Genomic DNA, 115,343 nt, shown 5'->3' on the forward strand with positions numbered 1-115,343 from the left:
CGAGGCCGTCCGCGACCTGCACCGCCGCCTCTCCCCCCTGATGTTCCGCGACCAGCGCCGGCTCCAGCGGCGGCTGGACGGGGTCCGGAAGCTGCGGGACCCGCAGCGGCGCGACTCGGCGCTCGCCGAGATCGCCACCGAGGTGGCGCGGGCGGAGGCGCGGCTGGCCGCCCGGCGGGCCGCCGTGCCGGCGGTCACCTATCCGGCGCAGCTGCCGGTGAGCGAGCGCAGGGACGACATCGCCGCCGCGATCCGGGACCACCAGGTGGTGATCGTGGCCGGCGAGACCGGCTCCGGCAAGACCACCCAGCTGCCCAAGATCTGCCTGGAGCTGGGGCGTGGGATCAACGGACTGATCGGGCACACCCAGCCCCGCCGGCTCGCCGCGCGTACGGTGGCGGACCGGATCGCCGAGGAGCTCGGCACCGAGCTGGGCGACGTGGTCGGCTACAAGGTGCGCTTCACCGACCAGGTCAGCGAGCAGAGCCTGGTCAAGCTGATGACCGACGGCATCCTGCTGGCCGAGCTGCAGACCGACCGGATGCTGCGCCAGTACGACACGCTGATCATCGACGAGGCGCACGAACGCAGCCTCAACATCGACTTCATCCTGGGCTACCTGAGGCAGCTCCTCCCCCGCCGTCCCGACCTCAAGGTGGTCATCACCTCGGCGACCATCGAGACCGACCGGTTCGCCCGGCACTTCGCCGACGCCGAGGGCAACCCCGCGCCGGTCGTCGAGGTGTCCGGGCGGACCTACCCGGTCGAGGTGCGCTACCGGCCGCTGGTCGAGGTGACCGAGGCCGAGGAGGAGGACGAGGCCGACGAGGAGAACGTCCGCGACCAGATCCAGGCCATCGGCGACGCGGTCGAGGAGCTGGCCGCCGAGGGACCCGGCGACATCCTCGTCTTCCTCAGCGGCGAGCGGGAGATCCGGGACACCGCCGAGGCGCTCGGCAAGCTGGTGGGGAAGAAACGGTCCCTGCTGGGCACCGAGATCCTCCCGCTGTACGCCCGGCTCTCCACCGCCGAGCAGCACCGCGTCTTCGCCCCGCACACCGGGCGCCGGGTGGTGCTCGCCACCAACGTCGCGGAGACCTCGCTGACCGTCCCCGGCATCAAGTACGTGGTGGACCCGGGCACCGCCCGGGTCTCCCGCTACTCCAGCCGGCTCAAGGTGCAGCGGCTGCCGATCGAGCCGATCTCCCAGGCGTCGGCCAACCAGCGCAAGGGCCGCTGCGGGCGCACCTCGGACGGCATCTGCATCCGCCTCTACGACGAGCAGGACTTCGAGTCCCGACCCGAGTTCACCGACCCGGAGATCCTGCGGACCAACCTCGCCTCGGTCATCCTCCAGATGACCTCGATCGGGCTCGGCGACGTCGGGGCGTTCCCGTTCATCGACCCGCCGGACCGGCGCAACATCACCGACGGCGTCAACCTGCTGCACGAGCTGGGCGCGCTGAACCCGGCCGAGACCGACCCGGCGAAGCGGCTCACCCCGCTGGGCCGGCGGCTGGCCCAGCTCCCCGTGGACCCGCGGCTGGCTCGGATGGTCCTGGAGGGCGAGCGGAACGGCTGCGCCACCGAGGTGATCGTGATCGCGGCGGCGCTCTCCATCCAGGACCCGCGCGAGCGGCCGGCGGAGAAGCAGGCCCAGGCCGACCAGGCGCACGCCCGGTTCGCCGACCAGGAGTCGGACTTCGTCGCGTTCCTCAACCTCTGGCGGTACCTGCGCGAGCAGCAGCGCGCCCTGTCGTCCAGCGCGTTCCGCCGGATGTGCAAGGCCGAGTACCTCAACTACCTACGGGTCCGCGAGTGGCAGGACATCGTCAGCCAGCTGCGCCAGGTGCTACGTACCCCGGAACCGGGTGACGGGCGGCGGGGCCGGCGCGGCGGCCCGGCGGCCGAGCCCGACGGAGGCGGTGGCCGGCGCGGGGCCGGAGCGGACCTGCCGGAAGAGATCGACACCCCGAAGGTGCACCAGTCCCTGCTGCCCGGCCTGCTGTCCCACATCGGGCTCAAGGACGCCCAGAAGCACGAGTACCTGGGCGCGCGCGGGGCGAAGTTCGCGATCTTCCCCGGCTCGGCGTTGTTCAAGAAGCCGCCGCGCTGGGTGATGGCCGCCGAACTGGTGGAGACCACGCGGCTGTGGGGCCGGGTCGCCGGCCGGGTCGAGCCCGAGTGGGTGGAGCCGCTCGCCCAGCACCTGGTCAAGCGCAGCTACAGCGAGCCGCACTGGGAGAAGCGGCAGGCCGCGGTGATGGCCTACGAGAAGGTCACCCTGTACGGCGTCCCGATCGTTACCTCCCGCAAGGTCAATTTCGGCCGGATCGACCCGGCGCTGTCCCGGGAGCTGTTCATCCGGCACGCCCTGGTGGAGGGCGACTGGCAGACCCACCACCAGTTCTGGACGGACAACCAGCGGCTGCTCACCGACGTGGAGGAGCTGGAGAGCCGGGCCCGGCGCCGGGACATCCTGGTCGACGACGAGACGATCTTCCAGTTCTACGACGAGCGGATCCCGGCCGACGTGGTCTCCGGCCGGCACTTCGACTCCTGGTGGAAGAAGACCCGCCGGGAGCAGCCCGACCTGCTCACCTTCACCCGCGACCTGCTGATCAACTCCGGTCGCGGCGGGGTCGACGAGGCGGACTACCCGGACGAGTGGCGGGCCGCCGGGGTGATCCTCCCGCTGACCTACACCTTCGACCCGGGCACCCCGACCGACGGGGTCACCGTGGACATCCCGCTGCCGCTGCTCAACCAGGTGCCGGCACAGACCTTCGACTGGCAGGTGCCCGGGCTGCGCGAGGAACTGGTCGTCGCGCTGATCCGGTCGCTGCCGAAGGCGGTCCGGCGCAACTTCGTCCCGGTGCCCGACTACGCCCGGGCGGCCCTGGCGGCGATCACCCCCGGCGAGGAGCCGCTGCTCGACGCGCTCACCCGGCAGCTGCGCCGGATGACCGGGGTGACCGTCCCGCCGGACGCCTGGGACCTGGCCAAGCTGCCGCCGCACCTGCGGGTCACCTTCCGGGTGCTCGGCGAGGACGAGAAGCCGGTCGCCGAGGGCAAGGACCTGCCGGCCCTGCAACGCCAGCTCCGCCAGGAGGTACGCCAGGTCGTCGCCGCCGCCGCGCCGGACGTGGCCCGCAGCGGGCTCACCGAGTGGAGCCTCGACACCCTGCCGCGCACCATCGAGCAGGTCCGCGCCGGGTACGCGGTGACCGCGTACCCGGCCCTGACCGACGAGGGCGCCACGGTCGGGGTGAAGGTGTTCGACTCCCCGGCCGAGCAGGAGGCCGCGCACTGGGCCGGCACCCGACGACTGCTCCGGCTGACCCTGCCGTCGCCGGCGAAGTTCCTGCAGGGCCGGCTGAGCAACGAGGCCAAGCTGGCGCTCAGCCGCAACCCGCACGGCGGGGTGCAGGCCCTCATCGAGGACGCCACCGGTGCGGCGATCGACAAGCTGATGGCGGACGCGGGCGGCCCGGCCTGGGACGCCGACGGGTTCGCCGCGCTACGGGACAAGGTCCGCGCCGACCTGGTCGACACCGTGGTCGACGTGATGGGCCGGGTACGTCAGGTGCTCGCCGCCGCGTACGCGGTGGAGCAGCGGCTCGGCGCGACGAGGAACCTGGCCGTGGTGGCCGCCCTGGCCGACATCCGCAACCAGCTCGGCGGTCTGGTGCACAAGGGCTTCATCACCGAGGCCGGGTACGCCCGCCTGCCCGACCTGCTGCGCTACCTCACCGCGATCGAGCGGCGGCTGGACCGGTTGCCGGGCAACCCGCAGCGGGACAAGCAGCAGCAGGACCGCATCGCCGTGGTGCAGCGGGAGTACCAGGACCTGCTGGCCGCGCTGCCGCCGGCCAAGCGGCAGTCGGCGGCGGCCCGGCAGATCCGCTGGATGATCGAGGAGCTGCGGGTCAACGTGTTCGCCCAGGCGCTCGGCACCCCGTACCCGGTGTCCGAGCAGCGCATCTACCGGGCGATGGACGAGGCCGAGGGGCGTTAGGGCAAGGGCTCCACACCGGGCGGGAGCTGGTTGTCGGCGGTCGCGTCGTGGACGTACTCCAGCAGGATGCGGCGCAGCTCGCGGCCGGCGTGGGTGGGCACCACATCACGGCGGCGGGCCACCGCGATGGTCCGCCGTACGCCGGGCCGGGCGAGCCGGGTGACCCGGATGCCGGGCCGGCGGGCCACCGCGATGCCGGGCACCAGCGCGACGCCGAGCCCCGCCTCGACGAAGCTGAGCACCGCGTCCAGCTCGCCGCCGTCCACCGCGAGCCGGGGCTCGAAGCCGGCCTCCCGGCACGCCTGGAGGGTGGCGTCGCGCAGGTCGTAGCCCTCGCGGAACATCACCAGCGGTTCGTCGCGCAGGTCGGTGATGCGCAGCTCGCCGGTGACCGGGTCGGCCGGTAGCGGGTCCACCGAGGCGACCACCATGCTCTCCCGCAGTATCGGGTCGGCGCGCAGCCCCGGATCGGTGCCGGCCGACGGCATGATGATCAGCGCCAGGTCGAGGTCGCCGCGGAGCAGGTCGCGGACCAGGTCCTGGGAGCCGCCCTCCTCCACCCGCAGATCGACGGTGGGATGGGCGTCGCGGAACCGGCGCAGCACCGGCGGCGCGAGCGAGGTGGCGAGGCTGGGCGTGGCGCCGAGCCGGACCCGGCCGCGGCGCAGCCCCACCAGCTCCTGCACCTCGCGGGTGGCGGTGTCGACGTCGGCGAGGATCCGCTTGGCCAGCGGCAGCAGCACCTCGCCGGCCGCGGTGAGGGCGATGTTGCCTCTTACCCGCTCGAACAACGGGGCCCCGAGGTCGGTCTCCAGCGCGTGAATTTGCTTACTCAGCGAGGGCTGGGTAATGCCCACGAGGTCGGCAGCTTGGGTGAAATGTCGTACTTCTGCGACCGCGACGAAGTACCGGAGCTGATGGAGCTGCATCTAGATAGCTTATGGCTATCAAGACTGCGCGGTCGATGCATTGGACGACTGATCAAAGTGCTCCTAGCGTCGGTCGCGTGGTAATCACGAAAACTCGGTCGCCCATCCGCTCCAACGTCGGCCTCAAGGTCGTCATGGCGGTGACGGGCATTCTCCTCGTGCTGTTCCTGATCCTGCACATGCTCGGCAACCTGAAGGTCTTCACCGGCGAGACCTCGTTCGACCACTACGCGCACTGGCTGCGCGAGATCGGGACGCCGCTGCTGCCGTCGACCTGGTACCTGTGGATCCAGCGCACCGTGCTGGCCGTGGCCGTGCTCGCGCACATCGGCGCCGCCACCGTCCTGTCGATGCGCGCCCACGCCGCCCGCCCGGTGGCGTACGCGCACCGCCGCAAGATCCACGTGAACTACGCGGCCCGCACGATGCGCTGGGGTGGAGTGATCATCCTGCTCTTCGTGATCTACCACATCCTGGACCTGACCACCGGTCACCTGAACCCGCAGGGCGACCCGAGCAACCCGTACGGCAACGTGGTCGCCGACTTCGCCCCGTCGCGCTGGTACGTCACCATCTTCTACGTCCTGGCCCTCGTCACGCTCGGCTTCCACCTGCGCCACGGCGCGTTCAGCGCGTTCCGCAGCCTCGGCCAGCAGACCCCGAAGGGCGAGCGCCGGGCCCGGGCCGCCGCGCTGGTCTTCGCCGTCGTGCTGGTCGCCGGCTACCTGGTGGTCCCGTTCGCCGTACTCACCGGATTGGTGGCCTGACATGGATCTCTACACCGAAGGCGACCCGATCGCCGACACCAAGGCCCCGGACGGCCCCGTCGAGACCCGCTGGGAGCGCCGCCGCTTCGAGGCGAAGCTGGTCAACCCGGCCAACCGCCGGAAGCTGACCGTGATCGTGGTGGGCACCGGCCTGGCCGGCGGCTCGGCCGCGGCGACCCTCGCCGAGCAGGGCTACCACGTCAAGTCGTACTGCTACCAGGACAGCCCGCGCCGGGCCCACTCGATCGCCGCCCAGGGCGGCATCAACGCGGCCAAGAACTACCGCAACGACGGCGACTCGGTGCACCGGCTCTTCTACGACACCGTCAAGGGCGGCGACTTCCGCTCCCGCGAGTCGAACGTGCACCGGCTGGCCGAGGTCTCGGTCAACATCATCGACCAGTGCGTCGCCCAGGGCGTGCCGTTCGCCCGCGAGTACGGCGGCCTGCTGGACACCCGCTCGTTCGGCGGCGCGCAGGTACAGCGCACCTTCTACGCCCGGGGCCAGACGGGCCAGCAGCTGCTGCTCGGCGCGTACCAGGCGTTGGAGCGGCAGATCGGCCTGGGCAACGTGGAGATGAACGCCCGGCACGAGATGCTGGAGCTGGTCGTCGTCGACGGCCGGGCGCGCGGCATCGTGGTGCGCGACCTGGTCACCGGTGAGATCACCACCGAGATGGCCGACGCGGTGGTGCTCGCCTCCGGCGGTTACGGCAACGTCTTCTACCTCTCCACCAACGCCAAGGGCTGCAACGTCACCGCCTCCTGGCGGGCGCACCGCAAGGGCGCGTACTTCGCCAACCCCTGCTACACGCAGATCCACCCGACCTGCATCCCGGTCTCCGGCGACCACCAGTCGAAGCTGACCCTGATGAGCGAGTCGCTGCGCAACGACGGCCGGGTGTGGGTGCCGAAGGCCAAGGGCGACAACCGCCCCGCCAAGGACATCCCCGAGGACGAGCGCGACTACTACCTGGAGCGGATCTACCCCTCGTTCGGCAACCTGGTCCCCCGCGACATCGCCTCCCGCGCCGCGAAGAACGTCTGCGACGAGGGGCGCGGCGTCGGCCCGAGCGGGCTCGGCGTCTATCTGGACTTCGCCGACGCGATCAACCGGCTCGGCCGCAAGGCCATCGAGGCGAAGTACGGCAACCTCTTCGAGATGTACGAGCGGATCACCGGCGAGGACCCGTACGAGGTCCCGATGCGGATCTACCCCGCCGTGCACTACACGATGGGTGGCCTCTGGGTGGACTACGACCTCCAGTCGAGCATCCCGGGCCTGTTCGTGATCGGTGAGGCGAACTTCTCCGACCACGGCGCGAACCGGCTCGGCGCCTCGGCGCTGATGCAGGGCCTGGCGGACGGCTACTTCGTGCTGCCGAACACCCTGCCCAACTACCTGGCGAACGCCGGTTCGTTCGAGCAGGTCGACGCCAGCCACCCCGAGGTGGTGGCGGCCCGCGCGGCCGTCGAGGAGCGGATCCAGAAGCTGCTCTCCATCAACGGCGACCGGACCGTGGACTCGTTCCACCGGGAGCTGGGCCAGATCATGTGGGAACACTGCGGCATGGAGCGCAGCGACGCCGGGCTGCGCAAGGCGATCGACGAGATCCGCGCCCTGCGCGAGCAGTTCTGGCAGCGGGTCCGCGTCCCGGGCGACGGCGAGGGGCTCAACCAGTCGCTGGAGAAGGCCGGCCGGGTGGCCGACTTCTTCGAGCTGGCCGAGCTCATGTGCATCGACGCCCTGCACCGCGAGGAGTCCTGCGGCGGCCACTTCCGGGCCGAGCACCAGACCCCGGACGGTGAGGCGCAGCGCGACGACGACCGGTTCGCCTACGTGGCGGCCTGGGAGTACACCGGCGACCAGCCCGTGCTGCACAAGGAAGACCTGCAGTTCGAATACGTCCACCCCACGCAGCGGAGCTACAAGTGAATCTGACCCTGCGCATCTGGCGCCAGCAGGGCCCTGAGGACAAGGGTCGGATGGTGACCTACCAGGTCGACGACGTGTCTCCGGACATGTCCTTCCTGGAGATGCTCGACGTGCTCAACGAGCGGCTGATCCTCTCCGGCGAGGAGCCGGTCGCGTTCGACCACGACTGCCGCGAGGGCATCTGTGGCATGTGCAGCCTCATGATCAACGGCGAGGCGCACGGGCCGCAGCGCGGCACCACCGCCTGCCAGTTGCACATGCGGCAGTTCTCCGACGGCGACACGATCGACATCGAGCCGTGGCGTGCCCGGGCCTTCCCGGTCGTCAAGGACCTGGTGGTCAACCGGAACGCCTTCGACCAGATCATCGCCGCCGGCGGGTACATCACCGCGCCGACCGGCAGCGCCCCGGAGGCCCACGCCAGCCCGGTGGCCAAGGCCGACGCCGACGCCGCCTTCGAGTCGGCCGCCTGCATCGGCTGCGGCGCCTGCGTGGCGGCCTGCCCGAACGGCTCCGGCATGCTGTTCACCGCCGCCAAGATCACCCAGCTGTCGCTGCTGCCGCAGGGCCAGCCCGAGCGGTACACCCGGGTGATCGGCATGGTGGACGCGCACGACGAGGCCGGCTTCGGCGGCTGCACCAACATCGGCGAGTGCGCGGCGGCCTGCCCGAAGGGCATCCCGCTGAACACCATCGGCCGGCTCAACCGGGACTACCTCAAGGCGACCGCGAAGCGCGCCGGCACGCCGGGCTCCTGAGCGCCCGCGGCGGGTCCGCCCGCTCCGACCCCACCGACCGCCGCACCCACCTCAGGGGGCGGCGGTCGGCCTTTCCGGGGTACGTCGTGTCACGGCCAGGACATCTCCGGTGACCTCCTTTCGAGCTGAGTCGGCTGTGCTGTCGCGGCCGGAGCGGTTGCCGTCTCGGAGCGGTGTGGGCCCGGGGTGGCGGGGCCAGAGCCGGCGGGGGCATCGGACGTGGGCGGCGACCCTGCCAGACTCGCTCGCCGCCGAGGTGGCCATCGTCGCCGAACCGTTCACCGGCCAGACTTGAATCGTTTGCGATATCAGCTCCAAAGGGAGCGGAGACCTGGTGCCTCAGTCGCAGCGCGCGGCCGGAGCCGCCCGGAGCCGAGCGACGGCGGCGGCCGGTTCAAGTCACCCCTCGCGGGTAGCAGTCCCATGGACGGCACCGAAGAGGGGACAAACAGGCATGAAGGCACTGCGTACCCACCGGCTGCCGCTGGCGCAGGCGCCGCAGGCGTACGAGATGTTGCCAGCAGAAGCGGGACGGCTGCGTCAAGGTCGTGCTCACGCCGTGAGCCGGACGGCGGTGATCAACGGAAGCGAACCGGCGTGCGGGTGGCTACCGTGTACTCGGCGGCGGCCCGGGCGGCCGCAGGGGCCTGCGGGACACGGGAGGGGACGGCGATGGGCACAACCGAGGAGCAGGCGGTCGAGCGGGCGCTGGGCCGGCGGCTGTGGCGGATGGCCGGCGTGGCCGCCCTGGCCGGGGTGGCCTGGGTGGGCCGGGACGTGCCGCTGCAGCTCGGAGGCCGACTCACCGGTGCCCGGGCGGCCCGTGCCGCCCGCTCCCCCCAGTTCCGCGACGGCACCTTCCACAACCCGGCGGGCACCCGGACGATGGTCGCCGACCCGGGCCGCAACCTGCTCAGGGAGCTGCTGTTCGGCAAGCAGAAGCGGCGGCCGGACGGCCCCGTCCCGCTGCTGCGGCCGGCCGACCCGGCCCCGGCGGACACCGCCCGCGAGCTGAGCATCGTCTGGTACGGCCACGCGTCGGCCCTGGTCGAGATCGAGGGACACCGGGTGCTGCTCGACCCGGTGTGGAGCGACCGCTGCTCCCCGTCGGCCCGGATCGGGCCGCGCCGCATCCACCAGCCGCCGGTACGCCTCGACGAACTGCCCCCCGTCGACGCCATCCTCATCTCCCACGACCACTACGACCACCTGGACCTGGCCACCGTGCGCGGGCTGCTCGCCCACCAGTCCGCGCCGTTCCTGGTTCCGCTCGGCGTCGGTGCCCACCTGGACCGGTGGGGCGTACCGGCGCGGCGGATCGTCGAGCTGGACTGGTCGGAGAGCCACCGGGTCGGCGGGTTGACCGTCACCGCCACCGCCGCCCAGCACTTCTCCGGGCGCGGGCTGCGCCGCGACGGCACGCTGTGGAGCTCCTGGGTGGTGGCCGGGGCGCACCGGAAGGTCTTCTACACCGGCGACTCCGGCTACTTCGACGGCTACGCCGGCATCGGCGCCGAGCACGGTCCGTTCGACGTCACGCTGATGCAGATCGGCGCGTACGACCGGGCCTGGCCGAGCATCCACATGTTCCCGGAGGAGGCCGTCGCCGCCCACCTCGACCTGCGCGGCGACCTGCTCCTCCCGGTGCACTGGGCCACCTTCAACCTCGCCCTGCACGACTGGTCCGAGCCGGTGGACCGGCTGTGGGCCGAGGCGAAGGCCCGCGACGTCCGGCTGGCGGTGCCACGCCCCGGCGAGCGCGTCGTGGTGGACGACCCGCCGCCGGTGGACGGCTGGTGGCAGGCGGTCGCCTGATCAGAGCACGAAGGCGTCGGTCCAGAGCGCGCCGGAGCGGCCGGAGAGCGCGTCCAGCATCGCCACCGCCTGCCCGTCGGTGAGCTGGGCGACGAAGTCGACGATCGCCCGGCCGCGAGCCCGGCCGATCCGGTCCGGCGTGCGCGGGTGCAGCTCCGCCTCCGCCAGTTCGACGAGGTCGTGCAGCCGGCGGGGCAACCGGGACTCCTCCTCCGGGTCGAGCAGCCACTCCCAGAGCGCCTCCACCAGGCTGCCCAGCAGCCGCGCCTGGCCCCGCTGGTGCAGGGCCAGGTCGGGGCGGGCCAGCACGAACCGGTGGTGGACGAACTTGAGCACCTGCACCTCGTGCCACTGCGCCTTGGCCAGCAGCACGTGGCCGGAGCGCACGTCCGGCTCCGGGGTCAGCGTGATGGCCTCGACGAACCGGGTGGACCAGCGGGCGGAGAAGCGGGCCACGTACTGCTCCGCCTCGATCGACCCGTCGAACGGCAGCGCCAGCAGCCCCTCCACCAGTTCCTCGCGGACGTGTTCCACGGCGGCGGCGAACGCCTCGTCGTCGGCGATCCAGGCGTCCTTGCGGTGCAGCTGGCGGCGCAGCCGTTCGATGGCCGCCCCGGGGCGCCGGCCGGCGGCGGTCAGCGCGGCGCCGGTGATCGCCCGGAAGTGGCCGCTCTCCCGCTGCCAGGCCATCAGCTCGGCGGCCACCGCGCCCTGCTGGAGCACCCCGACCCGGTAGAAGTCCTCCACGTCGTGGATTGCGTACGCGATGTCGTCGGCGGTGTCCATGATCGACGCCTCGGGGGTCTGCTGCCAGTCCGGGATCCGGCCGGCGAACGGCTCCCGGGCCTGCCGCAGGTCGTCCACCTCGGTCCGGTAGGCGCCGAACTTCGCCGACCCGCTCTCCGGGTCGTCGGGCGGGGCGGCCGCGCCGCGGGGCGCCGGGTCCAGGTGCCGCGGGTGCGGGTCCGGGTGGTCCAGGCGGGTCCACGGATACTTCAGCATCGCCGCCCGGACCGCCGCCGTCAGGTCCAGGCCGGTGGTCGCCGCGCCCCGGATCTCCGTACTGGTGACGATCCGGTACGACTGGGCGTTGCCCTCGAAGCCGTCGGGCAGCCCGAGCCGCTGGCGGGCCAGCCGGTCCAGCACCCGCTCCCCCAGGTGCCCGAACGGCGGATGGCCGAGGTCGTGGGCGAGCGCGGCGGCCTCCACCACGTCCGGGTCGCAGCCACCCAGCTTCTCCAGCAGCTCGCGGTGCGCCTCCTCGGCGGTCAGCCGCTCGGCGATCGCCCGGGCCACCTGGGCGACCTTCAGGCTGTGGGTGAGCCGGTTGTGCACCAGCAGGCCGGACCCGCCCGGGCTGACCACCTGGGTCACCCCGCCCAGGCGGGTGAAGAACGGCGACGCGACGATCCGGTCCCGGTCGGCCCGGAACGGGCTGGCGGCCAGGTCGCCGAGCGCCCGGGCGCTGCCGCCGAAGAGCCGCCGGGCCCGCGGATCCGCAGGTTGTTCCATGATCGCCCACGGTAGCGCAGCGACCCGGCCAGCAGCGACGGGTCGGCGTCCGGGCCGGGCGCCCCGGTGTCCTACAGGCGCTCCACCGCCGGCCCCGCGCACCGGTTACGGGTGTCGAAGACATAGCGCCCGTGCCTGGTCACCATGTCGTAGTCGAAGACGTCGTGATCCGTCACCACGACCACCGCGTCGGCCGCGGCGACCTCCTGTTCGGTCAACCGCACCACCAGCACCCCGCCGGGGATGTGGTGCGGCTCGGCGTACGGCTCGACGGCCCGGACCTCCGCGCCGAGGTCGCGCAGCCGCCGGGCCACCTCCACGGCCGGCGAGTCGCGCATGTCGCCGGTGTTCTTCTTGTACGCCAGCCCGAGCAGCAGCAGCCGGGCACCGCTGACCGCGCGGCCGGTCCGGTTGAGTCCGGCCATGATCCGTTGCGTCACGTGCTCGGGCATCTCGTGGTTGACGTCGTTCGCCAGTTCGATGAAGCGGAACTGCCGGCCCAGCCGCCGCTTCACCTGCCAGGAGAGGTAGCAGGGGTCGATCGGCAGGCAGTGCCCCCCGACGCCGGGCCCGGGCCGGAACGGCATGAACCCGAACGGCTTCGTCTCGGCGGCCTCGATCGCCTGCCACACATCGATGTCCAGATGGTGGGAGAGCATGGTGAGCTCGTTGATCAGGGCGATGTTGACCTGGCGGAAGGTGTTCTCGATCAGCTTGGTCAGCTCGGCCACCCGGGTCGAGGCCACGGGCACCGTGCGCGCCACGATGCGCCGGTAGAACTCGTCGACCCGGGCCAGCGACGCCGCGTCCACCCCGGAAACCACCTTCGGGGTGTTCTCCAGCCGCCAGGTGGGGTTACCCGGATCGATGCGCTCCGGGCTGTAGCCGAGGTGGAAGTCACCCGGGCTGCGCAGTCCGCTGGCTGACTCCAGGAGCGGACGCAGCAACTCCTCGGTGGTGCCCGGGTACGTGGTCGACTCCAGCACCACCGTGCAGCCCGGTCGGACGTACGGGCCGATGCCGATGCCGGCCTGCTCCACGTAACTCAGGTCCGGGGTGCCGTCCCGCAGCGGGGTCGGCACCGTGATCACGCAGACGTCGAAGCCCTCGGCATCGGGGTACTCCGCGCTCGGCCGGTACCGGCCGCTGCTGAGCGCCCGGCCGAGCCGGTCAGCCGGGATGTCCTCCACGAATGACTCACCCGACGCGAGCCGCTTGACGCGGTCGGTGTCAACGTCCAGACCGACGACGTCCATGCCCGCTTCGACGGCCCGCATGGCCAGCGGCAGACCGACGTAACCCTGGCCGATCACGACCAGCTTCTCAGCACTCACCCGGGCTCCAGTTGGACGGAGGAATCACCTGGTTAGGAGGCTAGAGGGACTTCTGATGCCGTAAGTCCGTTTTCGTGATATCGGCGGGCGATCCACGCCGGTGGGTGCGCCGGGGCGCGGAGCGTCCGGGGCGGACGGCAGAATGCACGACGGAACCCACCCGAGAAGGCGGATCAGATCGTGACCCAGTCTGTTCATCAGCGGATCGCCGACGAGCTCAGCGTCGCCGAACGTCAGGTGCGGGCGGCCGTGGAGCTGCTCGACGGCGGCGCCACCGTGCCGTTCATCGCCCGATACCGCAAGGAGGCCACCGGCTCACTCGACGACGCGCAGCTGCGCACCCTCGAGGAGCGGCTGCGCTACCTGCGCGAGCTGGACGAGCGACGCGCCGCGGTGCTGGAGTCGATCCGCTCCCAGGGCAAGCTCGACGAGGCCCTGGAAGCGCAGATCATGGCGGCCGACTCGAAGTCCCGGCTCGAGGACATCTACCTGCCGTACAAGCCCAAGCGGCGGACCCGGGCGCAGATCGCCCGCGAGGCCGGGCTGGAGCCCCTGGCCGACGCGCTGCTCGGCGACCCGACGCTGGACCCTCGGGAGGCGGCCGCCGGCTACGTCGACGCGGACCGGGGGGTGGCCGACCCGGCCGCCGCGCTGGAGGGCGCCCGGGCCATCCTCATCGAGCGCTTCGCCGAGGACGCCGACCTGATCGGCACGCTCCGGGAGCAGATGTGGTCGCGGGGCCGGCTGGTCTCCCGGGTACGCGACGGCCAGGAGAGCGCCGGCGCCAAGTTCGCCGACTACTTCGACTTCGCCGAGCCGTACCCGAAGCTCCCCTCGCACCGGATCCTCGCCATGTTGCGCGGCGAGAAGGAGGGCGTGCTCGACCTGACCATGGACCCGGAGCCGGAGGGTGACTCCGACGCCGTGGCCAGCGGCCCGACCCGGTACGAGGCGGCGATCGCCGGCCGGTTCGGGGTCAGCGACCAGGGGCGCCCGGCGGACAAGTGGCTGACCGACACGGTGCGCTGGGCCTGGCGGACCCGAATCCTCATCCACCTCGGCGCGGACCTGCGGATGCGGCTCTGGCAGGCGGCCGAGGAGGAGGCCGTGCGGGTATTCGCGACCAACCTGCGCGACCTGCTGCTGGCCGCGCCCGCCGGCACCCGGGTGACCATGGGCCTGGACCCGGGCCTGCGGACCGGCGTGAAGGTGGCGGTGGTGGACGCCACCGGCAAGGTGGTCGCCACCCACACCATCTACCCGCACGAGCCGCGCCGGCAGTGGGACGCCTCCATCGACGTCCTCGCCAAGCTGGCCGCGGCGCACCGGGTGGAGCTGATCGCGATCGGCAACGGCACCGCCAGCCGGGAGACCGACAAGCTGGCCGGCGACCTGATCAAGCGGCACCCGGAGCTGAAGCTGACCAAGGTGGTGGTGTCCGAGGCCGGCGCGTCGGTCTACTCCGCCTCCGCGTACGCCTCGCAGGAGCTGCCCGAGCTGGACGTGTCGCTGCGCGGCGCGGTCTCCATCGCCCGCCGCCTCCAGGACCCGCTCGCCGAGCTCGTGAAGATCGACCCGCGCTCGATCGGCGTCGGGCAGTACCAGCACGACCTGTCCGAGGTGAAGCTGTCCCGCTCGCTGGACGCGGTGGTCGAGGACTGCGTCAACGCGGTCGGCGTCGACGTCAACACCGCCTCCGCTCCCCTGCTCACCCGGGTCTCCGGCATCGGCGCCGGGCTGGCGGAGAACATCGTGCTGCATCGGGACGCCAACGGGCCCTTCCGCACGCGGGCCGACCTGAGGAAGGTGCCCCGGCTCGGGCCGAAGGCGTTCGAGCAGTGCGCGGGCTTCCTGCGCATCCCCGGCGGCGACGACCCGCTGGACTCCTCGAGCGTGCACCCCGAGGCGTACCCGGTGGTGCGGCGGATCCTCGCCCACACCGGGCAGGACGTCCGCTCGCTGATCGGGCAGAGCAGGATCCTGCGCGGACTGAAGGCGACCGAGTTCGTCGACGAGACGTTCGGCCTGCCCACCGTCACCGACATCCTCGCTGAGTTGGAGAAGCCCGGCCGCGACCCGCGCCCCGAGTTCCGGACGGCGACGTTCGTCGAGGGGGTCGAGACGATCGGTGACCTGAAGCCCGGGATGGTGCTGGAGGGTGTGGTCACCAACGTGGCCGCGTTCGGCGCGTTCGTCGACGTCGGCGTGCACCAGGACGGTCTGGTGCACGTGTCGGCCATGTCGCACACCTTCGTGAAGGACCCGCGGGACGTGGTGAAGTCCGGCGACGTGGTCCGGGTCCGGGTGCTCGACGTCGATGTACCCCGCAAGCGCATCTCGCTGAGCCTGCGGCTGGACGACGAGGCGCCCGCCGGCGGTGGTCGCCCGGCTGACGGCCGGCGGGAGCGCGGTGGCCAGGGCGGCGGCGCGCGGGGCGGCCAGGGCGACGGCCAGCGTGGCGGTCAGCGCGGCGGTCAGGGCGACGGCCAGCGCGGCGGTCAGGGCGGTGCGCCGCGCGGGGACCGGGGCGGCGCGCGCGGTGGGCCGCAGCAGCGGCCGGGGCGCGGCGGCGGAGCGCCGGCCCCGGCCAACGGCGCCATGGCGGACGCGCTGCGCCGCGCCGGCCTGGCCTGACTCTCGGCCCACGCTGTCGAGCTGATGTCGTCAACGGATCGCCGGACGGCGTCAGCTCGACAGCGCGACCGGAAACGGACCGCCCGGAGCTGACGCGGGCGGACCGGGCGCGCTGGTTGAGGCGGCGCGGGCACCGGACGGCCGCCGGCCAGCCGTGATGCGAGGGCGTCCCGGCGGCGGGCCGGTGAGGCCCGCGTACCGTGGCACGGGTGGCGGACGACGGCCTGGAGTGGCGGGAGCGGCAGCGCCGCGCGGTGCGGGCGCACGCCGAGGCCGACGCCCGGCAGCGCGCCGCCGAGCAGGCCGAGGCGGCGGAGCTGGTGGCCCGGTTCGCGGCCGAGGCGACCCGGCGCGGCCTGCGCCCGGACCGGCTGACCGTGGCGTCCTACGACGGCCGCGCCCGCTACCGCACCCGCCTCACGGGGTGGTACGTGGACCGGGCGCGCAGCCGAGCGGTCGACGCCGAGGGCCGGTTCTACCTGCTGACCGTGCCGCCCAGCCTCCGCTCGCGGCTGTTCGGGGCCGACCCCGAGCCGACCCCGCCGCCACTGGTGGTCGGGCGCGGTGGCCGGGACGGGGAGTCGATGCCGCTGCGGGATCTGCTCACCCGGCGGCTGGCAGCTGGCGACGACTGGGGCTGAGCCGGCTCAGCCCCCGGCGGCCCGGTATCCGGCCGCCCGGTGGCGGATTCGCCACCACCACAGCTGCTGTACGACCAGGGTGGCAAGGCCGGCCAGCACGATCGCGAGCAGGTTGATCATCAGCTGGAGCGACGAACCTGCCGCCTCCTGCCATACGCCGTACGCCGCCGCCACTGCCACGTTCGCGGCGGCCGGCACGGTGGTCACCGAGATCAGCACCCCGACCAGCGCGCCGGACTTCTTCGAGGTCAGGGAGAGCATGCCGGCGACACCGGCGAGCAGACCGACCACCCAGGAGAGTGCGTCCGGCCGCCAGATGAAGTCGGTCAGCGGCCGGGGCGCCAGCAGCGTGGCCCGGCTGACCAGACCTGCCGCGGTCAACGCCCAGGTGCTCAGCACAGTCACCAGCATTGCGGCCAGGAATCCGACGACCAGGGCTTGCACCGACCGGCCGACCACCCGCCAGTTGCGCCGCAGCAGTGCGACGCTGAGTGCGGCGAGCGGGCCGAATTCGGGGCCGACCACCATCGCCCCAACGATCAGGATCGGCTGGTCGAGCAGCACGCCGATACCGGCGATCATCGTGGCCACCATGATGAGAGCCAGGAACGTGCCGCTGAGCACCGTCTGCTCGCCGGTCTTCGCGGCGATCTCGTCCCAGACCAGTGCATCCTCCCCGTGCCCCGGCGCCTCCCGGGCGGCCCGTTCCGCCGCCGCCGAGAGCGTCACCTCGACGTCGTCGGCGGAGATGCCGCCGCGCGCCTCGACGCCGAGTTCCTGGAGCCGCCGCAGGACGTCGTCGGCGCTCTCCCGGACCACGTCGCACAGCACCAGGTCGCCCTGCGGTTGCCGCGCGGCACCGGACAGCACCGCGAGGTGGGTGACGCCGGGTTCCGCGGCCAACATGTCGACCACTGCGGACGACCGGTCGGACGGTGCGATCACCCGGAGGTGCAACACGGCGGGTACTCCCTGCGGTCGGGCGGCTCACACGCCGCCGGTCGCCGCACTGTACCGATCAGCCGGCCGTCTCGCCCACGCGCGGCACGGACGGCGTGGCCGAGATGCCGTAGCAGTTCATCCGCCGCCCTTCGCGGGTGGTCCAGCTGCCCCGCAGCGTCCAGCCCGCCCGCTCGTAGAAGGCGTTCACCCGGTCGTTGCCGTCCGCGTCGGTGGTCAGGTACGCCGAGGTCACCCCCCGCCGGCGGACTCCCTGCCACCAGGTGTCGATGAGCCGTCGCCCGTGCCCGCCGTGCTCGGCGGCGGGGTCGACGCAGATCGAGCTGAGCAATGCCCCCCGGGTCTCGACCGGCGCATCGCCACGGTAGGCGACCCCACGCAGCACACGCAGTGCCACCGCCGGGCGACGGAGCACCGCCGGCATGCTCGCCAGCGCGAGCCACGGGCCGCGCTGCCGCAGCAGCCGGCGGAAGAACAGCTCCGGGGCGACGGTGCCGACGACCATGCCGACCAGATGGCCGTCGGGGTCCCGGGCGACCGCGGTGACCGCGTCGGGGTCTCGGACGAAGCCGGCGTAGAACTCACGCAGGAAGGGCTCGCCGAGAGTGGACAGGAAGAACCGCTCGAACGCGCGGACGTGCAGCGCCGCGGCCCGGCGGACGTCACCGGGGCGCAGGACGTCGAGGTCGCCGACCGGGCTCATCGGCGCCCGCCCGCCCAGGCGGCGGCGCGCAGCGCCTCCTCCACCCGTCGTACCCCGGAGGCCAGGGAGTACTCCCGGTCGTAGAACTCCCGGCCGTCCCGGCCGAGCAGGTCCAGCTTCTCGCGTCCCAGCGCGCACACCGCACGGACGGCGTCGGCGATCGAGTGGGGGTCTCCGGGCCGGGCGGTGATCCCCGCACCGCTCGCCGACGCCACCGCTGCGGCGTCACCATCCGCCGCGACGAGCAGCGCGCGGCCGGCGGCGAGGATCGCCTGGGCCTTGCTCGGCATCGTGTACGCCGACATGCCGGTGGGCCGCAGGCTGACCACGTGCGCATCGCCGGTACGCAGCAGCGCCGGCATCCGCTCGGCCGGTAGCCGGCCGAGGAACCGCACGTTCGACAGCCCGTGCTGCGCGACCTGCCGGCGCAGGCGTTCCTCGCACCCCCCGGAGCCGGCGAAGAGGCAGACCAGCCGTGGGTCGTCGACCATCGCCACGGCGTCGACGAGGGCGTCGAGCCCCTGCGCCTCTCCCATCGTCCCGGCGTACACCAGGACGATCTGGTCGTCGCGCAGGCCCAGCTCTGCACGGAGGTCGCCCGGAGCGGCCGCGGGGTTCTCGTCGGCCCACATCGGAATGTGCACCAGCTTGTGCTCGGGCACCCCCCGGCGGACCAGCAGCTCACCGACACTGGGCGAGATGTACGCCACCTGGGCGGCGGACCGGTACATCGCCGCGCACCAGCCGGCCATGCCCCGGGCCAGCAGCGCGCCCCGCCGCCCCGCGCCGAGGAAGCCACTGGCCTGCGCGCTGTCCGGCCACAGGTCGAGCACGTGCAGCACCACCGGGATCCGGTGCGCGTAGCGGGCGAACCACATCGGCAGCGAGACGGTGATCGGGGAGTTGCTCACCCAGAGCGCGTCCAGGCCCCGCAGGGCGTCGGTGCCGGAGGCGAGGGCCGAGGCGGCGAAGGTGCCGTAGGTGGCCAGCCGGCGCAGCGGGGAGTCGTCGTGGCTCGGGTAGAGGGCGACGCGGCGGATCCGCACCCCCTCGGCGTCCACCTCGTCCTGCCGCCGGCTCATCCGGTAGCCGGGGGCCAGCCGGCCGGTCGGGTAGTTCGGGAAGCCGGTGAGCACCTGGACCGTGTGGCCGCGTCGGGCGAGGCCGCGCGCGAGCGTTCCGGGCAGCGCCGCCGGCCCCGGCTCGGGGTCGTACCACTGGGTCAGCAGACCGACCCGCATTCGTCACCTCACGAACCATATTCGCAAATGGGCAAATAGTCACCAGAAAGGGCGAAGGGAGTTTAACCTCCGACAAGGCAAAACGGACCAAGGCAGCAAAGAGGAGTTTTGGTGGGAGACAGCGGCCTTCCGTTCGCGTTGCCTGACATCGGCGAGGAGGAGATCGCTGCCGTCACGGCCGCCCTCCGCTCCGGGTGGCTCTCCAGCGGGCCGTTGGTGCCGCGCTTCGAGCAGCGGTTCGCCGAGGCGTGCGGACCGGGGGTCAGCGCCATCGCGGTGAACTCGGCGACCGCCGGCCTGCACCTGGCCCTGGAGGCGCTCGGCGTCGGGCCGGGCATGGAGGTGCTGGTGCCGACCTGGACCTTCACCGCCACCGCCGAGGTCGTCGTGCACCTGGGCGCCGAACCCGTGCTGGTCGACGTCGACCCGGTGACCCTGCACATCGACTTCGCCGACGCGGCCCGGAAGGTCACGCCGAGGACCGTCGCGGTGCTGCCCGTGCACTTCGCCGGCCAGCTCGTCGCCCCGGCGCAGCTGCGGGCGTTCGCCGAGCGCCACCAGCTGGCCGTGGTCGAGGACGCCGCACACTCGTTCCCGGCGAGCAGCCAGGGAGTCGCCGCCGGAGCCGGACCGAGCGCGGCGACGGTGTTCAGCTTCTACGCGACGAAGACGATCACCACGGGCGAGGGCGGGATGGTGGTCACCCGCGACCCCGACCTGGCCCGGCGGATCCGCACCACCCGGCTGCACGGGTTCGACCGGGACGGCTTCGACCGCTACCGCAGCGACCGGCCGGCGTGGCGGTACGACGTGGTCGAGGCCGGCTGGAAATGCAACCTCACCGATCCGGCGGCCGCGCTCGGCCTGGTCCAGCTCGACCGCGCGGAGGCCATGCGAGCGCGCCGCGAGGAGATCGCCGGCTGGTACCGCGAGGCCTTCGCCGGACTCCCCCTCGACCTGCCCACGCCCGCTCCCGCCGGCGACGTGCACGCCTGGCACCTCTTCGTGGTCCGGCTACGCCCCGAGGCGGCACCCGGCCGGGACGGGTTCATCCAGGAAATGTCCCGCCTCGGCGTGGGCTGCAGCGTGCACTTCATTCCGCTGCACCAGCACAGCTACTGGCGGCACCGGTACCACCTCACCGATGCCATGTTCCCCGTCGCCAGCGCGGAGTTCGCGCGCGTGGTCAGCCTGCCCATCTTCTCGGCTATGACCGACGAGCAGGTCGACCGCGTCATCACGACCGTCCACAAGGTGCTTCAGTGATCAAAAGACTCTTCGACGTCGTCGTCGCGGCGGCGGCCCTGATCCTCTGCGCCCCCGTCCTGGCCGTGATCGCCCTGGCGATCCGGCTGGACGACGGCGGGCCGGTGTTCTTCCGGCAGGAACGCGCCGGCCGGGCCGGGCGCAGCTTCCACATCCGCAAGTTCCGAACCATGCGGGCCGGACCCGGCGCCGCCGTCACCGCGGACACCGACGCCCGGATCACCCGGGTCGGCCGGCTGCTGCGGGCAAGCAAGCTGGACGAGCTCCCCCAGCTCTTCGACGTGCTGGTCGGCCACATGAGCCTGGTCGGTCCGCGCCCGGAGGTCCGCAGGTACGTCGACTGCTGGCCGCCGCTGGCCCGCTGGCGCATCCTCTCGGTGCGTCCGGGCATCACCGACCCGGCGTCGATCACGTACCGCAACGAGTCGGCGGAGCTGGCCCGCGCGCCGCAGCCGGAGGAGTACTACGTGTCGGTGGTGCTGCCTCGCAAGGTGGAGATGTACGTGCGCTACGTCGAGACCCGCAGCTTCCTCGGCGACCTGCTGATCCTCGCCCGAACCGTGCAGGCGGTCATCGGCCGCTGACCTCACCGGAAGAGGGCCGGGGACCTCGTGGTCCCCGGCCCTTTTTCTCGTGGCTCGGACGGGTCAGCGACGGATGCCGGCCCACTCGTGGTGCCGGCGGACGGTGGAGAGGATGAAGTCGACCACCCGGCGGGAGGTGTCGGTCACCTGGTAGTCGACCGGGCAGGGCACGCCGTCGGCGGCGACCTGCTCGACCACCACGCCGACCGCCTCCACGACCCCGGCCGGGTCCAGGCCGGTCATCACGATGCCGCCCGCGTCCAGCGCCTCCGGCCGCTCGATCGACTCGCGCAACGTCACCGCGGGGAACCCGAGGATCGCGGACTCCTCGCTGATCGTGCCGCTGTCGGAGAGCGTGCATCGGGCCCGGCGCTGCAACTGGACGTAGTCGATGAGCCCGAACGGCTCGTGGAAGGTGATCCCGTCGAGGGTCAGCGCATCGGCCGCCAGCACCTCCAGCCGCTTGCGGGTACGCGGATGGGTGGACACCAGCACCGGCAGGCCCCAGGCGTCCCGGACGGCCCGCAGGCAGTCGAGCAGCCGGCCGAGCCGGTCCGGCCGGTCCACGTTCTCCTCCCGGTGCGCACTGACCAGGAAGTACCCGCCCTCGTCCAGCCCGAGCTGGTCAAGCACCGTCGAGCGCTCGATGTCCGGCAGGTAGTGCGTCAGCACCTCCCGCATCGGCGACCCGGTGTGCAGGATGCGCCGCGGGTGCAACCCCTCGGCGAGCAGGTTGCGCCGGGCGTGCTCGGTGTAGACCAGATTGAAGTCGGCGACGTGGTCGACCAGCCGGCGGTTGGTCTCCTCCGGCACGTTGAGGTCGAAGCAGCGGTTGCCCGCCTCCATGTGGTAGACCGGCACCCGCATCCGACGGGCCATCAGGGCGGCGATGCAGCTGTTGGTGTCGCCCAGCACCAGCAGGGCGTCGGGACGCACCTCGGCGATGGCGTCCTCCATGCCGATCAGCACCCCGCCGAGCACCCGCCCCAGCGACGAGGTGTCCACCCGCAGGAACCGGTCCGGCTCACGCAGCCGCAGCTCGGTGAAGAACACGTCGGACAGCGAGCGGTCCCAGTTCTGTCCGGTGTGCACGAGGACGTGGTCCACCGTACGGTCCAACCGGTCCAACACCCGGGACAACCGGATGATCTCCGGGCGCGTACCGACCACCGTCATCACTCGGGTCATGCCTGCTCCTCCCTACGCCGCCGCCACGGCCGGCTCCGCGATGGTCAACTCCACCGGCTCCGGCCAGGTGTCGGGTCGGGCGGGGTCGAAGACCTCGTTGGTCCAGAAGAGGGTGAGCAGTTCGGCCGAGCCGGTGTTCACGATGTTGTGCACCCACATCGTCGGCATGTCCACCACCACCGGCTCAGCGCCGTCGACCGGGAACCGGACGACGGCGTCGTCGCCGACGCGGCGCAACCGGATCTCGGCGCTGCCCCGCAGCACGCAGAACCGCTCCACCTTGGCGAGGTGGAAGTGCTCACCCCGGACCACTCCGGGGCGACTCGTGGAGCAGAACGTCTGGCCGCCGCCACCGTGCACCTTGACCGTCTCGACCAGTTCGCCGCGCGCGTCGGCGCGGCGGGTGAGCGGCAGCGGGTAGTGCGCCGGAAAGCAGTGCGACCGGTAGGTGTTGAACAAACGGACGGCGTGCCGGTCGGTAAGCGGCGGTATCTCGCCGCCCCGGTACAGCGCCGCGAATCCGGCGAGCCGGTCGGCCAGTTCCCGCACCCCGGTACGCAGCCCCGGCATGCCGGCGTCCCACGAGTCGCCCGCCGGAGCGCCCATCAGCCGGGCCGCCGCGTCGGTGACATGCACCAGGGTCAGCTCCCGGTCCTCGTGCACCTCCGGCGACCGCTGCTCGGCGAGCATCCGGCAGAAGGTGGCCACCACCGAGTTGTAGTAGGGCAGGCCGTGCTCGCCGTACAGGTTGGGCAGCTGCACATCCACCAGGTCGGGACGGGCGGCCGCCAGGGTGACGGCGGCGACCGCCTTGGAGTCGCCGTACGGGGTGCCGTTGCCCGCCTGCACCGAGTTGGCGAAGACCACCGTCCCGGGCGGGGTGGCGCAGCGGCGCAGGCCGCGGACGAGGGCGGCGGCCAGCTCGACGTTCCCGGCGGCGACCTCTCGCGGGTCGCCCCGGTTCACCCCGGCCAGGTGCAGCACCCGGTCGACGCCGTCCAACTTCGCCGCCAGCGTCGCCTCGTCGAGCAGCTCGGCGCGATCGATCAGGACCGGGTCTGGCCAGCCCAGGGCGCGGGCGAGCACCCGGACGTGCCAGCCGAGGAAGCCCTGCCCGCCGGTGAGCGCGAGCCTCAGCACGCCAGCACCGGATCCCGCAGGGCCAGCTCCGCGCGGATCTCCGGCAGGGTGCGCAGCAGGTCCATGATCTGGGGTACGTCCAGGCGCGGCGCGTTGGCCGAGTTGAAGTCCTCGGTCGCCTTCTCGCCGAGGGCGCCCTCTGAGACGTACAGGGCGTAGTTGAGGTCCCGCGCGTCCAGCGGCACTCGGAAGAAGTCGCCGAAGTCGTGCGCCTGGGACAGTTCCTCGCGGCTGGCCAGCGTCTCGTCCCACTTCTCGCTGTGCCGGACTCCGATCACCTCGAGCTTGAACGGCACGTCGAAGAGCTGGCAGACCGCCTCGGCGAGATCCCCGATGGTGCACGCCGCGGCCTTTCGGATGAAGACGTCACCAGGGCGGCCGTTGTGGAATGCGTGCTCGACCAGCTCGACCGAGTCGGTCAACGACATGAGGAAGCGGGTCATGGTCGGATCCGTCACGGTGAGCGAACGACCGGCCTTGATCTGCTCGACGAAGAGCGGGATGACCGAGCCACGCGAGTACATGACGTTGCCGTACCGCACGCACGACACGACGGTCCCGCTGTCCGGGTTGTTCCGGGCGTACGCCTGGGCCACCTTCTCCATCAGGGCCTTGCTCATGCCCATCGCGTTCACCGGGTAGACGGCCTTGTCGGTGCTGAGCACGACCACCGAGCTGACCCCGCTCTCCGCGGCGCCCTCGATCACGTTGGCACTGCCCAGGATGTTCGTACGAACGGCTTCCAGCGGAAAGAACTCGCAGGACGGCACCTGCTTCAGGGCGGCGGCATGGAAGACGAAGTCGACGCCGCGGGTCGCTCGCAGCACGCTGTCCCGGTCCCGCACGTCGCCGACGTAGTAGCGCAGCCGCTCGTCGCCGAACACGCGCCGCATGGCGTCCTGCTTCGCCTCGTCGCGGCTGAGGATGCGCACCTCGGCCACATCCCGGTCCAGCAGCCGACGCGCCATGGTCTGTCCGAAGGAACCGGTCCCGCCGGTGATCAGCACCCGGCTACCCGCAGTCATCAAGCTCATTGTTTCTCCCGTTCGTCCCCGACGGGCGGTCGCACCCGCCAGTACGGCGGATCACCACGCGCTGTTTCGAGCCGGACGCTCGCGCCCGATGGGCACGAGGACGGCCTCGGCCGATACGGCCACCCGGGTCAACGACGGGCCCCAGCAGCGGATACGCGTTTCCCGCAAATGCCACAAAGGACCGTAATCATCTCAACGTCTCGGCCGTTTTCATAGCGGATACTTGCGGAATCACACTCTTCAACGCCATTTGACTGGTAGAACGGTTTCGTGCTGCCCGCTGGCGGACTCCGGCTCAGACGTCCGCCGAGAGCCCACCCCTGCGCGGGCCTCCTGACCCGTCACCGAAGGAGTTTCATGCCGCGCGGTAACTCGTCAGGCTCGAATCGACGCCGACTGGGGACACGACTGCCTCGCCGGCGGTGCATCCCAACCGTCCGACCTGGGAGGGCACGCCCATGACGGCGGCGCCGCCGCGGGTCGGCCGTGTCCTGGCCGCGATCCCGCACGCCGCACCGACCGACTACCCGGCCCTGCCGGCCGCCGCGGCCGGTCTACCGTCTCCCCGGCGCCCATCAGCGACATCCGGAACCGGAGCACCAGGCGGAGGCCTGGCCAGCGTGCTCGTGCTCTGCGTGGTGGCCTTCATGACGGCCAGGCCACCCTCGTGGTCGTTCAACTACGCGGCGATCCTCGCGGTCGTCGCCGTCGCGCTCACCGTCCGGCTGCCGCGCCTGCACACGGCGGACGTCCTCGCGCTCCTCACCGGCGGTTGGGCGTACGCGAGTCTGATCTGGACGGACTGGGCCGACCTCACGGCGCCCTCGGCCTACCGTTACGCCTCGGTGTGCCTGCTCTTCGTGGCCGCTCGGCATGTGCTGCGCACCCGGCGGGACCTGTTGCTGGTCGGCTGGACGTTCCTGGCCGGCTGCGCCGTCGTCGCGATCGAGGTCATCACCGGGGCGCGGTCGCAGGGCCCGGTGGACCTGTTCGGCCAGCGGTACGGAATCGACGGCATCAACCTGAACTTCACCGCGTACACCCTGACGGCGGGTATGGTGCTGGCCCTGGTTGTTGCCGCGGTCACCACCGGCCGGCTGCTGCTGCGGCTCAGCCCGCTGGCGATCGCCATGTTCCTCGGGTACGCCGTCCTGCTCACCGGGTGCCGAGGGGCAGCCGTCGGCATGGTGCTCGGGGCGGCGGTGCTTCTCATGGCCCGGCTCGTGCCTCGGCTGACCGTGGGCACGCTGGTCGTGGTCGTCATCGCGCTCGTTGTGCTGGTGCCGCTCGAACTCCTTCCGGAACGCCAGATCATGTGGCTCGACAACCTGTACGACCGACCCACCGGCGACCTCTCCGGCCGCCTCGCCATCTGGCCGTACGCCCTGAAGACGTGGTCGGAGGATTTGCTGACCGGTTCTGGCGCCGGAGTTTTCATCGGCACCAACCCGTTCGAGATCGGACCGCACAACCTGCTGCTGACCGTCGGCAACGATCTCGGCCTGGTAGGTGTGCTGCTCTACTTCGGCGCGATCGCCGCGGCGCTGCTCGCCACCGCCCGCACCGGTCGGGTCAGTTTGCTGTTGAGCGGTACCTTCGCCGCCGCCATGGTCCCGATCTGGCTCAGTGGGCAGTGGGAGACATCGCTGGCGTTCTGGCTCGTCCTCGCGCTGATCAGCGTGCTGCCGCAGGCGGGCGTCCCGGCCGGCGGCTGGGCGTCGAACGGCCGGCATCACCGGTCCACTCGCGTGATTCCCCAGTCGCTGCCCCGCGGCACACCGGCGAAGATCTCCAGGCCCACTACGGGTTGAGTCGGCGGGCTCGGCAGCACGTCCCTTGCCCGGCCAGGTTCGCAGGCCGGGCCCCGGTCGGTTCCACCAGCCAGTCCCCCGGTTGGCCGCCGTCGGCTGGGGAGCGCGGAACCTGATAAGCCGATGAACGCATCCCAGCCGGCGGCCCCGGTGCCGGCTCAGCCTCTGGACACCTCTGCTGCCTGCAACCGCCGGCGGTGCGCCGGCGGGAGGCCGGTCGGGCGGCCAGCCGCCTCCCGGAGCACCTCGGCGAAGCGGGCCGCCACCTGGTCCGCGCGGTGGTGGCGCACCGCGTACGCCAGGCCCTGCCGACCGAGGCGGTCGCGCAGGGCGCGGTCGGTGCAGAGCCGGGACAGCTCGGTCGCGAGCGCGGTGGGATCGTCCACGCCGACCACCACGCCGGCCCGCGCCGCGCCGATGTGGGCCATGGAGGCCAGCTCGGCCGGACCGAAGCCGAGCACCGGCCGGCCGGCCGCCAGGTACTGCGGGATCTTGGTGGACAGTGAGTAGCGGGTGTAGCGGCGGTGCTCGGCCGCGAAGGACTCGACGTGTACCAGCACGTCTGACCGGCGCAACACCGCACCCACCTCGGCGCTGTCCAACGATCGGCCCAGCCGGACCGCCGACAGCCCGGCGAACGCGTCGCCGTAGTGGGCCAGGTCCGCCGTCGGCGCGTGCACCGTGAGCCGGACCGGCACGTCCCGCGCCGCGAGGAGTCCCACGGCTTCGCATACCCGACGCAGCGACCGCCAGCGGTCCAGATGCAGGCCGCCCACGTAGACGAGCTCAACCACCGGCCGGTCCTGCTCAAGGTCCGGCGAAGCGTCCGGGGCCGCGAACTCCGCCGCGTTCACGCAGTTGCCGAAGGCGGCAAACGGCAGCCGGTACCGGCGCTCGAACTCGCGGGCCATCGGCTCGCTGATCCCCATCCCGTACGAGCTGTGCCGCAGCGTCTCCCCGACGCCGGCGCGCACGGCGAGGCGGGGCAGGCCGAGCACCTGTCCCTGCGCGTAAAGGGTGCTCGGCCAGTCGTCCATGAAATGCGGCACCAAGGGCACCTGGCACTCCTCGGCGGCGACAACGGCGAGACGCATCATCCGGATGCTGCCCAGGGGCGTGTAGATGACCTCCGGGCGTTGTGCACGCAGCCATGCGCGCATGTCGTGCGGTACCCGGATCGGGCTGAGGTCGAAGAACGCCCGCAGCTGGACGCGGAGCCGGGCGCGCAGCGGACCGGGGAGCGGCGCGACGGCCGGTTGCTCGACCTCTGGCCCCGCTGTGCCGCTGGTAGGGTGCCCGCGGATCCGGTGCCACAACCGGAGGACGCGGTGCTCCACCGGTGCGTTTTCAAGCACGAACCGCCTGAACGTGCCACCGATCCCCGGCCCCGGCTCCCGGTCATCGAGGTAGAGCTGGGACAGCCGGTCCGCCGGCCAGCCGGCGAACAGGTTCGACAATGTGATCCCGGTGCCGGTGGTGCGGTCCAGGACCGCCCCGCTCACGATCAGCACCCGAGGGAACTCCTCACGGGGCGACAAGCTGCTCACCCGATCCTTCCTCGATCACCTTGGGGCGGTGCCGCCGCAGCGTCCGGTGATAGCCGTAGAGCGCTGTTGGAACGACGGTCAGCGCGTAGCAGGCGGCGCCGACCCAGGGCACGGCGTTGACGCCGAGCCACTCGGCGCCGTACCACTTGCCGACAGTCGACAGCGCCAGGAAGACAGTCCAACCGATCAGTTGCGGCCCGATGACACCGGCGGCGTTCTGCACCATGAACCGCGGCGAGAGCCCGGCCTGGAGCACCCACCACACGCCGAGACCAGCCAGCAGCCACGGGTCACCATCCATCGGCACCGGAAGCCACACGGCGAAGAGCCGATCGCCGAGCAGCACGAAGGCAACGGCTGGCAGGCCCGCAGCGAGCACCGAGACGACTGTCATTCGGCGGGTGATCCGCTGCACCCAGTCGAGCTGCCGCTGCGCCAGGGCATCCCCATTGGCGGGCCAGAGCGGTACGTTCACGAGCGCGGCGACGAGCCCGACCTGGGCCAGCAGCTTCGCCGGCACGGCGAAGGCGGCCACGCTGGACAGGCCGAGGGTGTGCGCGATGATGAGCGTGTCGGCGTTGGTGGCGGCCGACATGACCATGGTCACCAGGAAGAACAGGCCACTGAGTCGGGTCAACTCTCGAGCGGTCGCTGCCTCCACCGCCCCCAGCCGCGGGCGCAGCTGCGGGCTCTGTCGTCCGAAGAACCAGACCGTGTTCGCCAGGTTGACCAGCAACGGGGCGGCGGCCGACGCGGCGATGACCAGGGTCGGCGACTGGTCGGCCCAGACCAGCCCCAGCACCGTCGCCACGCCGGCCAGGTTGCCCCCGGTCTGCCACACGTTGCTCCAGCTGACCTGCTGGTAGGCGTACTGCACGCGGACGATCAGCGAGAGCGGGACGTTGAGCGCGAACGCGGTGAGGCTGATCAATGAGATGAGCCGGGTCTGCTCGGGGGTGATCTGGCCGGTCACGTTGAAGACCTCAACCCACGGGATGGCGTCGGCGAGCAGCCAGAGCAGCCCGGTCAGGAAGACCGCGAGCAGGGAGAGGGTCAGGTATGCGCTGGATATGTAGCGCCGCGCCCGGATGGTGTCGCCGTGCGCGTAGCAGGGGGCCAGCTTGGTCATCAGACCGCTGCCCAGCCCGAGGTCTGCGAAGGCCGCCATGGCGGACAGCGAGGCGACGGCCATCCAGAGGCCGTACAGGTCCTTGCCGAGGAACGGCAGAGTCACCGGGACCGTCAGGATCGGCGTGAGGAAACCGGCGGCCCGGCTGACCAGCGCGGTGGCCACGCCCGAGAGCAGTCGCCGGGTGCGGTCGGGTGCGCGGCCGGCGCTGGCTGGGGGCCCGTCCCGGTCGGCGAGCGTCGTGGACACGGCCTGCTCCTACTGGCCGGCGAGCCGCAGCGGTGCCTGCGAGCCGTTCAGGTTCTGCGACAGCCGGGTGGAGGGATCCGCGACCGCCATGACCCGAGTGACTGCCGGGGTCATGTCCACCCGCACCGGACCGACGCCGATGAAGGTGGGGCCACCCGTCACCGCTAGCTCCACGTCGTCCCCCGTCCGGTCGTACGCCAAGCCCGGCGATCGGCGCGGCTTACCACGGGACAACGAGCAGAGCCCCCGATGAGTCACGCAAATCGGGCAGCGCAACCGAGGTCGTGGCGTCAAGGGGTGCGAGCGGCGGCAGCCACCACTTCGGGCGAGCGTTCGGAGTGGCTGGACCCAGCAAGCGCGGCAAGGAAGCTGCGCATCCGCCTGCCCTGTGCGGACGGTCCACGGGTGCCACGAACGAAGGCCGCCCCGCCGCGTCCGATCCGGGCACCCTCCTCGGGGGGCAGCCGAAGGACCCGATCAATGGCCTCCCGCAGGCCCGCCGCGCTGTCCGAATCGGCGAACTGCAGCCACGGCTCGTAGTCGGCGGGAATGCCGGTAAGCCGAGTGGTCACCACCGGAACGCCGGTGGCCAGGTACTCGATGAGCTTCGACGGAAAAGACCACCGGACGAAGTCCTGCCCGACCGGACGGGGGTTCACCAGTACGGAAGCGCTGGCCAGCCGGGGCAGCAGTGCCTCTCGAGGCAGTAGTTCGGGCAGCGCGATGCGGGGATCCTCGGCAGCCTGGCCGGCAATCCACCGCTCCAGTTCACCCCGTCCGTACACCCGCAGCCGCAGGTCGCAGTCCGGCAACCCCCGGAACGCCGCAACCAGCCTGTCCACCCCGTACGAACGGCTGAGACCTCCGGCATAGACGATCTCCCGAGCACCCCGCGCCGCTGTCGTCGGCTCTTCGACCGTGGTCGAGGGGTTGGGCACCGCATGGAAGATGCCTTCCATGACCAGCCGGGGCAGGCCCGGAGCGAAATCGTCGGCGAGGGCAGGCGTCAACGCGATTACCCCGGAGCAGCGCGACAGTGCCATCTGGACCAACGCCCGATCAAGCCGGCGCAGCAGCCGGACCAGCCGTCCGTCGGTGGGCAGGACGACGCTGGGCGGATCGGTCAACACGGGGACCACCCGTACGCCCAGTCGACGCGCGCGCAGCGCGCCGAACCACAAGAACGGCGAATGCACGCCGTGCACCAGCAACACGTCCGCCCTCGATTCCCGCAGCGTCCGCGCGCCCATCCGCCACACCGTGGCGAAGCGGGTGAGGTGCTTCAGCCCGAGCACATTGACGAAGCCGAGCAGCTGCCCCGCCACGCCGTCCTGCCGAAAGGAGCCGGACCGGAAGCGGAGTTGCCGGTTGCCGGGCCAGTTGGAGACGGGCGCGGCGGAGAGGAGGTGGACCGGGCAATCTGCGGCGCGCAGGCTACGGACGAGACCCCAGGCGAACGTATGGGTCTGGACCGGCATGACCCAGTCCCGTTTCATGATCTCCACGAGGAGGTCGTCCGGCACGGTGAAGCCGAGCAGCACGACCGACGGGTTGCCCGCTGTGCTCACCGCTGCAACACCCGCTGGTAGGCGCCATCGAGGGCCGCAAGCATGACATCAAGGCTGTAGCGCTCGGCAACGACTTTTCGTGCGATCTCCCCCAGGTGGCGCCGCTCAGCCGGCTCGTCGAGCAGGGGCACCAACGCCGCCGCCAGGGCTTCCGGATCACCTGCCGGCACCAGCCGGCCGCCCCCGGAACGCAGCACCTCCACGTTGCCGCCCACCGCCGAGGCGACTACCGGCAGCCCGTGCGCCATCGCCTCCAGCAACGCGTTCGACAGGTTCTCGTGCAGGCTCGGGAAGACGAAGATGTCGGCGGCCGAGAGCAGGTCCGGTACATCCAGCCGGTTTCCCAGCGGCCGGCACTCGGTCGCATCCACTCTGGCCAAGGCCGCCGCGATGCCGGCCCGGTCGGGCCCGGCACCGGCGACGAGCAGCACGCGTCGACCGGTCGTCGGAGGCAGCCGGCGCAGGGCGTCAGCCAGCACGCCGTACCCCTTGTCCCAGGTCAACCGCGCTACCGCGATCATCACGACGTCATCGGGCCGCAAGTTCAGCGCGGCGCGGACCCGGTCCCGACTGGCCGCGGGTTCCGGCGGCAGGGGAACACCGTTCGGGATGACACCGATGAACCGGGTGCCCGCGGCGGCCAGGAAGTCACGCCCGGCGGCGTACTCACAGACGGTGGCGACGTGCGTGGCGGCTCGCAGGGTGAACGGTTCCGCGCCGTGGACGAGCAGCCGGCGCCGCCAGGACCGGCCCGCGTGCCGCAGGTCCCGTACGGTCCCGTGCACCGTGACCAGGATCCGCCGGCAACCGGCGAGCCGCGCCGCGAGGACCCCGTGGAAACCCTCGTTCTGCAGGCCCCGTACGTGCACCAGGTCCGGCCGCACCCGACGCAGCATGCTCACCCACTGCCGCAACAGTGGCACGTCCAGTGCGCCGTTGCCGTGCGGCTGGTGCATGCGGAGGAACTCGTAGCGCTCGGCGAGCGGCGAGGCGAGCACCCGCTCGACCGCGGTCAACGGGCCGTTCGCCCCGGGCGAGCCGGCGAAGTGCTGGACGACGACGGGGCGGTTCACCGGCCGCCTCCCGGCACCGGCCGCCGCCGGGAACAGTCGGCTCTCCCCCTCGGCTCCACGTCTCCCCCTCGATGACACGCTCCGGCGCTGCGACCACCACAAACAGAACAGCGTGCGATGACTCCAACAAAAGCCGCTTACCTACATGAACGACCGAAATGCCGAGGTGGCATGGACCAGACAGCAGTGCCCTCCACCGCGCCGTCAATGTCGAACCCGGCTGCTCCAGCTCACGCGCTCATCGGCGGGCGGCGGCACCGCCAGCTACGTCAGGCCGGCCGCCGGTTGAGGTATTGCACGATCGCGTCACAAAACACGGCCTCGATGTCGCAGCGGTCGGCGACCTGCCGCCACGAGCCGTCGGACCTGGTGTAGTAGTGCGTCGACCTCTCGGCGGTGACGGTGCCGAAGTGCAGGCATTGGAACTCGATCAGGTGGAAGCGACGGCCATCGAATCCGACGTCGAGCGACGCCGTGGGTGTGCCGAGCGTTTCAGAGACCTGCTCGGCGTAATCGAGCAGGGCCGCCCGGTCCACCCCGGCAGTGCTGTGGTAGTCGAAGATGCCGCTTCCGCTCGCGCGGAAATCACCCGGCCGGTTCTGCCGCCACAGCGTGTAGTAACGGTCACCGAACCGCAGCACCTTGAAGTCGCCGGTCAGGCCGGAGATGAGGTCCTGGACGATGAACTTCTGCCGGTGCAACGAGTTCGCGTAGTGTCGTCCACGACGGAGGATCCGCTTGCCGTGCTCGCGCAGCGTCTCGTGCGGGTTGCGGGTGCGACTGATCTGCCGTGCGGCCCTCAGGAGGTCGGCGCGGTTGTGAACGAGCGCCACGTTGAGGGAGCCGGCCCCCGCCGACGCCTTGATGACCTTCGGCCACCGTCCGTCCAGCGCGGTTGCGGTCGCCAACTCCTCAAAGGTGCCGAAACTGCGGGTGTGCAGTTCGGCGGCTTCCTTCGGGAACAGTTGGGTACGCAGCGCCTCCATCATCACCTTGTTGTGGTGGGCGCGTAGGAACCGGTAACCGGGGAGCGTTCTGGCGCCGGATGTTTCGAGCGCCAGAACAAGGTCCTCGATCCAGCTCTTGTATTCGAGACCGGTGTCTTCAGATGAGGTGTAGAGGACCGGCACGCCTTGCAGGTCCGCGCTGGGATCGACGTCTCGGAAGCTGGTGACCTCCGGGGTGAATCCCGCTCGGCGGAAGTTGTCGGCGAGGCGGGTCACGTCCATGGACGGCAGGGTGTGAATCGTCCTAAAGGTGGAGTAGAAGGTGTCCCGATAGTCGGTCAGGATCAGGATTCTTGTCATGTCGTTCCCTGTAAGGCTGGGCGCGGGACCGGGGTGGTAGGGACCCATCGCCGTGAATCTGTAGCGGGCACTCCTTCGGGTGATAACCCCACAAAGGCGTGTGATCTCTGACAAGGTGGGATGCATGTTCGCCGACAAGGCACCCCCGAGGCTGCTCCTGATCGCCGCATGCCACTTCCCCGGCGGTGACGCCCTGTCCAACCGGATGCTGCACCTGGCCCTCTCGGCCACCCCGCCTGGCAGTACCGCCGTCGTGGTCAACGACTGGCCGTCCGACGGGACTTGCCCGCCGACGAACCCTCCGCTGCCGGCGGACATCCGAGTGGTGACCCTGACCGTGACCACGGGAGGCCGCCTGGTCCGCTGGTGGCAGCGGCAGTGGCGGCCGGTGCGGGTGCTGGTGGCGCTGCGCCGCGCTGGTGTGCGGCCGGCCGAGCTAAGCGCCGTCTACCTGCCGCTCGGGCTGTGGACACTGACCACCTGGGCCGTGCTCCGGCTCGCGGTACGCCGACCGGTCATCGTCGACGTGCTGGAGCGGTACGACCCGCAGCAGTTCGCCCGGGGCCGGTTCGCTCCGCCGTTCATCCGGAATCGATGGAGCGCGTTCCTCGCCGCCCGGCTAGCCGACCGCACCATCGTGATCTCCACCGCGCTCCGGGACGAATTCGCCCATCGACGCCCTACCCTGCTCGTGCCACCGCAGGTCGACCGGGACACGTTCGCGTACCCCGCGCCGCCCTCGCTTGCCGGCGGGTTGAACCTGTTGTACGCCGGCACTGCCGGCGCCAAGGACATGCTGGCCGTGGTGGTGGAGGGGATTCGACGCCTCTCCGATGCGCAGCGGCACCGCGTCCGGCTGACCATCGCCGGAATGTCCCGCGAGCAGGCGAATTGCATGTCCGACCTAAACGGCTCCGACCTCGATGACATCGACGGCCAGGTCACCTTCCTGGGTCGGGTGCCTCGTGAACGGGTCCTGGCCGAGCTGACGAACGCGCACTTCTCGGTCCTGGTCCGGCCCGACGCGGGATACGCCCGGGCCGGTTTCCCGTCGAAGGTGCCGGAAAGCCTCGCTGCGGGGTGCCCGGTGCTGCTGAACCACACCAGCGACCTAGCTCGATACGTCACCGACGGTCGGGAGGGGCTGGTGCTCGCCGGACCGACGGCGGATGACGTGCGCGTCGGACTGTTACGGGCACTCGACTTGAACGACGACCAGTGGCGCCGGATGAGCCGCGCTGCGCGGGAGCGTGCCGAGGAGTTCGACTACCGCTCCTGGGCCTCGACCGTCAGCGCCTTTGTTACCAGCGGTGTGGTCGACGCGTCGAACGCTTTCGGTAGGTCCGCAAGCGCGGCCAATTCCTCGTCACCCAGGCAACGGTCCGCCGGGTAGAGCGTGCGCTCGTGCTCGCGGATGGTTTCCACCGGCCACCGCAACCGGATGACCCGCGCCGGGTTTCCGGCCACGATCGCATAGGGCGGCACCGACCGGTCACACGGCACCTGCCCCGACGACCGCACCGCAGTACTCCCGGATCACGGTGGCCTCCTGAGCCGGCAGGGTCATCCCACCGGCTGCTTCGACACCTGTGTCGCGTACCACTCCACTGTCGCGCGCACGCCCTCGGTCCACGTCACGGGCGCCACGTCGGGGAAGAGCGCGCGCAGCGCGGAGCTGTCAGCCTGCGAGTCCCGGACGTCGCCGGGCCGGGGCGCCTCGTGCACGGTGTCGAGCCGCCGGCCGAGGATCTGTTCCAGCTCGGCGATCAGTTCCAGCAGCGAAATTCGGGCTCCGAAGGCGAGGTTGACGACATCGGGGCTGGAAACCTGACGCAGCACCGCGTCGACGATGACGGAGGTGACGCTTCCGACGTAGGTGAAGTCGCGGGTCTGCTGGCCGTCCCCGTGTACGCGCAGCGGCTCCCCGGCCAGCGCGGCGGAGACGAACCGCGGCACGACCGCGGCGTACGCGTGGTTGGCAGCCTGGCGGGGGCCGAAGACGTTGAAGAAGCGGAAGGGCAGCACCGCCATGCCGTAGCAGGCGGCGAAGGCGAGGGCGTACGCCTCGGTGGCGAGCTTGGAGACCGCGTACGGGCTCACCGGCATCGGCCGGAGTTCCTCCACGCGGGGCAGCACCGGGTTCACCCCGTAGACGGAGGACGAGGAAGCGACGATCACCTGCGGCACGTCGTGGCGGCGTGCCGCCTCCAGCACGCTCAGGGTGCCGGTGGCGTTGGCGTGGTGACTGCCGATCGGGTTGTCGATCGAGCGGGGTACCGAGCCGAGGGCGCCGAGGTGGACGACGCTGTCGGCGTCGGCGATCGCCTCGTCAAGCACGTCGGGGTCGAGGATGGTCCCGATGATCAGGCGGACGGGGACGTCGGCGAGATTGTCCAGCGAGCCGGTGGACAGGTCGTCCACCGCCACGATCTCGGTCACCTGTCGGGCGTCGGCGAGGGCACGCACGAGGTTCGAGCCGATGAAGCCGGCGGCCCCGGTAACGACGATCTTCAAAGGACCTCCTCGTTGCGGCCATCCGGCGGCGGTTCGTGCAGGGCACCGGTCTCCGCCCCGGTCGTTCAACGAGAAGTTCCGTTACAGGTTATGCAAAAACGCCCACTGCTCCCTATTCGTCCGGAGTCCCCCGGCGGACCGGGATCTCCCGGCGTGGCTGGGCGCATCCTCCGCCTCAGCCGACGATCGGCTCGGCCCGGCGCTGGGGTCGGGCGGCCACCTGGGCCCGCAGCGGGACGTGCGTCTGGTGCCACGCGACCGTGGCAGCGAGCCCCTCGGCGAGCGGTACGGCTGCCGCCTGCGGAAACAACTGGCGCATGAGATGGTTGTCCGCCTCGGAGTGCAGGATGTCTCCCGTTCGGGCCGGCGCGTACCGCCGGGCCACCGGTCGACCGAGGATCAGTTCGAGCTCGGCCAGCACCGAGTGCAGGTCGGTCCGGGCGCCGAAGGCCAGGTTCACGGGTTGGGGCTGGTGCACGTGCCGCCGGACGGCGTCGAGGATGACCTCGCAGACCGTGTCCACGTAGGTGAAGTCCCGGCTCTGGTGGCCGTCACCGTGGATGACCACCGGCTCGTCATGCAGGGCGGCGTGCACGAACTGTGGGATGACCGCCGCGTACGCGTGGTCGTGGCGCTGGCCCGGGCCGTAGACGTTGAAGAGGCGGAAGGCGAGGGTGGGCAGGCCGTAGCAGGCCTGGTACGCGGACGCGTACGCCTCGGTGGCGAGCTTGGCCGCGGCGTACGGGCTGAGCGGGCTGGTCCAGGTCAACTCGCTCTTCGGTAGCTCGGGATTGGCGCCGTAGACCGATGACGACGAGGCCAGCACGACGTGCCGGACCCCTTCCCGGCGGGCGGCTTCCAGGACGGAGAGCGTGCCGGTGGCGTTGATGCCGTGCGCGGCGATCGGCTCCCGGATCGAACCGGGCACGCTGGACATCGCGGCCAGGTGAACGACCACGTCGCGGCCCGCCATGGCACGGGACAGCCGGGCCTCGTCCAGGATGGATCCTTCGCGCAGCTCCACGTCGAGCCCGGCCAGGTTCGACCTGCTGCCCGTGGAGAGGTCGTCGAGCACCCGGATGTCGGTGACGGCCGGGTCCGCCGAGGCGATCCGGACCAGGTTCGCGCCGATGAACCCGGCGCCCCCGGTGATCAGCAGTCGCATCCCGAACCTTCCCCTTCCGCGCATCCCCCTGACGTCCGCGGCTGCGGGGCGGGCGCCCGTGAGGACAGCGGACCGTACGGTGCACCAGCCACCTTGAGGTCGGCGTGGATGTCGCAGCATGCCACCGGTGTACCGCCCTCCTGCCGACGAACCCTGATGTCAGCTTAGAGGGGAATCTTTCGGTTTTATCCGATTCTTCCCGGCCGCGTCGGCGCGACCCCGGACCACGGCCGTGGGGAGCCGGGGCACCTTGGCGCCGGGCGGCCACATGATCGCCCATGACTCGGCACCCCGCCCGCGTCGTCGTGCCCGGTTTACCCGCCTTGTCCCCGGTCCTGTGGTGAGCTGTACCGGTGGCGGGGTATGTGTTCGGGCTGGTGCTGCATCCCACCCGGGACGTCTCCGAGGTGGTCGGGATCATCGACCGGTGGGCGGTCCGGCACGGCAAGACGCTGGCCGTCCGCGCCGAGGACCGGCACCGGGTCCCGTCGTCGGTGCAGCCGGTCCCGGGGCCGGAGCTGGCCGCCCGCTCGGACGCCTTGATCAGCATCGGCGGGGACGGCACCATGCTGGGTGCGCTGCGCGCGGCGGTGCACGACCCGAAGCCGGTGCTCGGGGTGCACCTGGGCCGGGTCGGCTTCCTGGTCGAGGTGGAGCCGCCGGACCTGCCGCGGGCGCTGGACCGCCTGGTGGCGCACGACTTCACCATCGAGTCGCACGCCTGCCTGGCCTGCGACGTCTGCGGGGACGACGTGGTGGCGTTCAACGACGTCGCCCTGGTCCGCCAGCCGGGCCTGGGCTTCGTCACCGCCAGCCTCGCCGTCGACGGCCAGGAGTACGGCTACTACCGCTGCGACGCCCTGGTGGTGAGTACGCCGACCGGCTCGACCGCGTACAGCTACGCCGCCGGCGGACCGCTGGTGTCGCCCGCCACCCAGGCGGTGGTGGTGACACCCTCCGCGCCCATGTCGGGCATCTCCCGATCGGTGGTGTTCTCCCCCGAGGAGAGGATCCGGCTCGACCTCCGGCCCAGTTCGGCGCCGGTGGCTGTCGAGGTCGACGGTCTCGTGATCCGCGACGCCGCCACGGAGGGCGCGGTGGAGGCCCGGTACGTCCGCGACGCCGGCCTGGTCGTCCGGCTCGATCCCCGCCGCTACCAGGAGCGCAGCCAGCTCAAGCTCAGCCTGCTCGACCTGCCGCTGCTGCCCGACCAGCTCCGGGAACTGCTGCCCGAGGAGCTGCGCGAGCAGCTCACCCGGCGCGAGCTGACCCCACCCCGCTGACCAGGGACGGGCCGCGGGACGGGAGCCTGCCGCTGACCGGGAGCCCGCCGCCGGGCGGGAGCACCTGCCGGGCGGGAGCAGCCCGCCCGGCCAGCCGCGACGAGCGTCAGCCCTTCGACAGCACCGCGTCGACCAGGGCCTTGGCCTCCTCCTGGATCCGGGCCAGGTGCTCCGGGCCCTGGAACGACTCGGCGTAGATCTTGTAGACGTCCTCGGTGCCGGACGGCCGAGCGGCGAACCAGCCCGACTCGGTGGTCACCTTCAGCCCCCCGATAGGTGCGCCGTTGCCGGGGGCGGTGGTGAGGATGGCCGTGATCGGCTCACCGGCCAACTCGGTCGCGGTCACCTGCTCCGGAGAGAGCTTGCCGAGGACGGCCTTCTCCTCCCGGCTGGCCGGGGCGTCGATGCGGGCGTACGCGGGCGCGCCGAAGCGCTCGGCCAGCTCGGCCCAGTGCTGGCTGGGGCTGCGCCCGGTGGTGGCGATGATCTCCGCGGCGAGCAGGCACAGCAGGATGCCGTCCTTGTCGGTGGTCCAGGTGCTGCCGTCCCGGCGCAGGAAGGACGCGCCGGCGCTCTCCTCGCCGCCGAACCCGACCGCCCCGTCCAGCAGGCCGGGCACGAACCACTTGAAGCCGACCGGCACCTCCAGCAGCGGGCGACCCAGGTCGGCGGCGACCCGGTCGATCATGGAGGAGGAGACCAGGGTCTTGCCGACCGCCGCCGCGGGCCCCCACTGGTCCCTGGTCCGGAACAGGTGGCCGATCGCCACCGCCAGGTAGTGGTTGGGGTTCATCAGGCCACCGTCCGGGGTGACGATGCCGTGCCGGTCGGCGTCGGCGTCGTTGCCGGTGGAGACCTGGAACCGGTCGCGGGCGGCGATCAGCGAGGCCATCGCGTTCGGCGAGGAGCAGTCCATCCGGATCTTGCCGTCGCCGTCGAGGGTCATGAACCGCCAGGTCGGGTCGACGGTCGGGTTGATGACCGTCAGGTCGAGCCGGTGCCGCTCGGCGATCTCGCCCCAGTACGCCACGCTCGCCCCGCCCATCGGGTCGGCGCCGATGCGGACCCCGGCCTCGCGGATCGCGGCGATGTCCAGCACGGCCGGCAGGTCGTCGACGTACCGGGCCAGGAAGTCGTACTCCCCGGTGGTGTCGGCGGCCCGGGCCCGCGCGTACGGGAGGCGCTTCACCTCCTTGAGCCCGGCGGTGAGGATGGCGTTCGCGCGGTCCTGGATCCACTTGGTGACGTCGGTGTCGGCGGGCCCGCCGTGGGTGGGGTTGTACTTGAAGCCGCCGTCGTCGGGTGGGTTGTGCGACGGGGTGATCACGATGCCGTCGGCGAGGCCGGCGCTGCGCCCGCGGTTGTGGGTGAGGATGGCGTGCGACAGCGCCGGGGTGGGCGTGTAGCCGTCGCGGCTGTCCAGCAGCACGGTGACCTCGTTGGCGGCGAGCACCTCCAGCGCGTTGACCGCCGCCGGGGCGGAGAGCGCGTGGGTGTCCCGGGCGAGGAACAGCGGGCCGTCCAGGCCCCGCTCCCGCCGGTAGTCGCAGAGCGCCTGGGTGACGGCGAGGATGTGGTCCTCATTGAAGGCGTTCTTCAGGCTGGACCCGCGATGGCCGGAGGTGCCGAAGGAGACCTGCTGCGCCGGGTCCGCCGGATCGGGGTGCGCGGCGTAGTAGGCGGTGACCAGCCGGGGCACGTCGACCAGGTCGGCGGGCTCGGCGGGCTGGCCGGCGCGGGGGTGGGCCACTGCGGGGTCCTCCTTGCGAATTCGGGCGGTCAGGGCTCGACGGTCTGGCCCTTGCCGATGACCACGGTGCCGTTGTCGGAGACGGTGTAGCGCTGGCGGTCCTTCTCCAGGTCGACGCCGATCTCGGCGCCCTCCGGGACGTAGACGTTCTTGTCCAGGATGGCCCTTCGGACCACCGCGTGTCGGCCGATCTCGACACCCTCCATGAGCACGGCGCCGTCCACGTGCGCCCAGGAGTGGACCTTCACCTTCGGCGAGACGATCGAGTTCTCCACCAGCGAGCCCGAGATCACCGACCCGGGCGAGATCAACGAGCCGACCGCCCGGCCGACCCGCTCCCCCCAGGCGTGGACGAACTTGGCCGGCGGGTAGGGCGGCTGGTTGCTGTAGATCGGCCAGTCGAAGTTGTAGAGGTTGAACACCGGGTGGACGTTGATCAGGTCCATGTGGGCGTCGTAGAACGAGTCGAGCGTTCCCACGTCCCGCCAGTAGCCCCGGTCCCGGTCCGTGCTGCCGGGCACCTCGTTGTCCTTGAAGTCGTAGACGTTGGCCTCGCCTCGATCGACCAGCATCGGGATGATGCTGCCGCCCATGTCGTGCTTGCTGCTCTTGTCCTCGGCGTCGTGCTCGACGGCGTCGATCAGGGCCTTCGTGGTGAAGACGTAGTTGCCCATCGAGGCGTAGATCTGGTCCGGCGCGTCGGGCAGCCCCACCGCGTCGGTGGGCTTCTCGCGGAACGCCCGGATCCGCCGGCCTTCCTCGCCGACCTCGATCACGCCGAACTGGTTCGCCGTCGACAGCGGCTGCCGGATGCCCGCCACGGTGACCGCGGCGCCCGAGGCGATGTGGTCCTCCACCATCTGCCGCGGGTCCATCCGGTAGATGTGGTCCGCGCCGAAGACGATCACGTAGTCCGGCTGCTCGTCGTAGATCAGGTTGAAGCTCTGGTAGATCGCGTCGGCCGAGCCGGCGAACCACCACGGGCCGCGGCGCTGCTGCGCCGGCACCGGGGTGACGTAGTTGCCGAGCATCGTCGACATGCGCCACGTCGTGGTGATGTGCCGGTCCAGTGAGTGGGACTTGTACTGGGTCAGCACGACGATCCGGAGGTAGCCGGCGTTCGCCAGGTTGGAGAGGACGAAGTCGACCATGCGGTACATCCCGCCGAAGGGGACGGCGGGCTTCGCCCGGTCGGTGGTGAGGGGCATCAGGCGCTTGCCCTCCCCGCCGGCCAGGACGATCGCGAGCACCTTGGCAGCCATGCTCAGACGCTATCGATCCTGCCCCGACTTCACCACTCGTACGGGCACAGTTCCGCGCCGGGTGCGCGGCGGGCTTCTGCACTAGGGTGCCGGTCATGACGGATTCCGCTCGGCTGCGCGTTGATCTGCTCACCCGGGAGTACCCGCCGGAGGTGTACGGCGGGGCCGGGGTGCACGTCGAGTACCTGGCGCGCGAGCTGCGCCGCCTCGCCGACGTGCGGGTGCACTGCTTCGGTGCGCCGCGCGACGAGCCGGGCGTCACCGCGTACCCCGAGCCGGCGGAACTGGCCGGCGCGAACCCGGCGCTGCGGACCATGGGTGTCGACCTGGAGATGGCGGCCGGCTGCGCCGGCACCGACGTGGTGCACAGCCACACCTGGTACGCCAACCTGGCCGGCCATACCGCGAAGCTGCTGTACGGGGTGCCGCACGTGGTCACCGCGCACAGCCTGGAGCCGCTGCGCCCGTGGAAGGCCGAACAGCTCGGCGGCGGGTACGCCCTCTCCTCGTGGTGCGAGCGCACGGCGGTGGAGGCCGCCGACGCGGTGATCGCGGTCAGCGAGGGGATGCGGCGGGATGTGCTGACGGCCTACCCGGCGGTGAACCCGGACCGGGTGCGGGTGGTCTACAACGGCATCGACACCGGGCAGTACACCCCGGACCACGGCACCGACGTGGTGGACCGGCTCGGCATCGACCCGTCCCGCCCCAGCGTGGTCTACGTCGGGCGGATCACCCGGCAGAAGGGCCTGCCCTACCTGCTGCGGGCGGCCCGGGAGCTGCCCGCCGACACCCAGCTCGTGCTGCTCGCCGGCGCCCCCGACACCCCGGACATCGCGGCCGAGGTGGAGGAACTGGTCGCCGAGCTGCAGGCCACCCGCGCCGGGGTGGTCTGGGTGGCCGCGATGCTGCCCAAGCACGAGGTGATCCAGGTGCTCACCCACGCCACGATCTTCGCCTGCCCGTCCGTGTACGAGCCGATGGGCATCGTCAACCTGGAGGCGATGGCCTGCGAGACGGCCGTGGTGGCGACCGCCACCGGCGGCATCCCCGAGGTGGTCGTCGACGGCGAGACCGGGCTGCTGGTGCCGATCGACCAGGCCTCCGACGGCAGCGGCCGGCCGCTGGATCCGGAACGGTTCGTGGCCGACCTGGCGGCCCGGCTCAACGAGCTGCTGGCCGAACCGGCGCGCACCGCCGAATTCGGCCGGGCCGGGCGGCGCCGGGCGGTGGAGCACTTCTCCTGGGACACGATCGCGCGGCGGACGCTGGAGGTGTACCGGTCGGTGGGCGCCGCCGGCTGACACGCCGGTCAGGTGCCGGGCGAGATCAACGCCAGCTTCGGGAAGTACGTACGGTACCGGCCACCGTCCCGGGTCAACAGGCGGTACCCGCATACCGCCGCATGGGCTCCGATGTAGAAGTCGGCGATCGGTGAACGCTCGGTTCCGCCCTGCGCGCGGTACCGCGCGTACGCCTTGCCGGCCAGGAAGCCCGCCGGATACGGCAGTTCCTCGCGCAGGAAGTCCGCGGCCGGCAGCGCTTCGTCAAGTTCATCGATGGTGGCGAAGCGCACCGACACCTCGGCGTACACGATCGGATCAATGACCAGAGCACCGGCGTCCCGGGCGGCAGCCAGGGCGTCGCCCGACCACTGCGCCCAGCGCGGGTCCTCGGTGAAGATGTCCAGCAGGACGTTGGTGTCGACCAGAGTGGTGGCCGAGTCACCCGCTCGGGCGGCGACGGCCCGGACCCGCTCACTCGCCACGGAGCAGTTCCATCAACTCGTCCGTGGACATCCCCTCGGCTGCTCGGGCCCCACCGCGCCCGCGCATGTGGCGGACCAGGCGTTGCCCCCGGGTTTCGGCGCCGCTCACCCGCACGATCCGCAACGCGCCGCCCTCCTCGACGACGTCGACCTCGTCGCCCTCGTGCAGGCCGTACCGGGCGCGCAGGGCGGCGGGGATGGTCACCTGCCCTTTGCTGTTCAGCTTCATCGCGGCCCCTCCTGACACGTATTACCAATGATACGTGTCAGGGGCTACCCATGGGCCCGACGGGTAAAGCACGTCTCGACCCGAGCGCGAAGCGATCTCGCGCAGTAGGTTGAACCGGTGACTGGACGGTTCCCGATCGAAGACGTCTCCCCCGTCGTCTCCTGCGGTCGCTACCCGGCCAAGGCCGTGGTGGACGAACTCGTACCGGTGTCGGCCCGCGCCTATCGCGAGGGACACGACGCGCTCGGCTGCAACGTGGTCTGGCTCGGCCCGGACGGCGCGGCCCGCCCGTTCACCCGGCTGCGGCCCGGCGAGCCCGGCCAGGACCGCTGGCACGCCACCATCCGCCCGGACGCGGTCGGCACCTGGCGATTCGCCGTCGAGGCGTTCCACGATCCGTACCTGACCTGGCAGAACGCGGTCACCAAGAAGCTCGCCGCCGGCCAGGGCCCGGCGGAGCTGGCCAACGACCTGGCCGAGGGCGCCCGGGTGCTGGAGGCGGCGCTGGAGCTGGTGCCGGCGGCCGACCGGGCGCGGGTCCGGGCGGCGGCGGCCGCGCTGCGCGCCGGCGACCTGGAGCTGCGCCGGCGGGTCGGCCCGGCGCTCGACCTGGCCACGCTGCTCTGGGACCATCCGGTCCGGGAGCTGGTCACCACCGGCGAGGAATACCAGCTCTGGGTGGACCGGCCCCGGGCGCTCTACTCCGCCTGGTACGAGTTCTTCCCCCGCTCCGAGGGCGCGATCCCGGCCACCGCCGACGCGCCGGCCCAGTCAGGCACCTTCGGCACCGCCGTCGACCGGCTCCCCGGGGTCGCGGCGATGGGCTTCGACGTGCTCTACCTGCCGCCGATCCATCCGATCGGCCGGGTCAACCGCAAGGGCCGCAACAACTCCCTCACCGCCGGGCCGGACGACGTCGGCTCGCCGTGGGCGATCGGCGCCGCCGAGGGCGGCCACGACGCCATCCACCCCGACCTGGGTACGCCGGAGGACTTCCGCGCCTTCCTCGCCGCCGCCGCCGAGCAGGGCCTGGAGGTGGCGATGGACCTGGCGTTGCAGTGCGCCCCGGACCACCCGTGGGTGACCGAGCACCCGGAGTGGTTCACCACCCGGGCCGACGGCAGCATCGCGTACGCGGAGAACCCGCCGAAGAAGTACCAGGACATCTACCCGCTGAACTTCGACAACGACCCGGCGGGCATCCGGGCGGAGATCCTGCGGGTGGTGCTGCACTGGGTCGGCGAGGGGATCCGGATCTTCCGGGTCGACAACCCGCACACCAAGCCGTTCGACTTCTGGCACTGGCTGATCTGGGAGGTCAAGCAGGTCGACCCGGACGTGCTCTTCCTCGCCGAGGCGTTCACCCGTCCGGCGATCATGCACGGCCTCGGCAAGATCGGCTTCACCCAGTCGTACACGTACTTCACCTGGCGCACCAGCGCGGCCGAGATGCGGGCGTACTGCGAGGAGCTGGTCGCGGCGGCCGACTACATGCGACCGAACTTCTGGCCCAACACGCCGGACATCCTGCACGATTCCCTCCAGCACGGCGGCCCGCCGATGTTCAAGATCCGGGCGGTGCTGGCCGCGCTGCTCTCCCCCTCCTGGGGCATGTACGCCGGCTTCGAGCTCTTCGAACACGTCGCCCGCCCCGGCGCCGAGGAATACCTGGACAACGAGAAGTACGAGCTGCGCCCCCGGGACTGGGCCGACGCCGAGGCGCACGGCCGCTCGCTCGCCCCGTTCATCACCACCCTCAACCGGGTACGCCGCGACAACCCCGCCCTGCACCGGCTGCGCAACCTGCGCTTCCACGACATCGACAACCCGGCGCTGCTCTGCTGGTCCAAGCACGACCCGGACACCGGCAACACCGTGCTGGTGATCTGCTCGTTCGACTCCCGCACCGTGCAGTGGGGCAACACCACCCTGGACATGCCGGCGCTCGGCCTCGACTGGCACGACCGGTTCACCGTCCACGACGAGCTGACCGGGGTCAGCTACGACTGGGGGCAGCGCAACGCCGTCCGGCTCGACCCGTACCTGCAACCCGCGCACGTCTTCAGCGTGCGGCGCGCCGCCGCACCGGCCGCACCGGACCCGGCGAACCCGGTGGCGCCCGACCTGACCGTCGAGGACGTGCCCGCCGACCTGTCCGGCGGCACCGCCCCGACCGCACCGGCCGTGGAGGACGAGGAACGATGGAGCAGCTGATCTCCGGCCAGGCGTACGACCCGCACGCCGTGCTCGGCGCGCATCCGGCAGCCGGGCGCACCACCATCCGGACCCTGCGGCGCGGCGCGACCGATGTGGCCGTGCTCGCCGGCGACGAACGGCACCCGATGAAGCGGGTGCACGACGTCGGCGTCTTCGAGGCCGTGCTGCCCGGCGAGGTGCTCGACTACCGGGTCGAGGTCGACGGCATGGTGCACGACGACCCGTACCGCCACCCGCCCACGCTGGGTGAGCTGGACCTGCACCTCATCGGCGAGGGGCGGCACGAGCGGCTCTGGGAGGTGCTCGGCGCCCGGGTGTTGGACGAGGGCGTGGCCTTCACCGTCTGGGCCCCGAACGCCCGCGGGGTGCGGGTGGTCGGCGACTTCACCGGCTGGGCACCCGACGACGGCTGGCCGATGCGTTCCCTCGGCGCCAGCGGGGTGTGGGAGATCTTCGTGCCGGGCGTGCCGGTCGGCGCCCGCTACAAGTACCGGATCCTCGGCGCCGACGGGCACTGGCGGGACAAGGCCGACCCGCTGGCCGCGCGCACCGAGGTGCCACCGGCCACCGCCTCGGTGGTGCACCACTCCACGTACGAGTGGGGCGACGCGGCCTGGCTGGCGCGCCGGGCGAAGCGGCGACCGCACCAGGAGCCGATGAGCGTGTACGAGGTGCACCTCGGCTCCTGGCGGCCCGGCCTCGGCTACCGCGACCTCGCCGAGCAGCTCACCGAGTATGTGACCACCATGGGTTTCACCCACGTGGAGTTCCTGCCGGTGATGGAGCACCCGTTCGGCGGCTCCTGGGGCTACCAGGTCACCGGCTACTACGCCCCCACCGCCCGATTCGGCGACCCGGACGACTTCCGCCACCTGGTGGACCGGCTGCACCAGGCCGGCATCGGCGTGCTCCTCGACTGGGTGCCGGCCCACTTCCCGCGCGACGAGTGGGCCCTGGCCCGCTTCGACGGCACCCCGCTCTACGAGCACCCCGACCCGCGCCGCGGCGAGCACCCCGACTGGGGCACGTACGTCTTCGACTTCGGCCGCCGGGAGGTGCGCAACTTCCTGGTGGCGAACGCGCTCTACTGGTGCGAGCAGTTCCACGCCGACGGGCTGCGGGTCGACGCGGTCGCCTCGATGCTCTACCTGGACTACTCCCGCCAGGAGGGCCAGTGGGTGCCCAACGTGCACGGCGGCCGGGAGAACCTGGAGGCGATCGCGTTCCTCCAGGAGGCCAACGCCACCGTCTACAAGCACCACCCTGGGGTGGTGATGGTCGCCGAGGAGTCCACCGCCTGGCCGGGTGTCACCCGCCCGACGGCTGAGGGCGGGCTGGGCTTCGGCTTCAAGTGGAACATGGGCTGGATGCACGACACCCTGCTCTACACCTCGAAGGACCCGATCTACCGGCAGCACCACCACCATCAGCTCACCTTCTCCCTCGCGTACGCGTGGAGCGAGAACTACGTGCTGCCGATCAGCCACGACGAGGTGGTGCACGGAAAGGGTTCGCTGGCCGGCAAGATGCCCGGCGACACCTGGCAGCAGCTGGCCAACGTCCGGGCACTGCTGGCGTACATGTGGGCGCACCCTGGCAAGCAGTTGCTCTTCATGGGCTGCGAGCTGGCCGACGACCGGGAGTGGAGCGAGGAGCGCGGCCTCGACTGGTACCTGCTGCACGACCCGGCGCGGGCCGGCGTGCAGCGCCTGGTCGGCGATCTGAACCGCGTCTACCGGGCCACCCCGGCGCTGTGGGCGCAGGACACCGACCCGGCCGGCTTCCGCTGGATCGCCGGGGATGACGTCGCCAACAACACCGTCTCGTTCGTGCGGATCGCCCCGGACGGCGCCACCCTGGTCTGCGTGGCGAACTTCTCCGCCCGGCCGTTGGAGGGCTACCGGATCGGCCTGCCGGCCAGTGGCACCTGGACCGAGGTGATCAACACGGACGCCCACCACTACGGCGGCTCGGGCGTGGGCAACCTGGGCGCGGTGCACGCGGAGAGCGTCCCCTGGCACGGGCTGGCGGCGTCCGCGACGCTGCGGGTGCCGCCGCTGGGCGCCCTCTGGCTCCGCCGCGACTGATCCCGGTCTAGCGGGTTAACACCGTCAGGTCGGCGATCTGGCGGTGTCCGGCCCCCTTCGACACCGCCACATCCCCGAACTGGCGTCGAACTGCGAGCGCCACGGCGGGCGCCGGTCACACCAGGCCCGCCTCCCGCAGCAGCTTCCAGAGGCCGGCGCCGTCCGGCGCGGCGAGCCACTTCTGCCCGACCGGGCCGGCGGACGGGCGGCCGGGCGGGGCGGGCAGGCTACCGGCCAGCACCGATTGAGTGGGCGACAGCCGGCGGATCGCCACCCCGGCCACGTTGTCCGGGTGCGCGGCGGCGAACTCGCGGTAGATCTCCTGGTCGTGCTGCCCGTCGTCGCCGATCAGCAGCCACCGGACGTCCGGGAACTCCCGGGCCAGCCGGGCCAGGGTGGCCCGCTTGTGCTCCTTGCCGCTGCGGAACCACCGGTCGGCCGTCGGCCCCCAGTCGGTGAGCAGGAGCGGCCCCGCCGGGTAGAGGTGCCGGGAGAGAAACCGGGTGAGCGTCGGCGCGACGTTCCAGGCGCCCGTGGACAGGTAGAAGACGGGGGCGCCGGGGTGGGCGGTGACCAGCCGCTCGTAGAGCACCGCCATGCCGGGCACGGCGGCCCGGGCGTGCTCGTCGAGGACGAAGGTGTTCCAGGCGGCGAGCAGCGGCCGGGGCAGCGCGGTGACCATGACCGTGTCGTCGATGTCGGAGAGGATGCCGAACCGGACGTTCGGGTCGAGCACGCGGACCAGGGCCTCGACCGGCTCGGCGTCGGGGACGCTGAGGCGTACGCTGCCCCAGCCGGGGGTGAAGTCGGCCTCGATGACGGTGTCGACGAAGCCGCTGCGGTCCGCCGTCGTCTCGTGGCGTACGTCGCCGGCCTCGATGGTCACCGTGGCGTGCTTGGCGGGGAGGGTGGCGAAGCTGCGCCAGCCGCGGACCTTCTCCGGTCGGGCCCGCTGGCGGACGTCCGGCCGGCCGAGCAGCACCCGGCAGAGCACCCGCGCCCAGCCCGGGGCGCCGTACCCGGCGTACGCGATGATGTTGACCTTCCAACCCGTGCGCCGCAGCCGGCGCTCGACCAGGCCGTGGACGGCGTCCTCGATCCGTGCGGCCCGGTGCAGCCGCGGTACGGCGAGCTCTCCGGCAGGTGTGGCGGGCACGCTGTCACCCTGCCACACGCGGGCGACAGCGGCCACGCGAGTGCGGCCGGCCCCGACTCCGCCGATCCGCCCCGCCGCCGGGCGGCACCGTGAAAAACTGCGGTCGGGACGACGACGGGGGCGTTGGTCGTGTCGACAGCTGTGCAGCACCGCGGGTGGTGGCACCCCACACTCGATCGACCGGCGCTCGTCGCCCTGCTGCTCGGGGCGGCCGGGGTCGGCTACCGGCTGGTCCTGACCCTGCTGACCCTGCCCGGCTCGAACAGCGACGAGGCGACGTTCGGCCTCGCCGCCCTGCACATCGCCGCCGGCCGCGAGCGGCCGGTCTTCCTGTACGGCCAGCACTACATGGGCGTGCTGGAGTCCTACCTGGCGGCCCCGTTGGTCGGCTGGGCCGGGCCGAGCTGGCCGGTGCTGCGGCTGCCATTGCTGGTGCTCTACGCGGTCTTCCTCTGGCTGGTGTACCGGCTGACCCGTCGCCTCTACTCCCCCTGGCTGGCCACCTTCGTGGTGGGGCTGCTGGCGCTCGGTTCGGAGCGGGTGGTCCGGGACCAGCTCACCGTGGTGGGTGGGCGGCCGGAGGTCAAGCCGGCGGTGCTGGCGATGCTGCTGATCGCGGTGGCTCTCGGCGAACGCCGGGTGCGGCACCGCTGGCTGGCCACCGGCGTGTTCGGCCTGCTCGCCGGGCTGGCGCTCTGGTCGGACTGGCTGATCGTGCCCTACCTGGCGGTGGCCGGGATCGTGCTGCTCTGGGCGGCGCCCCGGGACCTGATCGGCTGGCCCGGTGTGCTGCTGATCGCCGGCTTCGTGGTCGGGGTCGCCCCGATGATCAAGGACAATCTCGATGCCCCGCCCGGGCAGGACTCGCTGTCGGTGTTCCGGCAGATCAGCACGAAGGCGGGCGCGGCGCCGTCCTGGTCGGACCGGGTGCACGGCGGCCTGCTGGAGGGGGTGCCGCTGGCCGGCGGGCTCTGCCGGGCGGCCGGCTGCGCCCGGTGGCAGGAGTGGTTCGGGCTGCTCTACCCGGTGCTGCTGGTGGCCGCCGCCGTGCTGGGGCTGCTCGCCCTCCGGCGGGCCGCCGGCGCCGCCGGACGGGTCCGGGCGGTCGCGCACCTCGCCCTCGTCGTCGGGGCCGTGCTGACCCTGCTCGGGTACGTGCGCAGCCCGCTCGCCGCGACCGATCCGCTGGGCAACGCCCGCTACCTGTCGGTGCTGCAGATCTCGCTGCCGGCGGTGCTGTGGCCGCTCTGGCTGGCCGCTGCGCGAGCCTGGCGGGGCACGGCGGGAGTGGCGGCCCGGGTCGGCGGGGCGGTGGCCGGCCTGGTGCTGGCCGCGGTGGCCGCGGCGACGGTGGCGGCCACCGTGGCGTTCGTCGCGGACGCCCCCTCGGTGCGGGCCGAGGAGCGGCAGACCCGCGAGCTGGCCGACGCGGTCCGTGGGGCCGGGCTGCACGAGGTGTACGGGGACTACTGGACCTGCAACCGGCTGATCTTCAACACCGGCGAGGCGGTGGTCTGCGGGGTGCTCGACGGCAACCTGACCCCGGGGCAGAACCGCTACCCGCCGTACTGGCGGCAGGTGGGGCGGGCGGCCCGGCCCGGGTACGTGCTCAAGGCTGGGTCGTCGGCGGAGCGCACGCTGCGCTGGTGGCTCGGCGACGGGGCCGACGCCGCCGTGGTCGCCGAGGTCGGCGGCTATCGCGTGTACCACCCGGAGAGCGCCGTACGGCCCTGGCGCTGAGGTTGGGTCGTACGCTGAGCCGATGCTCATCCTGCTGCCCCCGTCCGAGGGGAAGGCCGAGGCCGGCACCGGTCGCCGGCTGGACCTGTCCCGGCTCTCGCTGCCGGAGCTGACCCCGGCCCGGGAGGAGGTGCTGGCCGCGCTCGTCGCGCTCTGCGCCGGGCCCGACGAGGCGGCGGCCCGGGCCGCGCTGGGCCTCAGCGAAGGGCAGGGCGGCGAACTGCGCCGCAACGCCCGGCTGCGCGTGGCGGCGACCGCGCCGGCCGACCGGATCTACACCGGGGTGCTCTACGAGGCGCTCGACCTGGCCTCGCTGCCACCCGCCGCGGCCCGGCTGGCCCGCCGCTCGGTGCTGGTCAGCTCCGGCCTGTGGGGCGCGGTACGCCTCACCGACCGGATCCCGCCGTACCGCTGCCCGGTGGGGGCGAAGCTGCCGGGGATCGGCGCGCTGTCGGCGTACTGGCGGCGGGCGCTGGTCCCGGCGATGGCGGCGGCGGCCGGCCGGGGGCCGGTGCTGGACCTGCGTTCCGGCGCGTACGCGGCCACCTGGGCGCCGCGCGGGGAGGTCGCGGAGCGCACGGTGACGGTGCGGGTGCTGCACGAGCGCGACGTCGACGGCGTGCCGACCCGGTCAGTGGTGAGCCACTTCAACAAGGCCACCAAGGGCCGGCTGGTCCGCGACCTGCTCACGGCCGGCGTCCGGCCGCGCACCACCGCCGCCCTGGTGGGAGCGCTGCGGGACCTGAAGTACACGGTCGAGGAGCAGCCCGCGCCCGCCGGCCGGCCACGCCAGGTTGACGTCGTCGTGACGGAGTTGTAGCCGCAATTTTTCCTCAAGGCTCGGGCGCAGCGGTTTCGTCGTGCCGGCCAGGGGGCCACGGTAAGGGAACCCCACGCCGACAAGGAGTTCCTGCCATGGCCTCCGACTCCACGCTGCTCGACCGGCCACACCGGTCGCTGCCGCTCCCACCGCTGGACTGGCTGACCCTGGCCGACGCGTTCGAGGTCGCCTGCCTGATGCGCTGCACCCCACCCCCGGCCACCGACGGCCGCCGGGTCGACACCGGCACGTACCGGGGCGGGGTCGCCGAGTTCAACCACGAGGCCGCGGCGCACCGGATGCGGCAGCTGCTCGGCCGCCTGGACGTACCGGTGGAGCACGAGCTGACCACCGGCGGCCTGCGCCGCCGCTACGAGCTGCACCGGCTGTCCGTGCCCCGGGAGCACTGGTCGGCGTACGCGATCCTGCTGGAGACCGGCTGGCGGCAGGGCCGCCGGGAGCTGCTCGGGGGGCCCGTCCCCGGCGCCTCCCCGGCCCGGCGGGTGTGGCGGCCCCGGTTGGCCGCGGCGGCCTGGCGCGCGGCGCTGCTGGCCGGCGGGCGGCACGTCCGCCGGCATTGTCTCGGCGTCCGGCTGACCGACCGGGACCTGGCCGCGGTCCTGGTCCGCAGCGCGGCGCTGCTGGACGTCCCGGCGGTGCTCCGGCCCGGCGGCGGCTGCTTCCTGGTGAGCGTGCCCAACGGGCCGCACCGCGCGCGGATCGTGGACAGCGCCACCCTCGCCCCGGCGCAGGCCTGCTGAGCCGTCCGCCCGGCCCGGCCGCCGCGCGGCGCCGCCGGGCCGAACCGTCCGCACCGCGCCGGGCGGGACCACCGGCGCCGCGTCCGGGCTTGCGCGGCGGCGGGTGCACAGCGCAGAGTGCAGCGCGTGAGCCGACGCTGGTCTGTGCGCGGCCGGCGGCCGACCTCGGCGCCGGCGGCCCTGGTGCTGCTGTTGGTGTCGACCCTCGGCGGGCTCGCCGGCTGCCGGGACGCGCCGACCCCGGCCGTGCGGATCCGGATCGCCACGGGCAGCCCGACCGCCGTCTACCACGCCTTCGGCCAGTCGCTGGCCGCCATCCTCAACCGGGAGCTGCCCGGGGTGCAGGCCAGCGTGGTGGTCACCGCGGCGTCCGCGCAGAACGTCCGGCTGGTCGGCGCTGGGGAGGCGGAGCTGGGCTTCACCCAGGCCGACGTGCTGCCACCCCGGTCCCCGGACCACCCCGCCGTACTCGCCGTCGCCCGGGTCTACGACGACCTGCTGCACCTGGTCACCACCGCCGGCGGCCCGGTACGCACGCTCGCCGACCTGCGCGGGCGGCGGGTGTCGGTGGGCGCCTACGGCTCCGGCACCGAGGTCACCGCCATTCGCCTGCTGGAGGTGGCGCAGCTCGGCGGCGACCAGGTCTGGCAGGAGCACCTGGGCCTGGACGACTCGCTGGCGGCGCTACGGGCCGGCCGGATCGACGCGTTCTTCTTCTCCGGCGGCCTGCCGGTACGCGGCGTCGCGGACCTTGCCGGAAGCACCGCGATCCGGCTGGTCGACCTGGGTGAGTGGACCGAGCCGCTGCGCCGCCGGTACGGGCAGGTGTACGTGACCCGGGACGTTCCCCGCTCGGTGTACGGCGTGGACCCGATCAGCACGGTGGCCAACCCGAACTACCTCATCGTCCGCGCCGACCTACCGGAGGCGTTGGTGCGGGAGCTGACCCGGCTGCTGATGGATCGCCGGGAGGAGCTGGCCGCGGCCCATCCGGCGGCCGGGCGGATGAGTCCCCGGTCCGCGATCGTCACCACCCCGCTCCCGTTGCATCCGGGGGCGGCGGGCTGGTACAGGTCGACCAAACCCTGACCCCGACCCTGGGAGCCGCAGCGCGGGCTCAGCCGGCGGCGGAGCCGACCCGCTCGGCCGGGTCGGTGCCGTCCGCGCCGTCGCCGCTCGCCGGGCCCGTGAGGGGGTCCTCCGGGCTCGGGAACCACAGCTCGGCGACCAGCCCCCGGGGCCGGCCCTGGCGCATCGTCAACCGGCCGTCGGAGGCGTCGACCAGCACCGCCACGATGGTCAGCCCGAGCCCGGCCCCGTCCACGTTCTGCACGTCGGGCGCCCGCCAGAACCGCTCGGTGGCCTGGTCGAGCTGGCTGGCCGTCATGCCCGGGCCGGTGTCCCGCACCTGCAGCGCGATTCCGCCGTCGGCGGGGCGTACCGCCACGGTCACCTCTGCCCCGGTACCGCTGAACTTGACCGCGTTGTCGATCAGCGCGTCGAGCGCCTGGTCGATCGCGGTCGGCACGGTCCGGGCGTACGCGGGCGCCGCGGCCGCGTCCAGCCGGAGGGTGACCGACCGGTGCCGGGCCAGCGGCAGCCAGGCCGCCACCCGGGAGGCCGCGACCTCGGCGGCGTCCACGGTGACCCGCTGGTTCTCCGCCCGTTCGGCCCGGGCCAGGGTGAGCAGGGCGTCGAGCAGGGTGGCCAGCCGGTCGGTCTCCTCCAGCGCCAGCCGGTGCTCGGCGCGGCCGTCGTCGTCGGTCAGGCTCGGTCCCAGCTCCTCCACCCGCAGCCGCAGCGCGGTCAGCGGGTTGCGCAGCTGGTGGCTGGCGTGCGCCACGAACGCCCGCTGCCGGTCCATCACGTCGGAGACCGCGTCGGCCATGTTGTTGAAACTCGCCGCCAGCCGGCGCAGCTCGGGCGGACCGAGCCGGGGGCGTACCCGGGCGGTGCGGTCGCCCTCGGCGATCTCGTGGGTCACCGCGTCCAGCTCGGTGACCGGACGCAGCACCCAGCCGGCCAGCCCGAACGCGGTGGAGATGCAGGCCAGCACCACGAGCAGGCCGATCGCGGTGAGCAGCACCCACCAGGAGGCCACGGTACGTCGGACCTTGCCGGCCGGGGTCGCGGTGACCACCGCGCCGAGCACCTCGCCGCCGTCGGTGACCGGGACCGCCACCACGACCGGTTCGTCCACCCAGGGCCACACCGAGTCGGGCCCGCTGAACTGCTGGCCCGCCAGCGCGGTGTCCAGGGCGACCACGGTGCCCGGGCCGGGCTCCCAGCTCACCGAGGCGGTCACGGTACCGCCCTCCCGGTCGACCAGCGCGGCCGCGATGCCGTACAGGTCGTCGTAGGCGGCCAGCTCGCTGTCGAGCGGGCCGGGCCCGCCGCCGCGCAGCGCCGGGCCGCCCAGCGAGGCGAACCGGGTGGCGTCGGCGAGCCGGTCGGCGCGGACCCGGTCGGTCTCCCGGGTGGCCAGGGTGACCGCCAGCGGCGTCTCCAGGGCCATCAGCACCAGCACCATCAGCAGCAGATAGCTGATCACCAGCCGGCGGCGCACCCCGGCCCCCTCACTCGCCGCGGAGCCGGTAGCCGACCCCGCGTACGGTCTCCACCAGCTTCGGGTCGCCGAGCTTGCCCCGCAGCGAGCCGACGTGCACCTCGACCGTGTGCCGGTCCGCCCAGGTGGTGCCCCAGACGTCGAGCAGGATCCGGTCCCGCGGCACGGCCACGCCGGGCTGCCGGGCCAGGGAGAGCAGGATGTCGAACTCCTTGCGGGTGAGCGCCACCGCTCGGCCGGCCACGCTGACCGTCCGGCCGCCCACGTCGATGCGGACCGCGCCCGCCTCGATCAGGTTGCGCTCCGGCACGGTGTGCGCCGCCCGCCGCAGCACCGCCTCGATGCGCGCCTGGAGCTCCACCATCGAGAACGGCTTGACCACGTAGTCGTCGGCGCCCAGCCGGAGGCCGAGCACCCGGTCGCGTTCCTCGCCCCGGGCGGTCACCGCGATGATGCCGAGCTGGCTGCTGCGCCGGCGCAGTTCCCGGCACAGGTCGGTGCCGTCGCCGTCGGGCAGGGTCAGGTCGAGCAGCACCAGATCGCAGGGGGCGGCGGAGAGGGCGGCTTCCACGGTGGCGGCGTGCTCCACCTCGTAGCCCCGCCGGATCAGCGCGGAGGACAGGGCGCCGGCCACCCGACGATCGTCCTCGACCAGGAGGATCCGCACCCGTGCCTCCGTTCCCTCTACCTGCTGCCCACGCATCGTGGCAGACGTGCGCGCGCGACGGGAGTCCCGGGCAGGGCCTGGCCCTCGGCAGAATTACCGTAAATAGGCGGTTTTCACACCCCGTCTGTGGCTCGACTCGTTGCACAGATCGTGGCCGCCGTCTCCGTGGACATCCCCGCCGGCCCCGAGGCCCTCGCCCGCGCGGAGAGCCGCCCCGGGAGGCCTCCGCGACCGCTGCGGCGCTGGCACCCGGCGGCGACGGCGGTCGGCCTGTACGCCCTGCTGCGACTCAGCGGACTGCTCATCCTCGCGGTCGCCGCCCACCGGTCCGGCGCGGACTTCTGGTCGCTGCTGCACAGCCGGTTCGACGGCATCTGGTACGTGGGTATCGCCGACGACGGATACGACACCGGGATGGTCGGCAACCACCCGGAGTCCCAGAGCACGCTGCCGAACCTGCCGTTCTTCCCGCTCTACCCGGGGCTGATCGCGGCGGTCGCCGCCGTCTCCACGTTCTCCACCCAGGTCGCCGCGCTGATCGTCACCTGGACGGCCGGCCTGGCCGCCGCCTGGGGCGGCTACGCCGTCGGCGCGCACCTCCACTCCCGCCGGGTCGGCCTGGTCCTGGTGGCCCTCTGGGCGGTCCTGCCGCACGCCATCGTGCAGAACATGGCCTACACGGAGACGGTGTTCACCGCGCTCGTCGCGTGGACGCTGTACGCGCTGCTCCGCCGGCAGTGGCTGGCCGCCGGCCTGCTCTGCCTGATCGCCGGACTGGCCCGCCCGACCGCCTCGGCCCTGATCGCCGCGGTGGGGCTGGCCGCTCTGGTGGCGATCATCCGCCGTCAGGACGGCTGGCGGCCGTGGGCCGCAGGGATACTCGCCCCGCTCGGCTACCTCGGTTACCTGGCCTGGATCGGGCAACGGTTGGGTCGGGCCGACGCCTACTTCGTGATGCAGGAGAAGTACTGGCGGATCGGCTTCGACGGCGGCGTCTCGACGGTCACGATGCTGAACAGGGTCCTGGTCGAACCGGCCGCGCTGCCCATGTACGTCTCCACCCTGCTGCTGGGCATCGCGCTGGTGCTGATCGCGCTGCTCGTGCTGCACCGCTACCCGCTGCCGCTGGTGGTCTACGCGGTCGCGTGCGTCCTGATGAGCATCGGCACGGAGAACTACTACTGGGCGAAGGGCCGCTACCTGATGCCCGCCTTCGTGCTGCTCCTGCCGATCGCGGTGGGGCTGGCGAAGGCGCGGCGGAGCAACATGCTGGCGGTGTTCGGGTTTCTCCTGCTCGCCTCCGCCTGGTACGGCACCTACCTGAGCCTGCAGTGGAAGTACTCCCCGTGACCGTGGCCGCCCCGTCGTGCCCAGGACGCGACCGACCGGGCGCCGACGTGCTGGCGGCGCCGCCCGGCTGAGGGCTCGATATGCTACGCCGAGCCCGACCACCGGCCGGCCGAGGGGCTGCCGGGGATCGGCTGGTCCCGGCCCGCGCGGTCGCCTCGGTTCCCCGGCGCGGTCCGACGCGCGGCTCCGATGGCGCGACGGCGCGCCCTGCGACGATGCGAGTTGAAGGATGACTGACACCAACGACCGTTCCCCGTCCGTGTTCGTCCACCCGACGGCCGAGGTGGAGGACGGCGCCCAGGTCGGCGACGGCACCAAGGTCTGGCACCTGGCCCACATCCGGTCGAGCGCCCAGGTCGGTGCCGGTTGTGTGATCGGGCGCAACGTGTACGTCGACGCGAACGTCACCGTCGGCGACCGCGCCAAGATCCAGAACAACGTCTCGGTCTACCAGGGCGTCACCATCGAGGACGAGGTCTTCGTGGGCCCGTCCGCGGTGTTCACCAACGACTTCCGCCCGCGCGCCCAGAACCCGGACTGGACGATCACCCCGACCCTGGTCCGGCGGGGCGCCTCGATCGGCGCCAACGCCACCCTGGTCTGCGGCATCGAGGTCGGCGAGTACGCCATGATCGCCGCCGGTTCGGTGGTCACCAAAAATGTCGAGCCGTACCAGCTGGTGGCCGGCAACCCGGCGCGGCCGAAGGGCTGGGTCGACGAGAAGGGCGAGGTCGTCTCCCGAGACGTCGACAACCCGCCCGCGGGCCTGACCCGGGGCTGAGCCATCCGCGACGGAAACGGGCCCCCGACCGGTGATCCGGTCAGGGGCCCGTCGACGGGGCAGCGGGTCAGCCGCCGATGACCACCCGGCGGACGCCCTCCCAGCGGGCCGGATCGGTCACCCGGCGGCCGTCCACCAGCACGGTCACGCCCGGCAGGTCGGCCGGGGTGAGGGTACGGTACTCGGCGTGGTCGGCCTGGATGACGGCGGCGGCCACCGGCTCGCCGTCGTACCCGGGCAGGCCGTGCGCGGCCAGCTCCTCGTTCGTGTACATCGGGTCCGAGACGTACGGGACAGCACCCCGCTGGCGCAGCGCCTCGACGGTCGGGAAGACCCCCGAGAAGGCGGTCTCCTTCACGCCACCCCGGTACGCGGCACCGAGCACCAGCACGCCCACGCCGGTCAGGTCGCCGTACGCGGCGGCCAGCAGGTCGACGGCGTACTGCGGCATGGCGGCGTTGGCCTCGCGGGCCGAGCGGACCACCGTGGCGGCCGGGTCGTTCCACAGGTACATCCGCGGGTAGATCGGGATGCAGTGCCCGCCGACCGCGATGCCCGGCTGGTGGATGTGGCTGTACGGCTGGGTGTTGCAGGCCTCGATGACCTTGGTGACGTCGACGCCCACGGTGTCGGCGAACCGGGCGAACTGGTTCGCCAGGCCGATGTTCACGTCACGGTAGGTGGTCTCGGCGAGCTTGGCCAGCTCGGACGCCTCGGCCGAGCCCAGGTCCCAGACGCCGTTCGGGCGGTTGAGGTCGGCGCGCTCGTCGAAGTCCAGCACCGCCTCGTAGAAGCGCACGCCGTGCGCGGCGGACGCCTCGTCGATGCCGCCGACCAGCTTCGGGTAGCGGCGCAGGTCGGCGAAGACCCGGCCGGTGAGCACCCGCTCCGGGCTGAACACCAGGTGGAAGTCCTGGCCGGCGGTGAGGCCGGAGCCCTCCTCCAGCATCGGCGCCCAGCGGCTGCGGGTGGTGCCGACCGGCAGGGTGGTCTCGTAGCTGACCAGGGTCCCCGGCTTGAGGCCGCGGGCGATGGCCCGGGTGGCGTCGTCCATCCAGCCGAAGTCCGGCACGCCCTCGGCGTCCACGAAGAGGGGGACGACCACGACGACGGCCTCGGACTCGGCGACCGCGGCGGCCGTGTCGGTGGTCGCGGTGAGCAGCCCGGCGGACACCGCCTCCTTGAGCTTGGTGTCCAGGTCGGTCTCACCGGGGAACGGCACCGCACCGTCGTTGACCAGCTGCACGACCCGCTCGGAGACGTCCGCTCCGATCACCCGGTGGCCCTTGGACGCGAACTGCACGGCGAGCGGCAGCCCGATCTTGCCTAGAGCGACGACGCAGATGTTCATGGCTACTTCTTTCCTCCTAGTGGAAGCCTGTGCCGCAGGCGGGCGAGCAGCCGGCGCGGCGTCAGCGGTGCTACGGCGATCACCAGCTCACCCTTGTGGTTCGTCGTGGCGGTAAGGACGTGCAGGTGGCCTCCCCGCCGCTGCACCGTGCGCTGTGGCACGGGCCGCGCCGGTCCGCGCAGGGCCGTCTCACCAACGGTACCGAACGCCTCGGCCTCGGCCCGGACCACCCGGAGCTCGCCACCGGGGGCGACGCCGGCGAGCAGCCCGGCCAGCGGAAGCTGCGCCCGCACCAGGGTCCCGTTGCCGTCCGCCTCGAGCGTGGCGTCGGCGCTGACGGTCTCGCCGGCACGGAGCCGGATCGCGCCGGCCAGCCGTGGCAGGTCCCCGCGCGGGCTGCGGGCCGTCACCGCCAGCGTCCGGTTGCCCAGGAACGACACGGAGACGGTGTCCAGCCGGGCGATCCAGTCGGCGACCCGGTCGGTGACCTCGAACCAGCGGTCGGCCATGCCGAGTCGCGGGTCGCGGAAGCCGGGGTAGCCGGCGTACCAGTGGTCCCCGTCGACCACGGCCGGCGGGATGCCCTCCTCGGCGTCCTGCCGGATGACGGCGAGCAGGTCGTCCAACTCCCCGTACCGGGCGGTGCCCAGGCGCACCCGCGCCTGGATCGGCAACTGGTCGCGGATCTCGTCGGTCAGGTACCGCTCGACGAGGGTGCGTACGCCGTCCCGGACCTGCTCCTGCACGCCCCGGTCCAGCGCCAGGAAGTCGTTCTCCAGCAGCTTGGCGACTTCCCAGGTGAAGTGCCGCAGCAGGATCGCGTCGCGGCGCTTGCCCGCCTCGACCAGGCCGGCGACGAACTCCACCAGCGACTCGGCGCAGCGCAGCCGCTCCAGGTGGCGGCTGCGGTAGGTGATGTTGCGGGCGTTGAGCCGGCGCACCGCGTAGTAGTAGTCGTAGTCGGCCAGCACGGAGATCCGGCGGGCCCGGACGCAGGCCTCGATGGTGAACGGCTGGTCGCTGCCGACCGGCATGTCCTCCGGGTACCGCAGCCCGTACCGCTCGATCAGATCCCGCCGGAACAGCTTCGTGTTCGACAGGGACCAGGGCAGCGCCGAGTCGAACAGGTCCAGGTCGGGCTCGGTCCGGGCGAAGACCGCCTGGTGGATGTAGCGGCTGTTGACCCCGACGGTCCGGCCCAGCACGACGTCGGAGTCGTAGCGGTCCGCCGCCGCGACGAGCCGCTCCAGCGCCTCCGGGCCGAGGTAGTCGTCGGAGCCGATGAAGAAGACGTACCGGCCGGTGGCGTGCTCCAGGCCGCGGTTGCTGGGCGCGGCGGGCCCGCCGGAGTTGGGCTGGTGGATCACCTTCACCGTGCCCGGGTAGAGCTGGGCGAACCGGTCCAGCTCCCGCCCGCTGCTGTCGGTGGAACCGTCGTCGACCGCCACGACCTCCAGCCGCTCCCGCCCGATCGTCTGCTCGACCAGTGAGGTGAGGCAGCGGGTGAGATAGGGCATGGTGTTGTAGACGGCCGTGACGACCGTCACGTCGGGTGGTGTCACCGGGCGGCCCCTACGGGCGGCTGAGCGGCCGGATCCACTGGCGTGCCGGCCGCCGCCGGACGGGGCGGCCCCGGCAGCAGCCGGGAGTAAACCGCGTCGAGCACCTCGGCCTGCGCCTCCCAGGTCCAGCTGGCCAGCAGGCCGGGGCGGTCGTAGGCGGCCCGGTAGCGGGCCGGGTCGGCGAGGACGGCGCGCACCGCCCGCACGTAGTCGGCCACGTCCTCGGCGCGGAACACCTCACCCTGGCCGGTGGACCGCACGGTCCCGGCCATCGTCTTCACGTCGCTGACCACCAGCGGCAGCCGGGCATGCGAGTACTCGAAGAACTTGGTGATCAACGCGATCTCGTGGTTGGGCCAGTGGTGGATCGGGATGACGCCGGCGTCGGCGCCGGCCAGGAACGGCACTACCTGCCAGTGTGCCACGTAGGGCAGGGCGTGCACCCGGTCGGCGACGCCGAGCTTCGCGGCGCGGGCCAGCATCCCGGAGACGTACGGCCCGGCCGGCTTGTTGACCACCAGCGCCACGTGCACCCCGGGCAGCTGGGGCAGCGCGTCGATCATGATGTCGAGCCCGCGCTGCCGGATGGCGGCCCCGCTGTAGACCAGCAGTGGCACGTCGCGCCCGATCCCGCAGAGCGCGCGCAGGTCGGGCGCCGGGGCGTCCAGGACGAGCTCCTCGTGGTGGGCTGCGGGCGCGTTCAACACCACGTCCGGCGTCTCGGCCAGCCCGTGCTCCCGCTGCAGCAGCTCGGCCAGGCCGTCCGAGACGGTCATCACGGCGTCGGCGTACGGGGCGTACTCCCGCTCGTGCGCGCGGTGCGCGGGCAGCCAGCGGGCGTTGTCCCGCCACGGCTTGAGCCCGGGCAGGAACTCGTGGGCGTCCCACACCACCTTGACGTCGCGGCCCGCGACGGCGGCGCGGATCTTGGCCCGCGCGGCCACCCCGAGCATCCGGAAGTCGTTGGCGTGGATCAGGTCCGGTCGCAGCTCGTCGACCACCGGCCCGTAGGCCAGCTCGTAGTCCCACAGGCCCGGCTCCAGCCGCCGCCAGGCGCCGTCCCCCTTCGCCAGCTGCCAGAACAGGGTGTACGCCCGGTCCCAGGGGTTGCGGAACTTCCGGCGGGTGCGCGCCCGGGTGAGCTGCCAGTAGCGGAACGAGACCCACTTGCGGATCACCTGGGCGGCGAGCCGCTCCGCGGCCAGCGCGCGGCGGCGCAGCGCGAGGCGGGGGGTTCCGGGGTCGGCCAGCTTGAGCTGCCCGGCACGTACGGCGAGATCGGCCTGCCAGGCCTTGACCGCCTGGGCGCGGTGCGGGGCGATGCCGCTGGGCGGGTAGGCCAGCGGCCAGCGCAGCCAGGCCCGGCGGAACTCGTGCCGGCGCCGGGCGAGGGGGTCGGGCATGGCCAGCAGGCGCACCTCGGCGTCGCCCAGCCGCCAGGTCTGCGGCGCGCTGCCCGGCGAGCGGCCGACCAGCACGACGTCCCAGCCGGCATCGGCCGCCGAACGCGCCGCCTTCTGCACCCGGGAGTCACCGTTCACGCCGTTGTCGACCAGCATGACAACCCGCCCACGGGAACCCTGGGCAGCGGACGCACCCTCGAGCTGCATCTCTCGCCTTTCCGAATTGCCGGTCTCGTGCCCGGAAGACCGGGCGAGTTTAGCGCCCGGCCTGCCCGGCCCCGCGTCGACCCGGACGACCCGGACGTCATGGCCGAAACGTCCACCCGGTCAGCCCCGGCCGCTCACCGGGCTCCGCTCGGCACCGCCGGTGTGGCCCGGTCGGCCGCTCGGGGTTGGTCCTGCCCCAGCAGCCGGGTGTAGACGCCGTCCAGCACCTCCGCCTGGCGCTCCCAGGTCCAGCGCTCCAGCAGCCCCGGGCGGTCGTACGCGGCCCGGTAGCGCGCGGGGTCGGCCAGCACTGCCCGGACGGCGCGGACGAAGTCTGCCACGTCCTGGGCCTTGAACACCTCGCCCTGGCCGGTCGACCGGGCAGTCTCGGCCATCGTCTTCACGTCGCTGGTCACGATCGGCAGCCGGGCGTGCGAGTACTCGAAGAACTTGTTGCTGAGGGCGATCTCGTGGTTCGGCAGATGGACCAGCGGGCTGATGGCGGCGTCCGCGGCCGAGAGGAAGGCGGCCACCTGATGGTGCGCCACGTACGGCAGGGTGTGCACCCGGTCGGCGACGCCGAGCTCGCCGGCCCGGGCCAGCAACTTGCCGATGGACGGGGTGGAGGTCTTCCCCGGCGGCAGGGAGACCAGGGCCAGGTGCACTCCGGGCAGCTGGGACAGCGCCTCCACGGCCACGTCGACCCCCCGGACCGGAGCGATCCCGCCCGAGTAGGCCAGCAGCGGCACGTCCGGGCCGATCCCACAGCTCGCACGCAGGTCCGGCGCGGGCTCGCTGGCGTCGACGGGGCCGACGTCCGGCGCGTTGAGTACCACGGCGGGACGTTCCCGCAGCCGGTGCTCCTGCTGCAGCAGGTCGGCCAGGGACTCCGAGACGGTCACCACGGCGTCGGCGACCGGCGCGTATTCCCGCTCGTGGGCGCACTGAGCGCGCAGCCACCGTGCCGAGTTCAGGGCCGGATTGAGCCCGGGCAGGTACTCGTGCGCGTCCCAGACCAGCTTGACCTGCCGGCCCGCGGCCCGGGCCCGCAGCGTGGCCCGGGCGCCGACCCCGAGCATCTTGTAGTCGTTGGCGTGGATGATGTCCGGACGCAGCTCGTCGACCACGGGGCCGAAGGCCAGCTCCCAGTCCCACAGGGCGGGCTCCAGCCGGCGCCACGCGCCGTCCCCCCGGACCGTCTCCCAGAACCAGGTGTAGAACCGGTCGACCGGTCCGGCGAGCTTCTTCCGGGCCCGCTGCCCACGGGTGAGCTGCCAGTAGCGGAAGGAGACCCACTTCTGCGTCGCCCCGGCGGCGAGGGCCTCGGCCCGCAGCGCCCGCCGACGCCAGGCCGACGTCCGCTGGCCCGCCCGGGCGGCGAGGGTCAGCTCCGCCTCGCGCAGCCGCAGGTCGGTCCGCCAGGCCCGCATCGCCTGGGCACGGTGGGCGGCGACGCCGTTCGGCGGGTACGCCAGCGGCCCGCGGCGCCACACCCGGCGGAACTCGTGACGGCGGCGGCCGAGCGGGTCGGGCACGGCGAGCAGGCGGATCTCCGCTCCCCCTAGCTGCCAGCTGCGGGGCAGCCCGTCCAGGGCCTTGCCGAGCAGGATCACCTCCCAGCCGGCCTCGGCGGCCGACCGGGCCGCCTTCTGGACCCGCGAGTCGCCGTGGACCCCGTTGTCGACCAGCATCACCACGCGGCCGCGAGTCACCCGTGCTCCTTCGGCGCCGTCCACGCCCATGCTCAATTTCACGCCTTCCGCTAGGACCCGCCGGCCCCAGGGCCACGGGCGAGTATACGTCGGCGGGCCGCCCGCCCCGGTTCGGCGACCGGGCCTCGTGCCCGGCCGACAGTGGCTGCTCGTCCGGTTCAGAACAGGTTGTCCCACAGCCCTTCGATGAGCACCGCCTGGCCCACGGAGAGCAGGACGAGGGCCGCGACGACGGCCCCGGACCAGCGGCCGGCGCGGCTGCTCCAGCGGTCCACCACGATCCCCGCCGTGGCGGCGACGAGCGGGTAGAGGAAGGCCCAGGTCCGCTCCACCTCGCCGGGCCGCAGCTTGGTGATCGAACCGGGCAGCGCCGCCCAGACCAACATGATCAGGACCAGGACGAGCGGCAGCACGGGCCGCCGCGCCCCGGGCGTGCGCCGGAACAGGCCCGCCACCCCGAGCGCGGCCAGGGGCAGACCCGCGTAGATCAGCCAGGCCGCGGGGCTGGCGACGATCCAGTACGGGTTGTACTCGCGCCGGGCCTTCGGCGAGGACTGGAAGGCGGCCAGCAGGTCGAAGCCGATCAGCAGCCGGGCCAGGGCCAGCACCAGCAGCCCGCCGACCGCCGCCGCACCCAGCAGCAGGACGATCCGGCGCAGGTCCCGGCGCTGGATCACGACGGCGACCGCGGCGGCCAGCGCGATGAAGACGGTGGCGAAGGTGAGCAGCGTGCCGAGGCCGAGCACCGCCCCGCCGGCCAGCGCGAACGGGGCCGAATCGCGCCGGATGGCCAGCACGAGGAGCGCCGCGGCCAGGGTCAGCGCGGTGGCGAAGACCACGTCGAGGATCGTGTAGGCGAGCATCAGCGGGCCCGGCGCGGCGGCGAAGAGAACGGCAGCGATCCGCCCGGCCCGCTCGCCGCCCAGCTCGCGGCCGACCAGCCAGGCGCTCGCCGCGGCGAGCATGCCGAGCACCGCGATGCAGGTCGCGATCATCACCGGGTGGCCGGCGCCCACCACCCGGAACAGGCCGTGGAGGAGGAGCAGCGGTCCAGCCGGGTGGGTCCGGGAGTTGTAGGAGTGGAACTCCGTCGTCATGTGCGGGTGGCGCTCGACGAAGCCGCGGATGCCGTACTCGGTGACGTAGTGCAGGTCGGCGGTGTAGTACGGGGACGTCGGCGAGGTGTCGATGCCCCGGGTGATGCCGTCGGGGTCGCCCCGGACGACGGCCACGGCGGCGGCTGCTGCCGTGGCGGAGCCGACGATCAACGTCAGCGCCACCCAGGACGGCACCCGCAGGCGGGAGGTGACCACCCATGCCGTTCCAGCGAGCAATACAGCGGCCGGTATGACGAGCAGCGCCAGTCGGTCCCAGGTCGGGTCCCACTTGCCGTAGATCGGCGGGTGGGTGAAGTACCCGAAGCCGATCGGCGGCCTGGTCCGGCTCCACAGCGCGAAGGCGTACAGGGCCAGCCCGGTGCCCGCCATCGCCACCACCGGCCAGCCGCCCCACTTCCGGGCGGCCGGCGACGCGGACCCGGCCGCCCCCGGCGGCGGCAGCGTGCTGAGCGTCAGTCCGGTGCCGTCTGCGGCACTCCCCCGCCCGTTGTCTGACGTCTCGGCCACCACGACTACTTCCGCATCGACAAGACGACCGCCGGCACCCGGCGGACCGCCGGCACGCCCCCGCTGCCGGCCGGCACACTGTACGCGATCCGCCGCCCGGTCCGGTGCCCGCGACAGGCTGGTACCGTCGCCCCATGGCGCCGCCCGTTCCCCGCGCCGCGGCGCCCGCCCCGTCCTCGACGATCCATGGTGACGGCCGATGAGCCTGCTGTCGGCGGAGGAAAACGCCGCCTACTGGAACAACCGCCACGCCCAGGAGGGCGAGCTGCGCTCCGGGGGTCACATCTCCCTGGACGAGCCCACCAACCAGATGTTCTACGTCCGTCGGCTCGCGCTGCTGCTGGAGATCCTCGGGCACCACTCGCACCCGGTGGCGCCGTTGTTCCTGCTCGACGCCGGGTGCGGCAAGGGCTGGTTCAGCCGCGAGCTGTCCCGCTTCGGCCACCAGGTCGACGGCATCGATGCCAGCGAGAGCGCCCTGGCGGCCTGCCGAGCCATGGGTGGCGGCGCGAGCTACCACCGGTCGACCCTGGCCGGGTGGCGCAGCCCCTGGCCGTACGACGTGGTGGCCTCGGTGGACGTCCTCTTCCACGTCCTCGACGAGGACGAATGGGCCCGCTCGGTGCGCAACCTCGCGTCACTGGTCCGGCTGGCCGGCCGGCTGGTCGTCTCCGACTGGAACGGCGACGGCAGCCGGGCGTACGGCAACTACCAGGTGGTCCGCAGTGGGCGCCGCTACCAGGCGGCGCTGGACGGCGTCGGGCTGCGGTACGACGGCTGGCACCCGTACCGCTTCCGGCGGAGCCCGATCGGCTTCCACGTCTTCACCCGGATCCACTGAAAGGAGTCGGTCCGCGTGCTGATCCACGAACTGCTGCCGCTGTTCGGCGAGGTCGACGAGGTGGTGGACCTGGCACCGGAGGCCGCGGAGCTGTCCCGGCACCTCCGGCTTTCCGAGGGCGTCCGGCACGTCCGGTGCACCGGGCAGGAGGTGGGCAGGCTGCCGTGGCCGGACCGCCGGCTGCTGGTCGCCCTGGTCGGCGAGGAGGGCCCGCGGACCGGGCCGGACGAGCTGTGCGAGGCGCTGGCTGCGGCGCCGGTCGGCACGCCGGCACTGCTGCTGCTGGGCTGGCCGGTCGCCGAACTGCCCGCGCACCGGCTCCTGGACCCGTTGGTGGCGGCCGGCTGCCAGGTGATCACCGCCGTACCGCTGGACCGGGTGGCCGGTCACGGCGCGTACGCGGCGCTGGTGCTGCGGCGGGTCGACCGGCTCGCCGTGCCCCGGCCGTACCTGCTGGATCTGGACGACGAGCCGGTCCGGCCGGACGACGACCCCGCCGACCTGCGGGTCGCGCTGCGGATCGCGAACGAATGGCTCCTGGCCGATCTGGTGAGCCGCCCGCTGCGCCGGCGGCTGCGTGAGCAGGAGACGGAGCTGGCGGACCTACGGCGCCGGCTGGCGGAGCTGACCGACGGCGCCGAATCGACCACGACGGCCGGGGTCTGACCGCCCACCTGGGTCGGGCAGGGCCCAGGGCGGCATGATTCCGGCACCGCCGCATCGTGACGTATCGTGTTGGGGCGAGCGCCGACTCGTCCCACTAACCACCAGAATCAGGAGAGTTTCGCGTGAAGGTCGTCAGTGTCGTCGGGGCGCGTCCCCAGCTGGTCAAGCTCGCCCCGATCGCGGCGGCCTTCTCCCGGACCGACCACGAGCACTTCATTATTCACACCGGCCAGCACTACGACGCCGACCTGTCCGACGTGTTCTTCACCGGCCTGGGCATCCCGGACCCGGACGTCCACCTCGGCGTCGGCTCGGGCAGCCACGGCGTGCAGACCGGCGCGGTGCTCGCCGCAATCGACCCGGTCCTCGAGCGGGAGAAGCCGGACTGGGTGCTGGTCTACGGTGACACCAACTCGACGCTGGCCGGTGCCGTCGCCGCGGTGAAGCAGCACCTGCCCGTGGCACACCTGGAGGCGGGCCTGCGGTCGTTCAACCGGCGGATGCCGGAGGAGCACAACCGGGTGCTCACCGACCACGCCGCGGACCTGCTGCTCGCGCCGACCGAGGAGGCGATGCGGCATCTCGCCGCGGAGGGTCTCGCGGCCCGGTCCGTGCTCGCCGGCGACGTGATGGTCGACGTCTGCCTTCGGGTACGTGACACGGTGCGCGCGGGGGAGCACGGCGCCCCGACGCTGCCCGAGGGCATCGACCCGAACGAGCCCTACCTGCTGGCCACCCTGCACCGGGCGGAGAACACCGACGACCCGCGTCGGCTCGCCGGCCTCGTCGCCGCGCTCAACGAGCTGCCCGTCCCGGTCGCCCTGCTCGCTCACCCGCGGCTGCTCGTCCGGGCCGAGCAGCACGGCGTCAAGCTCGACCAGGGAGCGGTCCGGGTCGGCCGGCCGCTGCCGTACGCCGAGATGGTCGCCGCGGTGCTCGGCTCGGTGGGCGTGGTGACCGACTCCGGCGGCCTGCAGAAGGAGGCCTACCTGCTCCAGCGCCCGTGCACGACGCTGCGGCCGGAGACTGAGTGGGTGGAGACGCTCGACGGTGGCTGGAACCACCTGGTCCCCGACCCGCAGGAGCTCGGGCGGCCGGCGTGGGTGGAGCTGGCGACCCGCCCGGCCCCGACCACTCCGACGGGCACGCCGTACGGCGACGGCCACGCCGCGGACCGGGTGGTGGAGATCCTCGCCCAACACCTCGCCTGAGCGACGGCAACGGTTTCCCCGGCCGGGCGGCGCAAGCCGCCCGGCCGGTCCCGTCAGCGGGTCACGCCGACGGGTTCTCGTCGGCGAAGGGCGCGAGGTCCATTGCGGTCGTCGCCGGGATCTGCCGGTACCGGCGCGCGAGCCGCCAGCCCAGCGGCACGGCGCTGACATCGCCGGCGACGATCCGGTCGGCGCTGCCCACGTCCAGCCGACGGACTGTCGCCCCGGCCCGCCGGGCCAGCAGCCACGGTCGGGCCTGCCGGTAGAACGGGATGAACAGACGCTGGTGGAACCCCTTGGCGAGCTTGCCATGGCCCCGCCCGGCCAGCGCCAGCGCGGCGTCGATCGGCCGGGTGACCCGGTAGCGCCCGGTGACCCGGCGCATCCCACTCAGCGCACGGCCGGGCACCCGGTAGATCACGAACCGCTCCGCCCGGCGGATCGGCAGGTCCTTCTCCTCCGGCATCACCGGATGCACCCGCACCCCGGGAGCGGTGGGGATCTCGTCGAGATTCGTCCGGTCCGGGACCACCAGGTCGACCCGTACGCCCAGCTCGGACAGCTGGGCGGCGTAGGCGAGCACCCGGTCGGACGGACGGTAGTTGAGGCTCAGCAGCAGGATGCGGGGCGACGTACCCGGCGCCTGATCGCCCTCCTCGGCCGGCATTCCGATCTTCTCCTGGTCTGTCAGCATGTCTAGCGCCCCGTCGACTCGGTCTCGGCGGCCGGCACCCCGGCCAGCGCACGCAGCCGCTCACTCAGCGGCCGCAGCAGGGCCTGCCGGGTGAGGCCGGCGGCGTGCTGCCGCGCCTGCGCCACCTGTTCGGTAGTGAGGTCCCGGGCGGCCTTGCCGGCCGCCACCATGGACTGGGCCAGCGCGTCGACCTCCAGGCTGTCCGCGGTGAACCAGAGCGGGTAGCCCTCGAGGACCTCCCGGGCAGCGATGTCGGGCGCGTGCACCGAGACGATCGGCCGACCGCTCGCCATGTATTCGAAGATCTTTCCGGAGGTCACGTAGCGCCCGCCGCCAGCCAGGAACACCAGTACGTCGCTGTCCCGGTAGACCCGGCCCACGTCGGTCTTCGGCACCGGGCCGCGGATGTGGATGCCCGCCTCGTCGTCACTCTGCTCGTCGCCGTGCGGGTCGAGCCCCAGCGGTTCGCGCAGCGCGCTCGGGCTGTTGCGGAAGAAGCCGAGGTGACCGTAGATGTTCAGCTCGGCGTCGGCCAGCTCCGGATGGGTGCGGGCCTGCCGGAACGCCGCGGCCATCTGCTCAACCGGCTGGTTGACGGTGAGCGTGCCGAGATAGCCGAAGCGCAGCGGCCCCGCCGGCCGGGGCCGGAACTCCTCGACCTCCATCAGGTCCGCGTCCCAGCCATTGGGCACGACCATCATCCGGTCCGCGAGCTGCGGGTAGCGCTCGGCGTGCCAGGCGCGCAGCGCCTGGTTCACGAACACCGTGTTCGCGGCACCCCGCAGCACCCGGCGTTCCCACTTGCCGGCCGGGTGCCCCGGGGGATAGGCGGGGCTGTCGGTGAACAGGTTCAGCGTCCAGGCGTCCCGGTAGTCCAGCACGTACGGCACTCCGGTGAGCCGCCGGAACAGCCAGGCGGCGGCAAAGGCGGCGTGCGGGTTGCCGGTGGCCAGGACGACGTCGAACCGCTCCCGGCGGTGCAGCTGCAGGGCCCGGCGTACGCAGGCCCACGCCCAGGAGGCGTACTGCTCCGGGAAGAGCTTCTCCTTGCGCCAGTCGTGCAGCCGGCGGGCGAGCACCGGCAGGGTGCCCCGGAACCGGCCGTACCGGCGCAGGTCATGTTCCCAGCGGAACATGTCCATCCCGGGGCGCTCCACCGTGATCCGCGGGTCCACCGTGGTGGCCAGTTCCTCGTCCACGGAACCGACCACGTCGTAAAGGAACCGCAGCGGCGCCGCGCAGACCGTTACGTCGAAGCCCTGCTCAACGAGGTGGTTGGCGGTGGCTCGGGCGCGGTAGACCCCACTGGCCCGCGAAGGCGGGAAGTAGAAGGAGAGATACAGCACCCGTGGCCGGCGATCGTCACCTCTGGAACTCATGGCCTTCTTTCGGTAGAGGTGGCCCGACGGTCGTCCGCCCGTCAGACCCCGGCATGGTCAATGCTGTAGGCGACGGTCGGTGCCGTCCCGGCCGCACCGTCGGCCGCCCACCGGTCCAGCAGGTCGACCGCCATCGGCATGGAGAGCGCGTCCGTCACCACCAGCACGTCGAACGGTGCCTGGCGCCGCACCTCCCGCGCCACGACGCGCGACCGCGCCTGCTTGAACAGCCGCCCGTACGCGGGCAGGAAGAGCCGCCGGTGCACCCGGTCGGCAATCCGTCGCTCGTACGCCTTGCTCGCCCGGCGGGCACGCGGCCGCAGCCGCCCCCGTCCGACCACCCGGTGGAGGAGGAATCGTGGTGCCCGGTAGAGCAGCAGCGTCTCGGCGCGGCGCACCGGCTGCTGCTGCTCCAACTGTGCCACCTCGACGACCTGTACCCCGTCCGGGAAGGTCTCCCGCCGCCACGACGCGGCCGAGTTGATCAGGACGACCGCCTCGCCGCCCTCGGCGACGACCTGCCCGGACTCCGCGACGACCGCCCGCCGCCGGGTCGCGCCCAACGCCAGGAAAAGCGTCCTCACCGCGTACCTCCCGTAGAGACCGGCGCGCCGTCCCCAGCCGCCGGAACCGACTCGGGGAACCACACCCGGTGGTGCGCCCGGGCGACCGCCGGGTAGCCGTAGCGCTCGTTGAGATTGCGGCGGGCCAGTTCGAGATCCAGCCCGTGCGGAAAACGCCCGCGGAGGCGGCGGTAACCGGCCACGATGGAGTCGGGGCTCTCCTCGACCGCCACCAGCTCGCCTGCGGCCTCCTCGATGCCGGCCAGGGTCTCCTCCGGCCCACCGCACCGGGTCACCAGGACCGGCATGCCGGCCGCGAGCGCCTCGACGATGGTCATCCCGAAGGTCTCCATCCGGCTGGGGTGTACCAGCAGGTCGTGCTCGCGCATGAGCCGCAGCGCCTCGTCCGGGGGCACCGCGCCGGTGAAGGTCACCGCCTCGGCGACGCCCAGCTCGACGGCCCGCTCCCGCAACCGCACGGAGAGCTCGCCCTCGCCCACCAGGTTCAAGGTCAGCCGAGGATCCTCCGCGTGACAGATCGCGAACGCCTCGAGCAGCCAGTTCACCCCCTTGCGGGGGATCAGGCCGCCGAGGAAGAGCCAGCGGCGCAGCTCTGTGACCGGCGCGGGACGCGGGTCGTCGAACGAGATCGGGTTCGGCACGATGCTGATCCGGCCGGCGTGGTGCGGGAACGCCTCCACCAGCAGGTCACGCATCCCGTCGCCGACGGCGAAGAAGGCGTCGCACCGGTGCAGCACCGCGTCGTACATCTCTCTTGCCTCGGGCTCGGCGAGGATCCGGTCCAGGAACGTGGCGTGCTCGGTGACGAAGAAGCGAGCGTCTCGGCGGGCGTGGTGCAGCGCGGCCCACCCGCTCGTCGACCCGACGTGGGCGTGCACGACCGGCGCGTCGATCGGTTGGCCGCCCAGCGCAGCGGCGAGCGTCGCCTCGTGCCGCCGCGCGGTTTCGGCGAAGCTCAGGCCTCCGGGCATCGGCACGGGGATGTACCGCAGCGCGGCGCCACCCACGGTCCGGCCGAGGTGCGGGGCCCGTGGCAGCAGGAGCCGCTGCGCCTGGGTGACGTCTCGCTCCTCGTCCGGGGTCATCCGCGTCCACCACCCGTCGCAGTGGTAGACGGTGGCCCGGTCGCACCCAGGGGCGGTGGCCTCGGTCATCGCCCGGACGAACGCTCCACGGAAGGGCAACTCCCGGGTGGGGTACCAGGGCGTGACAATTGCGACGTCGCGTGCCTGTGCTGTGCTCACTGGACGCTGCCCACCTCTGCCTGCCGGGGTCGCGGCGCGGTCGGCGCCGCGGCGGCCTCGGCCGCCTCGACCACCTCGGGCTGATCGGCGGGCGCCACCGGCGCAGCTGCGGGCCGCGCCGTGCCCGGGCGGTCCGGCAGCAGCTCCGAGTAGACCTGGTCGAGGACTGCGGCCTGCGCCTCCCAGGTCCACTGCTCGAGCAACCCGGGCCGGTCGTAGGCGGCCCGGTAGCGTGCCGGGTCGGCCAGCACCGCCTTGACGGCGCGGACATAGTCCGCCGCGTCCTTGGCGCGGAACACCTCGCCCTGGCCGGTCGCCCGGACCATCTCCGCCATCGTACGGACGTCGCTGACGATCAGCGGCAGGCGTGCCTGGGAGTACTCGAAGAACTTGTTGCTCAGCGCGATCTCGTGGTTTGGCAGGTGGTGCAGCGGGCTGACCGCCGCGTCCGCCGTGGCCAGGAATGCCGACACCTGCCAATGCGGCACGTACGGCAGCAGGTGCACCCGGTCGGCGACGCCCAGCTCCTCGGCCCGCTGGTACGCCTGCTCGGCGGCCGGGTTCTTGCCGTTCGGGTGCAGCGACACGAGCGCGAGGTGCAACCCGGGCAGCTCGGGCAGGGTGTCGAGCATCAGGTCGACACCCCGAACCGGCGTGATCCCGCCGCAGTAGGCCAGCAGCGGGGTGTCGGGGCCGATCCCGCAGAGCTGGCGCAGGTCCGGCACGGGCTCCGCCCGCTCCTCCTCCGACGGCGCGCAGACCGGGGCGTTCATCACCACGGCCGGCACCGCCGGCAGCTTGTGCTCCTTCTGCAGCAGCTCGGCCAACGACGTGGAGACGGTCACCACGGCGTCGGCGTGCGGCGCGTACTCCTTCTCGTGCGCGACCAGGGCCGGCAGCCAGCGGGGGGTGCCGGGCCGGGGACGCAGCCCCGGCACGTACTCGTGGGCGTCCCAGACCAGCTTGACCTGCCGCCCGCGGGCCCGCGCCCGCATCACCGCCCGCGCGCCGACCCCGACCATGCGGAAGTCGTGCGCGTGGATGATGTCCGGCTTGAGGCTGTCGATGACGCTGCCGAAGGCCAGCTCCCACTGCCACAGCGAGGGGTCGAGCCGGCGCCAGGCCCGCCGGCCCAGCACCAGCTTCCAGAAGGCGATCGGCAGGGTGTTGAGCAGCGCGCGCTCGTTGCGCCGCGCCTCCTTCACCCGGCGGGCCTCCTCCGTGCGGAACCGCGCCCAGCGGTGCGCCACGCGGGCCGCGGCCCACGGGACGGCCAGCGGGGCGAGGCCGACGACCTCGCGCGCCCGGGACCCGCCGGCACGTCGGCGGGCCCGGACCGCGGAGATCCGTGCCCCTACGTCGGCCCGCCGCGCGCGGGCCAGCGTGAGACGGTAGTTGGCGGTCCGGCCGGGCGGGTAGGCCAGCGGCCGGCGCAGCAGCGGACGGGTGAACAGGGCGGGCAGCAGGGCCAACTGGTTGCCGACCGGCACCAGGCGCACCTCCGCGTCACCGATCTTCCAGGTCTCCAGCGGGGCGTCCCGTCGTTCACCGAGCAGGATCACCTCCCACCCGGCCGCGGCGGCGGAGCGCGCGACCTTCTGGACACGCGAGTCGCCGCGGACGTCGTTGTCGACGAGCATGACGACCCGCCCACGCGTGGGCCGTGACCCTTCGCCGCTCACCAAGTCCATCTCGTGCAGATCCCTTCAGGGTGCGTGTGACGCGATCGATCTAGGACTGCGTACGGGCGGCCGGGATGCCGACGCTGCCACAGGACACTGTGCTGCCGTCGGCGGCGGACTGCAGCAGCGCGGCGGCCACCTGCACCGTCCGCAGACCCTGCCGGAGGGTGACGATGTCGCTGTCCTTGCCCTCGACCGCGTCCCGGAACCGCTCGTGCTCCACCAGCAGCGGCTCCCGCTTCGGGATGGCGTACCTGACCATGTCGCCCTCGGCGACCCCGCGGAACGCGCGCAGGGCCTCCCACTCGGTGTCGATGGCGGCGTTGGCGTAGAAGGTCAGGTCCGCAGTGAGTGTGTCGGCCACGAAGCAGCCCTTGTCACCGGTGATCACGGTGGACCGCTCCTTGAGCGGGCTCAGCCAGTTGACCAGATGGTTGACCATCGTGCCGTCGGCGAGCTGGCCGACCACGGCGACCATGTCCTCGTGCAACCGGCCGCTGCGGGAGACCGTCCGGGCCGAGACCGAGGCGTACTCCTGCCCGGTGACCCAGCCGGTCAGGTCGATGTCGTGGGTGGCGAGGTCCATCACCACGCCGACGTCGGCGATCCGGTGCGGGAACGGGCCCTGCCGCCGGGTGACGACCTGGTACACCTCGCCCAGTTCGCCCGCCTCCAGGCGCAGGCGCAGGTTCTGCAGAGCGGGGTTGTACCGCTCGATGTGACCGACCCCGGCTACCAGGCCGGCGGCCTCGAAGGCCTCAACGAGCCGACCGGCCGCCTCCACCGACTGGGCCAGCGGCTTCTCGATCAGCGCGCAGACGCCATTGCGGGCCAGCTCGAGACCGACCTGCTCGTGCAGCGCGGTCGGGCAGGCGACCACCGCGTAGTCGATGCCCATGGCCAGCAGTTCGCCCAGCTCGGGCACGACCGGCGCGCGCAGCGTACCGGTGACGTCGCCGGCGGGGTCGACGATGCCGACCAACTCCACACCATCCAGGCCGGACAGGACCCGGGCGTGGTTGCGGCCCATCGCGCCGAGGCCGATCAGGCCGGCGCGCAACTTACGTCCCTCGCTCATCGGGCACCCCCGGCGAGGTTCGCGCCCTCGGCGATGCGCTCAAGGTCGGCCGGGCTCAGCGCCGGGTGCACCGGCAGCGAGATCACCTCGGCGGCGGCCCGCTCGGTCTCCGGCAGGTCCCACGGGCCGGGCTTGCCGTCCTCGGTCAGGTACGGCTTGAGCCGGTGGATCGGGGTCGGGTAGTAGACCGCGTTGCCGATGCCCAGCTCGGTCAGGCGCCGCTGGGCGGCGTCCCGGTTGCCCTGGGTCCGGACCGTGTACTGGTGGTACACGTGCTTCGCGTTGTCGGCCACCGGCGGGGTCACCATGCCGGTGATGTTGGTGTCGAGGAACTTCGCGTTCGCCCGCCGCTGCTCGGTCCACTCCGGAAGCTGGCGCAGCTGCACCCGGCCGATGGCCGCCGCCACGTCGGTCATTCGCATGTTGGCACCGACGATCTCGTTGGCGTACCGCTGCTCCATGCCCTGGTTACGCAGCAGGCGCAGGGTCCGCGCCAGCTCGGGGTCGGCGGTGGTGATCATGCCGCCCTCGAGCGAGTGCATGTTCTTGGTCGGGTAGAAGCTGAAGCAACCCGCGGTGCCGAACGCGCCCACCGGCTGGCCGTCGAGCGCGGCGCCGTGCGCCTGGGCGGCGTCCTCGACGACGGCCAGGCCGTGCCGCTCGGCGATCTGCATGATGCGGTCCATCGCGGCCGGGTGACCGTAGAGGTGCACTGGCATGATCGCCACGGTGCGCGGGGTGACCGCGGCGGCCACGGCCGCCGGGTCGACGCAGAACGAGCCGGGCTCGATGTCGACGAAGACCGGCTCGGCGCCCACAAGACGGACAGCGTTCGCGCTGGCCGCGAACGAGAACGAGGGGACGATGATCTCGTCACCGGGGCCGAAGCCGAGCGCCATCAGGGTCAGCTGGAGGGCGGAGGTGCCGGAGTTCACCGCGACGCAGTGCCGACCGGCGACCAGCTCGGCGAACTCCTCCTCGAACGCCTTGACCTCCGGCCCCTGCACCACCAGGCCGCTGCGCAGCACCCGGACAGCCGCGTCGATCTCGGCTTCGCCGATCACCGGCCGGGCTGGGGGGATGAATTCCGCGTTCAGCCCAGACATGGGCTTCCTCCTGTCGACAGGGTGCTCGTTCGGGACGCGATGCTAGCCGGTCCGGTTGAGACCGAACTGAGGGGTACTGACACGATCATGACCCGATGGGATCGATGGTCGCGGTCAGGGGGGATAGATGAACGTCCGGTTCTGCCCGGACTGCCGGTTGGCATGCTACCTCCAGTGCGGTGGCGACAACGGTCGCCAGTCGGGGCAGGTCCGCCGCGGACAGGGGTGCCCGGGAAACGGCGAGCCGCCAGTACAGCGGGCCGACGATGAGGTCGACCGCCAGGTCGAGATCGATGTCCGGGCCGAGCTCGCCGCGCTCGATCGCCCGGCCGATGAGCTGGCCACCGACGTCGCGCTGGTTGGCCCGCAGGGCCTCCTCCAGGGTCTGCGCGATGCGCGGGTTGCGGGCGGCCTCGGCCAGCAGATCGGGGATTATCTGCGCCGCGAGCGGGTGCCGCAGCGCCCGGGACATGATCAGAAAGAGCATCTCCAGGTCGCCCCGGAGGTCGCCGGTGTCCGGCAACGGCAGACTCCGCACCGCCGCCGACGAGACGATCTCCAGCACCAACTCCAGCTTCGAACTCCAGCGCCGGTAGATGGCGGTCTTACTCACACCGGCCCGGCGGGCCACTGCCTCGATGGAGAGCCTTCCGTAGCCGACTGCGGCGAGTTCCTGCATGACGGCACCGCGGATGGCGGTGGTGATCTCGCCGCGCAGCACCGCCGCTCCAGCGGGAGCACGCCTCTTCTCGGTCGTCACGGGGGACAATGTACCGCAGCGACGGTACGGTTGCGTCCCGACGTGTTTTGAACTACCGTCCACGCATCGACGGAGCGGGGGTCCGACCCGCACCCACGCTCTCTGCCGTCGAAGATCTTCTATCGCACAAGAGATCGGAGCGCCTACCAATGGCCAACACGGCGGTGGCCGACGCCGACTCAGGGCTCAGCCGGGCACAACTCGCCGCCCGGCACGGCCTGACCGTCGCCGGCGCGCGGCCGACCCTGGTCGCGTACGTGAAGCAAGTGTGGTCCTACCGACACTTCATCACCACGTACGCCCACGCCAAGGCGGTTGCCGCGTTCAGTCAGGCCCGGCTGGGCCAACTGTGGCAGGTGCTGACTCCGCTGACCAACGTGGCGGTCTACTACCTGATCTTCGGCTACATCATCGGCACGAGCCGGGGTGTGCCGAACTTCATCGCGTACCTGTGCGTGGGGGTGTTCGTCTTCAACTTCACCCAGACCGTGGCGCTCGGCGGCACCCAGGCCATCACCAGCAACCTCGGACTGGTCCGGGCACTGCACTTCCCCCGCGCCAGCCTCCCCCTCGCGGTGACCCTCACCCAGTTCCGAAACCTGCTCTACGCGATGGCCGTGCTGGTGGTGATCGTGCTCGCGACCGGCGAGCCGATCACCGTGCAGTGGCTGCTGGCGGCCCCGGCGATGGCGCTCATGGTGATCTTCAACGCCGGCCTGGCGATGGTTCTGGCCCGCCTCGGGTCCAAGCTGACCGACGTGAAGCAGGTCATGCCGTTCGTCATGCGTACCTGGATGTACGGCTCCGGGGTGCTCTACAGCGTGAAGGCGTTCGAGGAGAACCTGCCGGCACTGCTGGTGCACGTGGTGCACGTCAACCCGCTGCTGATCTACATCGAACTGGTCCGGCACGCCCTGCTGGAGAAGACCCCGCTGACCTCGTCGGCACCCCAGCTCTGGCTGCTGGCGGTCGTCTGGGCGGCCGTGATGGGTGTGGGCGGTTTTGTCTACTTCTGGCGCGGCGAACAGGAGTACGGTCGTGGCTGAGCTGAACGTAGCCGCCGAGGTGGCCACCACGGCCACCGGCGAGCGGATCCCCACGGTGATCGTGGACGATGCGCACCTCATCTACCGGGTGTACGGTGCCGGCACGGGCAGCCCCGGCTCCCCCGTGGCCGCGCTGCGACGGATCGTTTCCCGCCAGCCCAACAAGCCCACCCTGCGCGAGGTGCACGCGGTCAAGGGTGTCAGCTTCACCGCGTACCGGGGTGAGGCGATCGGCCTGATCGGCAGCAACGGCTCCGGCAAGTCGACGCTGCTGCGGGCCATCGCGGGGCTGATGCCGGTCAGCCGGGGCGCGATCTACACCCAGGGCCAGCCGTCGCTGCTCGGCGTCAACGCGGCGCTGCTCGGCGACCTGTCTGGCGAACGCAATGTCACGCTCGGCTGCCTGGCCATGGGCATGAGCCCGGAGCAGGCCCGCAAGGCAGCCCCGGAGATCCTCGCCTTCTCCGGGATCAACGAGCGCGGCGACTTCGGAACCCTGCCGATGCGCACGTACTCCTCCGGCATGCAGGCCCGGCTGCGGTTCTCGATCTCCGCAGCCAAGCGGCACGACGTGCTGCTGATCGACGAGGCCCTGGCCACGGGTGACACCCGGTTCCGCCGGCGCAGCGAGCAGCGCATCCGTCAGCTGCGCGAGGACGCGGGTACCGTATTCCTGGTCAGCCACTCGATCGGCTCGATCCGGGACACCTGCGAGCGGTCGATCTGGCTCGAGTCGGGGTTGATCCGGATGGACGGCCCCACCGACGAGGTGACCAAGGCGTACGAGGACTACATGGCCAGCCGCTGAGGCGGCCCGTTCCGGCGGCCGGCGTCGCCCTCGGGGGCGATGCCGGCCGCCGGGACGTCACGTCCGGACGCCGTGCACCCGACAGCTCGTGGATCAGTGAGGACCGCAATGACGCAGGACCGCACCACCGCACGGAACGCCAGGCCGGACAACCCGGCACCGTGGCGCCCCTCGCGAACGGTGGCCGTGATCCTCGCCGGAGGAACCGGGACCCGCCTCGGGCTGGGCATCCCGAAGCAGCTGCTGAAGGTCGCGGGCAAGCCGATCGTCGAGCACACCCTCGCCGTCTTCGAGGCCGCGCCGGAGATCGACGAGATCATCGTGCTGATGGCCGCCGGCCACGTGGCGGAAGCCCAACGGATCGTCGCCAACGCCGGCTTCCACAAGGTCAGCAAGGTGATCGAGGGCGGCGAGACCCGCAACGACACGACCCGCATCGCCCTCGACGCGATCGGTGCGGGCGATTTCAACGTTCTCTTCCACGACGCGGTCCGCCCGCTGGTCAGCGCCCGGATCGTGCGCGAGTGCGTGAACGCCCTCTGGACGTACTCGGCGGTCGACGTGGCCATCCCGTCCGCCGACACGATCATCCAGGTCGACCAGGACGACTGCATCACCGACATCCCGGTCCGCGCCACCCTGCGCCGGGGCCAGACCCCGCAGGCGTTCCGGTCCGGCACGATCCGGGAGGCGTACCGGCGGGCCGAGGGCGACCCGGACTTCGCCGCCACCGACGACTGCGGCGTGGTGCTGCGCTATCTCCCCGGCACGCCGATCAAGGTGATCGACGGCTCGGACGAGAACATCAAGGTCACCCACCCGGTCGACGTGCACCTGGCGGACAAGCTCTTCCAGCTCGCCGCCGCGCAGGCGCCCCGGGTGAGCGACCACCGCAGCTACACCGAGGAGCTGACCGGCCGGACCATCGTGGTCTTCGGCGGCAGCTACGGCATCGGCCACGACCTCACCGAGCTGGCCCGCCGCTACGGCGCCCAGGTCTTCCCGTTCAGCCGCTCCACCACCGGCACCCACGTGGAGCGGGCCGAGGACGTGGCCGCGGCGCTGAGGACCGCCTTCGAGGCGACCGGCCGGATCGACCACGTGGTGGTCACCGCCGGGATCCTGGAGAAGGGCGCCCTCGCCGAGATGGACGACGCGACGATGGACCGGCTCCTGCAGGTCAACTTCGTCGGCCCGGTCACCGTCGCCCGGCAGTCGCTGCCGTACCTGCGGCAGACCAAGGGGCAGCTGCTGCTCTACACCTCCAGCTCGTACACCCGCGGCCGGGCCCGGTACGCGCTCTACTCGGCCACCAAGGCGGCCCTGGTCAACCTGACCCAGGCGCTCGCCGACGAGTGGGCCGAGTTCGGCGTACGGGTCAACTGCGTCAACCCGGAGCGCACCGCCACGCCGATGCGTACCAGGGCGTTCGGCGAGGAGCCGGAGCACACGCTGCTCTCCGCCGAGGCGGTCGCGCAGGCCTCCCTCGACGTGCTCGTCTCCGAGCTGACCGGGCAGGTCATCGACGTCCGCCGGGCCCCTGGCGAGCAGCCGGCCGGCGAGCAGGTCGCCGTGGTGCCCGCCCAGCCGGAGGACGACGACTCCAGACGCAGACCCGCCGAGCTGGAGTTGTCGGACGACGACTCCAGGTCGCGGCGCGACCCCAGACCCGCCGAGCTGGAGTTGTCGGACGACGACTCCAGGTCGCGGCGCGGCGCCAGACGCGCCGAGCTGGAGTTGTCGGAGCAGCTGCCCGCAGCCTCGGCGTCGGGCCGGACGACCGAGGGACGGTAGCGATGCGTGGTGACCTGGTCCGGAAGCTGCTCGCCCGGGCACTGACCACCGGGCTGGCGGTGCTGGCGTTCCTCGTCGTGGCGCTCACCGGCGCGACCGGCTGGGGGCTGGCGATCGCGGTCGCCGCCCTGGCCGCCGCCGCATGGGAACGCCGGGTACGGCCCACCGCCGACGGCGTCGCCGAGTCGGTGCTGGTCGCCGCCGGAATCCTGGTCGGCTACGCCCGCCGCCTCGACGCCGGCTTCGATCCGGCGCTGGCCGCCACCGCGCTGGTGCTGCTCGGCCTGGTGCTGCTGGTCGGGCCGCTGCGCGAGGCCGGGGCGCTGGAGATCCGCGCGGCCAACCTGCCGGTCCGCAGCTGGGCACCGCTGGTGGCCGCGCGGCTCGGTGACGCGCTGCTGGTGCTGCTCGCCGTGGTGGCGGTGGCCGCCGTCCTCGCCCTGCCGGCCTGGCTCGCGCTGGTCGCCGCCCTGCTGGTCGGGGCCGGGTGCGGCGCGGTCGGGCTGGACCTGGCCCGGCGGCGGTTCCGGCCACCGGCCGGGGGCGGGCCGGTGGGCCGGGCGCTGCGCCGCCACCAGCCCGAGTTCGTGCTCTACTTCTCCGCCCCGCCCGGCTCGGAATACCAGGTCACCATGTGGCTGCCCTACCTGGAGCGGATCGGCCGGCCGTTCCTGGTCATGCTGCGGGAGCCGGAGTTCCTGCCGGCGATCGCCGCCGCGACCAGCGCGCCCGTGGTGTTCTGCCCGACGCTCAAGGCCATGGACGAGGCCCTGGTGCCCAGCCTGCGGGCGGCGTTCTACGTCAACCACGGTGCGAAGAACAGCCACTGCATCCGGTTCGCCCACCTGACCCACGTGCAGCTGCACCACGGGGACAGCGACAAGGCGCCCAGCGCAAACCCGGTGTCGGCGATCTTCGACCGGATCTTCGTGGCCGGGCAGGCCGCGATCGAGCGGTACGCCCGCGCCGGCGTGGAGATCCCCGCCGAGAAGTTCGTCGTGGTCGGCCGCCCCCAGGTGGAGGCGATCGGGGTACGCCGGGAGCCGGTCCGCGGCCTGGCCAACCCGACGGTGCTCTACACGCCGACCTGGACGGGGCACCACGCGGACGCGAACTACTGCTCCCTTCCGGTGGCCGAGACGGTGCTCCGCCGGCTGCTGGACCGGGGCGCCACGGTGATCCTGCGGCACCACCCGTACACGGCGCAGAACCCGGCCTCGGCGCGGCAGCTGGCCCGGCTCACCGAGCTGCTCGCCGCGGACCGGGCGAAGACCGGCCGGGCGCACCTGTGGGGCGCGGCGGCCAGCCGCGAGCTGACCTTGACCGACTGCGTCAACCGCTCCGACGCACTGGTCTCGGACGTCTCCGGGGTGATCTCCGACTACCTCTACTCCGGCAAGCCGTACGCGGTGACCGACATGGGCGCCGACGGCGACGAGTTCGTCGCCCGGTTCCCCCTGGCCGGCTCCGGCTACGTGCTGCGCCGGGACATGTCCAACGTGGACGAGGTGCTGACCGAGCTGCTCGACACCGACCCGAAGGCCGCGGCCCGCTGGGCCACCCGCACCCGCTACCTGGGCGACTTCCCCGCCGATTCGTACGCCGAGGCGTTCCTCGACGCCGCCCGCCGGCAGCTCGAACCCGGCTGGAACCCGCCGGCCCCGCGCGCCGCCGACGCGGTCACGCCGGACGGCTCGCCGCTGTCCCCCACCGCCTGACCCACACCCCACCGCCTGACCGCTCCGTCGCCAATGGCCGGAGCGGTCATCGGCGTGTCGAAAATCACCGCCACATATTCACCATTGTAAATATTTATCTTCATCATCATACTTGCTCCCGGGCGCCCAGCCGACTCGGTGTAGTCGGCCCCCTACCGGCGATGCGGCGCGTCCGCACGCCGGCCACCCCTCGTCCACAGGAGCACCTATGAAAAGCGTTTTCCGCCAGCTCGCCATGTGGCTCGGCGCGGTCGCGCTCGCCGTGGCGGCCGCCCTGACCGGCCCGACCGCGGCCCAGGCGGCGGCACCGGCCTGGCCCCTGCTGAGCAACGGCTCGACCGGCGCCAACGTCACCACCGCCCAGTACCTGCTCCGCCACCGCGGCTACAGCATCGCGGTCGACGGCCAGTACGGCGCCGGCACCACCTCGACCGTGAAGTCCTTCCAGTCAGCCAACGGCCTCTCCGCCGACGGCCAAATCGGCGCGCAGACCTGGAGCAAGCTGGTGGTCACCCTGAGCGCCGGGGCCAACAACGACGCGGTCCGCGCGCTGCAGACCGCACTCAACAAGTACGGCTACGGCCTGGCCGTGGACGGCGACTGGGGCCCGGCCACGACCAACGCCGTGAACAACTTCAAGTCCGCCCGTGGCCTCTCCGGCGGCTCGGTCGACACCACCACCTGGCAGTACCTGACCGGCGGCAGCGGCGGCACCGGCAACTACCGGCTGGTCATCGGCAAGTCGGTGCTGCCCCGCAGCGAGTACGACGATCCGCACCACGACTACCCGGCGATCGACCTGCCCACCGTGACCGGCACGACCACGTACGCGATCACCTCCGGGACGATCGGGCACGTCGGCGGCAGCTGTGGCCTCGGCATCGGCATCACCGCCGACGACGGCGCCTACTACCTCTACTGCCACCTGAACTCGCGCTCGGTCGCCGCCGGCTCCCGGGTCAGCGCCGGCCAGGTCCTCGGCTACACCGGGGCCACCGGCAACGTGACCGGCCCCCACCTGCACCTGGAGGTCCGGGTCAACGGCGCCAACCGCTGCCCGCAGAACATGCTGCTGGCCATCTACGACGGCGTCGCCCCACCCGCCCCGTCCGCCCTGCCCGCCACCGGCTGCTTCTACTGACGCAACCTGCGGTCGTGATGTCGTCGCCCTGCCTGCGGGGCGACGGCGTCACGGCCCGTCGGGCGCCGCGAACGGCGCGAGCAGGTCGAGGATGGCGGCGGGGTCCTCGACGTGCGCGTTGTGGCCGAGCCCCGGCAGCGTCGCCATCGGCACGCCCAACTCCTTGAGCTGTGCGTCGGACACCATCGGGTCCTGCTCGCCCCGGGCCAACAGCACCGGCACGTCGGTCGCGGCGAGCAGGGCGGGCAGCTGCGGCTCCCCGACCGCGAACGCGGCCGGGTCCATGGCCAGCCGCCAGCGGCCGTCCTCGCGGCGCAGCCCGGCGTCCACCACCGGGTGGTCGGGGGCGAACAGCCCGGTCAGCCCGGCCACCCGCAGGTAACGGCGGGCCGCCTCGTCCCGGCTGGCGAACCAGGTCACCGGCCGCTGGGCCAGCTCGCGGGCCTTGTCCAGCTCGGCCGGCGACCAGGCGACCTTGATGCCGAGCCCGACCACCCCGTCGATCGGAAGCTGCCGCGTCCGTGCGGCCAGCGCCAGCGCCACCACCCCGCCGAGCGAGTGCCCGAGCACCACCAGCCGGTCCCGGGGGCCGAGCCGGTCGGCGACCGGGCCGAGCCCCGCCACCACCCGGTCCGCGAGCGCCTCGAAGGAGTACGCCGGCAGTTGCGGCGACCAGCCGTGCCCGGCCAGGTCGGGGGCCAGCCAGCGGCCCGCCCAGCGGCGCTCCAGCAGCGGCGCCCAGGGCAGCCACACCTCACCGGTGGCGCCCATGCCGTGCAGCAGCAGCAGCTGGCGGGTACCCGTCTCGTCGCCCATACGGCGCAGTGTGCCACCGGACGGACACCAGGCGCGAGACCGGCCCCGGATACGACGTCGGGCACCGGCTCCTGGAGCCGGTGCCCGACGTGCAGGGGTGGGATCAGGCGGAGTAGCCGCGGGTGCCGGCCCAGTTCGCCAGATCGATGGTGGTGATCCAGTACTCGGGCAGCGCCGGGTTCGCCGAGTCGGCGATCCGCACCGTCCGGCCGTCGTCCTTGTAGCCGACCACGGCGATGTAGTGGCCGCCGGGGAACGAGTGCCAGCCGCCGTTGGTGTCGGTGGCGGAGCCGGCGATGTTGACCACCACGCCGCGGCCGTCGGTGATCGCCTTGACCACGTCGGCCTGGAGCTGGTCCATCTGCGCCGGGGTCGCGGCCTGGCCGGGGATCATGTGGGTCCGGTACGGGTTGCCCTTGACCATCTGGTTGAGCCCGCGGGTGGTGTCCTCGGCCGAGTTGGTGCCGTTCTCGCCGGCGTTCAGCGGGGCGACCATCGCGTCCTGGGTGGTCTCGACGCCGCTCGCGCTCAGCGCGTTGCGCACCGCGGCCGGACCGCAGTTCCAGTAGGCGGTCTGGGCCTCGTAGTTGTAGTCGAGGACCTTCGTCGACGGCGGCTTCGGCTTCGCCTTCGCGGTCTTCGTCACGTCCGGGTCCGGCTTGGCCGAGCTGGCCCTCGCCGACGGCGACGCGCTGGGCGAGGCGGTCGGGGACGGGGCGGCGACCCGGGCCTCGCTCCGGGTGGCGACGTCACCGAGGCGCGGGGCCAGTTCGGCGACGGCGGCGGTGGTCTCCTGCCGGACCGGCGCGTCGTTCGTGCCGGCCAGTGCCGCGCTGGCGCCGCCGGCCAGCACGAGGGCCGCGGCGGAGCCGGCGACGATCTGGTACGGGCGCTCGGTCGCGAGGCGCCGCAGCTGACGCTTCAGGTGGTGCTTCACGTGTTCCTCCACGGGGGCCGGAGCGGCACACGCCGGCCCGACGCGCGGAGTAGCTCACGCGCGTTCCTGGGCGGGGTGGCCGCGGGAAAAGAGCGCCCGGCGGACCGGGCGGCGGGGGTCGGTTACCGGAACGGACTCGCGGGTCAGGCGAGCGCCGGCACCGTGGCGCCGTGGAGGCGGGGGGAGGATCGGGGGGTGGTTCGCACGAGGTTGGAACTCCTTCCGTGGCCGCCTACCGGGTTAGCTGACGGATTCGGGCGGGAAGTAGGCCCTACCGCGGGCCTCGGCTCGCGGATTCACCCCGGTGTTGCACTGGGTCCCCGGTTCGTGAGATCACGATTGAGCGGGTCGGCGCGGCGTCGCCACTTGCGATCGAAAACCGCACCGGACGCGCTGACACTACCGGTGGGTACGCCGCCTGCCAAGCGCGCCCACCTGCGTAAACGTCAACCACCGTTACCGAGACCGGAACAGTCGGTCACTGACCCGACTCAATGGGACGACCGTTTTTAACGGGAACCGGCGGGTGCCTATCGGACATCCGGGTGGGGATCGAAGGGGAATTGCGGGGCTCGATCGCCCCGCCTGATCCGGTTGACCGTTTACCCGGTCGCCGTGACCGGGCTCACCGAATTCGGATAACGATTCAGCCGACCCGCGCCGGACGCCACCGTGCGGGGTGCGCCGCGACGGCGCCGGTCGGCACCGGGGCGAGGGTCTGGGTCACCGCCTCGGCGGGGCGTACCGGGACCGCTCCGGGGCGCACCGCCTCGGCGGCCGCGTGCGCCTCCACGGCCAGCACCCGGGCCGCCTCGGCGGCCACTTCGGCGTCCCGCCAGGCCCGCTGCTCCCGCTCGGCGGCCGCCCGCCACCGGGCCCGCCGGCCGTCGCGTACCACCCGGGTCAGGGCGATCTCCTGCTCGGCCGGATGCCGGCGCGGGTCCCACCCGTTGCGCCCGGCGAGGACGTCCGCGAGTTGCCGGGCGGTCAGGTCGCCCTGCCAGTGCGCCGTCATGGCGGCGTGGTGCAGCCACCGCTCCCGGGCCGCGTACTCGGCCGGCGTCCGGGGCGTCCGCGGCTCGGGCAGCACGGCGGCCCCCGCGAACCGCCGGGCGGCCGCCTCGGCCTCGTCGTACGCCCGCCAGGCCCGGTCGACCTCGTCGTGCGCGGTCAGCCACTGCTCGCGCCACCGGCGGGCGGTCTGCCGGGCCCCGGCGGCGGCGACCGCCACCTCGTCGGCGTACCGGCGCAGGTCGGCGCGGCGGGCGGCCGCCACGGCGGCCGGGTCGGGGGCGGGATCCGGCGGAGTCCCCCGCTCGGGCCGGGCGACCAGGGCGGCGAGCACCCCCAGGGCGAGCACGAGCAGGGCCGACCAGATGGCGGCGGCCGCGGGAACCTCGGTCAGGAAGTGGTAGAGAAGGGTCTGCTTCATGGTCGGCACCTCACGGGAACGACGTGGTGGAGAGGTCCGCACGGCCGGCGGGGCGGGGGCGCGACCGGGTACGGGCGCCGCCACCGGGCCGGTGCGGGTGAGGTTCGGGTACGGCGTGGGCGGGCCGGGGCCCGCCGGGCTCGTCAGCGGGCGGGCGGGGCCCGGGAGCCGACGGTCGCCGGGACCAGCCCGACCAGGACGCGGTGCCGGTCGGCCGGGGCGACCACGACGCCCCGCACCGACGAGTCCGGTGCGCTGGCCAGGACGGCCTGCCGGTCGCCGGCCGCGTCGGCGCCGGACGACGTCCACCCGGTCGCCGCAGCCGATCCGGTGCCGATCCGCGCGGCGGGGCCGGGCGCTCCGGTCCCGGCCCGGACCACCGCGTCGGCGGCCCCGCCGGACCAGCGGATCAGCGCCCGGAGGGTGGGGTCGGCGCCGGCGGACTCGGTGCCGCCGAGGTGCCCGGCCCGAACGGTCGCGGTGTCGACGGCGACCGCCGCGGGAGCCGCGTGCGCCGCCGCGGCCGGGCCCAGGGGCAACGTGGCGGCGCCGAGCGAGCAGGCGACGACCACGGCCAGGCTGGCCAGCATGCGCGCGGTCCAGCGCGCCACCCACCACACGGGACAGGTGAGCGCGATCGGAAGCACCGGTCCAAATTACCGTCGAACCGGCCGTATCGCACCGTCCCCGGGCGTGTCGCACCGCCGCAGAGGCGCACCGGCCAGCGTGGACACCGGCCCGACGGCGGGGGTGTGGTTCTGCGGCCCGCTCAGCGCGGGTCGCGCCGCCCCGCGTACTCGATCGACCGGGGCCGTGGCACGCGGACCTCGACCGGTGCGGCGGGGGTGGCCTGCGCGCGGGCCCGCCGGGGCGGTCCCAGCCGGCGCATCATCGGCGTCTCCACCCAGCGGTGCAGGGCGGCGGCGAGCAGCAGGTTGCCCAGCAGGAAGCCGAGCACCGCGAGCGGTCCCCACCCGCCGCGCAGCCCGTCGCCCCAGTGCCCGGTCAGGCGCAGCACGGCCTGCATCACCAGCACGTGCACCAGGTAGAACGCGAAGGAGACCTCACCGAGCCAGACCATCGGACGAGACCGCCACGGGGTGCGCCGGCCGTGCACGTCGGCGTCGGCCGCGGCGGTGATGACCAGGAGGTACGCGACCGCGAGCAGAGCCGCCCAGAGCTCCGCGCGGACCCACTGCGCGGCGACCACCCAGGTGGCGACGAAGAGCAGGCTGGCCACGGTGAGGTTCGGGCCACGCCAGCGGCCCCGGCGCATCAGTTCCGCCGCGGCCACGCCCATCCAGAACTCCAGCGACCGCGCCACCGGGAAGACCTGGGTGAACCACCACCGGTCCTCCTCGGGCACCAGCAGCTGACCCGGCCAGAGGGCCAGGATGAGCAGCGGTGCGGCGACCACCACCGCCCGGAGCAGCCCGGTGCGCGACCGGCGCAGGTAGGGCAGCACGAACGGCAGGCAGAGATAGAAGGCGAGTTCGCAGGAGAGCGACCAGCTCACCGTGTTGACGCTGTAGAAGTGGCCGGGGGTGGGGTTCCAGGCCTGCACCAGGGCCAGGTTGCCCATGGCGGCCCAGAGGCCGACCGGGTCGGCGAACCAGAACGCGACCAGCAGCGCGGCCACGAAGGTGACCAGGTGGTTCGGGTAGATCTTGGCGAGCCGGCGACGCAGGAAGGCACGCCGGGGCTCACCATCCCGGTACGACCACACCAGGACGAATCCACTGAGGATGAAGAAGAACTCCACACCGGACAGGCCGAGGGTGAACAGCCAGCTCACCACAGCCTGGTAGTCGGGCTCGGCAACGATCCGCATGGTCCCCGCGTGGAAGCCGAAGACCAGCAGGGCGGCGACCCACCGCAACCCGGTCAGCGACGGCAGCCGGACGGCCTGGGCCACGGTCGGCGTACTGGTCATGCCGGACGCCCGACCGTCAGCAGGATCATCAGCGCGTCTCCTCCTCGGGCGGTCGACGACGGGCGGCACCGAGACCACCCGGGGCGGCGCTCCACCGCGCCGCCGCCGCCGGGCACCCTACCCGCCGGCGCCCCGGACCGCCTCCCGCGCCGTCGGGCCGCCCGGCCATCGGGACGTCGGCGAGCCGCAGACAGCGTCCTCGTACGTCTGTTCGAAATGCGGGTAGGATCGGCGTCGTGTCCGACGTCGCGTACCAGCCCTCGATGCTCGACTTCGCCGAGCAGGGGCCGACCCTCGGCCCGCTCGCCGGCGGGCTGCGCCGGCACGCGCTGAGCCGCGGCGCGTGGGTCGACCACCTGCCGGGCTGGGTGCGGGGCTCCGACGGGGTGCTCGACACGCTGCTGCGCGACGTGCCCTGGCGGGCCGAGCGCCGCACCATGTACGACACCGAGGTCGACGTGCCCCGCCTGCTCTGCTGGTACGGCGCCGGCCGCCCACTGCCCCACCCGGTGCTCACCGAGGCGCGCGCGGCGCTCACCCGGCACTACGCGGCCGAACTGGGCGAGCCCTTCGTCACCGCCGGCATGTGCCTCTACCGCGACGGCCGCGACAGCGTCGCCTGGCACGGCGACACGCTGGGCCGCTCCGCACACAGCGACACCATGGTGGCCATCGTGTCCTTCGGCTCGCCGCGCCCGCTGCTGCTGCGTCCCCGCGGCGGCGGGGCGAGCCTGCGCTTCCCGCTCGGCCACGGCGACCTGGTGGTGATGGGCGGGTCGTGCCAGCGCACCTGGGAGCACGCCATCCCCAAGACCGCCCGCCCGGTCGGTCCCCGGATCAGCGTCCAGTTCCGTCCCGCCGGCGTCGCCTGACCCCGGCCGGCTCGGGCCGCGCCGGCGCACGCCCCCCGGCGGTGCCGGATCCGGCCCACCGCACCCGGACGCGGATCCGTGACGTGCTACAAACGACCCTCAGGGTCGATCACGCCCCCGTCACCTGACGACGCGAAGGGCGGAGCATGTCCCAGTCCTCCACCGAGCCACGACCCCGCTGGTCCCCGTGGCACCTGCACGGCGACGGCCGGTCCGTCCGCCCCGGCGACGTGGTGCATCCCGACGAGCGGCTGTCCTGGCCGCGTACCGTCGGCGTCGGCGTGCAGCACGTCGTCGCGATGTTCGGCGCCACCTTCACGGTGCCGCTGATCACCGGCTTCCCGCCGGCCACCACGCTCTTCTTCTCCGGGCTCGGCACGCTGCTGTTCCTGCTGATCACCGGCAACCGGCTGCCGTCGTACCTGGGCTCGTCGTTCGCGTTCATCGCCCCGGTGCTGGCCGCGAAGACCAGCGGCGGAATCCCGGCGGCGCTGGGTGGCATCGTGGTGGTCGGCGCGGTGCTGGCCCTGGTCGGCCTGGTGGTGCAGTGGGCCGGCGCACGCTGGATCGACGCGCTCATGCCGCCCGTGGTCACCGGCGCCATCGTCGCGCTGATCGGGCTCAACCTGGCCCCGGTGGCCTGGGACGGCGGGGGCAGCGGCACGGGCGTCAAGGCCCAGCCCCTGATCGCGGTGGTCACCCTGGTCGCGATCCTGGTCGCCACGGTGGTCTTCCGCGGCTTCCTGGCCCGGCTCTCCATCCTGCTCGGCGTGGTGGTCGGCTGGGTGCTCGCCGCAGTCCTCGGCGAACTCGACCCGAAGGCGGTCACCGGGCTGAAGGAGGCCGCCTGGGTGGGGCTGCCGCAGTTGCACGCCCCGAGCTTCAGCGTCCGGGCGGTGGTGCTGGTCATCCCGGTGATCCTGGTGCTGATCGCGGAGAACGCCGGGCACGTCAAGGCGGTCGCCGCGATGACCGGCCGCAACCTCGACCGGGACATGGGCCGGGCGTTCCTCGGTGACGGCATCGCCACCGTGCTCGCCGGCTCGGGCGGTGGCTCCGGCACCACCACGTACGCGGAGAACATCGGCGTGATGGCGGCGACCCGGGTCTACTCGACCGCCGCGTACTGGGTGGCCGGCCTGGCGGCGGTGCTGCTCGGGCTGAGCCCGAAGTTCGGCGCGCTGATCCTCACCGTGCCGGCCGGGGTGCTGGGCGGGGCGACCACCGCCCTCTACGGCCTGATCGCGATCCTCGGCGCGCGGATCTGGATCGAGAACCGGGTCGACTTCCACGACCCGGTCAACCTGATGACCGCCGCCGTGGCGGTGATCATCGGGGCGGCCAACTACACCCTCACCGCCGGCGACCTGTCGTTCAGCGGCATCGCCCTCGGCACCGCCGCTGCCCTGGTCATCTACCACGGCATGCGCCTCATCGCCCGCCTGCGCGGCACCACGCCGGAATCCCGCCCCGCCCCCGAACCCGAACTCTGACCCCTCCCCAACTCCGAGACCACCTCGGTGATCATGAGGTTGGCTGGGCGAGATGTCCGTTTCGGGATCGCCAACGTCATGATCAACACGCGGGGCGGGCGGGAAACGCGGCAGGGCCGGCGGCGTGAGCCGCCGGCCCTGCCGGCCCGCCTGGTCAGTCGCGTTCGATCTGGTGGCCGACGACGGTGGGGCCGAGCATGACCGCGAAGCCGGAACCGTCGCGGCGGGGGTCCGCCGGGGGCAGTTCCACCGGATCGCCGGTGGCGGTCGCGCCGACCGGACGCGGACCGACCCAGGCCACCGCCAGATCCACCTCACCCTTGAGGAACCGCTGCGCGCGCACCCCGCCGGTCGCCCGCCCCTTCGCCGGGTACGCCTTGAGCGGCGTCACCTTCACCGTGGCGCCGGTCGAGGTGACCACCATCGGCTCCCCGTGCCCCGGGTCGTCGGTGCGGACCGCGCCGAAGAAGACGACCGTCGCCCCGGCCGGCAGGTTGATGCCGGACATGCCGCCGCCCTTGATGCCCTGCGGGCGCACCAGCGACGCGGCGAAACGCAGCAGTGACGCCTCCGAGGAGACGAACGCCAGCGTCTCGGCGCCGTCGGTGAGCCAGGTAGCCCCGACCACCTCGTCGCCGTCGCGCAGGGAGATCACCTCGAACTCGTCCGAGCGGACCGGCCACTCGGGCGCGCAGACCTTGATCACGCCCTGCCGGGTACCCAGCGCCAGGCCGGGCGATCCCTCGGCGGACGGGCCGAGCGGCGCCAGCCCCACCACGGTCTCCCCCGGCTCCAGCGGCGCCAGCTCGGCCGCGGACATGCCGCCGCGCAGCGACACCGTGCCGGACTGCTCGGGCAGCACCGGCAGCGGCAGTACGTCGATCTTGAAGGCCCGCCCGGCGCTGGTGACCAGGAGCACCCGGCCCCGCGCGGTGGAGGAGACGACGGCGCGTACCGCGTCGTGCTTGACCCGGCCGCTGCGCCGGCGCCCCTCGGTGGCCTCCTCCGACTCGGCCGCGGTCCGGGCTACCAGCCCGGTGGCGGAGAGGATCACCTGGCACGGGTCGTCGGCGACCTCCAGCGGCCCGGCCGGAACGGAGGCGGCCAGCACCTCCTTGAGGTCCCCGTCGACCAGGGTGGTGCGGCGCTCGGTGCCGAACTGCTTGACCACGGCGGCCAGCTCGTCGGAGACGAGCTTCCGCAGCACCTTCGGGTCGTCGAGGATCTTCGACAGCTCGGCGATCTCGGCGCGCAGCTTCTCCTGCTCGGCCTCCAGCTCCAGCCGGTCGTACTTGGTGAGGCGCCGCAGCGGGGTGTCCAGGATGTAGGTCGCCTGGATCTCGGAGAGCTTGAACTTCTGCATCAGGCCGTCCTTGGCGGCCTGGGCGTCCTCGCTGGCCCGGATCAGCTTGACCACCTTGTCGATGTCGAGCAGGGCGATCAGCAGACCGTCGACCAGGTGCAGCCGCTCCTCGCGCTTGCGCTTGCGGTACGCGCTGCGCCGGGTCACCACCTCGTACCGGTGGGCGAGGAAGACGTCCAGCAGCTCCTTGAGCCCCAGGGTCTGCGGCTGGCCGTCCACCAGGACCAGGTTGTTCACGCCGAAGGACTGCTCCAGCGGGGTGAGCCGGTAGAGGTCGGCGAGCAGCGCCTGCGGGTTGACCCCGACCTTGCACTCGACGACCAGGCGGGTGCCGTTCTCCCGGTCGGTGAGGTCCTTGACGTCGGCGATGCCGGAGAGCCGCTTGGTCTTGTTGACCTCGTTGGTGATGGCCGCGATGACCTTCTCCGCACCGACGCCGTAGGGCAGCTCGGTGACCGTGATGGCCTGCCGGCCGCGGCTGCCCTCCAGCGGGCCGATCTCCACCCGGCCGCGCATCCGCACCACGCCCCGGCCGGTCTCGTACGCCCGGCGCACCTCGTCCAGGCCGAGCAGCAGCCCGCCGGTCGGCAGGTCCGGGCCGGGGACGAACTCCATGAGCTTGTCCAGCGTGGCGTCCGGGTGGTTGATCAGCCAGCGGGCCGCCTGGACGACCTCGCCCAGGTTGTGCGGGATCATGTTGGTGGCCATGCCGACCGCGATCCCGGACGCGCCGTTGACCAGCAGGTTGGGGAAAGCTGCCGGCAGCACGGTGGGCTGGGTGAGCGAGCCGTCGTAGTTGGGCTCGACGTCGACCGTGTCCTCGCCCAGCTCGCCGACGAGCAGCATCGCCTCCCGGGACATCCGGGCCTCGGTGTAGCGGGCGGCGGCCGGGCCGTCGTCCGGCGAGCCGAAGTTGCCGTGCCCGTCGATCAGCGGCACGTTGAGCGAGAAGTCCTGGGCGAGGCGGACCATCGCGTCGTAGATCGCGGCGTCGCCGTGCGGGTGGTACTTACCCATCACGTCGCCGACGATCCGGGCGGACTTCACGTGCCCCCGGTCGGGGCGGTGGCCCTGCTCGTACATCGACCAGAGGATGCGCCGGTGCACCGGCTTGAGGCCGTCCCGCGCGTCGGGCAGGGCGCGGGAGTGGATGACCGAGAAGGCGTACTCCAGGTAGGAGTCGGAGACCTCGGTGACCAGCGGATTGTCGAAGACCCGGGCACCGGCCTGGTCGAACGCGGACAGGTCGGCGCGGGCGCGGTCGTCCCTACGGCGTGCCATGGTTCAGCTTTCCTTCCGAAACGAACCCGGTGGTCAGGCGTCGATGGCTTCGCGATCGACCCGGTCGGCCGAGTCGATGAGCCAGTTGCGGCGGGGTTCGACCTTCTCCCCCATGAGCAGTTCGAGGATCCGCTCGGCGGCCTCGACGTCGTCGATGGTGATCCGGCGGACCGCCCGGGTGGCCGGGTTCATGGTGGTCTCCCAGAGCTCGTCGGCGTCCATCTCGCCGAGTCCCTTGAAGCGCGGGATCGGGGTGACGATCTGCTTGCCGGCCTTCTCCAGCTTGCGGACCGTCGCCTCCATCTCGGCCTGAGTGTAGGTGTAGACGGTCTGCGGATTGCGCCCCTTGGTGGTGATCTTGTGCAGGGGTGGCATGGCCGCGTAGAGCCGGCCGGCCTCGATCAGCGGTCGCATGTACCGGGCGAAGAGCGTGATCAGCAGGGTACGGATGTGCGCGCCGTCGACGTCCGCGTCGGCCATGATGAGGACCCGGCCGTAGCGCATCGCCGACAGGTCGAAGGTACGCCCGGAGCCGGCGCCGAGCACCTGCACGATCGCCGCGCACTCGGCATTGTCCAGCACCTGCTGGAGGTTGGCCTTCTGCACGTTGAGGATCTTGCCGCGGATGGGCAGCAGGGCCTGGTATTCCGAGGAGCGGGCCATCCGGCTGGTGCCGAGGGCGCTGTCGCCCTCCACGATGAACAGCTCGCTGCGGTCCACCCCGGTGGCCCGGCAGTCGACCAGCTTGGCCGGCATCGACGCGCCCTCCAGCGCGGTCTTGCGCCGGGCGGCGTCCTTCTGCTGCTTCTGGGTGAGTCGCACCCGCGCCGCGTCGACGATCTTCTGCAGCACCGTCCGGGCCTCGGTCTTGGTCTTCCGGTCCTCCAGCCAGGCCTTGAGGTGCTGCTCGACCAGGCCCTGCAGCACCTTGGTGATGCCGGCGGTGGAGAGCTCGTCCTTGGTCTGCGAGGTGAACTGCGGCTCCGGGATCCGCACGTGCACCACTGCGGTCATGCCCTCCAGGACGTCGTCCAGGGTGGGCGCGTCCTCCTTGGGCTTGAGCAGGCCGCGGGTGTTGCGGGCGGCCTCGGCGAGGGTACGCGCCAGGGCCCGCTCGAAGCCCTTGCGGTGGGTGCCGCCGTGCGCGTTGCGGATGGTGTTGGTGAAGCATTCGACGGTGCGCTCGTAGCCGGTGCCCCAGCGGAACGCGACCTCGACCTCGGCCCGGCGCTGCACGTTGGACTGCATCACGCCGTTGGCGTCGGCGGCGTTCTCCCGGTAGGTCCCCTCGCCGGTGACCAGCAGCGTGCCGGAGACCGGGCGGTCGCCGGCCGGGGCGAGGTATTCCACCATGTCGGTGAGGCCGTTGGGGAAGTGGAAGCTCTCCTCGACGGCCTCCTCCCCCGTCTCGTCGCGCAGCCGGTATGCCACGCCGGGGACGAGGAAGGCGGTGTTGCGCAGCTTGAGCCGGACCGCCTCGGTGTCCAGCGTCGCGCCGGTCTCGAAGTAGCGCGGGTCGTGCCACCAGCGGATCGAGGTGCCGGTCGGCTGGCGGCGCTTCATCGCGCCGACGATCTGCAGGCCGGGGCCGGGCGTGAACGGCGCGTCCGCGCCGTCCCCGTCGAAGATCCCAGGTACGCCGTGCCGGAACGACATCGAGTGGATCTTGCCACCGCGGCGGACCGTGACGTCGAACCGCCGGGAGAGCGCGTTGACCGCGGAGGCGCCCACGCCGTGCAGCCCGCCGGAGGTCTTGTAGCCCGAACCGCCGAACTTGCCGCCCGCGTGCAGCCGGGTCAGCACCAGCTCGACGCCGGAGATGCCGGACTTGGCGTGCACGTCGGTGGGGATGCCCCGCCCGTCGTCGTCGACCTGCACCGAGCCGTCGGCGTGCAGGATCACGTCGATCTTGGTGGCGTGACCCGCGACACCCTCGTCGGTGGAGTTGTCGAGGATCTCGTTGACGAGGTGACCCACGCCACGGCTGTCGGTCGAGCCGATGTACATGCCGGGGCGCTTGCGGACAGCGTCCAGCCCCTCCAGGTGCGTCAGGTCGTCGGCCCCGTACAGGGTCTCAGGCTGTGCGGTCAACTGGTCGTACTCCCAGGTCTCGGCGGTGTGGTGCCGCTCACCGGCTTCATCGCCTCGCGCGGCGCGCCGCAGCGAGCCTAGCCCGGCGATCCGACAGAGCCGTGGCACCGGGTGGGTGCGGCGTCCGGTTTGGCCGCGTCCGGGGTCTCTGCCACCGCCCGGTCGTGGGCGTCCGGAGGCGACGAGGCGTCCGTGCAGCACAACCACCCGACCTGCCGGTGTCTTCCCGAACGATCGACCGATGGCGATCCGGCCGATCGGTGCTCCCGGCGCCGCACGCGTTGCGCCACGAACTGCCCGGCCTCCAGGCGCAGTTGCCGAAGCTGTCGGTGCGCCTGTGGTACGAGGACGCCGCCGACGGTGAGCTGGCCGGGCTGAAGGCGGAGGTCGCCAGCGGGCTCGTCGATCCGGCGCGGATTCCGCTGACCCCCGGGGCGTACGTGCATCTCTGCGGGCCGGTGCCGTTCATGACCCTGGTCCGCGGCGCACTGCTGCGCCGGGGCGTGCCAGCGGAGCGGATCGCCTACGAGGTGTTCGGCCCGGGCATGCTGCACGGCTGAGGCGCACGGGTCCGAAGACCGGGGGCCGGTGCCGGACGATGCCCGGCACCGGCCCCTCGCCATGCCGACCCCGACCGGCGTGACCACGGTCACGCCGAGTGACCACAGCCGGCCTCCCGCAACCATCGCCCCGCGCCCTTTGCTCTGCAGCCATGGACGCAGCAGTCACCCATGGTTCGCTGCTGCGTCTATGGCTGCAGAGCAAAGCCGGCTGGGAGATGTTTCGGCACCGGGGCTACCGCACGGATTTTCGCTGGTCAGGGGGATTGTGACCAGATCAGCGCCCATGGGGGTGCCACGCGCCATGGTCACGCTGGGTGACATCAAGTTTCCGCGGAGGCGTGTCACCCACAGTTGTCGGCAGCACGCCAGTCGGACGCCCGACCTGCCGGCCGTCAGGCCCAGTGCCCGACCACGGCGGCGAACACCAGCAGCGAGCCGACCAGCTCGACCATCCCGACCCGGACCGGGGCCAGCCGCCGGCCCGGCAGCAGCGCCGCGCGGAGCAGCAGCAGCGCGAAGACCCCCGCCACCGCCGGGCCCCAGTAGGCCACCGCCACCACGACCGCCGCGAGGTGGTACGCCCCGGACGCCCACCGGTAGCCGACGCTCTCCCGCTCCCGGATCATCGTCTTGACGTAGAGCACCGTGCCGACCAGATACGCGGCGACGGCGCCCGCCACCGCGGCGAGCCCGGCGGGCGGGACCTCGGCGACGGTGGCCACCACGAACACGATGAGCACGCTCTGCGCCACCGAGGCGAGGTCGTTGAGCAGGGCCCGCTCGCGGCGCCGCCGGGCGTACCCGACGTTGACGGCGGCGAGCAGGGCGTAGAGCGGGGCGTAGCCGAGGACCGCGGGCCGGGCCAGCAGCACCGGCGTGACCAGCAGCGCGGCTGCGGCGCCGTAGAGCAGCAGCTGGGGGCGTACCCGGTCGGCGCGGCCGGTCTTCACGACCAGCAGGGCGTAGTAGGAGAAGAGGTAGCCGGCCAGCCAGGCGCCGAGCAGCGGCAGATGCGGCCACCGGAGGCCGGTGACGCAGACCGCCGCGGCGTACGGGAGGAGCAGCATGGCCCAGGCGCCGTGCTGCGGCGGCAGCCAGCGGTGCCTGCGGCCCCGCTGCCGACCGGCGACCCCCGATCGGGCTGCGGCGGGCGGAGCAGTGCTCATCCGCGGGCCACCGTGAGCAGCACCACGGAATCCTCGTCGGCGTGCAGCGCGTGCCGGGCGTCCGGGATCACCAGCAGGTCCCCCGTGTCGCCGGGCCAGGACCGGTCCTGAGCGACCAGCTGGACCCGGCCACGCAGCACCTGGAGCGTCGCGTCCCCCGGGCTGGCGTGCTCGGCCAGCTCGTGCCCCGCGACCAGGGCGACCAGGGTCTGCCGCAGCGGCGTGCCGGCACCGCCGTGGATCGTCCGGGCGCTGCGCCCGCTGCCGGTTGCGCGAGCCAGCGTGAGTTGCTCCTCGGCCAGCGCGGGCAGCGATGACGTGGACACAACCGGTCACCTCCCGAAGGTCAGTTCGGACGAGGCGGGCCACAAAACCGGAGCCGGCCACACCTCTTTGCCCAGTCTGTCCCCCTCCTACGCCGTCAACCAGGGACTTTGGTCACTGATCCGAATATCCACAGGCGACGCCGCGCTCCTGAGCAGAAGTCGATGATCTATAGGTTAGGCGGGGTCCGCGGGGGTAGGGACTGCCTCATGCGCGTCCTCGGAATCAACGCGATCTTCCACGACCCCGCAGCTGCCCTCGTGGTCGACGGCAGGGTGGTGGCCGCCGCCGAAGAGGAGCGGTTCAGCCGCCGCAAGCACGGCAAGCGCCCGGTGCCCTTCGCCGCCTGGGAGCTGCCCGAGCTGTCCGCCGCCTGGTGTCTGGCCAGCGCCGGGATCGACGTCGACAGCCTCGACGCGGTCGCGTACTCCTTCGACCCCGGACTCTGCCGGGACGCGGCCGAGTTGGGCCTCGACGACCCGTGGGACTGGCTGCGGGTCGACTACGCCAAGCGGGCCCCCCAGTTCCTCGCCGCCGCCCTGCCCGGGCTCGACCCGGAGAAGGTGCGGTTCGTGCCGCACCACGTGGCGCACGCCGCCTCCGCCGGGCTGGCCGCCCCGCCGGCCGGCGACGACACCGCGGTGCTGGTGCTCGACGGGCGCGGCGAGGTGGCCAGTCACCTGGCCGGCGTCTACCGCGACGGACGGCTGTCATCCCTGTACGCGCAGCAACTTCCGCACTCGCTCGGCCTGCTGTACGAGGACCTGACCCGGCACCTCGGCTTCCTGCACTCCAGCGACGAGTACAAGGTGATGGCGCTCGCCTCGTACGGCCGGCCGACGCATCTGGGCATGCTCCGTGAGCTGGTCCGGGTCACCGACGACGGCGGGTTCCACGTCGAGCGGATCGACTGGGCCGGCCTGGCCAAGGCGCGCACCGCCGACGGCGAGATGACCGACGACCACGCCGACCTCGCCGCCAGCGTGCAGGCCCGGCTGGAGGAGGTCGTCCTCGACCTGTCCCGCTGGCTGTACGACACCACCGGCAGCGCCGGCACCCTGGCCCTGGCCGGCGGGGTGGCGCTGAACTGCGTGGCCAACGCCCGGCTCGCCGCCGAGGGGCCGTTCCGGGACGTCTGGGTGCAGCCGGCGGCCGGGGATGCGGGCACCGCGCTGGGCGCGGCCCTGCACGTGGCCGGCGAGCTGGGCGACCGGTCCACCCCGATGGCCGGGGTGGACCTGGGCCGCGGCTGGTCGGACGAGGAACTGGAGGCCGAGCTGCGGCGGGCGGCGCTGCCGTACCGCCGGCCGGCGTCGATCGCCGCGGAGGCGGCCGGGGTGCTCGCCGACAACGGCATCGTCGCCTGGTACCAGGGGCGCAGCGAGTACGGCCCGCGGGCGCTGGGCCACCGGTCGCTGCTCGCCCACCCCGGCGACCCGGACACCACTCGCCGGATGAACGACGTCAAGGGCCGGGAACAGTTCCGGCCGATCGCCCCGATGGTCCGCGCGGAACGCTTCGCGGAGCTCTTCGAGGGCGTCTACCCCAGCCCGTACATGCTCTTCGTGCACCGGGTGAAGGCGCAGTGGCGGGACCGCATCCCGGCGGTCACCCACGTCGACGGCACCGCCCGGGTGCAGACCGTGCACGCCGACACCGAGCCACTGGTGGCCGAGCTGCTGGCCGAGTTCGAGCGGCGCACCGGGCTGCCGGTGGTGGTCAACACCTCGCTGAACACCGCCGGGCGGCCGATGGTGGACACCCCGCGGGAGGCGATGGAGCTGTTCGGCTCCGCGCCGGTGGACCTGCTCGCCCTCGGTCCGTTCGCGGTGCACCGCCGGGCGCTGGGCGGTGGCCGGTGATCAGCGTGGTGGTGCCGACGCTCGGCCGGCCCAGCCTGGCCGTGCTGCTGGACACCCTCGCCGGTCAGCTCGGCGACCTGCCCGGGGCCGACCTGCTCCTGGTCGACGACCGGCGCGACGAGACCGGGGAACTGGCCGTGCCGGGGGCGCTGGCGGCGTACACGAAGGTGCTGACCGGTCGTGGCGCGGGCCCGGCGGCGGCCCGCAACCTGGGCTGGCGCGCCGCGCGCGGCGAGTGGGTGGTCTTCCTGGACGACGACGTGGTGCCGGCACCGGACTGGGCCCGGCGGCTGCGCGCCGACCTCGCGCTGCCCGGCCGGATCGGCGGGGTGCAGGGCATGGTGACCGTGCCGCTGCCGGCGGACCGCCGCCCCACCGACTGGGAACGCGCCACCGCGGGCCTGGCCGAGGGCAGGTGGATCACCGCGGACATGGCCTACCGCCGGGCCGCCCTCGCGGCCGTCGGCGGGTTCGACGAGCGCTTCCCCCGGGCCTACCGGGAGGACGCCGAACTGGCCCACCGGGTCCGGCTGGCCGGCTGGGACCTGGTCCGCGGCCAGCGCCGGGTCACCCATCCGGTACGCCCCGAGGGCCGCTGGGTGAGCCTGCGCACGCAGCGCGGCAACGCCGACGACGCGCTGCTGCGCCGGTTGTACGGCCCGAACTGGCGGACCGCGCTCGACCTGCCCCCGGGCCGGCGGCCCGGGCACGTCGCGGTCGCCACGGCCGGCGCGGTCGGGCTGTCCGCCACCGTGCTGCGCGCCGTGGCCCGTCCCGGCACCCGGCGGCGCGGCCTCGGAGCGGCCGCCCTCGTCGCCGGGCTGGCCTGGGCAGCCGGCACCGCCGACTTCGCCCGGGTCCGCATCGCGCCCGGCCCGCGCACCCGCGACGAGGTCGTCACCATGCTGGCGACCAGCGCGCTCATCCCGCCACTCGCGGTCGTCCACTGGGTACGCGGCTGGTGGCACGCCCGCTCGCAGCCCGCCGGGGCGGTCGTCACGGCGGACGGACCCGAGGCGGGGCGATGACATTCCCTTCGCTTGCCCCGGACAACTGGGCGGCCGAGACGCCGCCCGGTCCTGCCCTGTTCGACGCGGTGCTGCTGGATCGGGACGGCACGCTCGTCGAGGACGTGCCCTACAACGGTGACCCGGAGAAGGTCCGCCCGGTGCCCGGTGCGCGGGAGGCGCTGGACCGGTTGCGCGCGGCCGGGCTGCGTCTGGCCGTGGTCAGCAATCAGTCCGGCCTGGCCCGGGGCTGTTTCACCGCTGAGGACCTGCGCCGGGTCAACGCCCGGGTGGAGGAACTGCTCGGCCCCTTCGACGACTGGCAGATCTGCCCGCACGACGACACCGACGGCTGCGGCTGCCGCAAGCCGGCGCCGGGTCTGGTGCACGCCGCCGCCCGGGCGCTCGGCACCACGCCGACCCGGTGCGTGCTGGTCGGCGACATCGGCCGGGACATCACGGCCGCGCTCGCCGCCGGGGCGACCGGCATCCTGGTCCCCACCCCGGTCACCCGCCTGGAGGAGGTCGCCGAGGCGCCGACCGTGGCCCGGGACCTGCCCGCCGCGGTGGACGAGATCCTGCGCCGGATGCGGGCGGTCCGGCCGGTCGCGCCCCCCGCCGGGCGGGCCGGGACGGTCCTCGTGGTGCGCAGCGACGCGGCCGGGGACGTGCTGGTCACCGGCCCCGGCATCCGCGCCGTCGCGGCCGGCGCCGACCGCGTCGTCCTGCTCTGCGGCCCACGCGGCCGGGCAGCCGCCGACCTGCTACCCGGCATCGACGAAATCATCGAATGGCCACTGCCCTGGATCGACGGCGACCCCCAACCCGTCGACCCCCAGGACATGCACCACCTCACCACCCGCCTCACCACCACCCACGCCGACGAAGCAATCATCTTCACCTCCTTCCACCAGTCCCCCCTACCCCTCGCCCTGCTCCTGCGCATCGCCGGCATACCCCGCATCAGCGCCATCAGCGACGACTACCCCGGCACCCTGCTCGACATCCGCCACCACGTCCCCACCGGCATACCCGAACCCGAACGAGCCCTCTCCCTCGCCGCCGCCGCCGGATACACCCTCCCCACCGACGACGAACCGGGACTACGGCTGCGGGACGACCTGGAGCCACCGACCGGGACGGAAACCAAGCCGGATCGCCCGGTCCCCGCACGGACCGACGACTACGTGGTGGTGCACCCCGGCTCGTCGGTGCCGGCCCGGGCCTGCCCGGCGGACCGCTGGGCCGAGATCGTGGCCGCCCTGGTCGCCGACGGGCGCCAGGTCGTCGTCACCGGCGGGCCGGACGAGCGGGACCTGACCGCGCGGGTCGCCGCCGCCGGCGGCGTGGACCTCGGCGGGTCGACGGACCTCACCGGGCTCGTCCGGATCATCGCCGGCGCCCGCTGCCTGGTGGTCGGCAACACCGGGCCGGCCCACCTCGCCGCCGCCGTGGGCACCCCGGTGGTCAGCCTCTTCGCTCCCACCGTCCCGTTCGGACAGTGGGGACCGTACCGGGTGCCGACCGTCCGGCTCGGCGACGCCAGGGCGGCCTGCCGGGACACCCGCGCGGCCGTCTGCCCGGTCGCCGGGCACCCCTGTCTGGCCGGCATCGACCCGGCCGAGGTGGTTGCCGCCGTGCGGCTCCTCGACCCGCCCGACTGACCGCCCCGTCCGCCGCGCCCCGACCAGCCCGATCGTGAGGAGAGGCATGAACGTTCTGCTGTGGCACGTACACGGCTCCTGGACGACGTCGTTCGTCCGCGGACGGCACCGCTACCTGGTGCCGGTCACCCCCGATCGGGGTCCGTACGGCCTCGGGCGGGCGCGGACGTACGCCTGGCCGGCGAACGCCGTCGAGGTGACCCCGCAGGAACTGGGGCGGACCGACGTCGACCTGGTCGTCCTGCAACGGCCCGAGGAGCTGGAGCTGGCCGAGCAGTGGCTGGGCCGCCGCCCCGGCCGCGACCTGCCCGCGATCTACGTCGAGCACAACACCCCCAAGGGCGACGTGCCGAACACCCGCCACCCGATGGCCGACCGGGACGACCTGACCATCGCCCACGTCACCCACTTCAACGAGCTGTTCTGGGACAACGGCAACACCCGCACCACAGTCATCGAACACGGAGTGCTCCCACCGGCCGTCGAATGGACCGGCGAGCTGAACCGCCTGGCCGTGGTCATCAACGAACCGGTACGCCGCTGGCGCGTCACCGGCACCGACCTGCTCCCCCGCTTCGCCGAGATCGCCCCGCTGGACGTCTACGGCATGGGCGTAACCGGACTGGCCCACCACCTCGCACGACCACCCGACCGGCTCACCAGCCACGACGACGTGCCACAACACGCCATGCACACCGAACTCGCCCGACGACGGGCATACCTGCACCTGTGCCGGTGGACATCCCTCGGACTGAGCCTGATCGAGGCGATGACCATGGGCATGCCCGTGATCGCACTCGCCACCACCGAGGCGGTGGACGCCGTGCCGCCCGACGCGGGAGTGCTCTCCACCCGGCTGGACACGCTGGTCGAGGCGGCCCGCTGGCTCGCCGAGGACCGCGACGCGGCGTACCGGCTCGGGGCGCGGGCGCGCGAGGTGACGAAGGAACGCTTCGGGCTCGACCGGTTCCTCGCCGACTGGAACCGGCTGATGGAGGAGGAAACATGCGCATCGCGATGATCTCGGAGCACGCCAGCCCGCTCGCCGTCCTCGGCGAGGAGGACGCCGGCGGCCAGAACACCCACGTGGCGGAACTCGCGGCCGCGCTGGCCGGCGAGGGACACGACGTCCGCGTCTACACCCGCCGCGACTCCCCCACCCTGCCCGACGCTGTGTCCACCCCGGACGGCTACCACGTCTGCCACGTGCCGGCCGGGCCGCCACGGCGGGTCCCGAAGGACGAACTGCTGCCGTACATGGGCGAGTTCGGCAGCTGGCTGGCCGACACCTGGCGGCGCGACGGCTGGACCCCGGAGGTGGCCCACGCACACTTCTGGATGAGCGGACTGGCCACCGTGCACGCGGGCCGACGGACCGGGGTGCCGACCGTGCTCACGTACCACGCGCTCGGCACCGTGAAGCGCCGCCACCAGGGCGCCCGGGACACCAGCCCACCAGGACGGATCGGCTACGAACGGGCGCTCGGGCGGGCCGTCGACCGGGTCGTCGTGCAGTGCAGCGACGAGGTGGCCGAGCTGGTCCGGATGGGCGTACCCCGGTCCCGGATGGCGCTGGTCCCCTCCGGCGTCAACCAGCGCGTGTTCCACCCTGACGGCCCGGCCGCGCCGCGCGACCCGGCCAGGCCCCGCATCCTCACGGCCGGCCGGCTGGTGGAACGCAAGGGTTTCCTGGACGTGGTCCGGGCGCTGCCGGCGGTGCCGGACGCCGAGTGCGTCGTGGTCGGCGGCCCGCCGGCCGAGCTGCTGCCCGCCGACGCCTTCGCCCGGCGGCTGCGGGCGCTCGCCGAGTCCTGCGGGGTCGCCGACCGGGTCCGGCTGGTCGGCGGGGTGCCCCGGGAGGAGATGGCCGGCTGGTACCGCTCGGCCGACGTGCTGGTGGCCACCCCCTGGTACGAGCCGTTCGGGCTCACCCCGCTGGAGGGGATGGCCTGCGGCGTACCGGTGATCGGCAGCAACGTCGGCGGCATCGCCGACACCGTCGTCGACGGGCTCACCGGCGACCTTGTGCCGCCGCGCGACCCTCGCGCGCTGGCCACCGCGATCCGCCGGCTGCTCGCCGACAAGGTACGCCGCTTCGCGTACGCCACGGCGGCGCTGGACCGGATCCGCAGCCGGTACTCGTGGAAGCGCTGCGCCGAACAACTCAGCGCGGTCTACGCCACGGTGACCACGGTCGCCCGTCCCGCCCGGGCGGTGGCCTGATGAGCCGGGGCGACATGATCGACGCGCACCTGTCCGGGCTGGCGGCGGCGCTGCTGCCGTTCCGGCGGGAGGCCGAGCGGCTCGCCGACTGGGGCACGGAGCTGGCCTGGACGCTCGCCCGGGGCGGGCGGTTGCTGGTGGCGGGCAACGGGGGCAGCGCCGCGGAGGCCCAACACCTCACCGCCGAACTCGTCGGCAAACTCCGCGACGACCGGGAACCCCTGTCCGCCATCGCCCTGCACGCCGAAACCTCCGCCCTCACCGCCATCGGCAACGACTACGGCTACAACGAGGTCTTCGCCCGCCAGGTCCGCGCCCACGGCCGAACCGACGACATCCTCCTGCTCCTGACCACCAGCGGCACCAGCACCAACCTGCTCACCGCCGCCCACGCCGCACGCGAGACCGGACTGCGCTGCTGGGCCTTCACCGGCCCGACACCCAACCCACTCGCCAACGCCTGCCACGAAGTCCTCGCCGTCCCGTCACCGGACAGCCAGGTGGTGCAGGAGCTGCACCTGGTCGCCACCCACGTGCTCTGCGAGTACGTCGACCAGGCCCTCCCCTTGATCCGGCAGCTGCCCACGACGACCGTGACCGCGCCCCGGGGCACCAGCATCGCCGGGTGGGCACCACCGCTCGTCCCGGTCCTCGGCGACGGGCACACCGCCAACGGACACACCGCCAACGGACACAGCGCCAACGGGCAGAGCGCCAACGGACACCGCGGCACCGGCCACAGCGTCGACGGCCACGGACGGAACGGGCACCACCGCAACGGGTCCACCGGCACCGGTTGGGTGGAGCGGTGAGCGGGCCGCTCGTCGTGGTCGGCGACGCCCTGCTGGACCGGGACGTGACGGGCACGGTGAACCGGGTCTGCCCGGACGCCCCCGTACCGGTGTTGGACGAGCGCACCGCCGTGGACCGGCCCGGCGGGGCCGGCCTGGCCGCGCTGCTCGCCGCCGCCCAGGACACCGAGGTCGCGCTGGTAACCGCGCTCGCCGACGACGCCGGTGCGGCCCGCCTGGCCGAGTTGTTGGCCGAAGCGGGGGTGGGGGTCTATCCGATGCACCTGCCCGGCGCGACCGCCGAGAAGATCCGGCTGCGGGCGGGCGGACAGACGCTGCTCCGGCTGGACCGGGGCGGCGGCCCGCAGCCTCCCGGCGAGCCGCCGGAGGCGGTGCTGGAGGTGCTGTCCCAGGCCCGGGCCATCCTGGTCAGCGACTACGGTCGCGGCCTGGTCCGGCAGCCGGCGCTGCGCGCCGCGCTCGCCGAGGCGTCCGCCCCGGTGGTGTGGGACCCGCACCCGCGCGGCCCGGCCGCCGTAGCCGGGGCCCGGCTGGCCACGCCGAACCTCGCCGAGCTGCGGCAGCTCACCGGCGACGCGGGGGCCGGTTCGGCGCTGTCCACCGCGACTCGGGCCGGGCACGAGCTGCGGCGCCGCTGGCGGGTTGGCGCGGTCGCGGTGACCATGGGTCCGGACGGCGCGGCGCTCTGCCACGCCGGCAGCACCCCGCTGGTCGTGCCGCCACCGTCCATTCCGGACCGGGTCGAGGACACCTGCGGCGCTGGCGACCGGTTCGCCGCCACCGCCGCCCTGGCGCTCGGCGACGGCGCGCTGGTCTCCGAGGCGGTCGGCGCGGCGGTGGCCGCCGCGTCGGCGTACGTGGCGGCGGGCGGGGCGGCCGGCCTGCACCGCGAGCCGGCGCAGCCCCCGGCACCCGCCGCCGCCCGCACCGCCGAGGAGCTGGTGGCTGCGGTACGCGCCGACGGCGGCACCGTCGTCGCCACTGGCGGCTGCTTCGACATCCTGCACGCCGGGCACGTCGCCACCCTCCAGGCGGCCCGCCGTCTCGGCGACTGCCTGGTGGTCTGCCTCAACTCCGACCGCAGCGTACGCGGGCTGAAGGGGCCGGAGCGCCCGGTCAACCCGGAAGCGGACCGGGTCCGGCTGCTGGCCGCCCTGGACTGTGTCGACGGCGTGCTGGTGTTCGACGAGCCCACCCCGCACCGGGTGCTGGCCCGGCTGCGGCCCGACGTCTGGGTCAAGGGCGGTGACTACGCCGGGGAAGACGGCGGGCCGGAGCTGCCCGAGGCGGACCTGGTCCACCGCTGGGGCGGCCGGGTCGTCACCGTCCCCTACCTGGCCGGCCGATCCACCACCGGCACCATCTCCGCCGCGCGCCAGCGCGGCCTTCACCTCGTCAAGGGAGCGGCAGTATGAGCGAGCGTCAGCGGAGTGCTGGCAGGGACATCAACGGCAGGACCGTCCTCGTGACCGGCGGGTCGAGCGGCCTGGGCGCGGCGGTGGTGACCGCGGTCGCCAAGGCCGGCGGGCGGCCGTACGTGCTGGACCGGCAGGCGCCGGCCGACGGGGTGCCCTGGGTCGACTGCGACCTCGCCGACACCCGCGCCGCGGAGGCGGCCACCCGCCAGCTCGCCGAGCAGGCCGGCGGGCTCGACGGCGTGGTGACCGCCGCCGGCGTGGACGTGCCGGGGCGGCTGGCCGACGTGCCGGGCGACACCTGGGACCGGATCGTGGCGATCAACCTGCTCGGCACCGCCGCGGTGGTCCGGGCGGCCGTGCCGTACCTGGAATGCGGGCACGGCACGGTGGTCACCGTGGCGTCCACGCTGGGCGTCAAGGCGGTCAGCGACGCCACCGCGTACTGCGCGGCGAAGTTCGGGGTGGTCGGCTTCACCCGGGCGCTCGCCGCCGAGCTGGCCGGGACGATCGGCGTGACGCTGCTGATCCCCGGTGGCATGCGAACGGCGTTCTTCGACGACCGGGACGAGAAGTACCGGCCCGGCCCGGACGCGATCCTCAACGACCCGGCCGACACCGCGGAGGCGGTGCTGTTCGCCCTCGCCCAGCCGCCGGGCTGCGCAGTACGCGAGCTGGTGGTCTGCGCCGAGCAGGAGTCCTCGTACCCGTGATCCTCGTGCTCCGCGCGCTCGGCGTCGGCGACCTCGCCACCGGGGTGCCGGCGCTGCGCGCGCTGCGCGCCGCGTACCCCGGTGATGAGCTGGCGCTGGTCGCGCCGCGCTGGCTGGCGCCGCTGGTCGAGCTGGTCGGCGGGGTGGACCGGCTGGTCGAGGCGGACGGGCTGGGCCACCTGGGGTGGTCCGGACCGACGGCTGCGCTCGCGGTGAACCTGCACGGCCGGGGCCCCCAGTCGCACCGGATGCTGGCCGAGGTCAGGCCCGGCCGGCTGCTCGCCTTCGCCAACGCCGAGGCCGGGCACCACGACGGTCCACCGTGGCGGGCCGACGAGCACGAGGTGGACCGGTGGTGCCGGCTGCTGGCCTGGTACGGCATCCCGGCTGACCGGACGGACCTGGCGCTGCGCCGCCCCGGACCTGGTGCGCGGCCCAGCGGGCTCAGCATCGTCCACCCCGGGGCGAAGGCCGCCGAGCGGCGCTGGCCACCGGCGCGCTTCGCGGCGGTGGCCCGGGAGCTGACCGCGCGCGGCCACCGGGTGGTGGTGACCGGCAGCCCGGGTGAGCGGGGCATCGCCGAGGAGGTGGCCCGCGGCGCCGCGCTGCCGCCGGCGGCGGTGCTGGCCGGGCGGACCGGCCTCGGCGAGCTGGCCGCCCTGGTGGCCCACGCCCGGCTGGTGCTCGCCGGCGACACCGGCATCGGCCACCTGGCCACCGCCTACGGCACCCCGTCGGTGCTGCTCTTCGGCCCGGTTTCGCCCGCGCTCTGGGGCCCGCCGCCGGACCGGCCGTGGCATCAGGCGCTCTGGGCGGGGCCACGGCCGCCCGGGGACGGGCTCCACCCGGCGCTGGCCGAGCTTGCGGTGCCCGCGGTGCTGGCGGCCGTCGACCGGGTCGAACGGGCCTTTCCCGGCGCGGTGGGGCGGCTCGTCCCGGCCGCCTGGGACGGGACGGACCGGCCCGCGCCGCCCGGACCGGCGGCCCGGTGCGGCACCCCTGCGGCTACCTGCCGGTAGCTTGCCGCCGTACCCTGAGCCGGTGAGCGGGGAGTACACGCAGGAGTTCGTCGACGTCGACGGGGCGCGGATCGGCGTCCAGGTCTACCCGGAGCCGGACGGGCCGCCCGGCGCGCCGGTGGTGGTGCTCTGGCCGGCGATGGGGGTGCGGGCCCGCTACTACCGGCCCTTCGCCGCCGCGCTGCGCGACGCCGGGCTCGCCGTCGTCGTGGTCGACCTGCGGGGCACCGGCGAGAGCACCCCGGCTCCCGCGCGCACCTGCCGCTACGGCTACCCCGAACTGGCCGTTGACGTCGGCGCCGTGCTCGACGCGCTCAAGCCCCGGCTGGACGGCCGTACCCGGCTGCTGCTCGGGCACTCCCTCGGCGGCCAGGTCGCGCTGCTGCACCAGGCCCTGCACGACGCGGACGCGGTGGACGGGCTGGCCCTGGTGGCGGTCGGCCTGCCGTGGTGGCGCGGATACCCGGGGCTGCGCGGCTGGGGGGTGCTGCCGTACACCCAGGGGATCGCGGCGGTGGCCCGGCTGCTCGGCGTGTGGCCGGGCTGGGGGTTCGGCGGCCGGCAGGCCCGCGGGGTGATCCGGGACTGGGCGTACACCGCCCGGACCGGCCGGTTCCCGGTGCTCGACGGGGTCGACGCCGAGGCGGCGGTACGCCGGGTGCGTACGCCGGTCCTCGCGGTGAGCGTGGACGACGACCAGTACACCCCGCACGAGACCCTGGACCACCTCTGCGGCAAGCTCACCGCCGCGCCGGTGACCCGGCACCGCTACACGGTGGCCGAGGCCGGCGGCCCGCTGGACCATTTCACCTGGGTACGCGCGGCGATCCCGCTGGCCGCCCGGGTCGCCGCGTTCGCCGCCACCCTGCCGCGCCGCTGACCGGGTGGCCGGGCGGCACGCCGGGTCGGCCGGACGGGAGTGATCGGGGGCGTAGCTGGTTGGAACGTGGGTATGCCGCACCGCCCGAACACGGCGGAGGGGGATCAGATGTCCGAACGGCACACCGCGTTGCGGTCGATGCACGATCTGGGCCTGGCGGCATGGTTCGGCGGCTCGCTGATGGGCGCGCTCGGCGTCAACGCGGCGGCGGCTCGGGTCGACGACTCGACGCAGCGGCTGCCGGTGGCCTCGGCGGGCTGGGCGCGCTGGACCCCGGTCAACGCGGCGGCGATCGGTGCCCACCTGGCCGGCGCGGTCGGCGAAATGGTCACCGAGAGCCCACGGATGGCGGTGCAGTCCGGGGTGGGGAAGATCAGCGCGGTGAAGACCGCGCTGACCGTGGGCGCGCTGGCGGTCACCGGCTACAGCCGGATGCTCGGCAAGAAGCTGGAGCGGGCGGGCGGGCCGCCCGTCGAGGGGATCACCGAGCCGAGCTATCAGACCCCGGCGAGCGTGGCCTCCTGCCAGCGGCAGATGAAGCTGCTCCAGTGGGCGGTGCCGGCGCTGACCGGCGCGCTGGTGGTGGTGACCGCATACATGAGCGAGCAACAGAAGCCGGGCCAGGTGCTCCGGGGCATGCTCGGCCGGGCCGGCGGGGTGATCACCCGGCCGAGGATGGCCGGCAAGGTCATCGCGATGGGCGGGCCGAAGATCGGCAAGGCAGTCGGGATGACTGCTCCGAAGATCGGCAAGATCGCCGGCCTGAGGGTCGCCGCGATGGGTGCTCCGAAGATCGGGAAGGTCGTCGGCAAGGGCGCGCCGAAGATCGGCAAGGTCGCCCTGGGCTCGCCGAGGACGATCGCCAAGGTCGCCGCGATGGGCGCGGCCACGCGGCACCTGGTCACGGCCGGCCGTTGACCCGCTGAGCGGCCGGCGGCGCACAACGACGTGCGCCGCCGGCCGCTCGCGGACGCCGATCCGGCATGACCGGGCGGGTGGCGGGCATTCAGCGCGGGCACGGGAACCCAGCCAGGGTGAGGTGGCGATGAGCAGCAAGAAACGACCGAGGACGGGCGAGGGGCGGGGGCCCGAGGCGAGCAAGCCGTGGGGCACCACTGACGGTTTCGACGCCGACCCGCCCTGGGGCGCGGGCCAGGACTCGCCGATGGACGAGGGTAGCGAGGAGCCCGCGGTCCCGGAGGGCCGGCGGGGTGAGCGCCGGGCGCGCGGGGCGGCGGCGGGCGGGCCGGCGGCCGGGCGGCACGGCTTCGGGTCGGTGGAGCCGACCCGCACCGCTGAGGCCGGACCGGGCGCGCCGCCGGATCCGGCGCCGTCCGCCCGGACGTTTCCCGACGACAGCGCCGAGGGCGACCTGCCGGACAACGCGCTGGAGGAGGCCACCGGCATGCACCCGGAGGGCGTCCGGCGGCGCGGCTGACCCGGTACGGGAGTGGCGGCGAGGACACCGACGCGCGCCGCCCCCGCTGGCGACCCGACGCACGGACCGAGCCGGACCCCGCTCGGCCCGGGGTCAGGATCCCGCGCCGGCCCGCTCCCGGACGGCCTCGACGCCGAGCAGTTCGGCGAGCCGGGCGGCGTCCCGTTGGGCCTGGTCGCCGCAGCAGTTGTTCATCAGGACGTGCAGCTCGGCGCACTGGTCGGCCAGTTCACGCAGCAGCTCGGACCAGTGCCGCAGTTCCTGCTCGCCGTAGGCGTAGCGGAACCTGTCCTGCCGGTCGCCGCTCTCCCAGGCCGTGCTGTGCCCGTGGAACCGGACCACCGCGAGGTCGGCGGTGGTGATCAGGATCGGCGGCACCGAGGAGACGTGGCCCTGCGGCATGTCCACGCAGACGTACCCGAGCCCCTGCTCGCGCAGGAAGGTCACGGTGTCCACCACCGCTTCCTCGCTGAACCACGAGGAGTGCCGCAGCTCGACGCAGACCGGCCAGGGCCGGCACCGCCGGGCCGTCTCCCGGATCCGCCGTTTGGCGGCGTCCCCGCGGGCCAGCCAGGGCGGGAACTGCAGCAGCACGGCGCCGAGCCGGTCGGCCGCCGCGAGCGGCGCCAGCGCCGCGTGGAACCGGTCCCAGAGTTCGTCGTACGCCCCGGCGGGCAGATCCCGCCAGCGGATCAGGCTCGGCCCGCCGGCCGGCCGCAGCTCGCGGGGCAGCGCCGCGACCGGGGTGTGGTGGCCGGTGAAGAGGCGGAACGCCTTGACGTCGAAGGTGAACCCCGGCGGGGTGGCGGCCGCCCAGCCCGCCGCCGTCTCCGGCAGCGGGATCGCGTAGTACGACGTGTCCGCCTCGACCAGCCCGAACCGCTCGGCGTAGAAGCCGAGGCGGCCCGCGGGGGTGTTGACCGCGCGGGGATACCAGCCGGAGCGCACCAGCAACTGGTCGGCCCAGGATGATGTGCCCACCTTGATGACACCCATGTCATTCAGTGCACCGCCAACCGGACGAATCGGCAACCGGGACGGTCCCGTGTGGAAGCCGGAAACCTGTCGGTGGGCCGTCGTACGGTGTCCGCGGTCATCAAGCGAAAGGCGGACAACATGAGCGTCTCCGACCAGGTCCTCACCGGTGAGCGGGCGGATCTGCTCGCCAGCCTGCGCCTGCACCGCGGGTTCCTCCGGCAGACCGTGCAGGGCATGACCGACGAGCAGGCGGCCCGGCGCAGCACGGTGAGCGAGCTCTGCCTCGGCGGGCTGATCAAGCACGTGGCGGGCGTCGAGAAGCGGTGGATGCGGTTCGCCGTGGGCGGGGCCGAGGCGATGGAGAGCGAGCCGGTCGACTGGGTCGGGCAGTTCCGGATGACGGAGGGCGAGACCCTGGCCGGGTTGCTCGCCGAGTTCGACCGGGTGGCCGCCGAGACCGACGCCCTGGTCGCCACCGTCGACCTGGACCAGGCGCACCCACTGCCGGTGGCGCCGTGGTTCGAGCCGGGGGCGAGCTGGTCGGTGCGCCGGGTGCTGCTGCACCTGATCGCCGAGACCGCGCAGCACGCCGGCCACGCGGACATCATCCGCGAGGCGATCGACGGGGCGAAGACGATGGGGTGACCACCGACGCAGGTGAGCGGTCTCACGTCCGGTTCGGGTTACCGGCGGGGGTTTCGATGTGACGTCACGAAGCGTGGCGGCGCTGAGGGACACGAGATGACCACACACCGGATGGACCAGGAGACCGTCGAGCGGCTGCTCGTCGGTCCGGTCGCCGACGCGCAGGACGTTCCCGAGGTGCTCGTCCGGCTCCTCGCCGCCGTCCGCGTCGCCGCCCGCCCGCACGAACTCGGCGGCGAGGCGGCCGCCCTCCAGGCGTTCCGCACGGCGCGCGCCGGACTGCTCCCGGCGGCGCCCCGCCCCAGGCAGGGGTTCGTCGCCAGCCTGCTCAGCGCGAAGATCGCGCTCGCCGCGCTGCTGGCCGCCGCCACCGGTGGCGTGGCGCTCGCCGCCGCCACTGACACGCTGCCGGCGCCGATCAGCGGCGGTGCCGGGACCACCGCGACGCCGAAGGCCGGGGTCGGGTTGCCGGGCTCGCCGACGACCGGGCCGGGCACCTCGCCCACCCCGGCCGCCGAACCCAGCCCGACCGCCGGTCCGACCGGCCAGCCGAGCACCTCGGCTCGCCTCACCGGGCTCTGCCGCGCATACCTCGTGAAGGCAGCTGAACAGCGACGGCACGTGCTGGAGACACCGAGCTTCGCCGACCTGGTCTCGACCGCCGGCGGCCGGGACAAGGTCACCGGCTACTGCGAGCGGCTGCTCGACACGCCGGACAAGGAAAAGGACGCCAGCAACGGGACGAAAGAGCGGACCGACAGCCCGCCCACCGGACCCACTACCGGCCAGCCGGCCGGTGGCCCGGCAACCACCGCCGCCACCCCGGCCGTCACGGGGCCGGCGATCCGCCCGCCGAGTCCTTCCGTGCACCTGTCCGCCCCGGTCCGCCCGGCCCTGCGCTGAGCGGCCGGGCACGTCGCCGGATGCCCCGTCCGGCCGCGCGGCGCGGCCACTGCCGGCGGTCCCGTTCGGCCGGCGCGCCTCGGGCCGGTGACCTGCGGCGGCCGGGCTGATAGCTTGCCCCGGTGACCCCGCGGCGTCGCCGGCTGGCGATCCTCTTTCGCCTGGCCACCGTGCTCAGCGTGGTGGCCGGCGTCGTGCTCACCGCCCTCGGCCCGGCCACGGTGACGGGGCTGCTGCCCTACTTCACCATTCAGAGCAACGTGGCGGTCGGCGGGTTCGCCGGATACGCCGCCTGGCGGTGCTGGCACGACCGGCCGGAGCCGCCGTCCGTGCTCAAGGGTGCGGTGACTCTCTACATCACCATCACCGGGGTGGTCTATCACCTGGTGCTGGCGAACCCGGCCAGCCCGTTCGCGATGGCCCAGCCCAACCGGGCGCTCGGCGAGGCGCTGGGCAACCAGTTCCTGCACACCGTCGTGCCACTGCTCGCGGTCGCCGACTGGGTGCTGTTCGACCAGCGCGGCCGGCTGCGCCTGCGCTACGCGGCCTGGTGGCTGGCGTTCCCGCTGGCGTATCTCGGGTTCGCCCTGGTGCGCGGCCTGATCGTGCACCGCTACCCGTACCCGTTCGTCGACGCCGGTCAGCTCGGCTACGACGGGGTGGGGCTCAGCTCGCTCGGTTTCGCGTTCGCGTTCTGGCTGCTCGGGCTCCTGTTCGTCGGCGTCGACAAGGGGCTGGCCCGGCGGACCCGAGCGGTCCCCGCCCCCGCCGGCGCCGTCGCGGCCCGGCCCGCCGCCGCGGGATCCGCCGGGCCGGCGGAGGAGACCACGGCGGGGCAGCGGTGACCGGGGTTCAGCTGCGCGCGGGCGGCGGTCACCCCCGCTCGACGAGCCCGCGCACATACGCGGCCTGACCGGCGTGCTGCAGATCGTCGTCGAGCAGGCTCACCAGCCGCACGCCGAGGGTGACCGGCGGGTCCCAGTTCAGGTCGACCACCCGGTCGAGGTCGGCGGGGCGCACCCCGCGCAGATACCGCCGGGTCCGGTCGACCACCGCAGCGTGGTAGTCGAGGAGCACCTGACCGTTCTCCGGCCGGACGGTGGCGACCTGTTCGGGGCCGTACCCGAAGCCGGTGTCGTCCGGGTCGGCGGTCAGCCCGAAGCTCCGCGCCCAGTCGCCGGTGACCCAGATCTGCTCCTCCCCCAGCAGGTCGGCGACGCCGTGATCCTGGATCCGGGTCAGGTGCCAGACCAGCCAGCCCACCGTGTTCGCCCCGGGCGCCGGAGGCTGGCGCAACTGCTCCGGGCTCAGCCCGTCGACCGCCGCCGCCACCAGATCGGGCAGCCGGTCGTACGCCTCGGTCAGCAGGTCGTTCACGTCCACTCGTCCACGCTCCTCGCCGTCGGTGCCACCGGGGCAGTACCGCCCACCGGGCCGGGCAAACCTCACCTCTTAGGGTGATCGCGTGGTCGCGGCGCTGGAGCTGTATCTCGACACGGACGCCACCCGGCGGATCCGGGTGCTCTGGGACGCGCTGGAGTCCGAGGGTGTGCAGAGCATGCGGTCGCTGCTGGAGCAGCGGCACCGCCCGCACGTCTCGCTCGCGGTGGCGCCCCGGTTCGACCCGGAACGGGTGGCCGAGGCGCTCGCCGGGATGGTGGTGGCCGCGCCGTTGCGGCTGGAGTTCCAGCACGCGGGGCAGTTCGTCGGGCGGGTGCTGTGGCTCGGGCCGGCCCCGACCGCCGAGTTGCTGGCCCACCACGCCCAGGTGCACCAGCGGCTGGCCCGGGCCGGGATCGGCCTGGTCGAGCACTACCAGCCGGGACGCTGGGTGCCGCACTGCACGCTGTCCATGCGGGTGCCGAACCCGCTGATGGGCGCGGCGGTGCGCCGCTGCCTGGAGGTGCTGCCGCTGACCGCCACCGTGGTCGGCGCGGCCATCACCGACCACGCCCGGGGCATCTCCCATCCGCTTCCGTGAGGTTCAGCGCGGGCCGAGGTCGACGATGAAGGTCGGGTACTCGGGTTGCGGGCAGGGCTCACCGCGGTGGCCGAGCCGCTCGTAGAAAGGCGCCGCCCGCTCCCGGTGCGCCTGCCACTCCAGGTAGCGGGCCCGGCCGGCCGCCCACCGCGTCACCGCCGCGAGCAGCGCCCGGCCCACCCCGTGCCGGCGCCGGTCGGGGCGTACGTAGAGGTCGTGCAGGCGTGCGGTCCGGTGCGTGTCGCCGGAGCGCAGGTGCGGGCCGTGATCCTGGGCGGCCGCGTACCCGGTCAGCCCGCCGGCGTCCACCGCGCCGAGCAGCGCCCAGCGCGGGTCGGCGAGCAGGCGCAGGAAGCGCTCCCGGTGCGTCTCGGCGGGCTCGTCACCGACGCCCATGTCGCGCAGCATCGGCCACAGCTGCGGCCAGTCGGCGGCGGTCAGCTTCCGTACGGTCATGCCGGCCAGGATGCGGGCCGAGGGTGGCTTCCGGCCAGCCGGTTTCGGGCCGGGCGGGTCCAGCGGACCACTCCGGCCGGTTCACTCGGGTCGACGACGGCACCGGGTCGACGTGGTGCACGACCGGCTGGACGCGGACGGCGCGCGGCCGAGGACCGGGGTGGGGCAGGACCCGCGCACCGGCGACGGTACCGTTGCGCCTCA

General features: G+C 73.0%; 94 protein-coding genes, 3 pseudogenes and 1 riboswitch (1 of these 98 only partly in view). Of the genes and pseudogenes, 48 read left to right on the forward strand and 49 right to left on the reverse strand.

Annotated elements, in window-relative coordinates; translation table 11 throughout:
• On the forward strand, positions 1 to 4,018 hold the 3' portion of the coding sequence (gene hrpA / locus ACFYML_RS06520) for an ATP-dependent RNA helicase HrpA (protein ID WP_387419611.1). It extends 29 nt beyond the left edge of the window; 4,018 of the gene's 4,047 nt are visible here — the last part of the coding sequence; the start codon falls outside the window, past its left edge; the stop codon is at positions 4,016 to 4,018.
• On the opposite strand, the gene ACFYML_RS06525 is transcribed toward hrpA, so the two are convergent.
• Positions 4,015 to 4,947 carry a LysR family transcriptional regulator gene (locus ACFYML_RS06525; RefSeq protein WP_387277560.1) on the reverse strand — a complete coding sequence of 311 codons (933 nt, stop codon included), beginning with the start codon at positions 4,945 to 4,947 and terminating at the stop codon, positions 4,015 to 4,017. The genes hrpA and ACFYML_RS06525 overlap by 4 nt on opposite strands.
• 35 nt (positions 4,948 to 4,982) lie before the next feature.
• On the opposite strand from ACFYML_RS06525, the gene ACFYML_RS06530 reads away from it, so the two are divergent.
• From ACFYML_RS06530 to ACFYML_RS06545, 4 genes are all read left to right on the forward strand, one after another.
• The gene (locus tag ACFYML_RS06530; protein ID WP_387419612.1) at positions 4,983 to 5,714 is read left to right on the forward strand and encodes a succinate dehydrogenase cytochrome b subunit; all 732 of its coding nucleotides are present in this window, start codon (positions 4,983 to 4,985) and stop codon (positions 5,712 to 5,714) included.
• Position 5,715: 1 nt separating this feature from the next.
• The gene (locus ACFYML_RS06535; RefSeq protein ID WP_387277558.1) at positions 5,716 to 7,650 is read left to right on the forward strand and encodes a fumarate reductase/succinate dehydrogenase flavoprotein subunit; all 1,935 of its coding nucleotides are present in this window, start codon (positions 5,716 to 5,718) and stop codon (positions 7,648 to 7,650) included.
• Positions 7,647 to 8,408, forward strand: coding sequence for a succinate dehydrogenase/fumarate reductase iron-sulfur subunit (locus ACFYML_RS06540; protein WP_387419613.1), 762 nt, complete (start codon positions 7,647 to 7,649; stop codon positions 8,406 to 8,408). The genes ACFYML_RS06535 and ACFYML_RS06540 overlap by 4 nt, the downstream gene beginning before the upstream one ends.
• 672 nt (positions 8,409 to 9,080) lie before the next feature.
• Positions 9,081 to 10,223 carry an MBL fold metallo-hydrolase gene (locus ACFYML_RS06545; protein ID WP_387419614.1) on the forward strand — a complete coding sequence of 381 codons (1,143 nt, stop codon included), beginning with the start codon at positions 9,081 to 9,083 and terminating at the stop codon, positions 10,221 to 10,223.
• Here ACFYML_RS06545 and ACFYML_RS06550 read toward each other — a convergent pair whose 3' ends face one another.
• Positions 10,224 to 11,735, reverse strand: coding sequence for a deoxyguanosinetriphosphate triphosphohydrolase family protein (locus ACFYML_RS06550; protein ID WP_387419615.1), 1,512 nt, complete (start codon positions 11,733 to 11,735; stop codon positions 10,224 to 10,226).
• A 71-nt stretch (positions 11,736 to 11,806) separates the two neighbouring features.
• On the reverse strand, positions 11,807 to 13,069 hold the full coding sequence (locus ACFYML_RS06555; protein WP_387419616.1) for a nucleotide sugar dehydrogenase: 1,263 nt from the start codon (positions 13,067 to 13,069) through the stop codon (positions 11,807 to 11,809).
• Positions 13,070 to 13,249: 180 nt separating this feature from the next.
• Between ACFYML_RS06555 and ACFYML_RS06560 the strand changes: the two genes are divergently transcribed.
• Together ACFYML_RS06560 and ACFYML_RS06565 are read left to right on the forward strand one after the other, a co-directional pair.
• On the forward strand, positions 13,250 to 15,703 hold the full coding sequence (locus tag ACFYML_RS06560; protein ID WP_387419617.1) for a Tex family protein: 2,454 nt from the start codon (positions 13,250 to 13,252) through the stop codon (positions 15,701 to 15,703).
• A gap of 209 nt (positions 15,704 to 15,912) precedes the next feature.
• The gene (locus tag ACFYML_RS06565; RefSeq protein WP_387419618.1) at positions 15,913 to 16,344 is read left to right on the forward strand and encodes a hypothetical protein; all 432 of its coding nucleotides are present in this window, start codon (positions 15,913 to 15,915) and stop codon (positions 16,342 to 16,344) included.
• Between the two features lie 6 nt (positions 16,345 to 16,350).
• Here the strand turns inward: ACFYML_RS06565 and ACFYML_RS06570 are convergent, their stop codons facing one another.
• From ACFYML_RS06570 to ACFYML_RS06580, 3 genes are read right to left on the reverse strand one after another with little or no spacing between them, the layout of a single operon-like run.
• The gene (locus ACFYML_RS06570; RefSeq protein ID WP_387277544.1) at positions 16,351 to 17,304 is read right to left on the reverse strand and encodes a DUF389 domain-containing protein; all 954 of its coding nucleotides are present in this window, start codon (positions 17,302 to 17,304) and stop codon (positions 16,351 to 16,353) included.
• A 58-nt stretch (positions 17,305 to 17,362) separates the two neighbouring features.
• Positions 17,363 to 18,007: a GNAT family N-acetyltransferase gene (locus ACFYML_RS06575; protein WP_387419619.1), complete on the reverse strand. Its 645-nt coding sequence runs from the start codon at positions 18,005 to 18,007 to the stop codon at positions 17,363 to 17,365.
• Positions 18,004 to 19,248 (reverse strand): glycosyltransferase family 4 protein, encoded by a 1,245-nt coding sequence (locus tag ACFYML_RS06580; RefSeq protein ID WP_387419620.1) that lies wholly within the window; start codon positions 19,246 to 19,248, stop codon positions 18,004 to 18,006. Before ACFYML_RS06580 ends, ACFYML_RS06575 begins: the two co-directional genes overlap by 4 nt.
• 111 nt (positions 19,249 to 19,359) lie before the next feature.
• Between ACFYML_RS06580 and ACFYML_RS06585 the strand changes: the two genes are divergently transcribed.
• Positions 19,360 to 20,514 (forward strand): DegT/DnrJ/EryC1/StrS family aminotransferase, encoded by a 1,155-nt coding sequence (locus ACFYML_RS06585; protein WP_387419621.1) that lies wholly within the window; start codon positions 19,360 to 19,362, stop codon positions 20,512 to 20,514.
• Complete coding sequence (locus ACFYML_RS06590) at positions 20,511 to 21,098, forward strand: sugar transferase (protein ID WP_387419622.1); 588 nt, start codon at positions 20,511 to 20,513, stop codon at positions 21,096 to 21,098. Before ACFYML_RS06585 ends, ACFYML_RS06590 begins: the two co-directional genes overlap by 4 nt.
• Before the next feature lie 63 nt (positions 21,099 to 21,161).
• Here ACFYML_RS06590 and wecB (ACFYML_RS06595) read toward each other — a convergent pair whose 3' ends face one another.
• The 3 genes from wecB (ACFYML_RS06595) to ACFYML_RS06605 are packed head-to-tail and all read right to left on the reverse strand — an operon-like array spanning position 21,162 to position 24,451.
• Positions 21,162 to 22,286 carry a non-hydrolyzing UDP-N-acetylglucosamine 2-epimerase gene (gene wecB, locus ACFYML_RS06595; RefSeq protein ID WP_387419623.1) on the reverse strand — a complete coding sequence of 375 codons (1,125 nt, stop codon included), beginning with the start codon at positions 22,284 to 22,286 and terminating at the stop codon, positions 21,162 to 21,164.
• A 12-nt stretch (positions 22,287 to 22,298) separates the two neighbouring features.
• Complete coding sequence (locus tag ACFYML_RS06600) at positions 22,299 to 23,426, reverse strand: NAD-dependent epimerase/dehydratase family protein (RefSeq protein WP_387419624.1); 1,128 nt, start codon at positions 23,424 to 23,426, stop codon at positions 22,299 to 22,301.
• Positions 23,420 to 24,451, reverse strand: coding sequence for a polysaccharide biosynthesis protein (locus ACFYML_RS06605; protein WP_387277531.1), 1,032 nt, complete (start codon positions 24,449 to 24,451; stop codon positions 23,420 to 23,422). Before ACFYML_RS06605 ends, ACFYML_RS06600 begins: the two co-directional genes overlap by 7 nt.
• Before the next feature lie 656 nt (positions 24,452 to 25,107).
• Here ACFYML_RS06605 and ACFYML_RS06610 point away from each other — a divergent pair.
• Complete coding sequence (locus tag ACFYML_RS06610; protein ID WP_387419625.1) at positions 25,108 to 26,271, forward strand: O-antigen ligase family protein; 1,164 nt, start codon at positions 25,108 to 25,110, stop codon at positions 26,269 to 26,271.
• A gap of 158 nt (positions 26,272 to 26,429) precedes the next feature.
• Here ACFYML_RS06610 and ACFYML_RS06615 read toward each other — a convergent pair whose 3' ends face one another.
• The 6 genes from ACFYML_RS06615 to ACFYML_RS06640 form a co-directional block, all read right to left on the reverse strand.
• Positions 26,430 to 27,818 (reverse strand): glycosyltransferase, encoded by a 1,389-nt coding sequence (locus tag ACFYML_RS06615; RefSeq protein WP_387419626.1) that lies wholly within the window; start codon positions 27,816 to 27,818, stop codon positions 26,430 to 26,432.
• Positions 27,796 to 29,196, reverse strand: a complete 1,401-nt coding sequence (locus tag ACFYML_RS06620; RefSeq protein WP_387419627.1) for a lipopolysaccharide biosynthesis protein — start codon at positions 29,194 to 29,196, stop codon at positions 27,796 to 27,798. Before ACFYML_RS06620 ends, ACFYML_RS06615 begins: the two co-directional genes overlap by 23 nt.
• A 9-nt stretch (positions 29,197 to 29,205) precedes the next feature.
• Positions 29,206 to 29,358 (reverse strand): hypothetical protein, encoded by a 153-nt coding sequence (locus ACFYML_RS06625; protein ID WP_387419628.1) that lies wholly within the window; start codon positions 29,356 to 29,358, stop codon positions 29,206 to 29,208.
• A gap of 128 nt (positions 29,359 to 29,486) precedes the next feature.
• Complete coding sequence (locus ACFYML_RS06630) at positions 29,487 to 30,737, reverse strand: glycosyltransferase (protein WP_387419629.1); 1,251 nt, start codon at positions 30,735 to 30,737, stop codon at positions 29,487 to 29,489.
• Between the two features lie 23 nt (positions 30,738 to 30,760).
• Positions 30,761 to 31,837 (reverse strand): glycosyltransferase, encoded by a 1,077-nt coding sequence (locus ACFYML_RS06635; RefSeq protein ID WP_387419630.1) that lies wholly within the window; start codon positions 31,835 to 31,837, stop codon positions 30,761 to 30,763.
• A gap of 269 nt (positions 31,838 to 32,106) precedes the next feature.
• Positions 32,107 to 33,060, reverse strand: a complete 954-nt coding sequence (locus ACFYML_RS06640; RefSeq protein WP_387419631.1) for a hypothetical protein — start codon at positions 33,058 to 33,060, stop codon at positions 32,107 to 32,109.
• 208 nt (positions 33,061 to 33,268) lie between these two features.
• Here ACFYML_RS06640 and ACFYML_RS06645 point away from each other — a divergent pair, with 208 nt between their 5' ends.
• Positions 33,269 to 34,537, forward strand: a complete 1,269-nt coding sequence (locus ACFYML_RS06645; protein WP_387419632.1) for a glycosyltransferase — start codon at positions 33,269 to 33,271, stop codon at positions 34,535 to 34,537.
• 170 nt (positions 34,538 to 34,707) lie between these two features.
• Here ACFYML_RS06645 and ACFYML_RS06650 read toward each other — a convergent pair whose 3' ends face one another.
• Both ACFYML_RS06650 and ACFYML_RS06655 read right to left on the reverse strand, forming a co-directional pair.
• Positions 34,708 to 35,658, reverse strand: a complete 951-nt coding sequence (locus tag ACFYML_RS06650; protein ID WP_387419633.1) for an NAD-dependent epimerase/dehydratase family protein — start codon at positions 35,656 to 35,658, stop codon at positions 34,708 to 34,710.
• Positions 35,659 to 35,833: 175 nt separating this feature from the next.
• Complete coding sequence (locus tag ACFYML_RS06655) at positions 35,834 to 36,823, reverse strand: NAD-dependent epimerase/dehydratase family protein (protein WP_387419634.1); 990 nt, start codon at positions 36,821 to 36,823, stop codon at positions 35,834 to 35,836.
• A 353-nt stretch (positions 36,824 to 37,176) separates the two neighbouring features.
• On the opposite strand from ACFYML_RS06655, the gene ACFYML_RS06660 reads away from it, so the two are divergent.
• Positions 37,177 to 38,106 (forward strand): NAD(+)/NADH kinase, encoded by a 930-nt coding sequence (locus tag ACFYML_RS06660; RefSeq protein ID WP_387419635.1) that lies wholly within the window; start codon positions 37,177 to 37,179, stop codon positions 38,104 to 38,106.
• A 106-nt stretch (positions 38,107 to 38,212) separates the two neighbouring features.
• Here ACFYML_RS06660 and pgm read toward each other — a convergent pair whose 3' ends face one another.
• Both pgm and glgC read right to left on the reverse strand, forming a co-directional pair.
• Positions 38,213 to 39,856, reverse strand: a complete 1,644-nt coding sequence (pgm, locus tag ACFYML_RS06665) for a phosphoglucomutase (alpha-D-glucose-1,6-bisphosphate-dependent) (protein ID WP_387419636.1) — start codon at positions 39,854 to 39,856, stop codon at positions 38,213 to 38,215.
• A gap of 29 nt (positions 39,857 to 39,885) precedes the next feature.
• Complete coding sequence (glgC, locus tag ACFYML_RS06670; protein ID WP_387419637.1) at positions 39,886 to 41,118, reverse strand: glucose-1-phosphate adenylyltransferase; 1,233 nt, start codon at positions 41,116 to 41,118, stop codon at positions 39,886 to 39,888.
• A 95-nt stretch (positions 41,119 to 41,213) separates the two neighbouring features.
• Here glgC and glgA point away from each other — a divergent pair, with 95 nt between their 5' ends.
• Complete coding sequence (glgA, locus tag ACFYML_RS06675; protein WP_387419638.1) at positions 41,214 to 42,422, forward strand: glycogen synthase; 1,209 nt, start codon at positions 41,214 to 41,216, stop codon at positions 42,420 to 42,422.
• Between the two features lie 8 nt (positions 42,423 to 42,430).
• On the opposite strand, the gene ACFYML_RS06680 is transcribed toward glgA, so the two are convergent.
• Both ACFYML_RS06680 and ACFYML_RS06685 read right to left on the reverse strand, forming a co-directional pair.
• A complete protein-coding gene (locus tag ACFYML_RS06680; RefSeq protein WP_387419639.1) occupies positions 42,431 to 42,886 on the reverse strand; it encodes a type II toxin-antitoxin system VapC family toxin in 456 nt (151 codons plus the stop codon).
• Positions 42,876 to 43,115, reverse strand: coding sequence for an AbrB/MazE/SpoVT family DNA-binding domain-containing protein (locus tag ACFYML_RS06685; protein WP_073839703.1), 240 nt, complete (start codon positions 43,113 to 43,115; stop codon positions 42,876 to 42,878). The genes ACFYML_RS06680 and ACFYML_RS06685 overlap by 11 nt, the downstream gene beginning before the upstream one ends.
• Positions 43,116 to 43,232: 117 nt before the next feature.
• On the opposite strand from ACFYML_RS06685, the gene ACFYML_RS06690 reads away from it, so the two are divergent.
• Both ACFYML_RS06690 and glgB read left to right on the forward strand, forming a co-directional pair.
• Positions 43,233 to 45,329, forward strand: coding sequence for a maltotransferase domain-containing protein (locus tag ACFYML_RS06690; RefSeq protein ID WP_387419640.1), 2,097 nt, complete (start codon positions 43,233 to 43,235; stop codon positions 45,327 to 45,329).
• Positions 45,317 to 47,419, forward strand: coding sequence for a 1,4-alpha-glucan branching protein GlgB (gene glgB, locus ACFYML_RS06695; RefSeq protein ID WP_387419641.1), 2,103 nt, complete (start codon positions 45,317 to 45,319; stop codon positions 47,417 to 47,419). The genes ACFYML_RS06690 and glgB overlap by 13 nt, the downstream gene beginning before the upstream one ends.
• Before the next feature lie 115 nt (positions 47,420 to 47,534).
• Here glgB and ACFYML_RS06700 read toward each other — a convergent pair whose 3' ends face one another.
• Positions 47,535 to 48,575: an App1 family protein gene (locus ACFYML_RS06700; RefSeq protein WP_387419642.1), complete on the reverse strand. Its 1,041-nt coding sequence runs from the start codon at positions 48,573 to 48,575 to the stop codon at positions 47,535 to 47,537.
• 129 nt (positions 48,576 to 48,704) lie between these two features.
• Between ACFYML_RS06700 and ACFYML_RS06705 the strand changes: the two genes are divergently transcribed.
• The 4 genes from ACFYML_RS06705 (at position 48,705) to ACFYML_RS06720 (ending at position 52,985) form a co-directional block, all read left to right on the forward strand.
• Entirely contained in the window at positions 48,705 to 50,315 is a 1,611-nt protein-coding gene (locus tag ACFYML_RS06705) for a hypothetical protein (RefSeq protein ID WP_387419643.1), read from the forward strand.
• 22 nt (positions 50,316 to 50,337) lie between these two features.
• Positions 50,338 to 51,135 (forward strand): peroxide stress protein YaaA, encoded by a 798-nt coding sequence (gene yaaA, locus ACFYML_RS06710; RefSeq protein WP_387419644.1) that lies wholly within the window; start codon positions 50,338 to 50,340, stop codon positions 51,133 to 51,135.
• Between the two features lie 95 nt (positions 51,136 to 51,230).
• Positions 51,231 to 51,896, forward strand: a complete 666-nt coding sequence (locus ACFYML_RS06715) for a hypothetical protein (protein WP_387277491.1) — start codon at positions 51,231 to 51,233, stop codon at positions 51,894 to 51,896.
• A 126-nt stretch (positions 51,897 to 52,022) separates the two neighbouring features.
• Positions 52,023 to 52,985 (forward strand): TAXI family TRAP transporter solute-binding subunit, encoded by a 963-nt coding sequence (locus ACFYML_RS06720; RefSeq protein ID WP_387419645.1) that lies wholly within the window; start codon positions 52,023 to 52,025, stop codon positions 52,983 to 52,985.
• A gap of 28 nt (positions 52,986 to 53,013) precedes the next feature.
• Here ACFYML_RS06720 and ACFYML_RS06725 read toward each other — a convergent pair whose 3' ends face one another.
• Entirely contained in the window at positions 53,014 to 54,462 is a 1,449-nt protein-coding gene (locus ACFYML_RS06725) for a sensor histidine kinase (protein WP_387419646.1), read from the reverse strand.
• 10 nt (positions 54,463 to 54,472) lie between these two features.
• Positions 54,473 to 55,165, reverse strand: a complete 693-nt coding sequence (locus tag ACFYML_RS06730) for a response regulator transcription factor (protein WP_357441366.1) — start codon at positions 55,163 to 55,165, stop codon at positions 54,473 to 54,475.
• Between the two features lie 90 nt (positions 55,166 to 55,255).
• Here ACFYML_RS06730 and ACFYML_RS06735 point away from each other — a divergent pair, with 90 nt between their 5' ends.
• Positions 55,256 to 56,479 carry a hypothetical protein gene (locus ACFYML_RS06735; protein WP_387419647.1) on the forward strand — a complete coding sequence of 408 codons (1,224 nt, stop codon included), beginning with the start codon at positions 55,256 to 55,258 and terminating at the stop codon, positions 56,477 to 56,479.
• A gap of 229 nt (positions 56,480 to 56,708) precedes the next feature.
• On the forward strand, positions 56,709 to 57,260 hold the full coding sequence (locus ACFYML_RS06740; protein WP_387419648.1) for an acyltransferase: 552 nt from the start codon (positions 56,709 to 56,711) through the stop codon (positions 57,258 to 57,260).
• A gap of 67 nt (positions 57,261 to 57,327) precedes the next feature.
• On the opposite strand, the gene ACFYML_RS06745 is transcribed toward ACFYML_RS06740, so the two are convergent.
• The 5 genes from ACFYML_RS06745 to ACFYML_RS06765 form a co-directional block, all read right to left on the reverse strand.
• Entirely contained in the window at positions 57,328 to 58,611 is a 1,284-nt protein-coding gene (locus ACFYML_RS06745) for a nucleotide sugar dehydrogenase (protein WP_387419649.1), read from the reverse strand.
• A gap of 2 nt (positions 58,612 to 58,613) precedes the next feature.
• The gene (locus ACFYML_RS06750; RefSeq protein ID WP_387419650.1) at positions 58,614 to 60,173 is read right to left on the reverse strand and encodes a glycosyltransferase family 2 protein; all 1,560 of its coding nucleotides are present in this window, start codon (positions 60,171 to 60,173) and stop codon (positions 58,614 to 58,616) included.
• Entirely contained in the window at positions 60,170 to 61,732 is a 1,563-nt protein-coding gene (locus ACFYML_RS06755; RefSeq protein WP_387419651.1) for a glycosyltransferase family 4 protein, read from the reverse strand. Before ACFYML_RS06755 ends, ACFYML_RS06750 begins: the two co-directional genes overlap by 4 nt.
• A 185-nt stretch (positions 61,733 to 61,917) precedes the next feature.
• Complete coding sequence (locus ACFYML_RS06760; RefSeq protein ID WP_387419729.1) at positions 61,918 to 63,525, reverse strand: glycosyltransferase family 4 protein; 1,608 nt, start codon at positions 63,523 to 63,525, stop codon at positions 61,918 to 61,920.
• A 128-nt stretch (positions 63,526 to 63,653) separates the two neighbouring features.
• A complete protein-coding gene (locus ACFYML_RS06765; protein WP_387419652.1) occupies positions 63,654 to 65,120 on the reverse strand; it encodes a glycosyltransferase family 39 protein in 1,467 nt (488 codons plus the stop codon).
• Positions 65,121 to 65,319: 199 nt separating this feature from the next.
• On the opposite strand from ACFYML_RS06765, the gene ACFYML_RS06770 reads away from it, so the two are divergent.
• From ACFYML_RS06770 to wecB (ACFYML_RS06780), 3 genes are all read left to right on the forward strand, one after another.
• Positions 65,320 to 65,961 (forward strand): class I SAM-dependent methyltransferase, encoded by a 642-nt coding sequence (locus ACFYML_RS06770; RefSeq protein ID WP_387419653.1) that lies wholly within the window; start codon positions 65,320 to 65,322, stop codon positions 65,959 to 65,961.
• Positions 65,962 to 65,976: 15 nt separating this feature from the next.
• Entirely contained in the window at positions 65,977 to 66,627 is a 651-nt protein-coding gene (locus tag ACFYML_RS06775) for a hypothetical protein (RefSeq protein WP_387419654.1), read from the forward strand.
• 122 nt (positions 66,628 to 66,749) lie between these two features.
• Entirely contained in the window at positions 66,750 to 67,838 is a 1,089-nt protein-coding gene (gene wecB, locus ACFYML_RS06780) for a non-hydrolyzing UDP-N-acetylglucosamine 2-epimerase (RefSeq protein WP_387419655.1), read from the forward strand.
• A 61-nt stretch (positions 67,839 to 67,899) separates the two neighbouring features.
• Here the strand turns inward: wecB (ACFYML_RS06780) and ACFYML_RS06785 are convergent, their stop codons facing one another.
• The 8 genes from ACFYML_RS06785 to ACFYML_RS06820 form a co-directional block, all read right to left on the reverse strand.
• Positions 67,900 to 68,532: a hypothetical protein gene (locus tag ACFYML_RS06785; RefSeq protein ID WP_387419656.1), complete on the reverse strand. Its 633-nt coding sequence runs from the start codon at positions 68,530 to 68,532 to the stop codon at positions 67,900 to 67,902.
• 2 nt (positions 68,533 to 68,534) lie between these two features.
• On the reverse strand, positions 68,535 to 69,911 hold the full coding sequence (locus tag ACFYML_RS06790) for a glycosyltransferase (protein WP_387419657.1): 1,377 nt from the start codon (positions 69,909 to 69,911) through the stop codon (positions 68,535 to 68,537).
• 41 nt (positions 69,912 to 69,952) lie between these two features.
• Positions 69,953 to 70,495: a hypothetical protein gene (locus ACFYML_RS06795; RefSeq protein WP_387419658.1), complete on the reverse strand. Its 543-nt coding sequence runs from the start codon at positions 70,493 to 70,495 to the stop codon at positions 69,953 to 69,955.
• On the reverse strand, positions 70,492 to 71,649 hold the full coding sequence (locus ACFYML_RS06800; protein ID WP_387419730.1) for a glycosyltransferase family 4 protein: 1,158 nt from the start codon (positions 71,647 to 71,649) through the stop codon (positions 70,492 to 70,494). Before ACFYML_RS06800 ends, ACFYML_RS06795 begins: the two co-directional genes overlap by 4 nt.
• A gap of 86 nt (positions 71,650 to 71,735) precedes the next feature.
• Entirely contained in the window at positions 71,736 to 73,379 is a 1,644-nt protein-coding gene (locus ACFYML_RS06805) for a glycosyltransferase family 4 protein (RefSeq protein WP_387419659.1), read from the reverse strand.
• Between the two features lie 91 nt (positions 73,380 to 73,470).
• Positions 73,471 to 74,499, reverse strand: a complete 1,029-nt coding sequence (locus ACFYML_RS06810; protein ID WP_387419660.1) for a Gfo/Idh/MocA family protein — start codon at positions 74,497 to 74,499, stop codon at positions 73,471 to 73,473.
• Positions 74,496 to 75,605 carry a DegT/DnrJ/EryC1/StrS family aminotransferase gene (locus ACFYML_RS06815; protein WP_387419661.1) on the reverse strand — a complete coding sequence of 370 codons (1,110 nt, stop codon included), beginning with the start codon at positions 75,603 to 75,605 and terminating at the stop codon, positions 74,496 to 74,498. Before ACFYML_RS06815 ends, ACFYML_RS06810 begins: the two co-directional genes overlap by 4 nt.
• A gap of 85 nt (positions 75,606 to 75,690) precedes the next feature.
• Positions 75,691 to 76,326, reverse strand: coding sequence for a TetR/AcrR family transcriptional regulator (locus ACFYML_RS06820; protein WP_387419731.1), 636 nt, complete (start codon positions 76,324 to 76,326; stop codon positions 75,691 to 75,693).
• Between the two features lie 188 nt (positions 76,327 to 76,514).
• On the opposite strand from ACFYML_RS06820, the gene ACFYML_RS06825 reads away from it, so the two are divergent.
• From ACFYML_RS06825 to ACFYML_RS06845, 5 genes and pseudogenes are all read left to right on the forward strand, one after another.
• Positions 76,515 to 77,411 carry an ABC transporter permease gene (locus ACFYML_RS06825; protein WP_387419662.1) on the forward strand — a complete coding sequence of 299 codons (897 nt, stop codon included), beginning with the start codon at positions 76,515 to 76,517 and terminating at the stop codon, positions 77,409 to 77,411.
• Positions 77,404 to 78,219, forward strand: a complete 816-nt coding sequence (locus ACFYML_RS06830; protein ID WP_387419663.1) for an ABC transporter ATP-binding protein — start codon at positions 77,404 to 77,406, stop codon at positions 78,217 to 78,219. The genes ACFYML_RS06825 and ACFYML_RS06830 overlap by 8 nt, the downstream gene beginning before the upstream one ends.
• Before the next feature lie 108 nt (positions 78,220 to 78,327).
• Positions 78,328 to 79,869 (forward strand): annotated as a pseudogene (locus ACFYML_RS06835) (D-ribitol-5-phosphate cytidylyltransferase); the annotation flags it as partial.
• A gap of 146 nt (positions 79,870 to 80,015) precedes the next feature.
• Positions 80,016 to 81,731 (forward strand): CDP-glycerol glycerophosphotransferase family protein, encoded by a 1,716-nt coding sequence (locus ACFYML_RS06840; protein WP_387419664.1) that lies wholly within the window; start codon positions 80,016 to 80,018, stop codon positions 81,729 to 81,731.
• A gap of 208 nt (positions 81,732 to 81,939) precedes the next feature.
• On the forward strand, positions 81,940 to 82,872 hold the full coding sequence (locus tag ACFYML_RS06845; RefSeq protein WP_387419665.1) for a peptidoglycan-binding protein: 933 nt from the start codon (positions 81,940 to 81,942) through the stop codon (positions 82,870 to 82,872).
• 48 nt (positions 82,873 to 82,920) lie between these two features.
• Here the strand turns inward: ACFYML_RS06845 and ACFYML_RS06850 are convergent, their stop codons facing one another.
• The 5 genes from ACFYML_RS06850 to ACFYML_RS06870 all read right to left on the reverse strand — a co-directional run bounded on the left by ACFYML_RS06850 (position 82,921) and on the right by ACFYML_RS06870 (position 87,990).
• Positions 82,921 to 83,688, reverse strand: coding sequence for an alpha/beta fold hydrolase (locus ACFYML_RS06850; protein ID WP_387419666.1), 768 nt, complete (start codon positions 83,686 to 83,688; stop codon positions 82,921 to 82,923).
• Positions 83,689 to 83,791: 103 nt separating this feature from the next.
• Positions 83,792 to 84,637 carry a C39 family peptidase gene (locus ACFYML_RS06855; RefSeq protein ID WP_387419667.1) on the reverse strand — a complete coding sequence of 282 codons (846 nt, stop codon included), beginning with the start codon at positions 84,635 to 84,637 and terminating at the stop codon, positions 83,792 to 83,794.
• A gap of 202 nt (positions 84,638 to 84,839) precedes the next feature.
• A riboswitch (cyclic di-AMP (ydaO/yuaA leader) is annotated at positions 84,840 to 84,981 on the reverse strand.
• A gap of 290 nt (positions 84,982 to 85,271) precedes the next feature.
• Entirely contained in the window at positions 85,272 to 86,057 is a 786-nt protein-coding gene (locus ACFYML_RS06860) for a hypothetical protein (protein ID WP_387419668.1), read from the reverse strand.
• A gap of 143 nt (positions 86,058 to 86,200) precedes the next feature.
• Complete coding sequence (locus ACFYML_RS06865) at positions 86,201 to 86,704, reverse strand: hypothetical protein (protein ID WP_387419669.1); 504 nt, start codon at positions 86,702 to 86,704, stop codon at positions 86,201 to 86,203.
• A 122-nt stretch (positions 86,705 to 86,826) separates the two neighbouring features.
• Positions 86,827 to 87,990, reverse strand: coding sequence for an acyltransferase family protein (locus ACFYML_RS06870; protein WP_387419670.1), 1,164 nt, complete (start codon positions 87,988 to 87,990; stop codon positions 86,827 to 86,829).
• Positions 87,991 to 88,226: 236 nt separating this feature from the next.
• Here ACFYML_RS06870 and ACFYML_RS06875 point away from each other — a divergent pair, with 236 nt between their 5' ends.
• Entirely contained in the window at positions 88,227 to 88,862 is a 636-nt protein-coding gene (locus ACFYML_RS06875) for an alpha-ketoglutarate-dependent dioxygenase AlkB (RefSeq protein WP_387419671.1), read from the forward strand.
• Between the two features lie 146 nt (positions 88,863 to 89,008).
• Entirely contained in the window at positions 89,009 to 90,355 is a 1,347-nt protein-coding gene (locus ACFYML_RS06880) for a uracil-xanthine permease family protein (RefSeq protein WP_387419672.1), read from the forward strand.
• 154 nt (positions 90,356 to 90,509) lie between these two features.
• Here ACFYML_RS06880 and ACFYML_RS06885 read toward each other — a convergent pair whose 3' ends face one another.
• A complete protein-coding gene (locus ACFYML_RS06885) occupies positions 90,510 to 92,999 on the reverse strand; it encodes a DNA topoisomerase (ATP-hydrolyzing) subunit A (protein WP_387419673.1) in 2,490 nt (829 codons plus the stop codon).
• A 33-nt stretch (positions 93,000 to 93,032) separates the two neighbouring features.
• Positions 93,033 to 95,090, reverse strand: a complete 2,058-nt coding sequence (locus ACFYML_RS06890) for a type IIA DNA topoisomerase subunit B (protein ID WP_387419674.1) — start codon at positions 95,088 to 95,090, stop codon at positions 93,033 to 93,035.
• 275 nt (positions 95,091 to 95,365) lie between these two features.
• On the opposite strand from ACFYML_RS06890, the pseudogene ACFYML_RS06895 reads away from it, so the two are divergent.
• Positions 95,366 to 95,650: pseudogene (locus tag ACFYML_RS06895) on the forward strand (hemin transporter); the annotation flags it as partial.
• 395 nt (positions 95,651 to 96,045) lie between these two features.
• Here ACFYML_RS06895 and ACFYML_RS06900 read toward each other — a convergent pair.
• On the reverse strand, positions 96,046 to 96,819 hold the full coding sequence (locus tag ACFYML_RS06900) for a YwiC-like family protein (RefSeq protein WP_387419675.1): 774 nt from the start codon (positions 96,817 to 96,819) through the stop codon (positions 96,046 to 96,048).
• Positions 96,816 to 97,145, reverse strand: coding sequence for a cupin domain-containing protein (locus ACFYML_RS06905; RefSeq protein WP_387419676.1), 330 nt, complete (start codon positions 97,143 to 97,145; stop codon positions 96,816 to 96,818). The genes ACFYML_RS06900 and ACFYML_RS06905 overlap by 4 nt, the downstream gene beginning before the upstream one ends.
• Positions 97,146 to 97,352: 207 nt before the next feature.
• Here ACFYML_RS06905 and ACFYML_RS06910 point away from each other — a divergent pair, with 207 nt between their 5' ends.
• The 12 genes and pseudogenes from ACFYML_RS06910 to ACFYML_RS06965 all read left to right on the forward strand — a co-directional run bounded on the left by ACFYML_RS06910 (position 97,353) and on the right by ACFYML_RS06965 (position 110,176).
• Complete coding sequence (locus ACFYML_RS06910; RefSeq protein WP_387419677.1) at positions 97,353 to 99,005, forward strand: carbamoyltransferase; 1,653 nt, start codon at positions 97,353 to 97,355, stop codon at positions 99,003 to 99,005.
• The gene (locus ACFYML_RS06915; RefSeq protein ID WP_387419678.1) at positions 99,002 to 100,033 is read left to right on the forward strand and encodes a glycosyltransferase family 2 protein; all 1,032 of its coding nucleotides are present in this window, start codon (positions 99,002 to 99,004) and stop codon (positions 100,031 to 100,033) included. Before ACFYML_RS06910 ends, ACFYML_RS06915 begins: the two co-directional genes overlap by 4 nt.
• Positions 100,030 to 101,676 (forward strand): HAD-IIIA family hydrolase, encoded by a 1,647-nt coding sequence (locus ACFYML_RS06920; protein WP_387419679.1) that lies wholly within the window; start codon positions 100,030 to 100,032, stop codon positions 101,674 to 101,676. Before ACFYML_RS06915 ends, ACFYML_RS06920 begins: the two co-directional genes overlap by 4 nt.
• 46 nt (positions 101,677 to 101,722) lie before the next feature.
• Entirely contained in the window at positions 101,723 to 102,697 is a 975-nt protein-coding gene (locus ACFYML_RS06925; protein ID WP_387419680.1) for a glycosyltransferase, read from the forward strand.
• Complete coding sequence (locus tag ACFYML_RS06930; RefSeq protein WP_387419681.1) at positions 102,682 to 103,899, forward strand: glycosyltransferase; 1,218 nt, start codon at positions 102,682 to 102,684, stop codon at positions 103,897 to 103,899. The genes ACFYML_RS06925 and ACFYML_RS06930 overlap by 16 nt, the downstream gene beginning before the upstream one ends.
• Positions 103,899 to 104,711, forward strand: a complete 813-nt coding sequence (locus tag ACFYML_RS06935) for an SIS domain-containing protein (RefSeq protein ID WP_387419682.1) — start codon at positions 103,899 to 103,901, stop codon at positions 104,709 to 104,711. The genes ACFYML_RS06930 and ACFYML_RS06935 overlap by 1 nt, the downstream gene beginning before the upstream one ends.
• Complete coding sequence (locus tag ACFYML_RS06940; RefSeq protein ID WP_387419683.1) at positions 104,708 to 106,126, forward strand: PfkB family carbohydrate kinase; 1,419 nt, start codon at positions 104,708 to 104,710, stop codon at positions 106,124 to 106,126. Before ACFYML_RS06935 ends, ACFYML_RS06940 begins: the two co-directional genes overlap by 4 nt.
• Positions 106,123 to 106,839, forward strand: coding sequence for an SDR family oxidoreductase (locus tag ACFYML_RS06945; protein ID WP_387419684.1), 717 nt, complete (start codon positions 106,123 to 106,125; stop codon positions 106,837 to 106,839). The genes ACFYML_RS06940 and ACFYML_RS06945 overlap by 4 nt, the downstream gene beginning before the upstream one ends.
• A pseudogene (locus ACFYML_RS06950) lies at positions 106,836 to 107,747 on the forward strand (glycosyltransferase family 9 protein); the annotation flags it as partial. The gene ACFYML_RS06945 and the pseudogene ACFYML_RS06950, both read left to right, overlap by 4 nt.
• Before the next feature lie 133 nt (positions 107,748 to 107,880).
• Positions 107,881 to 108,738 carry an alpha/beta fold hydrolase gene (locus ACFYML_RS06955; protein ID WP_387419685.1) on the forward strand — a complete coding sequence of 286 codons (858 nt, stop codon included), beginning with the start codon at positions 107,881 to 107,883 and terminating at the stop codon, positions 108,736 to 108,738.
• 108 nt (positions 108,739 to 108,846) lie between these two features.
• Positions 108,847 to 109,656 (forward strand): hypothetical protein, encoded by an 810-nt coding sequence (locus ACFYML_RS06960; protein ID WP_387277417.1) that lies wholly within the window; start codon positions 108,847 to 108,849, stop codon positions 109,654 to 109,656.
• A gap of 127 nt (positions 109,657 to 109,783) precedes the next feature.
• On the forward strand, positions 109,784 to 110,176 hold the full coding sequence (locus ACFYML_RS06965; RefSeq protein ID WP_387277415.1) for a hypothetical protein: 393 nt from the start codon (positions 109,784 to 109,786) through the stop codon (positions 110,174 to 110,176).
• Positions 110,177 to 110,269: 93 nt separating this feature from the next.
• Here the strand turns inward: ACFYML_RS06965 and ACFYML_RS06970 are convergent, their stop codons facing one another.
• Positions 110,270 to 111,172 (reverse strand): DUF72 domain-containing protein, encoded by a 903-nt coding sequence (locus ACFYML_RS06970; protein ID WP_387419686.1) that lies wholly within the window; start codon positions 111,170 to 111,172, stop codon positions 110,270 to 110,272.
• Between the two features lie 120 nt (positions 111,173 to 111,292).
• Here ACFYML_RS06970 and ACFYML_RS06975 point away from each other — a divergent pair, with 120 nt between their 5' ends.
• From ACFYML_RS06975 to ACFYML_RS06985, 3 genes are all read left to right on the forward strand, one after another.
• Entirely contained in the window at positions 111,293 to 111,799 is a 507-nt protein-coding gene (locus ACFYML_RS06975) for a DinB family protein (RefSeq protein ID WP_387419688.1), read from the forward strand.
• Positions 111,800 to 111,895: 96 nt separating this feature from the next.
• On the forward strand, positions 111,896 to 112,702 hold the full coding sequence (locus ACFYML_RS06980) for a hypothetical protein (protein WP_387419689.1): 807 nt from the start codon (positions 111,896 to 111,898) through the stop codon (positions 112,700 to 112,702).
• A gap of 122 nt (positions 112,703 to 112,824) precedes the next feature.
• Positions 112,825 to 113,547, forward strand: a complete 723-nt coding sequence (locus ACFYML_RS06985) for a Pr6Pr family membrane protein (RefSeq protein ID WP_387419690.1) — start codon at positions 112,825 to 112,827, stop codon at positions 113,545 to 113,547.
• A 28-nt stretch (positions 113,548 to 113,575) separates the two neighbouring features.
• On the opposite strand, the gene ACFYML_RS06990 is transcribed toward ACFYML_RS06985, so the two are convergent.
• Positions 113,576 to 114,085 (reverse strand): DinB family protein, encoded by a 510-nt coding sequence (locus ACFYML_RS06990; protein WP_387419691.1) that lies wholly within the window; start codon positions 114,083 to 114,085, stop codon positions 113,576 to 113,578.
• A gap of 82 nt (positions 114,086 to 114,167) precedes the next feature.
• Between ACFYML_RS06990 and ACFYML_RS06995 the strand changes: the two genes are divergently transcribed.
• A complete protein-coding gene (locus ACFYML_RS06995) occupies positions 114,168 to 114,683 on the forward strand; it encodes a 2'-5' RNA ligase family protein (RefSeq protein ID WP_357446898.1) in 516 nt (171 codons plus the stop codon).
• Positions 114,684 to 114,686: 3 nt separating this feature from the next.
• Here the strand turns inward: ACFYML_RS06995 and ACFYML_RS07000 are convergent, their stop codons facing one another.
• Complete coding sequence (locus ACFYML_RS07000) at positions 114,687 to 115,139, reverse strand: GNAT family N-acetyltransferase (protein ID WP_387419692.1); 453 nt, start codon at positions 115,137 to 115,139, stop codon at positions 114,687 to 114,689.
• Positions 115,140 to 115,343 lie beyond the last annotated feature (204 nt).

The organism is Micromonospora sp. NPDC007230, assembly GCF_042869115.1.
Taxonomy (GTDB): Bacteria; Actinomycetota; Actinomycetes; order Mycobacteriales; family Micromonosporaceae; genus Micromonospora.

Bases quoted from the DNA above. Each gene is read 5' to 3' on its own strand.
- ACFYML_RS06550 (WP_387419615.1), bottom strand. From the start codon at position 11,735: ATGGAACAACCTGCGGATCCGCGGGCCCGGCGGCTCTTCGGCGGCAGC.
- ACFYML_RS06850 (WP_387419666.1), bottom strand. From the start codon at position 83,688: ATGGGCGACGAGACGGGTACCCGCCAGCTGCTGCTGCTGCACGGCATG.
- ACFYML_RS06920 (WP_387419679.1), top strand. From the start codon at position 100,030: ATGACATTCCCTTCGCTTGCCCCGGACAACTGGGCGGCCGAGACGCCG.
- ACFYML_RS06970 (WP_387419686.1), bottom strand. From the start codon at position 111,172: ATGGGTGTCATCAAGGTGGGCACATCATCCTGGGCCGACCAGTTGCTG.
- yaaA (WP_387419644.1), top strand. From the start codon at position 50,338: ATGCTCATCCTGCTGCCCCCGTCCGAGGGGAAGGCCGAGGCCGGCACC.
- ACFYML_RS06825 (WP_387419662.1), top strand. From the start codon at position 76,515: ATGGCCAACACGGCGGTGGCCGACGCCGACTCAGGGCTCAGCCGGGCA.
- ACFYML_RS06580 (WP_387419620.1), bottom strand. From the start codon at position 19,248: ATGCGGGTCGGTCTGCTGACCCAGTGGTACGACCCCGAGCCGGGGCCG.
- glgA (WP_387419638.1), top strand. From the start codon at position 41,214: ATGACGGATTCCGCTCGGCTGCGCGTTGATCTGCTCACCCGGGAGTAC.
- ACFYML_RS06815 (WP_387419661.1), bottom strand. From the start codon at position 75,605: ATGTCTGGGCTGAACGCGGAATTCATCCCCCCAGCCCGGCCGGTGATC.
- ACFYML_RS06885 (WP_387419673.1), bottom strand. From the start codon at position 92,999: ATGGCACGCCGTAGGGACGACCGCGCCCGCGCCGACCTGTCCGCGTTC.
- ACFYML_RS06745 (WP_387419649.1), bottom strand. From the start codon at position 58,611: ATGAACATCTGCGTCGTCGCTCTAGGCAAGATCGGGCTGCCGCTCGCC.
- glgB (WP_387419641.1), top strand. From the start codon at position 45,317: ATGGAGCAGCTGATCTCCGGCCAGGCGTACGACCCGCACGCCGTGCTC.
- ACFYML_RS06945 (WP_387419684.1), top strand. From the start codon at position 106,123: ATGAGCGAGCGTCAGCGGAGTGCTGGCAGGGACATCAACGGCAGGACC.
- ACFYML_RS06610 (WP_387419625.1), top strand. From the start codon at position 25,108: ATGACGGCCAGGCCACCCTCGTGGTCGTTCAACTACGCGGCGATCCTC.
- ACFYML_RS06655 (WP_387419634.1), bottom strand. From the start codon at position 36,823: ATGCGACTGCTGATCACCGGGGGCGCCGGGTTCATCGGCGCGAACCTG.
- ACFYML_RS06545 (WP_387419614.1), top strand. From the start codon at position 9,081: ATGGGCACAACCGAGGAGCAGGCGGTCGAGCGGGCGCTGGGCCGGCGG.
- ACFYML_RS06870 (WP_387419670.1), bottom strand. From the start codon at position 87,990: ATGACCAGTACGCCGACCGTGGCCCAGGCCGTCCGGCTGCCGTCGCTG.
- ACFYML_RS06975 (WP_387419688.1), top strand. From the start codon at position 111,293: ATGAGCGTCTCCGACCAGGTCCTCACCGGTGAGCGGGCGGATCTGCTC.
- ACFYML_RS06770 (WP_387419653.1), top strand. From the start codon at position 65,320: ATGAGCCTGCTGTCGGCGGAGGAAAACGCCGCCTACTGGAACAACCGC.
- ACFYML_RS06980 (WP_387419689.1), top strand. From the start codon at position 111,896: ATGACCACACACCGGATGGACCAGGAGACCGTCGAGCGGCTGCTCGTC.
- ACFYML_RS06535 (WP_387277558.1), top strand. From the start codon at position 5,716: ATGGATCTCTACACCGAAGGCGACCCGATCGCCGACACCAAGGCCCCG.
- ACFYML_RS06525 (WP_387277560.1), bottom strand. From the start codon at position 4,947: ATGCAGCTCCATCAGCTCCGGTACTTCGTCGCGGTCGCAGAAGTACGA.
- ACFYML_RS06740 (WP_387419648.1), top strand. From the start codon at position 56,709: ATGACTGACACCAACGACCGTTCCCCGTCCGTGTTCGTCCACCCGACG.
- ACFYML_RS06810 (WP_387419660.1), bottom strand. From the start codon at position 74,499: ATGAGCGAGGGACGTAAGTTGCGCGCCGGCCTGATCGGCCTCGGCGCG.
- ACFYML_RS06755 (WP_387419651.1), bottom strand. From the start codon at position 61,732: ATGCTGGTCGACAACGGCGTGAACGGTGACTCCCGGGTGCAGAAGGCG.
- ACFYML_RS06935 (WP_387419682.1), top strand. From the start codon at position 103,899: ATGAGCCGGGGCGACATGATCGACGCGCACCTGTCCGGGCTGGCGGCG.
- ACFYML_RS06800 (WP_387419730.1), bottom strand. From the start codon at position 71,649: ATGACCGAGGCCACCGCCCCTGGGTGCGACCGGGCCACCGTCTACCAC.
- ACFYML_RS06575 (WP_387419619.1), bottom strand. From the start codon at position 18,007: ATGAGCCCGGTCGGCGACCTCGACGTCCTGCGCCCCGGTGACGTCCGC.
- ACFYML_RS06930 (WP_387419681.1), top strand. From the start codon at position 102,682: ATGCGCATCGCGATGATCTCGGAGCACGCCAGCCCGCTCGCCGTCCTC.
- ACFYML_RS06860 (WP_387419668.1), bottom strand. From the start codon at position 86,057: ATGAAGCAGACCCTTCTCTACCACTTCCTGACCGAGGTTCCCGCGGCC.
- ACFYML_RS06900 (WP_387419675.1), bottom strand. From the start codon at position 96,819: ATGAGCACTGCTCCGCCCGCCGCAGCCCGATCGGGGGTCGCCGGTCGG.
- ACFYML_RS06880 (WP_387419672.1), top strand. From the start codon at position 89,009: ATGTCCCAGTCCTCCACCGAGCCACGACCCCGCTGGTCCCCGTGGCAC.
- ACFYML_RS06925 (WP_387419680.1), top strand. From the start codon at position 101,723: ATGAACGTTCTGCTGTGGCACGTACACGGCTCCTGGACGACGTCGTTC.
- ACFYML_RS06685 (WP_073839703.1), bottom strand. From the start codon at position 43,115: ATGAAGCTGAACAGCAAAGGGCAGGTGACCATCCCCGCCGCCCTGCGC.
- ACFYML_RS06790 (WP_387419657.1), bottom strand. From the start codon at position 69,911: ATGAGTTCCAGAGGTGACGATCGCCGGCCACGGGTGCTGTATCTCTCC.
- ACFYML_RS06730 (WP_357441366.1), bottom strand. From the start codon at position 55,165: ATGCGTGGGCAGCAGGTAGAGGGAACGGAGGCACGGGTGCGGATCCTC.
- ACFYML_RS06715 (WP_387277491.1), top strand. From the start codon at position 51,231: ATGGCCTCCGACTCCACGCTGCTCGACCGGCCACACCGGTCGCTGCCG.
- ACFYML_RS07000 (WP_387419692.1), bottom strand. From the start codon at position 115,139: ATGACCGTACGGAAGCTGACCGCCGCCGACTGGCCGCAGCTGTGGCCG.
- ACFYML_RS06760 (WP_387419729.1), bottom strand. From the start codon at position 63,525: ATGGGCGTGGACGGCGCCGAAGGAGCACGGGTGACTCGCGGCCGCGTG.
- ACFYML_RS06530 (WP_387419612.1), top strand. From the start codon at position 4,983: ATGCATTGGACGACTGATCAAAGTGCTCCTAGCGTCGGTCGCGTGGTA.
- glgC (WP_387419637.1), bottom strand. From the start codon at position 41,118: ATGGCTGCCAAGGTGCTCGCGATCGTCCTGGCCGGCGGGGAGGGCAAG.
- wecB (WP_387419623.1), bottom strand. From the start codon at position 22,286: ATGACCCGAGTGATGACGGTGGTCGGTACGCGCCCGGAGATCATCCGG.
- ACFYML_RS06805 (WP_387419659.1), bottom strand. From the start codon at position 73,379: ATGCTCGTCGACAACGACGTCCGCGGCGACTCGCGTGTCCAGAAGGTC.
- ACFYML_RS06965 (WP_387277415.1), top strand. From the start codon at position 109,784: ATGAGCAGCAAGAAACGACCGAGGACGGGCGAGGGGCGGGGGCCCGAG.
- ACFYML_RS06845 (WP_387419665.1), top strand. From the start codon at position 81,940: ATGAAAAGCGTTTTCCGCCAGCTCGCCATGTGGCTCGGCGCGGTCGCG.
- ACFYML_RS06960 (WP_387277417.1), top strand. From the start codon at position 108,847: ATGTCCGAACGGCACACCGCGTTGCGGTCGATGCACGATCTGGGCCTG.
- ACFYML_RS06910 (WP_387419677.1), top strand. From the start codon at position 97,353: ATGCGCGTCCTCGGAATCAACGCGATCTTCCACGACCCCGCAGCTGCC.
- ACFYML_RS06840 (WP_387419664.1), top strand. From the start codon at position 80,016: ATGCGTGGTGACCTGGTCCGGAAGCTGCTCGCCCGGGCACTGACCACC.
- ACFYML_RS06785 (WP_387419656.1), bottom strand. From the start codon at position 68,532: ATGCTGACAGACCAGGAGAAGATCGGAATGCCGGCCGAGGAGGGCGAT.
- ACFYML_RS06605 (WP_387277531.1), bottom strand. From the start codon at position 24,451: ATGACTGCGGGTAGCCGGGTGCTGATCACCGGCGGGACCGGTTCCTTC.
- ACFYML_RS06645 (WP_387419632.1), top strand. From the start codon at position 33,269: ATGTTCGCCGACAAGGCACCCCCGAGGCTGCTCCTGATCGCCGCATGC.